Annotated in this window: 99 protein-coding genes, 1 tRNA gene and 1 pseudogene (2 of these 101 only partly in view); 62 read left to right on the plus strand and 39 right to left on the minus strand. The window is 52.3% G+C overall.

What is annotated here, in order from left to right; genetic code table 11:
- From AL515_RS06465 to AL515_RS06500, 9 genes and pseudogenes are all read left to right on the plus strand, one after another.
- Window positions 1-1,306, plus strand: the 3' portion of a protein-coding gene (locus AL515_RS06465; protein ID WP_061067347.1) for a hypothetical protein. It extends 311 nt beyond the left edge of the window; the window shows 1,306 of its 1,617 coding nt (coding positions 312-1,617); the start codon falls outside the window, past its left edge; its stop codon occupies window positions 1,304-1,306.
- Complete coding sequence (locus AL515_RS06470) at window positions 1,303-1,998, plus strand: fimbria/pilus periplasmic chaperone (protein ID WP_043015294.1); 696 nt, start codon at window positions 1,303-1,305, stop codon at window positions 1,996-1,998. The genes AL515_RS06465 and AL515_RS06470 overlap by 4 nt, the downstream gene beginning before the upstream one ends.
- A gap of 144 nt (window positions 1,999-2,142) precedes the next feature.
- On the plus strand, window positions 2,143-2,874 hold the full coding sequence (locus tag AL515_RS06475) for a winged helix-turn-helix domain-containing protein (protein WP_061067348.1): 732 nt from the start codon (window positions 2,143-2,145) through the stop codon (window positions 2,872-2,874).
- Window positions 2,849-3,322 carry a hypothetical protein gene (locus AL515_RS06480; RefSeq protein ID WP_061067349.1) on the plus strand — a complete coding sequence of 158 codons (474 nt, stop codon included), beginning with the start codon at window positions 2,849-2,851 and terminating at the stop codon, window positions 3,320-3,322. The genes AL515_RS06475 and AL515_RS06480 overlap by 26 nt, the downstream gene beginning before the upstream one ends.
- A gap of 341 nt (window positions 3,323-3,663) precedes the next feature.
- Window positions 3,664-5,112 (plus strand): EAL domain-containing protein, encoded by a 1,449-nt coding sequence (locus tag AL515_RS06485; protein WP_061068796.1) that lies wholly within the window; start codon window positions 3,664-3,666, stop codon window positions 5,110-5,112.
- Between the two features lie 348 nt (window positions 5,113-5,460).
- A complete protein-coding gene (locus tag AL515_RS06490) occupies window positions 5,461-5,769 on the plus strand; it encodes a methyltransferase family protein (RefSeq protein ID WP_233606058.1) in 309 nt (102 codons plus the stop codon).
- A 165-nt stretch (window positions 5,770-5,934) separates the two neighbouring features.
- A tRNA-Thr gene (locus AL515_RS06495) sits at window positions 5,935-6,010 on the plus strand.
- Between the two features lie 259 nt (window positions 6,011-6,269).
- Window positions 6,270-6,446: pseudogene (locus AL515_RS23990) on the plus strand (ogr/Delta-like zinc finger family protein); the annotation flags it as partial.
- A gap of 453 nt (window positions 6,447-6,899) precedes the next feature.
- Entirely contained in the window at window positions 6,900-8,477 is a 1,578-nt protein-coding gene (locus tag AL515_RS06500) for an LA2681 family HEPN domain-containing protein (protein ID WP_061067351.1), read from the plus strand.
- A gap of 308 nt (window positions 8,478-8,785) precedes the next feature.
- On the opposite strand, the gene AL515_RS06505 is transcribed toward AL515_RS06500, so the two are convergent.
- The 7 genes from AL515_RS06505 to AL515_RS06535 form a co-directional block, all read right to left on the minus strand.
- Window positions 8,786-9,856, minus strand: coding sequence for an ABC transporter ATP-binding protein (locus AL515_RS06505; RefSeq protein ID WP_061067352.1), 1,071 nt, complete (start codon window positions 9,854-9,856; stop codon window positions 8,786-8,788).
- Entirely contained in the window at window positions 9,849-11,618 is a 1,770-nt protein-coding gene (locus AL515_RS06510; RefSeq protein ID WP_061067353.1) for an ABC transporter permease, read from the minus strand. Before AL515_RS06510 ends, AL515_RS06505 begins: the two co-directional genes overlap by 8 nt.
- A 76-nt stretch (window positions 11,619-11,694) precedes the next feature.
- Window positions 11,695-12,783 carry an ABC transporter substrate-binding protein gene (locus tag AL515_RS06515; protein WP_061067354.1) on the minus strand — a complete coding sequence of 363 codons (1,089 nt, stop codon included), beginning with the start codon at window positions 12,781-12,783 and terminating at the stop codon, window positions 11,695-11,697.
- 260 nt (window positions 12,784-13,043) lie between these two features.
- Window positions 13,044-13,739 carry a response regulator gene (locus AL515_RS06520; protein WP_061067355.1) on the minus strand — a complete coding sequence of 232 codons (696 nt, stop codon included), beginning with the start codon at window positions 13,737-13,739 and terminating at the stop codon, window positions 13,044-13,046.
- A complete protein-coding gene (locus AL515_RS06525; RefSeq protein ID WP_061068797.1) occupies window positions 13,732-15,384 on the minus strand; it encodes an ATP-binding protein in 1,653 nt (550 codons plus the stop codon). The genes AL515_RS06520 and AL515_RS06525 overlap by 8 nt, the downstream gene beginning before the upstream one ends.
- Window positions 15,385-15,592: 208 nt before the next feature.
- On the minus strand, window positions 15,593-16,123 hold the full coding sequence (locus AL515_RS06530; protein WP_370528846.1) for a tetratricopeptide repeat protein: 531 nt from the start codon (window positions 16,121-16,123) through the stop codon (window positions 15,593-15,595).
- A gap of 146 nt (window positions 16,124-16,269) precedes the next feature.
- The gene (locus AL515_RS06535) at window positions 16,270-17,382 is read right to left on the minus strand and encodes an agmatine deiminase family protein (RefSeq protein WP_061067357.1); all 1,113 of its coding nucleotides are present in this window, start codon (window positions 17,380-17,382) and stop codon (window positions 16,270-16,272) included.
- 403 nt (window positions 17,383-17,785) lie between these two features.
- Here AL515_RS06535 and AL515_RS06540 point away from each other — a divergent pair, with 403 nt between their 5' ends.
- Complete coding sequence (locus tag AL515_RS06540) at window positions 17,786-18,349, plus strand: DJ-1/PfpI family protein (RefSeq protein ID WP_082759570.1); 564 nt, start codon at window positions 17,786-17,788, stop codon at window positions 18,347-18,349.
- A gap of 56 nt (window positions 18,350-18,405) precedes the next feature.
- Here AL515_RS06540 and AL515_RS06545 read toward each other — a convergent pair whose 3' ends face one another.
- A complete protein-coding gene (locus AL515_RS06545) occupies window positions 18,406-19,152 on the minus strand; it encodes an SAM-dependent methyltransferase (RefSeq protein WP_061067359.1) in 747 nt (248 codons plus the stop codon).
- A gap of 10 nt (window positions 19,153-19,162) precedes the next feature.
- Window positions 19,163-19,420 carry a YjhX family toxin gene (locus AL515_RS06550; RefSeq protein ID WP_061067360.1) on the minus strand — a complete coding sequence of 86 codons (258 nt, stop codon included), beginning with the start codon at window positions 19,418-19,420 and terminating at the stop codon, window positions 19,163-19,165.
- Window positions 19,421-20,734: 1,314 nt separating this feature from the next.
- On the opposite strand from AL515_RS06550, the gene pepT reads away from it, so the two are divergent.
- The 3 genes from pepT (at window position 20,735) to AL515_RS06570 (ending at window position 24,285) form a co-directional block, all read left to right on the plus strand.
- Window positions 20,735-21,991: a peptidase T gene (gene pepT, locus AL515_RS06560; RefSeq protein ID WP_061067361.1), complete on the plus strand. Its 1,257-nt coding sequence runs from the start codon at window positions 20,735-20,737 to the stop codon at window positions 21,989-21,991.
- Window positions 21,988-23,349 carry a C4-dicarboxylate transporter DcuC gene (dcuC, locus tag AL515_RS06565; protein ID WP_061067362.1) on the plus strand — a complete coding sequence of 454 codons (1,362 nt, stop codon included), beginning with the start codon at window positions 21,988-21,990 and terminating at the stop codon, window positions 23,347-23,349. The genes pepT and dcuC overlap by 4 nt, the downstream gene beginning before the upstream one ends.
- A 306-nt stretch (window positions 23,350-23,655) precedes the next feature.
- On the plus strand, window positions 23,656-24,285 hold the full coding sequence (locus AL515_RS06570; protein WP_061067363.1) for a DUF2913 family protein: 630 nt from the start codon (window positions 23,656-23,658) through the stop codon (window positions 24,283-24,285).
- A gap of 405 nt (window positions 24,286-24,690) precedes the next feature.
- Here AL515_RS06570 and AL515_RS06580 read toward each other — a convergent pair whose 3' ends face one another.
- On the minus strand, window positions 24,691-25,308 hold the full coding sequence (locus AL515_RS06580; protein WP_061067364.1) for a LysE family translocator: 618 nt from the start codon (window positions 25,306-25,308) through the stop codon (window positions 24,691-24,693).
- 109 nt (window positions 25,309-25,417) lie between these two features.
- Here AL515_RS06580 and AL515_RS06585 point away from each other — a divergent pair, with 109 nt between their 5' ends.
- The 3 genes from AL515_RS06585 to foxA all read left to right on the plus strand — a co-directional run bounded on the left by AL515_RS06585 (window position 25,418) and on the right by foxA (window position 29,652).
- A complete protein-coding gene (locus tag AL515_RS06585; protein WP_061067365.1) occupies window positions 25,418-26,323 on the plus strand; it encodes a LysR substrate-binding domain-containing protein in 906 nt (301 codons plus the stop codon).
- A 115-nt stretch (window positions 26,324-26,438) separates the two neighbouring features.
- The gene (locus AL515_RS06590; RefSeq protein ID WP_061067366.1) at window positions 26,439-27,422 is read left to right on the plus strand and encodes an AraC family transcriptional regulator; all 984 of its coding nucleotides are present in this window, start codon (window positions 26,439-26,441) and stop codon (window positions 27,420-27,422) included.
- 121 nt (window positions 27,423-27,543) lie between these two features.
- Window positions 27,544-29,652 (plus strand): ferrioxamine B receptor FoxA, encoded by a 2,109-nt coding sequence (gene foxA / locus AL515_RS06595; protein ID WP_105242151.1) that lies wholly within the window; start codon window positions 27,544-27,546, stop codon window positions 29,650-29,652.
- Window positions 29,653-29,751: 99 nt separating this feature from the next.
- On the opposite strand, the gene AL515_RS06600 is transcribed toward foxA, so the two are convergent.
- Window positions 29,752-30,261 carry a hypothetical protein gene (locus AL515_RS06600; protein WP_061067367.1) on the minus strand — a complete coding sequence of 170 codons (510 nt, stop codon included), beginning with the start codon at window positions 30,259-30,261 and terminating at the stop codon, window positions 29,752-29,754.
- 181 nt (window positions 30,262-30,442) lie between these two features.
- A complete protein-coding gene (locus tag AL515_RS06605; RefSeq protein ID WP_061067368.1) occupies window positions 30,443-32,605 on the minus strand; it encodes a TonB-dependent siderophore receptor in 2,163 nt (720 codons plus the stop codon).
- A 446-nt stretch (window positions 32,606-33,051) separates the two neighbouring features.
- On the opposite strand from AL515_RS06605, the gene AL515_RS06610 reads away from it, so the two are divergent.
- From AL515_RS06610 to AL515_RS06630, 5 genes are read left to right on the plus strand one after another with little or no spacing between them, the layout of a single operon-like run.
- On the plus strand, window positions 33,052-33,879 hold the full coding sequence (locus AL515_RS06610) for an ABC transporter ATP-binding protein (protein WP_061067369.1): 828 nt from the start codon (window positions 33,052-33,054) through the stop codon (window positions 33,877-33,879).
- Window positions 33,876-34,889 carry a FecCD family ABC transporter permease gene (locus AL515_RS06615; RefSeq protein ID WP_061067370.1) on the plus strand — a complete coding sequence of 338 codons (1,014 nt, stop codon included), beginning with the start codon at window positions 33,876-33,878 and terminating at the stop codon, window positions 34,887-34,889. Before AL515_RS06610 ends, AL515_RS06615 begins: the two co-directional genes overlap by 4 nt.
- Window positions 34,886-35,938 (plus strand): FecCD family ABC transporter permease, encoded by a 1,053-nt coding sequence (locus tag AL515_RS06620; protein WP_061067371.1) that lies wholly within the window; start codon window positions 34,886-34,888, stop codon window positions 35,936-35,938. The genes AL515_RS06615 and AL515_RS06620 overlap by 4 nt, the downstream gene beginning before the upstream one ends.
- A 15-nt stretch (window positions 35,939-35,953) precedes the next feature.
- Window positions 35,954-36,901: an ABC transporter substrate-binding protein gene (locus tag AL515_RS06625; protein WP_061067372.1), complete on the plus strand. Its 948-nt coding sequence runs from the start codon at window positions 35,954-35,956 to the stop codon at window positions 36,899-36,901.
- A 2-nt stretch (window positions 36,902-36,903) separates the two neighbouring features.
- On the plus strand, window positions 36,904-37,797 hold the full coding sequence (locus AL515_RS06630) for a MurR/RpiR family transcriptional regulator (RefSeq protein WP_005127925.1): 894 nt from the start codon (window positions 36,904-36,906) through the stop codon (window positions 37,795-37,797).
- Window positions 37,798-37,870: 73 nt separating this feature from the next.
- On the opposite strand, the gene AL515_RS06635 is transcribed toward AL515_RS06630, so the two are convergent.
- The 3 genes from AL515_RS06635 to AL515_RS06645 form a co-directional block, all read right to left on the minus strand.
- Window positions 37,871-38,977: a 4Fe-4S binding protein gene (locus AL515_RS06635; protein WP_061067373.1), complete on the minus strand. Its 1,107-nt coding sequence runs from the start codon at window positions 38,975-38,977 to the stop codon at window positions 37,871-37,873.
- A 219-nt stretch (window positions 38,978-39,196) separates the two neighbouring features.
- The gene (locus tag AL515_RS06640; RefSeq protein WP_061067374.1) at window positions 39,197-40,585 is read right to left on the minus strand and encodes a diguanylate cyclase; all 1,389 of its coding nucleotides are present in this window, start codon (window positions 40,583-40,585) and stop codon (window positions 39,197-39,199) included.
- An 88-nt stretch (window positions 40,586-40,673) separates the two neighbouring features.
- Window positions 40,674-41,306 carry a LysE family transporter gene (locus tag AL515_RS06645; RefSeq protein ID WP_048212506.1) on the minus strand — a complete coding sequence of 211 codons (633 nt, stop codon included), beginning with the start codon at window positions 41,304-41,306 and terminating at the stop codon, window positions 40,674-40,676.
- A 273-nt stretch (window positions 41,307-41,579) separates the two neighbouring features.
- Here AL515_RS06645 and yahO point away from each other — a divergent pair, with 273 nt between their 5' ends.
- A complete protein-coding gene (gene yahO, locus AL515_RS06650; protein WP_003021310.1) occupies window positions 41,580-41,855 on the plus strand; it encodes a DUF1471 family periplasmic protein YahO in 276 nt (91 codons plus the stop codon).
- 48 nt (window positions 41,856-41,903) lie between these two features.
- Here yahO and prpR read toward each other — a convergent pair whose 3' ends face one another.
- A complete protein-coding gene (gene prpR, locus AL515_RS06655) occupies window positions 41,904-43,499 on the minus strand; it encodes a propionate catabolism operon regulatory protein PrpR (RefSeq protein ID WP_048212505.1) in 1,596 nt (531 codons plus the stop codon).
- Window positions 43,500-43,751: 252 nt separating this feature from the next.
- Here prpR and prpB point away from each other — a divergent pair, with 252 nt between their 5' ends.
- The 4 genes from prpB to prpE all read left to right on the plus strand — a co-directional run bounded on the left by prpB (window position 43,752) and on the right by prpE (window position 49,302).
- On the plus strand, window positions 43,752-44,633 hold the full coding sequence (gene prpB / locus AL515_RS06660) for a methylisocitrate lyase (RefSeq protein ID WP_003021316.1): 882 nt from the start codon (window positions 43,752-43,754) through the stop codon (window positions 44,631-44,633).
- 80 nt (window positions 44,634-44,713) lie between these two features.
- Window positions 44,714-45,883, plus strand: coding sequence for a bifunctional 2-methylcitrate synthase/citrate synthase (prpC, locus tag AL515_RS06665; RefSeq protein ID WP_061067375.1), 1,170 nt, complete (start codon window positions 44,714-44,716; stop codon window positions 45,881-45,883).
- A gap of 40 nt (window positions 45,884-45,923) precedes the next feature.
- Window positions 45,924-47,375: a bifunctional 2-methylcitrate dehydratase/aconitate hydratase gene (locus tag AL515_RS06670; protein WP_061067376.1), complete on the plus strand. Its 1,452-nt coding sequence runs from the start codon at window positions 45,924-45,926 to the stop codon at window positions 47,373-47,375.
- A gap of 40 nt (window positions 47,376-47,415) precedes the next feature.
- Complete coding sequence (prpE, locus tag AL515_RS06675; RefSeq protein ID WP_061067377.1) at window positions 47,416-49,302, plus strand: propionate--CoA ligase; 1,887 nt, start codon at window positions 47,416-47,418, stop codon at window positions 49,300-49,302.
- 100 nt (window positions 49,303-49,402) lie between these two features.
- Here the strand turns inward: prpE and AL515_RS06680 are convergent, their stop codons facing one another.
- Together AL515_RS06680 and AL515_RS06685 are read right to left on the minus strand one after the other, a co-directional pair.
- The gene (locus tag AL515_RS06680) at window positions 49,403-52,480 is read right to left on the minus strand and encodes a beta-galactosidase (protein ID WP_061067378.1); all 3,078 of its coding nucleotides are present in this window, start codon (window positions 52,478-52,480) and stop codon (window positions 49,403-49,405) included.
- 106 nt (window positions 52,481-52,586) lie between these two features.
- Window positions 52,587-53,681 (minus strand): LacI family DNA-binding transcriptional regulator, encoded by a 1,095-nt coding sequence (locus AL515_RS06685; protein WP_129533680.1) that lies wholly within the window; start codon window positions 53,679-53,681, stop codon window positions 52,587-52,589.
- A gap of 154 nt (window positions 53,682-53,835) precedes the next feature.
- Between AL515_RS06685 and AL515_RS06690 the strand changes: the two genes are divergently transcribed.
- Complete coding sequence (locus AL515_RS06690; RefSeq protein ID WP_048212499.1) at window positions 53,836-54,444, plus strand: class I SAM-dependent DNA methyltransferase; 609 nt, start codon at window positions 53,836-53,838, stop codon at window positions 54,442-54,444.
- Here the strand turns inward: AL515_RS06690 and AL515_RS06695 are convergent.
- Window positions 54,441-55,391 (minus strand): GlxA family transcriptional regulator, encoded by a 951-nt coding sequence (locus tag AL515_RS06695; protein ID WP_048212498.1) that lies wholly within the window; start codon window positions 55,389-55,391, stop codon window positions 54,441-54,443. The two genes, AL515_RS06690 and AL515_RS06695, sit on opposite strands and share 4 nt — an antisense overlap.
- A gap of 18 nt (window positions 55,392-55,409) precedes the next feature.
- The gene (locus AL515_RS06700) at window positions 55,410-56,186 is read right to left on the minus strand and encodes an MBL fold metallo-hydrolase (RefSeq protein ID WP_061067380.1); all 777 of its coding nucleotides are present in this window, start codon (window positions 56,184-56,186) and stop codon (window positions 55,410-55,412) included.
- A gap of 406 nt (window positions 56,187-56,592) precedes the next feature.
- Between AL515_RS06700 and AL515_RS06705 the strand changes: the two genes are divergently transcribed.
- From AL515_RS06705 to AL515_RS06720, 4 genes are all read left to right on the plus strand, one after another.
- A complete protein-coding gene (locus tag AL515_RS06705) occupies window positions 56,593-56,838 on the plus strand; it encodes a YmjA family protein (RefSeq protein WP_048212496.1) in 246 nt (81 codons plus the stop codon).
- A gap of 86 nt (window positions 56,839-56,924) precedes the next feature.
- Window positions 56,925-57,401, plus strand: coding sequence for a cold-shock protein (locus tag AL515_RS06710; protein ID WP_061067381.1), 477 nt, complete (start codon window positions 56,925-56,927; stop codon window positions 57,399-57,401).
- Window positions 57,402-57,833: 432 nt separating this feature from the next.
- The gene (locus AL515_RS06715; protein ID WP_048212494.1) at window positions 57,834-58,550 is read left to right on the plus strand and encodes a YebC/PmpR family DNA-binding transcriptional regulator; all 717 of its coding nucleotides are present in this window, start codon (window positions 57,834-57,836) and stop codon (window positions 58,548-58,550) included.
- Window positions 58,551-58,787: 237 nt separating this feature from the next.
- Window positions 58,788-59,240 (plus strand): acyltransferase, encoded by a 453-nt coding sequence (locus tag AL515_RS06720; protein WP_048212493.1) that lies wholly within the window; start codon window positions 58,788-58,790, stop codon window positions 59,238-59,240.
- A gap of 125 nt (window positions 59,241-59,365) precedes the next feature.
- Here the strand turns inward: AL515_RS06720 and catA are convergent, their stop codons facing one another.
- From catA to AL515_RS06735, 3 genes are all read right to left on the minus strand, one after another.
- Window positions 59,366-60,043, minus strand: a complete 678-nt coding sequence (gene catA, locus AL515_RS06725; RefSeq protein WP_048212492.1) for a type A chloramphenicol O-acetyltransferase — start codon at window positions 60,041-60,043, stop codon at window positions 59,366-59,368.
- 148 nt (window positions 60,044-60,191) lie between these two features.
- The gene (locus AL515_RS06730) at window positions 60,192-60,503 is read right to left on the minus strand and encodes a putative quinol monooxygenase (RefSeq protein WP_061067382.1); all 312 of its coding nucleotides are present in this window, start codon (window positions 60,501-60,503) and stop codon (window positions 60,192-60,194) included.
- Between the two features lie 134 nt (window positions 60,504-60,637).
- Complete coding sequence (locus AL515_RS06735) at window positions 60,638-61,450, minus strand: DNA-binding transcriptional regulator (RefSeq protein WP_048212623.1); 813 nt, start codon at window positions 61,448-61,450, stop codon at window positions 60,638-60,640.
- A 191-nt stretch (window positions 61,451-61,641) separates the two neighbouring features.
- On the opposite strand from AL515_RS06735, the gene AL515_RS06740 reads away from it, so the two are divergent.
- The 9 genes from AL515_RS06740 (at window position 61,642) to mmuM (ending at window position 71,804) form a co-directional block, all read left to right on the plus strand.
- On the plus strand, window positions 61,642-63,306 hold the full coding sequence (locus AL515_RS06740) for a bifunctional 3-(3-hydroxy-phenyl)propionate/3-hydroxycinnamic acid hydroxylase (protein ID WP_061067383.1): 1,665 nt from the start codon (window positions 61,642-61,644) through the stop codon (window positions 63,304-63,306).
- A gap of 1 nt (window position 63,307) precedes the next feature.
- A complete protein-coding gene (gene mhpB / locus AL515_RS06745; protein ID WP_061067384.1) occupies window positions 63,308-64,252 on the plus strand; it encodes a 2,3-dihydroxyphenylpropionate/2,3-dihydroxicinnamic acid 1,2-dioxygenase in 945 nt (314 codons plus the stop codon).
- Between the two features lie 28 nt (window positions 64,253-64,280).
- A complete protein-coding gene (gene mhpC, locus AL515_RS06750; RefSeq protein WP_061067385.1) occupies window positions 64,281-65,147 on the plus strand; it encodes a 2-hydroxy-6-oxonona-2,4-dienedioate hydrolase in 867 nt (288 codons plus the stop codon).
- Between the two features lie 9 nt (window positions 65,148-65,156).
- Window positions 65,157-65,966, plus strand: coding sequence for a 2-keto-4-pentenoate hydratase (mhpD, locus tag AL515_RS06755; protein WP_061067386.1), 810 nt, complete (start codon window positions 65,157-65,159; stop codon window positions 65,964-65,966).
- Window positions 65,963-66,913 (plus strand): acetaldehyde dehydrogenase, encoded by a 951-nt coding sequence (gene mhpF, locus AL515_RS06760; protein WP_061067387.1) that lies wholly within the window; start codon window positions 65,963-65,965, stop codon window positions 66,911-66,913. The genes mhpD and mhpF overlap by 4 nt, the downstream gene beginning before the upstream one ends.
- Complete coding sequence (mhpE, locus tag AL515_RS06765) at window positions 66,910-67,923, plus strand: 4-hydroxy-2-oxovalerate aldolase (RefSeq protein WP_061067388.1); 1,014 nt, start codon at window positions 66,910-66,912, stop codon at window positions 67,921-67,923. The genes mhpF and mhpE overlap by 4 nt, the downstream gene beginning before the upstream one ends.
- Window positions 67,924-67,991: 68 nt before the next feature.
- Entirely contained in the window at window positions 67,992-69,206 is a 1,215-nt protein-coding gene (mhpT, locus tag AL515_RS06770; protein ID WP_061068799.1) for a 3-(3-hydroxy-phenyl)propionate transporter MhpT, read from the plus strand.
- A 275-nt stretch (window positions 69,207-69,481) separates the two neighbouring features.
- Complete coding sequence (gene mmuP / locus AL515_RS06775; RefSeq protein ID WP_061067389.1) at window positions 69,482-70,885, plus strand: S-methylmethionine permease; 1,404 nt, start codon at window positions 69,482-69,484, stop codon at window positions 70,883-70,885.
- Window positions 70,872-71,804: a homocysteine S-methyltransferase gene (gene mmuM / locus AL515_RS06780; RefSeq protein ID WP_061067390.1), complete on the plus strand. Its 933-nt coding sequence runs from the start codon at window positions 70,872-70,874 to the stop codon at window positions 71,802-71,804. Before mmuP ends, mmuM begins: the two co-directional genes overlap by 14 nt.
- Before the next feature lie 108 nt (window positions 71,805-71,912).
- Here mmuM and fbpC read toward each other — a convergent pair whose 3' ends face one another.
- The 6 genes from fbpC to AL515_RS06810 all read right to left on the minus strand — a co-directional run bounded on the left by fbpC (window position 71,913) and on the right by AL515_RS06810 (window position 79,694).
- Window positions 71,913-72,959, minus strand: a complete 1,047-nt coding sequence (gene fbpC / locus AL515_RS06785) for a ferric ABC transporter ATP-binding protein (protein WP_003838618.1) — start codon at window positions 72,957-72,959, stop codon at window positions 71,913-71,915.
- 11 nt (window positions 72,960-72,970) lie between these two features.
- Window positions 72,971-75,049 carry an ABC transporter permease gene (locus AL515_RS06790; protein WP_048212479.1) on the minus strand — a complete coding sequence of 693 codons (2,079 nt, stop codon included), beginning with the start codon at window positions 75,047-75,049 and terminating at the stop codon, window positions 72,971-72,973.
- A 69-nt stretch (window positions 75,050-75,118) separates the two neighbouring features.
- A complete protein-coding gene (locus AL515_RS06795; RefSeq protein WP_061067391.1) occupies window positions 75,119-76,150 on the minus strand; it encodes an ABC transporter substrate-binding protein in 1,032 nt (343 codons plus the stop codon).
- On the minus strand, window positions 76,147-77,439 hold the full coding sequence (uhpC, locus tag AL515_RS06800; protein WP_061067392.1) for an MFS transporter family glucose-6-phosphate receptor UhpC: 1,293 nt from the start codon (window positions 77,437-77,439) through the stop codon (window positions 76,147-76,149). The genes AL515_RS06795 and uhpC overlap by 4 nt, the downstream gene beginning before the upstream one ends.
- Window positions 77,440-77,523: 84 nt before the next feature.
- A complete protein-coding gene (locus AL515_RS06805; RefSeq protein WP_061067393.1) occupies window positions 77,524-79,065 on the minus strand; it encodes an MASE1 domain-containing sensor histidine kinase in 1,542 nt (513 codons plus the stop codon).
- On the minus strand, window positions 79,065-79,694 hold the full coding sequence (locus tag AL515_RS06810; RefSeq protein ID WP_061068800.1) for a response regulator transcription factor: 630 nt from the start codon (window positions 79,692-79,694) through the stop codon (window positions 79,065-79,067). Before AL515_RS06810 ends, AL515_RS06805 begins: the two co-directional genes overlap by 1 nt.
- 328 nt (window positions 79,695-80,022) lie before the next feature.
- On the opposite strand from AL515_RS06810, the gene tauA reads away from it, so the two are divergent.
- Genes tauA through tauD form a run of 4 tightly spaced genes read left to right on the plus strand, consistent with a single transcriptional unit; the run spans window position 80,023 to window position 83,437 of the window.
- Window positions 80,023-80,985: a taurine ABC transporter substrate-binding protein gene (gene tauA / locus AL515_RS06820; protein ID WP_061067394.1), complete on the plus strand. Its 963-nt coding sequence runs from the start codon at window positions 80,023-80,025 to the stop codon at window positions 80,983-80,985.
- Window positions 80,986-80,997: 12 nt separating this feature from the next.
- Entirely contained in the window at window positions 80,998-81,765 is a 768-nt protein-coding gene (gene tauB / locus AL515_RS06825) for a taurine ABC transporter ATP-binding subunit (protein ID WP_061067395.1), read from the plus strand.
- On the plus strand, window positions 81,762-82,589 hold the full coding sequence (gene tauC, locus AL515_RS06830) for a taurine ABC transporter permease TauC (RefSeq protein ID WP_061067396.1): 828 nt from the start codon (window positions 81,762-81,764) through the stop codon (window positions 82,587-82,589). Before tauB ends, tauC begins: the two co-directional genes overlap by 4 nt.
- Window positions 82,586-83,437 carry a taurine dioxygenase gene (tauD, locus tag AL515_RS06835; protein ID WP_061067397.1) on the plus strand — a complete coding sequence of 284 codons (852 nt, stop codon included), beginning with the start codon at window positions 82,586-82,588 and terminating at the stop codon, window positions 83,435-83,437. The genes tauC and tauD overlap by 4 nt, the downstream gene beginning before the upstream one ends.
- Before the next feature lie 54 nt (window positions 83,438-83,491).
- Here tauD and AL515_RS06840 read toward each other — a convergent pair whose 3' ends face one another.
- Together AL515_RS06840 and hemB are read right to left on the minus strand one after the other, a co-directional pair.
- Entirely contained in the window at window positions 83,492-85,198 is a 1,707-nt protein-coding gene (locus tag AL515_RS06840; protein WP_061067398.1) for a lysophospholipid acyltransferase family protein, read from the minus strand.
- Between the two features lie 112 nt (window positions 85,199-85,310).
- Window positions 85,311-86,285: a porphobilinogen synthase gene (gene hemB / locus AL515_RS06845; protein WP_016151991.1), complete on the minus strand. Its 975-nt coding sequence runs from the start codon at window positions 86,283-86,285 to the stop codon at window positions 85,311-85,313.
- 489 nt (window positions 86,286-86,774) lie between these two features.
- On the opposite strand from hemB, the gene ehaB reads away from it, so the two are divergent.
- Window positions 86,775-89,696 (plus strand): autotransporter adhesin EhaB, encoded by a 2,922-nt coding sequence (ehaB, locus tag AL515_RS06850; protein ID WP_061067399.1) that lies wholly within the window; start codon window positions 86,775-86,777, stop codon window positions 89,694-89,696.
- Window positions 89,697-89,783: 87 nt separating this feature from the next.
- The gene (gene iprA / locus AL515_RS06855) at window positions 89,784-90,407 is read left to right on the plus strand and encodes a hydrogen peroxide resistance inhibitor IprA (protein ID WP_048212470.1); all 624 of its coding nucleotides are present in this window, start codon (window positions 89,784-89,786) and stop codon (window positions 90,405-90,407) included.
- 1 nt (window position 90,408) lies between these two features.
- On the opposite strand, the gene ampH is transcribed toward iprA, so the two are convergent.
- A complete protein-coding gene (ampH, locus tag AL515_RS06860) occupies window positions 90,409-91,566 on the minus strand; it encodes a D-alanyl-D-alanine-carboxypeptidase/endopeptidase AmpH (RefSeq protein ID WP_048212469.1) in 1,158 nt (385 codons plus the stop codon).
- 381 nt (window positions 91,567-91,947) lie between these two features.
- On the opposite strand from ampH, the gene sbmA reads away from it, so the two are divergent.
- Together sbmA and AL515_RS06870 are read left to right on the plus strand one after the other, a co-directional pair.
- Window positions 91,948-93,168 carry a peptide antibiotic transporter SbmA gene (gene sbmA, locus AL515_RS06865; protein WP_061067400.1) on the plus strand — a complete coding sequence of 407 codons (1,221 nt, stop codon included), beginning with the start codon at window positions 91,948-91,950 and terminating at the stop codon, window positions 93,166-93,168.
- Between the two features lie 14 nt (window positions 93,169-93,182).
- Window positions 93,183-94,286: a DUF1615 domain-containing protein gene (locus AL515_RS06870; RefSeq protein ID WP_048212468.1), complete on the plus strand. Its 1,104-nt coding sequence runs from the start codon at window positions 93,183-93,185 to the stop codon at window positions 94,284-94,286.
- On the opposite strand, the gene AL515_RS06875 is transcribed toward AL515_RS06870, so the two are convergent.
- Window positions 94,271-94,594, minus strand: a complete 324-nt coding sequence (locus AL515_RS06875; protein ID WP_048212467.1) for a YaiY family protein — start codon at window positions 94,592-94,594, stop codon at window positions 94,271-94,273. The genes AL515_RS06870 and AL515_RS06875 overlap by 16 nt on opposite strands.
- 263 nt (window positions 94,595-94,857) lie before the next feature.
- Here AL515_RS06875 and AL515_RS06880 point away from each other — a divergent pair, with 263 nt between their 5' ends.
- Window positions 94,858-95,079 (plus strand): DUF2754 domain-containing protein, encoded by a 222-nt coding sequence (locus AL515_RS06880; protein ID WP_005120949.1) that lies wholly within the window; start codon window positions 94,858-94,860, stop codon window positions 95,077-95,079.
- Window positions 95,080-95,101: 22 nt separating this feature from the next.
- Here the strand turns inward: AL515_RS06880 and ddlA are convergent, their stop codons facing one another.
- Entirely contained in the window at window positions 95,102-96,196 is a 1,095-nt protein-coding gene (gene ddlA, locus AL515_RS06885) for a D-alanine--D-alanine ligase (RefSeq protein ID WP_061068801.1), read from the minus strand.
- A gap of 301 nt (window positions 96,197-96,497) precedes the next feature.
- On the opposite strand from ddlA, the gene AL515_RS06890 reads away from it, so the two are divergent.
- The 5 genes from AL515_RS06890 to adrA all read left to right on the plus strand — a co-directional run bounded on the left by AL515_RS06890 (window position 96,498) and on the right by adrA (window position 101,380).
- Window positions 96,498-97,694, plus strand: coding sequence for a multidrug efflux MFS transporter (locus tag AL515_RS06890; protein WP_048212465.1), 1,197 nt, complete (start codon window positions 96,498-96,500; stop codon window positions 97,692-97,694).
- 248 nt (window positions 97,695-97,942) lie between these two features.
- Window positions 97,943-98,185: a sigma-S stabilization anti-adapter protein IraP gene (locus AL515_RS06895; protein ID WP_061067401.1), complete on the plus strand. Its 243-nt coding sequence runs from the start codon at window positions 97,943-97,945 to the stop codon at window positions 98,183-98,185.
- A gap of 104 nt (window positions 98,186-98,289) precedes the next feature.
- Complete coding sequence (gene phoA, locus AL515_RS06900) at window positions 98,290-99,705, plus strand: alkaline phosphatase (RefSeq protein ID WP_061067402.1); 1,416 nt, start codon at window positions 98,290-98,292, stop codon at window positions 99,703-99,705.
- Window positions 99,706-99,852: 147 nt separating this feature from the next.
- On the plus strand, window positions 99,853-100,173 hold the full coding sequence (gene psiF / locus AL515_RS06905; protein WP_048212462.1) for a phosphate starvation-inducible protein PsiF: 321 nt from the start codon (window positions 99,853-99,855) through the stop codon (window positions 100,171-100,173).
- A 91-nt stretch (window positions 100,174-100,264) separates the two neighbouring features.
- Window positions 100,265-101,380 (plus strand): diguanylate cyclase AdrA, encoded by a 1,116-nt coding sequence (gene adrA, locus AL515_RS06910; protein WP_101741821.1) that lies wholly within the window; start codon window positions 100,265-100,267, stop codon window positions 101,378-101,380.
- 14 nt (window positions 101,381-101,394) lie between these two features.
- On the opposite strand, the gene proC is transcribed toward adrA, so the two are convergent.
- Complete coding sequence (gene proC / locus AL515_RS06915) at window positions 101,395-102,204, minus strand: pyrroline-5-carboxylate reductase (protein ID WP_048212460.1); 810 nt, start codon at window positions 102,202-102,204, stop codon at window positions 101,395-101,397.
- A 189-nt stretch (window positions 102,205-102,393) separates the two neighbouring features.
- On the opposite strand from proC, the gene AL515_RS06920 reads away from it, so the two are divergent.
- From AL515_RS06920 to ppnP, 4 genes are all read left to right on the plus strand, one after another.
- Window positions 102,394-102,849, plus strand: a complete 456-nt coding sequence (locus AL515_RS06920) for a YaiI/YqxD family protein (protein WP_048212459.1) — start codon at window positions 102,394-102,396, stop codon at window positions 102,847-102,849.
- Window positions 102,850-103,033: 184 nt separating this feature from the next.
- Complete coding sequence (gene aroL / locus AL515_RS06925) at window positions 103,034-103,579, plus strand: shikimate kinase AroL (RefSeq protein WP_048212458.1); 546 nt, start codon at window positions 103,034-103,036, stop codon at window positions 103,577-103,579.
- A 284-nt stretch (window positions 103,580-103,863) separates the two neighbouring features.
- Window positions 103,864-104,541: an AroM family protein gene (locus AL515_RS06930; RefSeq protein ID WP_061067404.1), complete on the plus strand. Its 678-nt coding sequence runs from the start codon at window positions 103,864-103,866 to the stop codon at window positions 104,539-104,541.
- Between the two features lie 71 nt (window positions 104,542-104,612).
- Window positions 104,613-104,897 carry a pyrimidine/purine nucleoside phosphorylase gene (gene ppnP / locus AL515_RS06935; protein WP_003021477.1) on the plus strand — a complete coding sequence of 95 codons (285 nt, stop codon included), beginning with the start codon at window positions 104,613-104,615 and terminating at the stop codon, window positions 104,895-104,897.
- 50 nt (window positions 104,898-104,947) lie between these two features.
- Here the strand turns inward: ppnP and rdgC are convergent, their stop codons facing one another.
- Entirely contained in the window at window positions 104,948-105,859 is a 912-nt protein-coding gene (gene rdgC / locus AL515_RS06940) for a recombination-associated protein RdgC (RefSeq protein ID WP_048212456.1), read from the minus strand.
- 91 nt (window positions 105,860-105,950) lie between these two features.
- On the opposite strand from rdgC, the gene mak reads away from it, so the two are divergent.
- A complete protein-coding gene (mak, locus tag AL515_RS06945; RefSeq protein ID WP_061067405.1) occupies window positions 105,951-106,859 on the plus strand; it encodes a fructokinase in 909 nt (302 codons plus the stop codon).
- 4 nt (window positions 106,860-106,863) lie between these two features.
- On the opposite strand, the gene araJ is transcribed toward mak, so the two are convergent.
- The 3 genes from araJ to sbcD all read right to left on the minus strand — a co-directional run bounded on the left by araJ (window position 106,864) and on the right by sbcD (window position 112,573).
- Entirely contained in the window at window positions 106,864-108,036 is a 1,173-nt protein-coding gene (gene araJ / locus AL515_RS06950; protein WP_048212620.1) for an MFS transporter AraJ, read from the minus strand.
- 194 nt (window positions 108,037-108,230) lie between these two features.
- On the minus strand, window positions 108,231-111,374 hold the full coding sequence (gene sbcC / locus AL515_RS06955) for an exonuclease subunit SbcC (RefSeq protein ID WP_061067406.1): 3,144 nt from the start codon (window positions 111,372-111,374) through the stop codon (window positions 108,231-108,233).
- Complete coding sequence (sbcD, locus tag AL515_RS06960; RefSeq protein ID WP_061067407.1) at window positions 111,371-112,573, minus strand: exonuclease subunit SbcD; 1,203 nt, start codon at window positions 112,571-112,573, stop codon at window positions 111,371-111,373. Before sbcD ends, sbcC begins: the two co-directional genes overlap by 4 nt.
- A 190-nt stretch (window positions 112,574-112,763) precedes the next feature.
- On the opposite strand from sbcD, the gene phoB reads away from it, so the two are divergent.
- The 3 genes from phoB to brnQ form a co-directional block, all read left to right on the plus strand.
- Complete coding sequence (gene phoB / locus AL515_RS06965; protein WP_003021496.1) at window positions 112,764-113,453, plus strand: phosphate response regulator transcription factor PhoB; 690 nt, start codon at window positions 112,764-112,766, stop codon at window positions 113,451-113,453.
- A 50-nt stretch (window positions 113,454-113,503) separates the two neighbouring features.
- Window positions 113,504-114,799: a phosphate regulon sensor histidine kinase PhoR gene (phoR, locus tag AL515_RS06970; protein ID WP_061067408.1), complete on the plus strand. Its 1,296-nt coding sequence runs from the start codon at window positions 113,504-113,506 to the stop codon at window positions 114,797-114,799.
- A gap of 407 nt (window positions 114,800-115,206) precedes the next feature.
- A protein-coding gene (gene brnQ, locus AL515_RS06975; protein WP_040232748.1) for a branched-chain amino acid transporter carrier protein BrnQ crosses the window boundary here: on the plus strand, window positions 115,207-115,343 show its beginning. The gene runs 1,183 nt beyond the window's last position; only the first 137 of its 1,320 coding nucleotides appear in the window; it begins with the start codon at window positions 115,207-115,209; its stop codon lies off the right edge, out of view.

Below are 115,343 nucleotides of genomic sequence, written 5' to 3' on the forward strand. Positions count from 1 at the left end.
CCGGGGAATCCGTTGTTATAGTGGCACTCAATGTCCATCAACCGGGTTTATTGCCGGATTGGGCACAGACAAAAACGGTTTTTATCATGCGCAGGTCGGCTCTGTCGCAGGCGTTATTGGTGGCGCCTACGGATTCGCTTCCCTGACCGATACTGCTTATGAGTACTTTCGCAATGTGCCTACCGGTAGCAGCGAAACCTATGTGTTCAACCGCTGTTATACTTCTGTAAATTATGATTATTCTTCCGGGCAACGGTGCAAAGACCAATCGACAGGATCATGGAATTACGTCAATTACACGTTAACTAAACGCGGTCATCTGTCACTTGTCTCGACTAACGCATTTCAGGAGCTTTGGGTTGCCAGCGACGGTACGCCGAGCATCACCAAAGACTCTGGTTATTGCGAACTTGGCGTGGTGGGCGGTACTGACGGTGTGATTTGCAAAATGGTGAGTTATAACTTGCAACAAACGGCCAATCTGACCGCCTCCTTGACGTTTCGCGCTTTTGTCGACACGGCGATGCTAGGTTTTACGCCCGGAGCGGCCACCGTGAGATACTCCGGGAATGGTTCAAACTGGTATAACTATGGTACTTCAACTGCTTATTACAACGTTTTTACGACCTCTGGAGAATACATTTATATTTTTCTGTCAAAAGCATTTTTGAAGAATCTTGTCGATTCAGGGATCAGCATTACTAACAGTCAGCCCTTTACCTTCGGCTTTTATAATGGCTTAACACCAGAGTCAGGACACTACCAGTTTACCCCTTCGCTACAGCTTAATATTGTGCCGAAGGAGTATGGGATCAGTATCGTCTCTTCGGACAACACAGCTTCTGCGAGCGGTAGTGGCACGATTGGTGATGCCGCTCCTATAGAAATGGATTACACCGTAACCGTCTCAGGCCCCCGTCAGGCCGACAGTATCACCGCGCAAGTTATTGGGGAAAGTACGACGATAAACAGTGTGCCCTACTGTCTGTTTACGTCTGCGCAAGGCGGGCTGTCCGTCCCCATTCCCGCTTTTCTGCAGTACAACAGTCAGTCGGGGGGCGTGGTGCAAAAACGAAATAGCTGCAGTGAAGCGGCAGTCAGTATGAGAGATGCGCAGTGGCAACAGACGCCCTGGGATGCAAATAACAATGACGATGGAAGCTATTATGCTACTGATTTAAAGTTGCTTTTCCCAATGAATGATTCGCGTTCGATGTTAACCGTTTCCGGCGCTGACTGGGAAGGTGTCGTCAGCGCCAGTGGAGAGATAAAAGTCACGGCGAATTGGGTGGGAGTGACGCCATGAACCGCCGTCGTCTGGCGCTTAGATGGGTATTTATTCTACTTTCCGGTCTGACAGCATTCTCTACACAGGCAGTCTACCTGGAGTCGACCATTTATGAGATGCCGTCGGATAAATCATTTATCAGTAAACGAATCTATAACGATAGCCAGAAACAGAATTTATACAGTATCGGCGCAGTAAAAATTGATAAGCCGGGACCGGGAGGAGAAAACAGGAGTGCTATTGCTGAAGGCGAACTTCTGTTTACTCCGCTGAATTTTTCACTGGCTCCGCAGGCGAGTGAGTTTTTTAAGATTTTCTACCGTGGGCCGCAGGATGATAAAGAACGCTATTACCGAATTCTGTTTCGTGAAATGCCGATCACGCTGTTTACTGAACGTAATCAAGGGAAAGGCGGGCAGGCTCTCCCGGTGATCGCTATGGACACCATATTGGTTGTTCGCCCGAGAAACATAAATCTGGCCTACACCATTGATGAGGCTAACGGAACATTGAAAAACACCGGGAATACTTTTTTTAAAATCATCGTACATCAGGGGTGCAACTCAACCGATGATGAAGCCACCATGCGTTATGTGTTGCCGGGTGAAACCTGGCGTAGCAGCGAGCTGAAAACTAAAAACCGAAAGTTTATCGTAGCGTTGCAGAAATACATTCCAGTGGGTCAGGGGTGCTTCAAACTCAATCAATAGTAAGTATTGAGTCTGATCCGATATGTCATGGTTAGATATCGAACCTATACTGTAACTATCTTTATACAATGCAGTAATCAGCTTGGCACAGATGAAACTTTGGTCATTTGTACTCCATGTCACGGTATTTAAGAGTCAGGTAGTATGAAAAGTATAATTAATGATCAGGTTGAGTACGATTCCACCAGAAAAAGCCTGAAACATCGCGATACTACAATAATCCTTTCGGCATCTACAGCGAGACTACTTGAGCTATTCATTGCCTATAAAAATCAACAACTCCACCGTGAGTTTATCATAGAAGAAGTATGGAAGAAGCATGGCATGGCCCCATCGGGTCATAGCCTTAATAAAAGTATCAGTATATTGCGAAAAGCATTTAGTGAGTTGGGGGCCGAAAACCCCATTGAAACGTTGCCCCGGCAGGGATTTTTGTTCCATGCTTCGGTCAATGATGAACAGTCATCTTTCAGTAGGGATGTACCTGTTCGTTCGGTAACAGAAACGGTGAATTCACCCGCAACACCGAAACGCAAAAATATTCTTCTGTTCATTTTGTTGTTCGCTTTTCTTGGGAGCGCGGTTTTGATATTGCCAGCTCTTAACTCAGGTACCACGAATTTTATCTATATCAGAGCAATAGGTGATTGTGAACTTTATACTGCCGATGACAATAATGCTGATAAAACGAAGGCATTTTTATCTTCTGATATGTGGCGAAAAGTAAATACAATTTGTCATAATGGCAAGAAAACAATTGTTTTTTATGATGATAATAATTTATCGGCAGGTAATAATCTTAAAGAGAATTTTTTGGGGATCTGTACGCTGGATAAAGGAGGGGTTGCCCGTGAATGCGAAAATTATCTTTATTAGCGGGGTGATCTTTCTTGCTGTGATAACAGCATACTTTTTTTATCGCCATCAAGAACCTGAGACGTTGACCTGCTCTGCCAAGAATTACCTTCATTTGCAGGCGCAAACTCAGGGGGTAAAAATTGAAGGTGAAGTTCTGTTGGTTTTTCGTATTTCTTCCACTACCGAAGGGCGGGTACCCCAGGTAGGGAGCCTTAATATTCAAGGTAAGCACTATGCTGTAGATCGTAATGTTGTTCTGAATTTTATTGGCAAAGACCGCGACGGATATTTGCAAACTCGTCGCCAGGCTATCGTCAAAAACAAAAATGATAATGTTCCCGATGAAATTACCGAACTGCTTATGTCTCAACAGGATATTTTCTATTATAAGGTCATCCGTATCGCCGGAAATGTCTATGCGATAAGAGATCTGCGACGTACGCTCATGGTTTGTCGGGCAGCATGAATCGAGGTAATATGTTAGTATTTTGATTTTTGTGGTTGTATGTTTTGTTGTTTCTTATGTTTGTAGTCTTTTATTTTGCCTTGTGGTGAAAATGAGTAAAAGGATTTGTACTGGTGAAAATTAGGAATTTTCCTTTTTCGATATTTAAAATGGATTTACCATTTAATGGGAATACGCATATGGATAATTGTGATTATAAAATCTGAAACTACGTGATATGACTTATGGATAAAGTTAGTTCACGAACCGCCTTATAATTGCTGGAGGCTGAAGGTGTTGTATATTCTCTCGTGTATATAACGAGGGACCTGCTATGCCATAAATTTAAGTTGGTGGTAACTATGAATATGAAAAAGGTTTTTCTGCTCAGTTATGATATTTTTCTTTTCTCAGGGATAAAAGCATGGCTGCCAAATCTGGTACTGGTTGATGCGCGAACATTTATTTCTGGTACGCAGTCAGTTATTCCACGACACCCGTCCTGTTTGCTGGTGATCGATAACCGGTTACCATTGCTCCTGGTCAGGAAATGGTTTCAGAGAAATAGCACGCAGTTTATCAACATAAACTGTATTGTTCTTCGGATGAATGAAACTCGTTCTGTTAATCGAGGATACGAGGAGTATGCTTTCATTAATGGACGAGAATTATCTGATCAATTGATTTCTCAGCTAAGAGCCAATTTAATGGCACCCAATGAGGTTGTGGAGGTCACTAAAGGTTCGACAATGTTTACTTTTCATTTGACTGAATTTGAAGAGGAAATGTTGTATGCATCATTCACAAAAGAAAAATTACACGATTTTTGTATTGCTAACTCACTAACAACTAAGTCAGTGTATCGATATCGGGAACGGATAACCGCTCGCCTGGGATTTTCTCATTTTAATGAAACCATCATTTTTTTAACCAGGAATAATTTATTGCATGAAGGTTACCCGACAAACAATTATTCTGGTGAGAATGTAATTTACGGCGAAGCATATGATGTCTCAGATTCTGGTCGACTGAGTATGGCAATAAGGAATGAAGAAATCATTCCTTATTTTCAGCCCATCGTAAATATCAATGGGGACGTCTGTGGCGTTGAGGTTTTGGCTCGATGGCCACAGGGCCATAATTATGCGATTTCTCAGCGTGAGTTTATACCTCTGGCTGAAAAAAGTGGCTTAATGAATGAGTTAACGAGCTATTTAATGACCACCGTTGCGCGTAATCTGGTCGACGGAAGCGAAGGGATAAATAAAACACTATTCGTCTCCTTTAATGTCAGTCCATCAGGTTTAAGTAATCCCGTTTTTTATTGGGAATGCCTTAATTTTATGGAGATAACGCAAAGACTACCGATAAAATTAATGATTGAAATAACCGAAAATCAGACTCTCACTATCACTCCAGCCATCAAAGAGCTGATACGATCGTTGCGAAACAGAGGAGTTCTGTTTGCTTTAGATGATTTTGGGACGGGATACGCTAACCTCTGCTATCTCAATGAGTTAGACCTGGATGTTATCAAAATTGATAAAACTTTCATCAAGGCTATTAAAGAAGCTGAGCAACATATCCCTATGCTCGAGTCAATCATTCATCTTTCCGGGCTCCTGGGATTACGCATTGTGGCGGAAGGCGTTGAATATGGCTATCAGCAGCAATGGTTGGGGAAAAATAATGTGGATTACCTGCAGGGCTATCAATTTTTACCGCCAGTGATGTTTGATGATTTTATGCGTTTTTACAAGCAGTCTGTAGGGCTGTTTGAATCAGCGTCGGATTCAACTTTTTCAGCGTAAACCTGTCGGGAACATCAGGGGCGGATGCCTCTGATGCCGGTATTTTTGCAGAGGTTAGTGCTACAGATCCTGCCTGTCTGGTGAAGGCGAAAGCCTGTAGTGAATGAAGCATCGTTTGTTTATGTGTCTTTTACAGGGTATTTATAACGGTATCAGCGTTAATCAAACCGCTTCCGAGGTTAGTCCATAGCCATGCGTCATTTCCTGCAAAAATTAAGAGCCTGGTTTCCGCCGCCACTCATCTTAGTACTTTTCCTCGTTGCCGATGCGTTGACGGCGAGCTCACGTTTCACATTTGGCGCGGTAAATATCGTGATAAGCGCATTACTGGCCAGTGTCAGTCTGTGGATGATACTGCATACCGCATGGCAAATGCGGATGAAACGTACGACCCTGAACCCGCTTCATGCAAATAAATCGACCACGCTTGTTACCGGCGGATGTTACGCCTGGAGTCGTAACCCGATCTACCTTGGTATGAGCGGACTCCAGCTAGCCTTTGCTCTGTTCATCGGCAGTCCGGCTGGCGTAGTGGCTGTACCGCTGTTTATGCTGGCGGTTGCCAGATTGCATATTGATTTTGAAGAGGAACAATTGCGAAAACATTTCGGGCTGGAATGGGATCGCTTTGAGCGACAGGTTCGCCGCTGGCTATAGTCATACCCGACCGGGTACAAGCATTCCTGTCACGACACGATTCGTGCGTAATTGAAACCGGATGATGCAAAATTAGGCGTTTGATTCACAAGGCCATTGACGCATCGCCCGGTTAGTTTTAACCTTCTACCCCGTGTTCGCATTCGTGGGCATGTCCTTATCAGGGCCGATATAGCTCAGTTGGTAGAGCAGCGCATTCGTAATGCGAAGGTCGTAGGTTCGACTCCTATTATCGGCACCATCCCTTAGTATTTCCAAGTCATCTCAAATCAACAAAAACCTTTAAAAACATAGATATTACGCGATTCTTCGTCATTTGACGTCAACCCCTATCTCTTGAAATCAACATACAATTGGGGGCACAATCGGGGGCATGTTCTGTTCGGTCTAGGAAATGTGCCCCCAATGATGCTGAATGCCCGCAAGGTTGAAGCCGCTAAAGGAAAAGAGAAGAGCTATAAGCTATCTGATGGAGGTGGCCTGTACCTTCAGGTTGAACCTATTGCTCTAATGTGGAGTGCGGTCACTCGTTTGTGATGAATGTTGCTTTCTCCCATTCCGTTAGTCCAAGCGCGCTGAACGGGCAAGGGAGGGTTAAAGAGCTAATTGATGCAATTCCACCCGAGGAACGGGAAAAGGCTTTAAAGTTGCTGCTGGCTGCGCAAAAGAATGGGTAAAGTATGCGTCGGGAATGGCCGATCCATTCCCGGAACCTGAACACAGGATTTCAGTTTATACGGATATAAAATTATTATTTTTCAACTAGTTATGTTTTTCATGTTTCACAAATCTTCATAAAATCACACACCTAAAATAAATTATCCATTTAATATCATAGTGTTGCGTATTCAGGCCACAAATGCGACGGACATTAAAACTGAAAAAAGCTGAATTTCTTTTCATTCTTTTCAGTTTCTTCTTCGCAGTGCATCCCCAGCACGGACGCGGGCTGGCAGTATCGTTTGTAAAAAATCACAACTGAAAAATTTTAGTGATATGAAAACCGCAGGTGGGTGCGGTGTAGTGCGATTTTGGTCATCCTAAAAAAATTTTAGTTAGAAGCCACATGTTTTCTATCGAACAGGCTCATATAATACTAAGCAGCATAGGCTTAGCTTGTAGAGGGTTGAATGGATATCAATTATGTGGTTTTGAAAATGAGAAATATCAATGATCTCATAAATGCAGGATCATTTGATTCTGCCTATAACCTTGTGACGGAATTACTGAAAGGTTTAGATAATTTAAATACTATCAATAAAAATAGAATAATAATATTATCTAACCTAGCTGGAAATCTTATTGATATTGGAAGCTTTAGTAATAAGAAAAGCATAGCGGAAGAAGGATTGAACATTTTTATAAATAATAAGGAAGATATCTTAACCATATCAACAGAATCTTCGTATTATTATAACTTGGCAAACGGTATGAGCGCAGTTGTTAACTTTAACTCTCGTGACGATGCAAATATTGATACTTTCATTAAATTGAATGAGGTAAAAAATAATTACTGGAAATCATATATATTCTCTAGGCAAGAAGGTGATGTTCATCCTGAGTTAATGGTTAATTTAGGTAATGCATTAAAAAGACAGTATCGTATATCTGAATCAATGGATTATTATGATCAAGCTATAGCTATTGATGATTCAATTCCGCAGGCGTGGGTCAACAGGTCTGAAGCTTTAGAGTTACTTAATGACTTATCTACCACATATACATTAAAAATGTTAAGGGAAGTTATTCGAGGTTATCAGTGTGCAATAAATACAGGAAAGTGTATCCCTGAATGGATTGCAACCTATCAAAGAAAAATAAAGTACAACGAAGATCTATTAGCGGACTCATGTATAGATGACGTTGAGGATGTAGGAACAGATGAACGACTCACTCGTGAGGAATACGAGGCTTTATCACACTATCAGAAATTTTGCATAGATAATAATTTAATGTTGTCTGAACATTCTCTATATTGCAATTGTTACGCATCATCTAAAGATAATATAACTATTGCAACTGCCGAGAAGGGAGTTTTTGGGGACTTTATTGTACCAATGGAAATGGTGTTGAACAGACTTAAAGCTGAATACTCGCTTGCGAGAAAGATGTTTTTTGAATATAAATTTGGTAGTGAGTTTTTTGATGCGGATTCTGAGGTTTGTTATTCGGAGTTATATAATGGCGAGATTCTATATGAAAATGTCGAGAAGTTGAGAATATCATTTAGATCGTGTTTTGGAATCTTAGATAAAATAGCAGTTGCTTTATGTAAATTATTTGATTTAAAACCAGATAGAGGTCACATTTATTTTCACAATTTCTGGCAGGTTCGTGATGAAAAAAGAAAGGATAAAATAAACAAAATAAATAATAAAGGATTGTTTGGCTTGTTTAGTATTGCAATGGATTTGAATGATAAAAATGGTGAACTTGCTTTTTTCAGAGAGTGGAGGAATGATTTAGAACATAAGTTATTAGTAATTCACGAAAAGGGAATGCTTATAGATTTATATGATTCATATAAATTCTTTGATGACGTAAAATTTATTGAGAAAGAAGAATTTGAACAGCATCTATTACAACTCATGAAAATTGTTAAGTCAGCGATTATTTTGTTTATGCTCACAGTACGTATCGAGGGAAAACGAAATATCCCTGATGATGTTTTGACCATCTCAAACACCATTGAGAGAAAGGTTTTTTAGTGTGCTCCTTCAGTGTCTATTAGTATTTCTCTGTATCCCACAAATGCAGGTGGTGATGATGGGGGCATATGTGGGGGCATTTTTTATTTTTGCTTATATTTTTATTAGTAAAAACAAATGGTTATCTTTGTTATCTGCTCCTATTATCGCACCATTTCTCTATTTCCTCGGACTGATTTTTCCCATTTCCTGTACCAGGCCCAGGCCGTTTGATGTCATCATCATCTCATTGTACTCAAATATATCTTCTGTATTACCGCTATCCTTCCTCCAGAAAAGGGAGCAGCGACAGCCGCTCCCTTCTGGCATCAGGATTTTGGGAACACCCAAACATGTTTTTCGGGTAACGCCAGGTGGCAATGCTGAGGATCGCGTACTTCGCTGCCGTAGGCGCGGATGACAAAATCATCAGCTACGGTGCGGAACAGGTACTCCCAGCGGTCACCGAGATACATGCTGGTGAGCAACGGGAGAGCCAACTGGTTTTCGCCTGGCCCGTCGGCCAGCGCCACACGTTCAACGCGGATCACCGCGGTGCCCTCATGGCCAACCTGAACGCCGTCGCCCGCCTGACCCCACAGGACCCAGTCGCGTCCTTCAATACGTGCTTTGCCGTCACGCACGTCAGTGACTTTGCCATGCAGACGGTTGTTGCTGCCCATAAACTCAGCGGTGAACAGCGTTTTTGGGGAACCATACATCTCTTGCGGCGTACCCTGCTGTTCAATTTTGCCGTTGTTGAGCAACAAAATGCGGTCAGAAATCGACATCGCTTCTCCCTGGTCATGCGTCACCATTAGCGCGGACAACCCGAGATTAATAATCAGCTCACGCAGGAATACGCGCGCTTCTTCCCGCAGTTTTGCATCAAGGTTGGATAATGGCTCATCGAGCAGGATCACGGGTGGGTTATAAACCAGCGCCCGGCCAATCGCTACGCGCTGTTGCTGGCCGCCAGAAAGTTGATGCGGATGGCGCTTACCCAGATGTCCCAGGCCCAGTTGATCCAACACACCCTGTACCCGCTGGTTGATCTCTGCGGTGGAGACTTTGCGCAACTTCAGCGGGTAGGCCACATTCTCAAATACGGTTTTATGCGGCCACAAGGCATAGGACTGGAATACCAGCCCCAGATTACGCTCTTCGGCGGGGATTTCGCTGCGCGGGGTGCCGTCGTAGACCTTGTTGTTGCCGATGGTAATTGACCCTTGTGTCGGTTTTTCCAGCCCGGCCACCGCGCGCAGGAGGGTGGTTTTACCGCTCCCGGACGGCCCGAGTAACGAAACCACTTCGCCCCGTTTGAGGTCCATGGTCACGCCCTTTAGCACCGGATTATCACCGTAGGTTAAGTGCAGGTTCTCGACCGATAATTCAATCATGTAATTTCACTCCAAAACGTAGGGCAATACCCAGGCCCACCACCACCAACAGAATATTGATAAACGAGAGTGCTGCGACGATGTCGATAGCACCTGTCGCCCACAGAGATACCAGCATCGAGCCGATGGTTTCCGTACCCGGCGACAGCAGATAGACGCCCGTGGAATACTCACGCTCAAAGATCAGGAACATCAGCAGCCATGAGCCAATCAGCCCATAACGCGAAAGCGGAATGGTAACGTGGCGGGTAATCTGCCCACGCGTCGCACCGGTGCTGCGTGCCGCTTCCTCCAGCTCTGGCCCCACTTGTAGCAACGTTGAGGAGATGAGGCGCAGGCCGTAGGCCATCCACACCACCGTATACGCCAGCCAGACGCTGAAAATGGTGCTACGCAGCGAGCGCAGCCAGACAATCAGCGTGTCTCGCAACCACTGCGACCACGGCATGCCGGATAACCAGCCGGATTTCAGCGCGTTATCGAGCCACATCGGTAAGAACAGAAACACCCACAAAAACGCCAGACCCGCGAGCAGGCCCGGCACCGCACGGGGCACCAGCACGCTGTAGTCGAGAAAACGCGTGGTGTTATCCGGCTTACGGTGCATCGCGATACCAATAAACAGATAGCAACCTACCGCCAGTGCGCCGCCTATTACGCCAATCGCCATGGAGTTGACGATGGCCCGCAACAGGTTCGGCTGTTCCCAGATGGTGCGAAAGGTGCTAAGCGACAGCTCATCCCACAGCGAAACGCCTACGCCCCAGTTGGAGATAAACGCACGCAGTACCACGCCCATTAGCGGCACGCCAATGGTGATGGTTAGCCAGAACGCCACCACAGCCCCCGCTATCCAGCGCCATTTACCCAGCGGCAGCGCGCGGGCCTGCGAGGCTTTACCCTTCATGGTGACGAAGCGGTTAGCGGTACGCATCAGGCGACGTTGTAGCATGACCAGTGGGATGGTCAGACAAATCAGCACCACCGCGACCGCCGCCATCAGGTGATACGACGGCGTACCCAGTTTATTGGTCAGTTGGTACAGGTAGGTCGCCAGCACCATGTTGCCTTCCGGATCGCCCAGCACCAGCATCAGACCAAAGACTTCCAGACCGAGGAAAAACAGCAGCACAACGGCGTACAGAATCGAGGGGCGAACCATCGGCAGGCTGACCGAGGTCATCACCTGTAGCGGGGAAGCGCCGGAGATACGCGCGGCTTCCTCCACGTCTGAGCTCACACTGCGCAGCGCTGACGAGATATACAGATAAGCGTGCGGTACGTGTGTCAGGCCAGCAATGACCACGATGCTCGACATGTCGTAGATATTCCACGGCACGAAGCCAATCAGCGATTGTGCCCACAGTGACAGGAAGCCTACCGGCCCTGCGGCCACCACATAGCCAAAACCCAGCACCATCGGTGAAACAAAAATAGGTACAAGGATCAATGGCTCAATTAACCGTCTGCCGGGCAGGTCGGTACGCACCATCAGGAAGGCCAGAATGCCGCCCAGCGGAATGGCGATAATGACCAGACCGAATGCGAGAATAAAGCCGCTTTTCAGCGCTTTATAGAAGTCAGGGTCGGTAAAAATAAAGCCAAAGGATTCAAGGCTCCAGTCCTTTGCCGGCGAGAAAAACGGCGCGGACAAAAAGCTTTGTATCACGATGAACGACAATGGCGTGTAGATAACCAGCGCGGTTAACAGCACGACGATGCCGCGCGGCAAGCTTTGCCACTTTCTGCGTAATGCATTCATAAGCGGAGATCCGGTAACACGAATTCAGGAAGCGAGTACCAGGCGCACCAGTGAACCGTACGCCTGGTTCTGGCTCTTATTTGGCCGCGGCTTCACGCCACTGTTTGATGTAGTCCAGACGTTTTTTCGGTTGCAGGTATTCAAGTAATGACTCATCAACCGGGATCGGCTTCAGCGCGCTACCCAGCATTTGGGTCATTCCGTCGATGTCATTTTTACCTTCGATGTCGTTACGGATAGAGGGAATATCGGCCTGGTTGGCGAGGATGTTTTGCCCTTTTTCAGACAGCACATAGTCCAGCCACAGTTTGGCGGCATTGCTATGTTCAGCCTGCTGGCTGATGAAAGAAACTCGTGACAGCACCAGGGTGTAGTCCTTCGGATAGGAGATGCCCAGTGACGGGTCGTTTTTGGCACGCGCTTCGGCGTAAGAGCCGAGGATATTATAACCAATCAGGTTTTCACCCGATGAAACCCTCTCCATCATCGTACCGGTGGACGATTGCACGGCTAACCCGCCTTTCGCCACGTCGGCCAATGTTTTGAAGTAGTTCGGATCGGCCTTGTAATCCAGCACCGATAGCATGAAGCCAACCCCGGATTTTTCGATATCGTAGGTGGTGACTTTGCTTTTGAATTTATCCACCTGGCCTGCAATCAGCTTTGCCAGCGCGGCGTGAGAATCCGGAACCTCGTTCGCCGGGATGAGGCGCTTGTTGTAAATAAACACCACTGGCTCGTAGGTGGTGCCGTACGCTTTGTTGTGCCAGACAGCCCATTTCGGCAGTTGGTTCTGCTCTGCTGAAACATACTCCATCGCATAATCGGTCGCGAGCTTCATCGCGGTATCCATGGAGGAGCTCCAGATGACGTCACCGCTGCCGCCGCCAGCAGCCTGTTCGCTGATATAACGGTTATACAGCTCGGTGCTGTTCATATCGTTATATTCAACTTTGATGCCCGGATAGGTGGCTTCAAAGCCCTGAATCAGCGGCCCCGCCGCTTTGGTATCCGTTGTGGAGTAAACCACGACTTTGCCTTCTTTGGTGGCGGCATCAACCACCTTTTGGTAGTCAGCCGGATACCCCTGCGGTAGCGCGGACAGGGCAGAAAACGACATGAAAACAGCAGCAGAGATCAGAGAGATGCGGAATGTGTTCGTCATTATTATTAACCTTCTGGTTACACTTTGGGAACTAAAAATCAACATAGCGGATGGGAGGGGAGAGACAAGAGGGGAGAGAGAGCCGGCTGGTGGAAATGTGATTGTTGGCGTTGTTTCGGTAATTAACACCATAGAAACCGTGAGCGCGGGGATTTGAGAGAATGGAATGCTCACCGTTGTAGGCCGGATAAGCGAAGCACCATCCGGCACTATACGGAACACTGCCGGATGGCGCTTCGCTTATCCGGCCTACGGAGTTGTCAGTCAGCCCCCTTCCGATACAACCGCCGCGGATGCCCAATACTCCCATACTGAATCTCAATCACAACAAACCCAATCTCCACGCAGTACTCCAGATACCGACGCCCCGTCGTTTTACTGATCCCCGCCTCCTCGACCACCTGCTCAACCGACCAACTCACCGCCGGATGATCGCTAAAAATCCGCTGCACCCGCGCCAGCGTCGCAGGCTCAATCCCCTTGGTCGACGGCTGCCCCGCAGCCTCCCCGGCAGGCAAATTGAACAGCTTATCCAGCGCGTGCTGATCCACCACTTTCACCTGCCGCAGCGTGTGCTCCAGCAGCATAAAGCGCTCCAGCGAGGCCCGCAGACGGTGGGAAAATACGGGTTTTAGCAGGTAGTCAAACGCGCCGCTGCGCATAGCATGGCTGCAGGTTTGCATATCGCTGGCGGCGGTGATGAATATCACCGAGCACTCAAACTGTTTGAGCAGCGGGCTATCAATAAGCTCAACGCCCTGACCGTCCGGCAAATAGTTGTCCAGCAGCAGCAGACGTGGCTGATGAAGGAGGATCAGTTCGCGGGCCTGTTCCAGCGATCCCGCGATTCCCACGATGCGCAGATGGAAGTTTTGCTCAATAAACTCCCGATGCAACTGTGCGAGATGTGGCTCATCCTCAACAATAACAACCTCAAGAGGGCGGATATCAGTCATGGGAAGGTCCTGTCGAAAGAGAAATCTGGAACGGGATGAAAACCGAAAATACGGTACCCTGCGGGATGTTATCGCTTATTTCGATGCTGCCACCGGCCCGACGAACGTAGCTCGCGACCAGGTACAGGCCAATACCATGTTCTGAACCGGTGAGTTCACTGCTGTCAGTGGGTTTACTGGTAAAGCCTTGCTCAAAAATATGCGGCTTCATGGCCTCATCAACGCCACAGCCCCGGTCAGCCACCTCAATCACCAGTTCGTGGTTGCGATCCGATATATACACTTCCACCGGCGCGGTACGTGCTGGCGTTTTCAGCGTGGCATCGACAGCGTTGTCCACCAGATTACCAATTACTGACATCAGCTCCGTTTCGCTCAGCCCTTCCGGTAGGCGCGAGAGCTGACAGGCGGGGTCGAAAACCAGCTCAACACCTTTCTCGCGGGCACCGACATATTTCCCCAGCAGCAGGCCGCACAGCGCCGGAGAGACAAACTGCCTGGAGAGGAAATCCAGCACCTGCTGGGCCCCCTCTGACTGTACCTGAATATAACGCAGCGCATCGTCATAGCGCTGCATCTGCAGCAGACCGACGAGCGTCGCCGTCCAGTTGAGCTGCTCGTGGCGCATGATGCGCAGGTTATCGGCATAGCGGGTCACCTGGCTGAGTTGACTGCTGAGCGTATTGATATCGTTCTTATCGCGGAAGCTGAATACCCAACCGCTTTGGGTGCCCGGCTCGACTTCAATAGCCACGCGGTTGACGATGGTTTCCCGTTGATTCAGGACGGTAATATGATCGTGATGGCGGCTGTCATAAGCGGTATTGCCAGGCGCGAAAAATGACGGCGGCAGTTGAATCACCTCATCCAATGGCTTGCCGAGCAGCGCTTGTTCACTCTGGCGAATATTGAGCATCTCCCGGGCGGCACGATTGATGAGGATGAGCTGTTTATCGGCATTGACCGCAAAGACTCCTTCGTACATCGCCTCCAGCAGCGCTTTTTGCTGCAGCACCAACTGGGCGATATCTTTGGGTTCCAGGCCGAACATCTGTTTTTTCAGCGTGCGGGTCAGTAACCAGGAAAAAATAAACAGCAGCAGCAGCAGGGCAAGGCCGTACATTCCGGTGCGCCACAGCAGGCGGGCGTTGATATTGGCGATGTAGGAGGTGAGGTAACCGACGGAGACAATGCCGATTACCTGATGATGGCTATCGAAAATAGGTGCTTTACTGCGTAACGAGACACCGATCCCACCCTTACGCACAGTGATAATGGTTTTGCCCTTCAGTACATCAGCATTGTCGCCGCCGATCATCGGCAGGTTAAGGCGCTCCGGGGATTCTGAGTGGTAAAGATGCTGTTCACGCGCATCACCAATCACAATATAGCTGGCGTCGCTTTCGGCGCGCAGCGGCTGAATCAGTTGTGCGATACCAGGAATATCCCGCTGCTGTACTTTTTCTGCCAGACCGGGAATCAGGGCAATTTCGCTGGCCTGTACTCGCGCGCGTTGGCCCAAATCGTGGTGCAACTGACGGTCGATAAAGTGAAACAGCAATACGCCAAGCAGCGCCAGCAGAAGGCAGGAAAAAGCCACCAGCGAGAGGAACAGCTTTACCTGAAAGGACAATCTGAGTTTCATGTAGTCCGCAGCGGCCAGAGCAGAAAGGGTCATCTGAAAAGCCTATCATGCGAAAATACGAACCGTAATCGAGGGACGACAGAGTTGTGAACTGCCTACATTCTCCGCGAATTTCTGAGGCAATAAACGGTATGTCGACGATGCGATCCAACGGCTGTATCCATTGAAAATGCGCATCGTTGACGGTGATTTTTTTGGATCTTCCGGTCTATGACTCTGGGTGTCCGTCGATCGCGGCTTTCAGATCGCGATACTCTTCGCATTGGGTGCCACAGATATTCTTAATGGTTGCCAGCTCCGCTTTCGCCAGGTCGGGGCGGCCTTTAACCATCCATGCTTCCCCAAGATATTCGCGCACTTTCGCATAGTGCGGATCAAGGGCAATCGATCGTTGGTAGTAACTTATCCCTTCATCCGTACGCCCTAGCTTGCGTGTCGCGTAGCCTCGATAGTTCCAGGCTTCACGCGTATTGGGCTGCTGTAAGGTATCGAGTAAATTGATGGCATCCTGATAATGGCCGGTTTTCGCCAGGTGATACGCATACTGCGTTTTATCCTGATCGTCGATCATGCTGCTTTTTTCGGGCAAACATTTTTGGGTTTTGTTGTCGTAAACCTGACCCTTCGGGCATGTTGGGGTGGTGGTATCGTCATTTCCCATGGCGCTGGCTGCAGCGGAGTAGAGCAGCCCGCCTGAGATCAGGCAAATCAACGGCAGTATTTTCGTCATGGCGTGCATCTTCATGGTCCTGTCCTCTCGGTATGAGTGAAGGTTCTTGCATGCTGTAAACCGCGCAGCCCATGCTTTATTCATTATCGATGCCTATAAATTGACCTGCCGTTTATTTTTAATACACCGCTTTATTAGCAAAGAAGGAGTAGCCGCTAACGCGGCTGTTGCTGGGTCGCACAGTGAATACCGCCGCCACCGGCCGCGATACCGTCGATATTCAATTGAATAATCTCACGCCCGGTAAATTGCTCCTGCAAAATATCGCGCGTGTTACGGTCCGTGCGTTTATCGCCAAACTCCGGCGCAATGACCGCATCATTACACAGATAGAAATTGATATAACCGGCGGCAAAATCACTGTTCGCATAGCTCTGGCGAATAGTTGATGGTCCTTCCAGCGTGATCACGTTCAGGTGCCGTCCTTTTGCATCTGTGGCTGTGCGTAAGATTTCCAGATGTCGCCGGGTTACAGCGTAGTCAAACGATGTAGGGTCCTGCTCAAGACCTGCTACCACCGTACCCGGATGTGTGAATCTGGCGTAAAAGTCCGTATGGCCGTCGGTAATATCCTTTCCGGCAATACCTGGTAGCCAGATGATCTTATCCAGTCCCAGCAGGCGCTTTAATTCGGCTTCACATTCAACTTTACTGACGCCAGGGTTGCGGTTGGGATTGAGAACACAACTTTCGGTAATAATGGCTGTCCCTTCGCCGTCTACCTCTATCCCGCCACCTTCAAGGATCAAGGTTGAGCGGATAAATTCAGCTTTAGCATAATCTGTGACAAATTCAGCCACTTCGGCATCGCGATCGTGTTCCTGCTTCTCGCCCCAGCCGTTGAAGTTAAATCCAACGTCACCGGGCATGCCGTGGGGGCTTTTCACAAATACTGGTCCGGTATCGCGGATCCACAGATCGTCAATTGGATGAACCAGCAGGTTAACTGATGGCCCACATAGTTTTGCCGCGAGCGCGTGGTCTTCTTCGCGCACCAGCATATTCACGGGTTCAAAGGCGGCAATGGTGTTCGCGACCAGCGCCAGATTTTTCCGTACCACGGGAAGCAGGTGAGGTTCCCAGATAGCCACACTGGCACCAAACGCCATCCAGGTGGCAGCATGAGGTGCTCCTTCATCCGGCATCTGCCAGCGGCGGCTCTCTGCTGCGCAGGCAACCTGGCTTAAACTGATACCCGTCATGCTGGCGAGTAGCATACTCGTTGACGTCACCAGGCTCTGCCTGACAAATGAACGTCTTGTTATCATGGGATTAACCTTTGCGTATATTTATCTGATATTGGATGAATAAAATAATAATAGATAATTAATGCTCTGCGTATTTTAAATATTGAATAATAAATAAATTGATTGCGGGTAAGTTTCATGCGGAATATAGCACGGGAGATATTCGTTGCAATCTCTTAGTTTTATATTATGAGTGAAATTGACTACTATTAAAATTTCTCAACTATATATTTATATATAATTTATATTTATCAGCATGAACATGTGTCACGCCGTTGGCTCTGAAGCCTCGTCTGACGGGCCTTGTCGCGGATTGTGATCTGGCCGGTTGTTCTGTTGTATTTATTAATGCCATGAACCGTGTGGACTATAGTAAAGATGGCCGTTATTTCTCATCATTAATAACCGTGAGTGGGGGATGTGCATGAAGAAGATACTGATGCTGGTCGGAGATTATGTCGAAGATTATGAAACGATGGTGCCTTTTCAGGCTTTGCAAATGCTTGGGCATCGTGTGGATGCCGTCTGTCCGGATAAAAGTCAGGGTGACTACGTTCAGACCGCCATTCACGATTTTGATGGGGCGCAGACCTACAGTGAGAAACCCGGGCATCGCTTCACCTTGAATGCGAATTTCTCTGATGCGCGCGAGGCGGATTATGATGCCTTGTTGATCCCTGGCGGGCGGGCGCCGGAGTATTTACGTCTGAATCCGGAAGTCATTCAACTGGTACAAGACTTTAACTCTGCGGGTAAACCTATCGCCGCGGTGTGTCATGGCCCGCAACTGCTGGCGGCAGCCGGAGTGTTAGAAAACCGGACCTGCAGCGCGTATCCAGCGTGTGCGCCAGAAGTTCGGTTGAGCGGTGGGCATTATGCCGATATCGGGATTGACCAGGCGCACGTCGACGGTAATCTGATTACCGCGCCGGCATGGCCTGCTCATCCTGCCTGGTTGGCTAAATTTATTGAAGTATTAATGAAGTAACGGGTACCGGCTTTGCAGGTCGGTATAACCCATCCGGCTATACCGACTGCAAAAAATTACCGTTGCATGAGTGCGAATACTCCCCAGCCGAGATATTCCCGGGTGAAGGTGACATGGCGTCCCGGTGACGTCCTCAGTTGCTCTCTGACTTCCTGCGCAAAGTCATCATTTGGGTTCGCCTCCAGCCATCGACGCATCGTCAACCACTTAGCGGCTTCGTATCGATCCCAGCCTTCCTGGTCTGCCAGCACCATTTCAACCAGGTCGTAGCCCAGTTTGTCGAAAAACGAAACGAGGTCGGCAAGGGAAAGAAAATCGGCCACCGAGCCGGCTCCGCATGCCTGGGCAATATCTTCTGCGGCGGGCATTTGACGCCAGTACGGTTCACCGATCACGATGATTCCGCCAGGTTTGAGGCTTTTTGCCAGCAGCGTGATTGTCCCGGCGACACCGCCTGCAATCCACGTTGCGCCGACGCAGGCAGCGATATCGCATTTTTCATCCGCGACATAACCTGCCGCATCGTTATGGATAAAGCTCACGCGATCGGTGACGCCCAACTGTTCCGCGCGTTGTCTGGCTTGTGCGCTAAACAGTTGGCTCATATCAATACCGATCCCCGTAATGCCATGGTCGCGTGCCCAGGTGCAGAGCATCTCACCGGAACCACTGCCCAGATCCAGAACACGGGTTCCTGGCGTCATACGTAGCGCCTGACCTAATGTGGCATATTTTTGCGCGGTGAACGGATTATGAATGCGATGAGCGCTTTCGCTGATCGTAAAAATCTTGGGAATATCCATCACTCTCTCCTTAGCGATTATCTAACTGGGCGCGAACATTGTGTAATCCGGTGGTGTTGATGCGGTAGGGCTGACCATTGACGGATTTGATCAACTTTTTGGTTCTGAGCTTTTTAAACACCTCAAGCGTGCAGTCGCAGAGCAGCAATCCTTCACGGCTATAACATTCAACGGATGTGACGCGGCCAGCGCTGTCGCGGACGTGCGCAATGCGGCCACCTTTGGCGAGAACGTGTAAGGTACGTTGTTCCTGACGGGATAAATTCATACTGGGAAACCTGTTTAATCATCATGTGCAAAACGTGCAAACACACAGCGGTGTCCGCATTCGATTTCAGCGCATTGATAACCAGTCCGGCCTGATAAGGTCGGCAAACTGATTATCTGATGATGACATTCTCCAGCATCAAAGCCTCGGGTTGAGTTGAAAGGTATTTACACGGTGTATGATAGCAGTGGAATGTTGGATGGGAATCTTGCGCCAGTAAAAGTGTGACCCGCAACGGAAAAATGGCCTGGAAGGACATCTCGTCGCATCGAATAGCTTTAAATTGTTGTAATGTTATTAACATATTAAATCATTAAAATATTTTATATTTAAATGGCTTTAAAAATATGGATTTGAGTTATTCTGCACTCTTCGTTCTTATGTTTCACGCTAATATATTAGCCTGATTTAAGCGTGTCGGGATTGATTGTTTTATTTATGATAAGCAGTATTTATTATAGCTATCGCAGGATGATGTTCTGTAAATTATTTCTGTTTAAGAATTCTCTCTATGGTGAGAAATGTGTATACTTGTTTCTGCAAGAGACTCTTCTGTTATCATTAAAATTATAAATATGTCCTTTACACCCGTATTTCCTCTACTCTGTATCTCTTCTCAGGGTAGAGGTTTTTTTACCTGTAATTCATCGGGTAGCACCTATTAATAATAATTTAACACCGTGCCAGGTGTTATTGTGGCTACTATGACTAATGATGCCGGATATCATGACTTTATAATAGTACCGCGGCGTTTCTATTCCGTAATGAATTGTTCAGCTATCCCTCTGTTTACCAGGGTATAGTATAGTGGCGCTTATAATTGTCTGTTTTTCAGCGTGATATGTTTTTCTTGTCGTTGGGATAAATGTGACCTTGCTCATGGATTTTAATGCACTAAATGGCTATTTCTAGAGAAGTGCAAACGGTTGCACGTAGCTGTAATGGTATTCGTTCATTAAAAAAATATAGCGATGGTTTGCCTTGTGTCTTTATAGGATATGGAGACTTAAATGATTTCCATTATCTCTTGGGTAGACGGAAACTGTTATGGCTTCTGTTAGCTTAACACCATGTAAAATAGTCGTAAAAACAAGCAGGGAATATGATATGATCATCAAAAAGGCGATTTTTATTACAAACATAACGATCGGTTTTTTATCTTCCTTAATATAAATCGTTGTCAGAACACTCATGAGATCAGTGGTCTGGGATGAGCGCTTATTTTATTTGACACTTCAGATGTATCCCTCTCGCGCTGCATGCAGGTATCTCCTCGCAGTACCCCATGAATGAAACATTAAAGGATGTCCCACAATGGATATTGTTGAACGCTTTATTAACTACACCAAAATCAATACCACAACCTCACGGGAAAATGGCGCAAATGGCATCATGCCGTCTTCCCCAGGCCAAATGGTGCTGGCAAAACTGCTCGCAGCAGAGCTTGAAGTATTAGGGATGCAAAACATTGAAGTCAGGGATACGGCGATTGTAACGGCAACATTACCTGGAAATACTGACGATAATATTCCTGTCGTTTCCTTTTTTGGACATCTGGATACCAGTGCCGAACAGACTGCAGACACGCATGCGCAACGCCTTCACTATAGCGGTGGCGATTTATGCCTGAACAAAGAACATAATATCTATCTGCGCGAAAGTGAATTTCCAGAACTGAAAAACTATATCGGTGATGACCTGCTCGTGACGGATGGAACCAGCCTGTTAGGTGCTGATGATAAAGCTGCCATCGCTGCCATCATGAATGCCATACAGTATCTGGTTGCACATCCGGAGATTAAACATGGACCGGTGAAGGTCGGTTTTGTTCCTGATGAAGAGCAGGGGCTACGGGGTGCCAAAGCTTTTGATGTTGCCGCGTTTGGCGCAAATTTTGGCTATACCCTGGATTGCTGCGGCATAGGTGAGTTTGTCTATGAAAACTGGAATGCAGGCGATGCGGAAATTATCTTCACCGGTCAATCTGCGCACCCAATGTCAGCTAAAGGTAAACTGAAGAATTCTCTGCTGATGGCGCATAAGTTTATTGCGATGCTGCCGGGCGGAGAAGCACCTGAATATACGGAAGGTCGTGAAGGATATTACTGGGTAAAACAGCTGCAGGGTAACAGTGCCCGTACCGTACTGAAACTGGATATTCGCGACTTTAGTGAAGAAGGTTATAAGTCCCGTATGGCATTTATTCGCCAGCTTGCAGTAAGTGCCTGTGCACTATGGGGCGAAAATAGCGTGGTCTGCCATTTAACCGATCGCTATGCGAATGTGTTTAATAGCCTGCAGGGCGATTCGCATTATCCTATTGATATTGCTATGCGTGCTTATCAGAAATGCGGAATCACTCCGCAACCTGTCGCCATGCGTGGCGGGTATGATGGCGCGGTTCTGTCGCAGAAAGGGTTACCGTGTCCGAATATTTTTACCGGTGCGCATAATTTCCATTCAATTTATGAATACTTGCCGGTGCGATCGCTACGGGCAGCCAGTGATGTTGTGGTCGCAGTTATTGAAGAAACCTACGCTGAGTTCGCCGAAGGGAGAACTCAGTCATGATTCAGGTAATAATTGCCCTTCTGGTTATCGTTGTGGTCGCTCGTCTGATCCTGAAGGGGTACCGGGCCGAACCCGTGTTATTTATCGCTGGTCTGGTGCTAATGATTTGTACCGGATTAACCGGATGGGGCTCCGTATTGCCGAAGGGGGTTGCCAGTACCGGGATTGCTTTTCTCGATCCATTTGAAGTTATGCGCGATCTGTTCAGCACACGTGCAGCCGATCTCGGTCTGATGATCATGGCGTTGATGGGATTTGCTCACTACATGGATCATATCGGGGCAAATGAAGCTGTGGTGCGCGTGGTGACGAAACCGTTACGGGCACTGCGATCTCCTTATATTCTGCTGTTTTTTTCCTACCTGCTTGCCAGTCTCCTGCAACTGGCCATCCCTTCAGCGACCGGGCTTGCCGTGTTACTGATGGGGACAATGTTCCCGATTATGCTGGGCCTGGGGCTCTCTGCGGCTTCGGCCGCCGGGGTCATCGCCACCTCGCTGGGGGTGGCATACACCCCAACAGCGATTGATGCCATCAGGGGAGCGAAAGCAGTCAATATGGATGTGGTGGAATACGTTGTTTACCACCAGGGGCCAGCAGCGCTTGCAACCGTACTGGTTGTCGGCGTTTGCCATTTTTTCTGGCAACGTCATTGCGATCGCAACGCGGGGACGTTACCTCGGGAAATCGGGAGCGCTGAGATTGTCGATTCAGGAAAGGCGCCGGCTTTTTATGCTGTGCTTCCCATGCTGCCTATACTGATGGCGGTAGGATCATCCGCGATGTTTGTCAGTGGAATTAATCTAAACATAATCACCATCGTGCTTATCGCAATGGCTATTTGTATGCTGATTGAATGGATACGAGCGCGTGATTTAAAGTCGGTGTGTGAAGGGTTCAGCCATTTTCTGAAAGGAATGGGCGCGGCGTTTACCGGTGTTGTGGGCCTGCTGGTCGCAGCCGGAGTTTTCGCGCATGGCATCAAAGTCATTGGTGCCATTGATCAGTTAATTTTGATGGCAGAACATGTCGGATTACCACCCTTTGCGATGGCCGTCGTCTTCGCGCTGGTGACGCTTGCGGCAGCAATTATTATGGGCTCGGGGAATGCGCCATTCCTGGCATTTGTTGAGTTAATCCCACAAATTGCCGCGAGCATGGGCGCTAACGCGGTTGCTATGATCCTACCTATGCAGCAGGCATCACATATGGGGCGGGCTATTTCGCCGGTATCCGGTGTTGTTATTGCGGTTTCAAGTGGGGCAAAAATTACACCTTTCGATGTAGTTAAACGTACTGCTGTGCCGCTTATTGTGGGCTTTGTCACCCATACTTTGATTATCGGTATTTTCTATTAGTCGTAACTGCTGCAAGCAAACCTCCGGGGCGCGGAGGTTTGCTTGATAATGTTATTTATAATCTCAAATAAAACTGGTTGTCATGAGTTATTATTTGTTTTCATCTTTATCGCATTATTCTTATTGTTTTACCACGGTGTCGTATATAGATGAATGATTAAGGAAGGTAATATGTTAATCCGGCGTTTTTTATACGTGAGAATTAATTAATCTGGATCATATTATGCTGGTTTTAATTGTAGTAGTTTTTTAAATGAAGTGATGCCAAGTCCAAATGTGATAACGATTTATCTGGGTGGGTTTTAAGTGGTCAGTGATTTAGGAAAGATCAGCGCATCGAGGCACAATTACCAGGATGAACTTGAAACGTTTACCTGGAGTGCGTTAGTTGCCGTGGGTATCGCAATACAGGACCAGAAGGTTTACTCTAAAATATCAGAACATCTCTTCATTATGAACTGGCTGGCGATTGCGAAAAAAAGGAAGATATTTTCAAAAACTATCGCCAACGAACTTCAGTGGTTAATAGAAGAGGGGAAAAGGAAAAGCATTAATGCCCAACTTAAATTTAAGATAGAGTATTTATATGCTACATCAAGTGGTGATGTCACAATGCAGAGTTACTATTTTAAATTTACTCATGTTATTGAAAATCTAAGGAATAATGGTTGGAAGAGTTTTCTTCTCACACCCGGGAAATGGCGTGATTTGAGTGAAGATGTTAAGGTTCGCAAAGGCAATTTTATTTTTATGGATGACACCCGACTTCAGGAGTGCTTTGGTACTCAGGGCGAGATATTAAAACCTTTCTGTCTTCGGGTTTATGGTGATGTCGAATTTGCAAAGTCGCTGTTCATCAAAAATAATCTTCCGGTTGAGTTTGTAAAGCATACTTCAAATGAGTTTTACTACTTTTATTTTAATCTGGATGGGTGATGAACACTGGCGATACATAAATGAAATTTGCCAGTCATAATACGTTGTTGTAGCCAGATTTTACATTCTGAGATATAAATCGCGATAGAGGGATCGGGGATGTTTACGCGAAAGTTAACGATCACGACTGAATGGATAAAGTTATCTGATGTTCCTGACCGCGTGTTCATCGCTTTTCGAGGGGTAATCGAAATATGCGAAAGTTCATCTGTTCCTGACGACAAGACTCCCCTGCTAAGGTTGGAAAATGAAATGGCGATTATCACGGTTGACGCATTATCCTGGGTCAGAGTTCCGGCAGAAAGTCGGGGAAATATTACGGTATATATTCTCTGATGTGCTGAATATTAACACCGATAAATTACATCAGACATCGGTAAAATCATCATGACCTGATTATGCGGGCTACAACATTCGTATTGCATTGGTGTTATAGATAATGCCAAACACCGCTACCGCCAGCAGGAACAGGGATGAGATAAAAACGCTGTATCTGACAAACAGCGTGGGCATCCAGCGTTTGAAAATCACGATATAAAATGACAGAACGGCAACGTCAAAAATGATCCATACCAGCGTGAGTATCAGCATGCTGGTGGCGAAATTATGTGTAATGGTGATGAACTGTGGAAAGAATGAAACGAAAAACAGAATATCTTTCGGGTTTGATACGCCAATCAGAAAACCGTTGATAAATCCCCCATGAGACGGCTGGCGAGAGTCTTCGCTGGCGGCTTGATTTCTTGCCCACAGACTGCAAAACGCGCTATAGCCGATATACAGCGATCCGGCGAGACCCAACACACACAGCAGCAGAGGAGAGAGTGATACCACCCCCGCCAGCATCAGCGCAGCGAGCGCAAGCAAGAGCAATGAAGCACCGTTAGTTCCGCATAGCGTCATAAAGGCCTGGCGATAGCCGTACTGTGCCGCCGTCGCGGTAATCAGTGCCACAACAGGACCAGGCGTTAGCAACAGTGTTAGCACCGAGAGGCTGTATACAGCCAGTAAAGCGAGATTCATATCTGATGATCCTGACGTTATTTTTCATCAGTATTCCGCTTGCGTGTCACATTGAAAAACGAATAAAACTGCGCTCTACTGTGAGTAAAACTCAACATAGAAGCCGATGATGACGCTACCCCCGCTGTATGCCCTGAGAGCTTTCGAAGCTGCTGCCCGTCTGGGGTCCTTTAGTAAAGCGGCTATTCAACTGAACGTCACGCCTGGTGCGGTAAGCCGTCATATTCGCACACTGGAAGCCTGGTTTGGCTGCGAACTGTTTGTTCGTAGCGGTCCCCGTATTGAGATAACGCCTTCAGGGCAGGGGTTAGCGCAACAGCTGACGGCCGGGTTTCAGAGTTTAGAACATGCCTGCCATGCTTTTCGTAGCAGCAGTCATGAGCTGCGGTTGAAAGCACCCTCAACGTTGACCATGCGCTGGCTGCTGGATGTGCTGCGGCATTTCCGGGAAGCCCATCCAACGCCGGTGATTGAAATCTCCAGCGTGTGGATGGACACCGATTCCGTCGCATTCAGTCGCGAACCGTATGACTGTGCAATCCTGTTGGGGAATGGTTATTTTGGCGAGGATACGGACAGTCGTTTGCTGTTTCAGGAGTGGCTAATCCCGGTCTGTGCGCCTGCGTTGCAGGCTCAGGCGCAAAGTGATATCGCCGCCTGTGAATTGATTCATCCTTCCGCCGATCGCCGCGACTGGCGTCGCTGGCTGCAGCGTACCGGGGCGTTTCCTGCGTTGAACCTGGCACGTGGCAACGTGTTCGACACCCTGGAGCAGGGGAGTCTTGCGGCAATGAGCGGGCATGGGGTAGCGGTCGCCGATCTGCTATTAAGCCTGACGGCTATTGAGAGTGGGATGCTGGCGTTACCGTTTAAACAGGTGGTCGCGACAGGGGACGGTTATTATCTCGTCTGGCCAAAAGCGTCAACCCGGCTTCGAAATATTGAGTTGCTGTATCGCTGGTTAAAAGAAGCTGCGCCTGAGGCTGACATAGCAGAACTGCTCTGGCTGGAGTAACCCGCAGAACACCATATTGATAACAATTCTCATTATTATTGTTGTGTTGTGCGGGTAATGGTAATGTTGCCACCCATCGTACGTTGCAAATTCCATTTCTTGTGCAGAAGACAGCATGAACAACACCACCATCCAGAATACATCCGGACGTTTTACCCGCACCTTCTCCGTCAGTGAGTTTAGGGACTTTGGTGAGCGTTACGGGATCGATTACCGTTTTCCGTTGCTGGCGCAAAAAACGGGTCTTCCGTGTTCCAGTGCTGTATTGCAAGGGGAAGTAGAGGAGATGATGCTCCCTTGCGGGATGTGCGTCACACACTCTGATGTACAGGTGCTGCAACCGTATGAAACTACCTCCCGGCACAGTAGCCCCTTGTATATGCTGGTGGTGCTGGAAGGTTGCGTGATACTGACGCTCAACGGGCAGGAACATGTGGTACGTTCCGGCATGGCGTTTAGTTCGCGTCTGAGTGAACGCCAGGCAATGAGCGCCCGTCACCTTGCCGACTGCAAGCTACGGACGCTATCACTCGGGTTGTATCCTGACGGAGCATGGCGCAAAGGATTACTTGAATCCCTCATGCGTGAGTGGGAAAACTGTCAGACGCCAACGCTTATTTGGCAGGTGCCGGGGTTTTTACTCAGCGGATTACAGTATGCGCAGCAGGGCTCACTTAGCCATGTTTCCCGCCAGTTGATGCTGGAAGGACTGATTTTACAATTATTTGGTCACGGTCTCAGCGTTTGTCAGGTGGAAAGCGGCAAATGCCTCGCCGCCAGTGGCGAACAGCAGCGGCTGGAAAGGGTGCGCCGTCTGTTGGAGCAATCCCCTGAAAATGACTACACGCTTAACGAGCTGGCGCAGCGCGCAGCGATGAGCCCCAGCAGTTTGCGCAGCAAGTTCCGTGCGGCATATGGCTGTTCCGTCTTTGACTACCTGCGCGACTGCCGTCTGGAACGTGCGCGCGGCTATTTACTGGAAGGATACAGCGTACAGCAGGCGGCCTGGATGTCGGGTTATCAGCACGCAACTAACTTCTCTACCGCTTTTCGTCGTCGCTATGGCTTCCCGCCCGGTGATGTTCTCAAACTTTGCTAATCCATTTTCCCGTTTTATGCGCGAAGCTGATTCATAATTTGGCGCTGCGCATACGCAACCTGGCATTCGGCATAGCGACTCCTGATACAAAAATGGCAATAATTCTCATTTACAGATAGATATGCCTTGGGAGATGTTCATGTTCGCGAAGACTCGGTTGGCGCTGCTGATAGGATGGGTGACCGGCAGTGTGGCTTTTCCTCTGCTGGCGCAGGAAACAACAAAAAACGATACGGTGGTTGTCACTTCGCAAATGCAGAGTGGGGCGACCAAGCTTGCCACACCGGATATCGAAACACCGCAGTCGGTATCGATCGTTACCCGTGAACAGTTTGAAGAGCAGGGCGCAACCAGCGTGCGGCAGGCTGTTAGCTACACACCTGGGGTGTACAGCAATCAGATTGGTGCCTCCAACCGCTTTGACTACATTGTGCTGCGCGGTTTCTCCGATGGTAGTCTGGACAACGTCTATCTCGACGGCCTGAAAATGATGGGCGACACTAACTCGCACAGTTCGCTGGTGATCGATCCGTGGTTTCTCGACAATATTGAAGTGGTGCGCGGCCCGGCTTCCGTGCTGTACGGCCGTTCCTCTCCGGGCGGGATCGTGGCGCTGACATCGCGTAAACCGTCGTTTGATGCGGGCGGAGAAGTGAAGCTGTTTGCTGGCAACAATAACCAGCGCGGCGCGGCGTTTGACGTCACCGGGGCGCTGGATGATAACGATCGCGTCGCCGCACGACTGAGTGGAATGACGCGTTATGCGGACTCGCAGTTTGGTCCCTTGAAGGAAGAACGTTACGCGCTGATGCCGAGCCTGACCTGGCGCATCACCGATCAAACGCGTCTTGACCTGATGGCCTATCTGCACCGTGACCCGGAAGGCGGTAGCCACTCCGGTCTGCCGTATGACGGCACCGTGGTTCCGCATTACGGGCAAAAGATCTCCAATACCTTTTACGAAGGCGAGGATGATTATGACAAATACGATCGCCGTGAAAACATGGTGGGCTACAACATTGAGCATATGTTTGATAGCGGTTGGTCGGTACGGCAAAAGCTACGCTATCTGCATACCGACGTTGAGCTGAACCAGGTGTATGCGGCAGGCTGGTTGAATGAAACCGAACTTAATCGCGGCTACTCCGGCTCAGACGAAAACATGTCGGCGATTACGCTGGATAACCAGCTCGACGGCAGCTTTGATACCTGGCAGGTAAACCACCGTCTGCTGGTGGGGATCGACTATCAGGATCGCAGCAACAATACCACCGGCTACTACGGGGCGTTCCCGCCGATTGACGCCTTTAATCCGGTGTACGGCGCGAAGCCGGATTACATCAATATGTATGCGCGCGAGAAACACAAGTTGCGCCAGACGGGCTACTATTTGCAGGATCAGATGTCATGGGATCGCTTCCGTATAACGCTCGGTGGCCGCTACGATCAGGTGAGCATATCTAATATTGATAAGCAAAACGGCACTCGCAGCGATCTGGACAAAAATAACTTCAGCAGTCGCGCTGCTCTGCTTTATTTGTTCGATAACGGCGTTGCGCCGTACATCAGCTATTCCACCGCCTTTACGCCAACCAGTTTTGCTGATGAGAACGGTAACCTGTTGGAACCGATGAAAGGCAAGCAGTGGGAAGCCGGGCTGAAATATGAACCGGAAGGGTTGAATAGCCAGTTTAGCGCGTCGGTGTTCCGCATTAATCAGACCAATATTGCCACCAAAGAAGAGCCGACCGATCCGTACCGTTCGATTGGCGAAATTGAATCTGAAGGGGTGGAGCTGGAAGCTATTAGCCAACTGACGGACAGTTTCCGTTTGCAGGCGGCGTATACCTATACCGACATTCGCTATAAGAAAAGCAGCCCGGAAGAGCAGGGCAAGCGTGCCGTTTATGCGCCGCGCAATCAGGCCAGCACCTGGTTAAGCTACGATGTGAAAAATGGCCCACTGGCGGGGCTAACGTTGGGCTCAGGCGTGCGTTACGTCAACGGTATTACCAGCGATCGCCAGAATACTCACACCCTGCCATCGTATACGCTGGTGGATCTGGCGATTGGCTACGACTTAACGAATATTGGTATTAAAGGTTTGAGCACGCAGTTGAACGTCAACAATCTGACCGACAAGCGTTACGTTGCAGCCTGTAATTCGCTCTCATACTGTTATTTCGGTGCCGAGCGCAGCATTGTTGGCAGCGTTTCGTGGAAGTTCTGATGCTTAAGCCGGATGCGGCGCTGGCGCCTTATCCGGCATACGGCAGCGTGCAAATTGTAGGCCTGATAAGCGCAGCGCATCAGGCATAGTGGATTGCGGCTATTTGGTAAAACCGTTTTGCATACAAATCTGTGCGCTGGTTCTCAGGGTGAAGGCTAACTTGTCAGGATACTGGCGGTAATAGTTATGTTCTTCTTCCAGCCCTTTTGCCTGCGCCAGACGTACCGTTTCCAGCGAACAGGTTCGGTAGATCAAATCTTTATTCATATTGCTCTGCTTCTCGCGCTGTTTATCTGCGGACAGCGCCAGCCAGCCCTCGGACAGCGTATAATCGTAGACCACCCGATTCCCTTTCGCCTGCACGTTCTCAATGGTAATGAATTCGTCGATCTTCAGTCTTGGCTGACCACGCATTTTTTTCTTATCTTCTGCGGCGGCATATTGTGCCAGTGCATTAATATCCATCCCGGCTATTTTCTGCTTATAGATATCGACATAGGCGGCGGGTTGCTGATAATGCTGAGCATAAGCATTTCTTAATTCTCCGTCACTCATTGAACAGCCAGCTAAAAATAAAGGTAATAGCAGCGTCAGTTTTGTTTTAGTCATGATGTTATCCCATTCATTATTGTGGTCCCCAGTCGCCCATAACAAAATAAAAGTCATCAAATTACAGGTGATCTTTAGGGTTGTATAAACGGGGCGACGACAGCACAAGTGCAATTATCTTAAAATGGCGGAATAAGCGGGAAACCCTGCCAGAATTGGCAGGGTTAATGGATGAAGAGGATCAGAATTCCATTTTCACCGTGAACTGCACTTCTCGTGGGTCGCCGATCTGATTACCCAGATTATTGGTGGCAATGGATGAGGTGTAATAGGTCTTATCAAACAGGTTTTTCACATTGAGCTGCAATGTGACCGGATATTGCAGCTTCATCTTATAAGCGGCAAAGGCATCGGCGACAAAATAGCCTGGCAGATAATAGTCTGCGCCATTGGTTGCGGAACGGCGACTCACCCCATGACCCCCACCGCCAATCGTCAGGGTATTGCCCATAAAGGCATTCTGAATATCGTAGGTGAGGAATAATGAGCCGGTATGCTTCGGTACATTAGGCAGCGGCTTACCTTTGTAATCAGGATCTTCCGTCACTTTCGCGGCGGTATAACCGTAGCTGGCGATGATATTGGTGTTGGTGGTCAACGAACCGGCGACATCCACTTCCACACCTTGTGAACGCACGCGACCCGCCGTTTTCGCCACAGTTTCGCCATTGATCATTTCGTTGTACAGCACATTGCGTTTATCAATATCAAACAGGGCAATATTGGCGGTGATACCGTCAAAGATATCGAATTTTGCCCCCACTTCATAAGCCGTTGAGGTTTCAGGTGGCAGTTCGCCAATATAACTGGCGATAGAATATTGCGGCATGAAGGATCGCGAGACGTTACCGAACAGCGATACCGACGGCGTCAGTTTGTAAACCATACCGAATTTGGGCACCCACTGTTGGTCGGTACTGTTGGTGTTGACGTTGAACGGACGCCCTTTGCCAGCGTATTCGGTGTAGTACTGATAACGCATCCCGGCGACGGCGATCCATTTATCGGTCAGGTACAGCGCGTCCTGCACATACGCAGAATAGCTCTCTTGTTGAATAGTCTGATCGCTATCAGCGGCAGAAACGTTAGTACATTTATCCAACGTACCGTAGACAGGATTATAAATATTGAACCCTTTTACGTTCTTGCAGCGGATCATGTCGGTGCGTAGCAGATCGTAGTTCTCATAAGAGACGCCGGTGAGGATCTCGTTATAAAAGCCAGCGATATCGACGTTGCCCTGTAAATCGGCACGTGTGGCGTGCATGCGCTGGGTGGAGCCTTGAGTGGCATCGACACGGCGGGTCAGATTTCCGGTTGCAGAATCATACGCCATTACGCGAGCCTGATTATCGCTGTATTTATCCTGGCTAAAGCTGTAGTCGAATTTCGCTGTCCATTCGCTGTTGAAGCGGTATTCGGCATTCAACTGTGCCAGATCCGATTTGCCGTCGGTGATATTAAACGGCTCATCAAAGCGGGTTTTGCGATCCACATTCACCGCGTGTTTGGTGTTGAGATCGAAAATGGTGCCGCGATCGAACGGCGCTTTGTAGTCGCGGTGTGAATAGAGCACGCTGACGGTGGCGTTGTCGCCAAACCAGGTCAGAGAAGGGGAGATAAAGCTGCTCTGATTGGTGCCAAAGTTGCGCCAGTAATCCTCGTGTTGGTACTCGCCAATCAGACGATACGCCAACGGCGTACCTTCAATCGGCCCTGTCACGTCAAACTGCCCCGTACCGCCGCCAAAACTGCTGGAGGTTGCTGAAATCGACCCGCCAAACTGCGTTTCCGGACGTTTGGTGACGACGTTAATCAGGCCGCCGGGATCGAGAATCCCGTACAGGGTTGAGGCCGGGCCTTTCAGTACTTCCACGCGTGAGGTTGCGGCGTTAAAGCTGCGCGGCAACACGGTTTTCAGACCGTTGGTCATCACCGAGCCGTCACGGTTTGCGCCGAAGCCACGGCGAACAAACGCATCCTGTGTGCCACCTAATGTGTTGGTTTGCACAACGTTACTGACGTTATACAGCGCTTCGTCCAGCGTCGTGACGTGCTGATCTTCCAGCACTTTATCGCTGACAGTGTTCACCACTTGTGGGATATCCAACAATGGCATGGATGTCAGCGTCGCGGTGGACGAGCTCAGCGGTTGATAACCCGATGTTACGGCCTGATCGGCAGACGACGCATCTGCCCGAACGGTGATGGTATCTTCCCCTTTAGGCGGAGTCGTCTCTTTCTCCGCTGCAAATACCGTAGGTGTTGTTGTTATGCCCAGAAAGAGAGCAGAGCACAATGCCCGCCCTTTCATCCCCGAAAAGTAAGTCGTTAACTCAGCCATTATTTTATTTATTCCGCAAAAGACCCTGCCAAAAATGGGCAGGGAAACAGGTTGATTCAATTCATTGCCCGGCTTGCCAGCCCTGCATTTATCCATCTGTAAGCCGGCGTTACTGGCATCAGATGTGTAATTGAGAATCATTCAATCATGGGCGTTTGTAGTAGTAAACGTAAAAATGAAAAAGAAACTACAGGCGATTCGACACAACTTAACCGTCGTTTTTTTAAGGGTATTTAATTTACAATACATTGAAAAAGAATGGTTTTTATTGATTTTTCGGCATTTTTTATTTGTGCTTTGGTTGTTGGCAACAGGTGATGTAACTACAGGGTGTAATTGCTTGACTACTACAGCGCAAGCCAGCAAGATCACAAAGAGAATGAGTTTTATTTTTATTTAGAGAATTACGCATGCAGGCTTTGCCATGCGGCGGCGCAGGAGTGAACATGCCACAGCATGTGGAAAATACCGCCCACAGAACGGGCATTGAACTACAACAGCTTTCTGCGGGTTATCGCCATAACACCATTGTCCACGATATCTGTCTCACTATTCCGCAAGGCAAAATGACGGTGCTGGTGGGGGCGAACGGCTCGGGTAAATCAACGTTGTTAAGCACCATGGCTCGGATGTTGAAACCGCACGGCGGCAGCGTATTGCTGGATGGCAAAGCCATTCATCAACAGCCCACCAAAGCGGTTTCGCGCCAGCTTGGCATCCTGCCGCAATCCCCATTGGTGCCCGAAGGACTTACCGTTTTCGAACTGGTATCGCGTGGGCGTTTTCCCTGGCAGAACATGCTTTCGCAATGGACGGACGATGACGAACGTGCCGTGGAGCAGGCGCTCCAGTTAACCGGAACTGCTGATTTTGCGCATTTGCCGGTGGAGAGCCTTTCCGGTGGGCAACGTCAGCGCTGCTGGATTGCGATGGCGCTGGCACAGCAAACGCCGGTCATCTTGTTGGATGAGCCGACTACGTTTCTCGATCTGCGCTATCAGGTAGAGATCCTTGAACTGTTGCATTCACTGACTCGCCATCATGGTCGTACAGTGATCGTGGTCCTGCATGACCTGAATTTTGCCGTGAATTACGGGGACATGCTGGTGTTCCTCAAACAGGGGACGTTGCAGGGCGTCGTGCATGATGGCGAAAACTGCACGCCCGAGTTGATTAAGCACGTGTTTGACGTCGACGTGCAGATGTCGGTGAATCCTCTCACCGGCAAACCGTTCTTTATGCCGTTCCGCGCGCCGGGCGGGCAAGAGCAATGACGGTCATGACAAGCACACTGCCTCGTCGCCGTGGCCGGTTTATGCTGGCACTCCCCGTGTTAACGCTGCTGTTGTGTGTTCTGGCGGTGGTGCATCTGGGTGTTGGCGCACGCACTATCAGCCCGCAGACCGTCGTGCAGGCGCTGTTCCACTTTGACGCGAAAGATTTCGACCACCGGATTATTGTCTCCTTACGTCTGCTGCGCATGACGGCGGCGATGCTGGTCGGCGCAGCGTTAGGTGTGGCGGGTGTGCTGTTGCAGGCGTTGATTCGTAATCCGCTGGGAGAGCCGCATATTCTGGGGCTGAACGCCGGGGCTGCTTTTGTCGTTGTGTTGTGCACCGCGCTTGGCGTGACGGGGGTAAGCCAGCCATTGCTGGCGGCTGGAGGCGCAGCGGCGTTGTTCTCGTTGGTCATCGCGCTTTCTTCCGCCGGACGGGGGGGGTTAACGCCGCTGAAGGTTACGCTGTGCGGCGTGGCGCTGTCGGCCATGGTGTCATCGCTTACTGCGGCCATCCTGATTCTGGATGAACAAACCCTGTTGGCAATGCGCACCTGGCTGGTGGGCGATCTTTCTGGTCTGCACTGGGAAGCAGTCAAAAGCGCCGTTCCTCCGTCGCTAGCTGGTATGGTTTTGGCGCTCGCTATCGCGCCGGGCCTGAATATTCTGGCTCTCGGCGACCGTATGGCCTGTGGGTTAGGGGTGAACATTCTGCGCATACGCTTGCTGGCGATGGTAGCCATTGCGCTGTTGTGCGGTGCGGCAGTCTCTGTCGTGGGGCCGCTGGGGTTTATCGGTCTGTTAGTGCCTAACGTTACCCGCCGTCTGGTAACAGAAGATATTCGTCAGATGCTACCGACGTCGGCATTGCTGGGTGCGGCGCTGCTGCTGTTGGCGGATATTGCCGCCCGCACGGTGCTGGCTCCGCAGGAGCTGGCTACAGGGATCATGACCGCCCTGGTGGGCGCGCCGGCGTTTATTTTCATTGCGTCGAGGTTTTTGAAATGAACGATATGCTGCAGCGTGCAGGGCTTCGTGCATGGCGGGTGGGGGGATTTTCTCGTGTCATTCGTCCCAAAACCGTGCTGTACAGCCTCAGCCTGACGGTGCTGGCAATCGCATTACTGCTGTTCGGCGTGATGCAGGGTTCGCTCCCGGTTCCGGCTTCCGCTATCGGACGGGCGGTGTTTGACCCTCAGGCGTTGACGGCTCAGCAACAGTATGTCGTTTGGGATGTACGACTGCCGCGACTGCTGATGGCGCTTCTGTGCGGGGCGATGCTCGGATTGGCTGGGGCGGCGATGCAATCTATCACCCGCAACGGGTTGGCCGATCCCGGGCTTATCGGTGTCAAAGAAGGGAGTTGCGTGGTGGTGCTGGCCCTGGTGCTATTTTTCCCGTCCGCAAGTCTGGTCTGGCGGCCCCTGGCAGGAATGGCCGGTGGCGCACTGGTCGCTGCACTGGTGATGCTGCTGGCCCGTGATTTCTCCCGGCCTCGCTTCGTGTTGATAGGCATTGGCGTGTCGTGGTTCTTTGCCGCGGGAATGGGCGTATTTATGACCACCGCGGATGTCCGTGACGTTCAGACTGCACTGGTCTGGCTGGCGGGCAGCCTTCATGCCGCCACCTGGCCGCTACTGCTGGTGGCGCTGGTCTGGACGTTGCCTGCGGCCATCATCTTATTTGCCACGGCGAGAGCTTCAGATGTGGCGCTACTTGGCAATGCGACGGCAACGGGGCTGGGTGTACGTTTACCCCGACTGGCGTTGTTGCGTTTTCTCGCGCCGGTTGTACTCACCGCCGCCAGTGTTGCCTGCGTGGGCAGCCTCGGTTTTGTCGGGTTAATGGCGCCACACATGGCACGATTCTGGCTGCGTGGCGGACAAACAGCGCTGCTGTGGGGAAGTGCGTTGATCGGTGCATTGCTGGTGCTGGTCACCGATACCGTGGGGCGTCTGGCGTTTGCCCCACTGCAAATCCCCGCCGGGATCGTCATTGCCCTGGTCGGTGGACCGTTCTTTTTACTGTTGCTCTGGCGTCGCCGGGATCGTTTGTAATTGTTAAGAGGGTATATGCGTTTAATCTTTTCATTGCTGCTGCTGGTCGGCTGCACCGCCCAGGCGGCGGTGCCTGTTCAGTCATTTACTGACGATCTCGGGCGAGTGGTGAACGTGCCGCTACATCCGCAGCGCATTGTGTCATTGCACGATCTCGACATCACTATTCCGCTGATCGAGCTGGGCGTGCCTCCGGTGGCCAGTCACGGCCGAACACGCCCGGATGGCAGCCATTTTCTGCGCTCAGGTGCGCTGTTGACAGGGGTTGATTTTGATAACTCGTCGATTGCGTATATCGGAACGGCGGATATTGATATTGAAGCCATTGTCGCCGCGAAACCGGATTTAATCATCACCGAACCCAGCCGTAACACGCCGATTGAGCAACTGGAAAAAATAGCGCCGACGGTCAGCATCGATCATCTTGATGGCGGTGCGCCGGAAATCTACCGCAAGCTGGCGCAGCTTACAGGTACGCAGAACCGGCTGGCATTGCTGGAACGGCGCTACCGTGAAGAAATTGCCCAGCTCAAGCGGACAGTAGATACGCAGCACATCTCTGTGGCGGTAATACAGGCTAATCAGGGAAAAATCAACGCGTTACACACCTATCACTCCCTGGGGCGAGTTTTACGCGATGCTGGTTTCACTTTCCCGAAGCTTATCGACAGTATTCCGCCGGGTGGGCGCATTGATGTCAGTGCGGAACGTCTGCCTGAACTGGATGCCGATTTTGTCTTCGCGACCTGGCGTGGCGATACCGGCGGTAAACCGCAGGATGAAATCGCGGCGATGGATGCGGTGATGCCTGGCTGGTGTGAGTTCCTGACCGCCTGCCAGCGCGGACATTACGTTTTACTCTCCCGTGAAGAGGCTATATCCAATTCCTATGCCTCGCTCAGTCTGATGGTGGCGCAGGTGCAAACGCATATCGCCGGACGATGGCTACCGGAGGCTAAATAACCATGCTGACGGCGAAAAAAGCCAAAAACCGTATTGATGTCTATGGTGACCGTTTTCGCGCCCGGGCGCATTTACTCTCGCCACGCATGCAGGCCGTGGCGCGTTATATCAACGAAAATCGCGAAGTGGTGCTGGAGTTTACGGCGATAGAAATCGCTGCCGCCACGCAAACCTCTGACGCGACGGTGGTCAGGGCAATTCAGGCGCTGGGGTTTGCCGGGTTGCGCGATTTAAAGCAGACCATTGAGCACTGGTTTGGTCCTGGCGTGACCTCAGAAGAGAAGATGACCACCACGGTGAATACGCTCTCTTGCGATGTGAACTCAAGCATTGATTTCGTCCTGCAGGGGCATCAGCGTACCTGTGAAGCGCTTTCTACACCGCAAAACCGCTATGCGATTGCCCAGGCGGTGGCGTTATTGGTAGAAGCCCGTCAGGTGGGGATTTTTGGTATTGGCGCATCCGGCGTATTGGCGGATTATACCGCTCGTCTGCTCAGCCGTATTGGCCTGCCTGCGGTAGCATTTAATCGCACCGGGATTAACCTCGCAGAGCAACTGATCGCATTGCAGCGGGGAGATGTGCTGATCATGATGGCGCAGAAATCACCGCATCGGGAAGGGCTGACGACCATTCGCGAGGCCAGGCGGTTGGGTGTCCCGGTTATTTTACTGACGAACGCGCTGGATTCCCGTTTTAGTAAAGAAGCGGATGTGGTGATTAACGTGCCACGCGGCGGCGAGAATGGGAAAATGCCGCTTCACGGTACGGTGCTGGTGTGTCTGGAAATGATCGTCCTGTCCGTTGCTTCGACTGCGCCGCAACGTTCAATTAAGTCCGTGAAACGGATTAACGAACTGTATCGGGGCATTGGTAAATCCGGGGCGAAGAAATAAACCGGTTATACCCGATGTGTAGGCCGGGTAGTGGGACGTCGCCACCCGGCATAAAGGCAGACAGATCAAACCATTAATGGCCGATCATTCTGGCCTTCGGGATCAACTGGAAATACATATGATCCGGCACCGGCGTCTGCCAGACGTTGGCGTACACCGCATAACCTACGGCGGCAAACAGAATACCGAGCAGCAGTAGCGTCATTGTCCACCCTGATAACCTACCTTGTCGCCACCATGGTGTCGGCGCTGCGCTATGCCCTGATTGTGCGCCAGGCGGTGTCTTCAGTGACATAGTCAGCGTCGAGGCTACCGGACAGGATTCCACACAGGTCATACATCCTGTGCACTCAACGGTGCGTACCTGAATTAAGCGATCGACCGGAATATTCGACGGGCAGTTCTTTGTGCATTTGCCGCAATCGATGCAACTGTCGGCATTACGGCGGATCTTAAACGGCGACAGCAAAGAGAACAGGCCAAGCAGTGCGCCATAAGGGCACAGATAACGGCACCACGCATTGCGAATAAACAGGCTCATGATGCTGATAACCGCCACTACGATGAGCGTCGTCGAGCCGATATTACGAAAGAAATCGAGCATCTTAACGTCGATAATCATGCCGTAGGCTGACATCAGAAAATACTGAATCCCCTGTGCTGGCATCGACAGGGCGATATACAGAAAGAAACTCAGCAGCAGATATTTCAGGCTCAGCAAAGGGAGGTCCAGCCAGCGCGGCAGGGTGAAGTTGCGACCCGTTATTTTTTTGCCCAGATTCCCTATCAGCTCAGACAGCGTACCCACCGGGCACAACCACGAGCAGAACGCTTTTTTTAACAGCAGACTCATCAGGATAAAGGCAACAAGCAGCAGCATGGAAGCGGCGTGAATAGGGGGAAGAAAGCCGGTTTCCAGTGTGTAGCGGATATTCATCAAGCCCGCGATCGGTAGCCATCCCTCAATACCGCCGGGTCTTGATATATAAACGCTGGCACCGGCTGTTTCGAAATAGCGAACCCAATACCAGAACGTCACGCCAATATAGATATTGATAGCCAACAGGAGAAACTGGGTGGCTTTTCTCCAGCTACTGGCATTGCGCCAGTCATTCCACGGCAGTTTTCCTCCGACGGTACCAGGGCGGCGCTGCCAGCGCGTTTTCTTCTTCCCGTTCATGATCTTTTATTATCCCTCATATTTCCCCCTGCATTCAGGAAGACTCATCACCGGGATATGCTACCGCTATAAAGATATGGTGTATTTGATTTGCATCTTATTAATCGGCTGCCATTTTTATCACGCTAATGGGCATGTATAAAAATAACAGCACGATATTTATCACAGGTCAGATAAATACCCTGAACGGGGTATTTATTTATCTGTGGGGGACGACAGTCATTCCCGGTACGTTTCTACGCGGTTACGGCCATGGCTTTTCGCCAGATAGAGCGCGCGATCGGCTTTATCAACCAGTTGTTTGTAGTCGGGGTGATAGTCATATTCGGCAACGCCGATACTGACGGTAATAGAGAAGGATTCAGTCATGGAAGCGGCGATACGCAGCTCGGCAATTTTCTTGCGCAGTGTTTCCAGAATAATCGAGGCCTGCGATTCGTCTGATTCGACGAGCAGGATCATAAACTCTTCACCACCATAACGGAATACGTAATCGCTACTGCGGATGTGCTCATAAATAACGGCCGCGACGTTTTTCAGCGTCATATCGCCAGTGTTATGTCCGTAGCTGTCGTTGATCTGCTTAAAATAATCAATGTCCAGCATTGCCAGGGTAAAGGGTCTTCGTGAATGTAACGCCAGCGAGATTTCACGGCGCATAATCGTCGGAATAAAGCGGCGATTAAGCAGCTGGGTCAGCGAGTCTTTGCCATTTTCCTGTTTGACCAGCGCTTCAAACATTGAGGCGAGGAGAAAATGGATTTTGGCCGAGAGCTGTCGGATATCCTGCAATAAGCTCATCCGTTCGGTTTCGCCAGGTTGTTGCTGATTCGAGAATGCCTGTGTCAGACGGTTATCGATTTCAGCGATCACGGATTCCATTTCTGCCAGCAGATTACCGCTGCCAAGAATGTGTTTTCCTTTATGGGAGAACCACATACCAAAATCTGAGTCCGCCAGGAACACCAGATCACCGGACGGTAAGCCGGTCGCAATGTTGTAGATAAACTGATTTTCCCAATCGGTAAACGAACGGATTTGCCGTTCGCGCTCGACGTTGACGTCGTCGTAAATGGTCTGCAGCCGATACTGCTCCTGCGTGTGCAGCGAGTTTTGATAGCTTGGAGAGTAGGAAACGGTCATGGCCTCCAGCGCGGTGTCCATCGCCAGACTGCTGAAACAGATAGCATCGCTCAACAGGCTGACAGAGTAGTCGGCCTTACTTTTCAGCAACTGATACAGCTCTTCTTTTAGCTTACGTGCACCGCGGTTAACCAGATCGATAGGCAGGCCGATACGGGCGTGTACCACACCAATTTCACGCTGTTTTGCCAGCAAGAGCGGGAGGTCTTCATATGCGCTGCCGAGCACGCTGCGCAACCAGTCAAACATACTGCCGCTCAGTCGCGTACTGACCTGCTCCGTATTCAGAAACAACGCGCTCTCCGCATGAGAGAGCATGTAGTCATAAAAAACGGTCACTAAATGGCGGATCTCATCGTCGCTTAACCCTGTGAGGATCGTATGAACGTCAGGGGATGTCTGGCGTATTAGCGCCCGCCATTCTGTAAGGAGTAATGTGTCGTTTACGGGATCAACCTGTTCCATCTCACAGCCACTCAAAATGTGATTGAAAAATTCAGGCGGTATTACGGACAATTACGTCACGATGGTCAAGTGAAACTCTCTTTACGCATTAACGATGGCGAATACCTTCATAAATCAGCCTTAAGGCGAAGACGCCGATAATGGCGCCAATTACCCGGCTGGCAACGCGCTGAATGCGACCATATGCACGGCGTACTGCAGGAAGAGAAAACGCCTGGCTGAGAAAAATACGCCAGATAACAGAAGAAAGCACAATGCCTGCCCATGCCATCAGCCTGGCCCAGGTCGGGGTTTCTGCGCTTAAGGTGACTGAGAAAATACTAATAAAAAACAATACGGTTTGCGGATTCGATAAATCCGTTAACAGCCCGCGACGAAAGAATACATACCAGGGGGCGGATATCGGCTGCTGTAACGTGGGCATTTGCGGTGTCGCCTGATGGCGAATGCTGTTCCAGGCAAACCACAGCAGATAGGTTCCGCCAACAATCTTAATCAACGAAAATATCTCTTCACACTGGGTAATAAGCGTTGCCATACCAAACAGGCCAAGGCCGGAGTAAAACGCGTCGCCCAGGGCCACGCCCAGACCGGTCATCACCCCCGCGCGCCGTCCTGATGCCAGGCTGGTTTGCACCACCACAAACAGGTTCGCCCCGGGGTTGAAAAAGGTTAAAACAAACAGGCTGACGGTGAGTACGACGGCGTGTAGCGGTTCCATAGACAACCATTCCTCAAATATTCATAAAGTTAACACTATAATTTCAACGAGCTGGCTGTTCTGAGGATTAACTCACACTGGCTATTGAAACTTTGAACCGGTTGAAGTGCGGATACGCGATGGCTGGTTTTTTCTGTGCCGCAAAATTTCTATATATTTCTGCTGAGTGTGGATTTTTTATCCAGGCTGGACTAGTTATTAATCATCCTTGAATCGCGTTATCTCATGTTCAGGGATCGATGATGGCGTCATAACAAAACCTGGAGCTGGTCTATGAAAACTGGAATTAAAGTACTTATTGGTGCATTAGCTTTTGTCGTGACCAACGCATATGCCGCGGAATTTATGACAAAACTTGAGTTTGAAAAGGTTGAGTCGCAGTACACAAAAATCGGTGATATCTCAACGAGTAATGAAGTTTCTGTCGCAGATGCTAAAGAAGAGCTGCTGAAGAAAGCCGAAGAGAAAGGCGCCGATGTTGTGGTATTAACTTCCGGTCAAACGGATAATAAAATCCATGGCACAGCCAATATCTACAAGAAAAAATAATACGCTGCATTGAAAGATAAAATACCCGCCAGCCTCTGTACTGGCGGGTTATTCTTTTAACCTGCGCCAAAACGTGGTTCGGCTGATACCGAGATATCGTGCTGCCGCTGTTTTATCACCATTGAATTGTGCCAGCACCTGCTGTGGCGTCAGTGATGATGATATCTGGGGTATTTCGGCGACAATCGCCAGTTCTGGCAATAATTGCTGCAAGAAATGGACGTTAAGTTCTGGTTGTGGCTCGACGCTTAAAAATAATGCCAGACGCTCCATCATATTGCGCAGCTCACGAATATTCCCCGGCCAGCCGTAATTCAGCAGCATATGTTGGCTGAGCCCTAGTCCTTTGCGCACAGGCTCAGAAAACGGCACATCTAATTCCGCCAGTGACTGTTTTAAAAAGCCTTCCGCCAGCGGTAAAATATCGGGCAGCCGTTCGCGTAGCGGGGGGAGCTTGAGGCGCAGAATGCTCAGGCGATAAAACAAATCGGTACGAAACTCGCCTTGTTTCATCTCCTGCTCCAGATTGCAGTGGGTGGCGCTAATCACCCGCACATCGACCGGAATCGGCTGGTGCCCACCGACCCGGGTAACCTCTTTTTCCTCCAGCACGCGTAGCAGTCGGGTTTGTAACGGCAGCGGCATTTCGCCTATCTCATCAAGAAACAGTGTTCCGCCGTGGGCGATTTCAAACAGACCCGCGCGTCCGCCCCGCCGTGAGCCGGTAAAAGCGCCATCTTCATAGCCAAACAACTCCGCTTCCAGTAAGGATTCGGTGATTGCCCCGCAGTTGACGGCGACAAACGGTGGTGAGGGTTTACCGCGTCGATTCTCCTGACGGGTGAAATATTCACGATGAATGGCCTGCGCCGCCAGCTCTTTACCCGTGCCCGTTTCGCCCTGAATCAACACCGGTGCGCGAGAACGGGCGTAGAGCATTATGGTGTGCCGTACCTGTTCCATCTGCGCAGAGTGACCGCGCATATCACCGAGCGCGTAGCGGGTGCGCATCGTATCGCCAGAAGCGTATTGACCGTTTCGCCGTAGCGTCAGGCGCGTCATATCCAGCGCATCGACAAAGGCCTGGCGCACGGTAGCCGCTGAATAGATAAAGATGCCGGTCATACCCGCTTCTTCCGCCAGGTCGGTAATCAGCCCCGCGCCGACTACCGCTTGTGTACCGCTGGCCTTCAGTTCGTTGATTTGCCCACGAGCATCTTCTTCAGTGATATAGCTGCGCTGCTCAAGCTGCAAATTGAAGGTCTTTTGAAAGGCGAGAAGCGCAGGAATGGTTTCCTGATAGGTAATGACGCCAATCGATGATGTGAGTTTTCCCGCTTTCGCCAATGCCTGTAGCACATCGAAGCCGCTGGGTTTAATCAGAATAACCGGAATTGATAAGCGGCTTTTCAGATAGGCACCGTTGGAGCCCGCCGCAATGATCGCATCACAACGCTCGCTCGCCAGCTTCTTGCGGATATACGTCACCGCTTTTTCAAAACCCAACTGAATAGGGGTGATGGTCGCCAGGTGGTCGAACTCCAGGCTGATGTCGCGAAACAGTTCGAACAGGCGGGTGACCGAAACGGTCCAGATAACCGGTTTGTCGTCGTTCACCCGCGGCGGAAGATACGTATCAGCCATAGCCAACCCAAAAAGTAAGGAACCGAGTATTAGGGTTTAGTTGTGTTTCATAAATGTTGCAATGAAACGTTAAGGCCAGTTTCATGAAACGATAGCTGACACGCTTTTGTACAACAAAGATACAGGAATTGATTTTAATGCATTGTTTTTAAAGGTGAATATATAAATTGATGAAAAATTAAGGTCTTTGGCATACCCCTTGCTTTAGGTAAATCAACTAATGCTAACAAGTTGATAACAAGAGGACGGGATATGTCTCTACACTCCCCAGGGCTGGCGTTTCGCGCCGCGCTCAGCAAAGAAAATCCATTACAAATCGTTGGCACCATCAACGCCAATCACGCTCTGCTGGCCCAACGCGCCGGGTATCAGGCGATTTATCTCTCCGGCGGCGGCGTGGCGGCAGGGTCTCTGGGTCTGCCGGATCTTGGTATTTCTACCCTGGATGATGTGCTGACCGATATTCGTCGCATTACTGATGTTTGCCCGCTGCCCTTGCTGGTGGATGCGGATATCGGGTTTGGATCGTCAGCGTTCAACGTGGCGCGTACCGTGAAGTCGATTTCCAAAGCTGGGGCTGCCGCGCTGCATATTGAAGATCAGATCGGCGCCAAGCGCTGCGGTCATCGTCCGAACAAAGCGATCGTCTCTAAAGAAGAGATGGTCGACAGGATCCGCGCGGCGGTGGATGCACGTACCGATCCCAATTTCGTCATTATGGCGCGAACCGATGCGTTGGCGGTGGAAGGGTTAGAGGCTGCCATCGATCGCGCCCAGGCGTACGTCGAAGCGGGCGCGGACATGCTGTTCCCGGAAGCCATTACCGAGCTTGCGATGTACCGCCAGTTTGCCGACGCGGTGCAGGTGCCGATCCTCGCCAACATTACTGAATTTGGCGCTACGCCGCTGTTCACCACCGATGAACTGCGCAGCGCAAACGTCGCGATGGCGCTGTATCCGCTGTCGGCTTTCCGCGCCATGAACCGCGCAGCGGAAAAGGTTTACAACGTGCTGCGTCAGGAAGGAACGCAAAAGAGCGTGATCGACATTATGCAGACGCGTAACGAACTGTACGAAAGCATCAATTACTACCAGTTCGAAGAGAAACTCGACGCGTTGTATAGCAAAAAGTAACCGTCGTAGGCCGGATAAGGCACAGCCGCCATCCGGCAATAAATTTGTACCCTACATATTATAAAAATGACGAGGACAACATGAGCGACACAACGATCCTGCAAAATAGTACCCATGTCATTAAACCTAAAAAATCGGTTGCGCTGTCAGGCGTTGCCGCCGGAAATACCGCGCTGTGTACCGTAGGCAAAAGCGGTAACGACCTGCACTATCGCGGCTACGATATTCTCGACCTGGCGCAGCAGTGCGAATTTGAAGAAGTCGCGCATCTGCTGATCCACGGGAAATTACCCACCCGCGATGAACTCACCGCCTATAAAAGCAAACTCAAAGCGCTGCGCGGACTGCCCGCTAACGTACGCACCGTGCTGGAAGCGCTGCCTGCCGCCTCGCATCCGATGGACGTGATGCGCACCGGCGTCTCCGCGCTGGGCTGTACGCTGCCGGAAAAAGAAGGTCATACCGTCTCCGGCGCGCGCGATATTGCCGACAAGCTACTGGCTTCGCTCAGTTCAATCCTTTTGTACTGGTATCACTACAGCCATAACGGCGAGCGTATTCAGCCGGAAACTGACGATGATTCCATTGGCGGTCACTTCCTGCACCTGCTGCATGGCGAAAAGCCTTCGCGAAGCTGGGAAAAAGCGATGCATATTTCGCTGGTGTTGTACGCCGAGCACGAATTTAACGCCTCCACCTTTACCAGCCGCGTGATTGCCGGGACCGGCTCCGATATGTATTCCGCGATTATCGGCGCGATTGGCGCACTGCGTGGACCGAAACACGGCGGGGCGAATGAAGTGTCGCTGGAGATCCAACAGCGCTACGAAACGCCGGACGAAGCCGAAGCGGATATCCGTAAACGCGTAGAAAACAAAGAAGTGGTGATTGGTTTTGGTCATCCGGTTTACACCATCGCTGACCCGCGCCATCAGGTGATCAAGCGCGTGGCGAAACAGCTTTCTCAGGAAGGTGGTTCGCTGAAAATGTACAACATCGCCGACCGTCTGGAGGGCGTAATGTGGGAAACGAAAAAGATGTTCCCCAACCTCGACTGGTTCTCGGCGGTTTCTTACAACATGATGGGCGTTCCCACCGAAATGTTCACCCCGCTGTTTGTTATCGCCCGCGTCACCGGATGGGCGGCGCACATCATCGAACAGCGCCAGGACAATAAAATTATCCGTCCTTCCGCCAATTACACCGGCCCGGAAGATCGCGAATTTGTCCCGATTGAAAAACGTTGCTAATTCAAAAACCTCTAAAGATAAAAAACAGGAAATGTACCCTATGTCCGCACATATTTCGAACGTCCGCCCGGAATTTGACCGTGAAATCGTTGATATCGTTGATTACGTCATGAACTACGAGGTCACCTCGAAGGTGGCGTATGACACCGCGCATTATTGCCTGCTTGATACCTTAGGCTGCGGCCTGGAAGCGCTGGAATATCCGGCCTGTAAAAAACTGCTGGGGCCGGTCGTCCCAGGTACAGTGGTACCGAACGGCGTGCGCGTACCTGGCACCCAGTTCCAGCTCGACCCGGTGCAGGCGGCGTTTAACATCGGTGCGATGATCCGCTGGCTGGACTTTAACGATACCTGGCTTGCCGCTGAGTGGGGTCATCCTTCCGATAACCTCGGCGGTATTCTGGCCACGGCTGACTGGCTGTCACGCAATGCGGTGGCGGCGGGGAAAGCGCCGTTGACCATGAAAACGGTGCTGACCGGCATGATTAAAGCTCATGAGATTCAGGGCTGTATCGCGCTGGAAAACTCGTTTAACCGTGTTGGTCTCGATCACGTTCTGCTGGTAAAAGTGGCCTCCACGGCGGTGGTCGCTGAGATGCTTGGCCTGAACCGGGATGAAATTCTCAACGCCGTGTCGCTGGCGTGGGTCGACGGACAGTCGCTGCGTACTTATCGCCATGCGCCGAATACCGGCACGCGTAAATCCTGGGCCGCAGGCGATGCGACCTCGCGCGCGGTACGTCTGGCATTGATGGCGAAAACCGGTGAGATGGGATATCCGTCTGTGCTGACGGCGAAAACCTGGGGCTTCTATGACGTCTCTTTCAAAGGCGAATCGTTCCGCTTCCAGCGCCCGTACGGCTCATACGTGATGGAAAACGTGCTGTTTAAAATCTCCTTCCCGGCCGAGTTCCACTCGCAGACCGCGGTAGAAGCAGCAATGACGTTGTACGAGCAGTTACAGGCCGCAGGTAAAACGGCGGCGGATATCGAAAAAGTCACCATTCGCACGCACGAAGCCTGTATCCGCATCATCGATAAAAAAGGCCCGCTGAATAACCCCGCGGACAGGGATCACTGTATCCAGTATATGGTGGCCATTCCGCTGCTGTTCGGGCGCTTAACGGCGGCAGATTACGAAGACGGCGTGGCGCAGGACAAGCGCATCGATGCCCTGCGCGAGAAGATCACCTGCTTCGAAGATCCGGCCTTTACCGCCGATTACCACGACCCTGAAAAACGCGCCATCGCCAACGCCATCACTCTGGAATTCACCGACGGCTCACGCTTTGAAGAAGTGGTAGTGGAATACCCAATCGGCCACGCGCGTCGTCGTACTGACGGCATGCCGAAGCTGGTCGAGAAGTTCAAAATCAACCTGGCGCGTCAGTTCCCGACCCGCCAGCAGCAGCGCATCCTGGATGTCTCCCTGGACAGAACTCGCCTGGAGCAGATGCCGGTCAATGAGTATATGGATCTCTTCATTATTTAAACCAGCGTGCAGCAAGGCGTAAGTTCAACAGGAGAGCATTATGTCTTATAGCGAGTTTTATCAACGTTCTATAACGCAACCGGAGTCGTTCTGGGCCGAGCAGGCCCAGCGTATTGACTGGCAGCAGCCGTATACGCAGGTACTGGACCACAGCAACCCGCCGTTTGCCCGCTGGTTTTGCGGCGGCACGACCAATCTGTGCCATAACGCCATCGACCGCTGGCTGGAGAAACAGCCTGACGCGCTGGCGCTGATTGCTGTGTCATCCGAAACCGAAGAAGAACGCACGTTTACCTTTCGTCAGCTGTATGACGAAGTGAACGTCGCGGCGGCGATGCTATTGTCGCTGGGCGTACAGCGTGGCGATCGGGTGCTGGTGTATATGCCGATGATCGCCGAGGCGCACATTACGCTGCTGGCCTGCGCACGCATTGGGGCGATCCATTCGGTGGTGTTCGGCGGCTTCGCGTCGCATAGCGTGGCGGCGCGCATCGACGACGCCCGGCCGGTGGTTATCGTTTCGGCGGATGCCGGGGCGCGCGGGGGCAAGATCCTGCCGTATAAAAAGCTGCTCGATGATGCGATCGAACAGGCGCAGCACCGACCGCGTCATGTGGTGCTGGTCGACCGCGGTTTGGCGAAAATGGCGCGGGTCGAGGGACGTGACCTCGACTTTGCCGCGCTGCGCCAACAGCATCTCGGCGCGCGGGTACCAGTTGTCTGGCTGGAATCAAACGAAACATCCTGCATTCTCTACACCTCCGGGACAACCGGGAAACCGAAAGGCGTCCAGCGCGACGTTGGCGGCTATGCGGTCGCGCTGGCGACCTCGATGGACACCATTTTCGGCGGCAAAGCGGGCGGCGTGTTTTTCTGCGCGTCGGATATCGGCTGGGTAGTTGGGCATTCGTATATCGTGTATGCCCCGCTGCTGGCGGGGATGGCGACGGTGGTTTACGAAGGTCTGCCAACGTATCCGGACTGCGGCGTGTGGTGGAAAATTGTTGAGAAGTATCAGGTCTGCCGGATGTTCTCCGCCCCGACCGCCATCCGCGTGCTGAAGAAATTCCCGACCGCGCAAATCCGTAATCACGATCTCTCTTCGCTGGAGGTGCTGTATCTGGCGGGGGAACCGCTGGACGAACCAACCGCCAGTTGGGTAACCCAAACGCTGGGCGTCCCGGTTATCGACAACTACTGGCAGACTGAATCCGGCTGGCCGATTATGGCGATTGCCCGCGGGCTGGACGACAGGCCATCGCGTCTGGGCAGTCCCGGCGTGCCGATGTACGGCTACAACGTACAACTGCTCAATGAGGTGACCGGTGAACCTTGTGCGGCAAACGAGAAGGGCATGCTGGTGATCGAAGGGCCGCTGCCGCCGGGCTGTATTCAGACCATCTGGGGCGATGACGAACGCTTTGTGAATACCTACTGGTCGCTGTTCTCCCGCCAGGTGTACGCCACCTTTGACTGGGGCATTCGCGACGCCGATGGCTATTACTTCATCCTGGGGCGTACGGATGACGTGATCAACGTCGCCGGACACCGACTCGGTACGCGAGAGATCGAGGAGAGTATTTCCAGCTATCCGAACGTTGCGGAAGTGGCGGTGGTCGGCGTGAAGGATGCGCTGAAAGGGCAGGTGGCCGTCGCGTTTGTCATTCCAAAGCAGAGCGACAGTCTGGAAGACCGCGACATCGCCCATTCGGAAGAAAAGGCGATTATGGCGCTGGTGGACAGCCAGATTGGCAACTTTGGCCGTCCGGCACACGTCTGGTTTGTGTCGCAGTTGCCGAAAACACGTTCCGGTAAAATGCTCAGACGGACGATCCAGGCGATCTGCGAAGGCCGCGATCCTGGCGATCTGACCACCATTGACGATCCAACATCGTTACAGCAAATCCGCCAGGCGATCGAGGAGTAGGGCGTTGCCGGGTGGCGGCTTCGCCTTATCCGGCCTACGAAACCGCGCACCGTAGGCCAGATAAGCCGCGAAGCGGCGCCATCCGGCAAAAGCAACGTGATTAGCGCCAGCTCAGCTGATAATGATAACGCCCTGCGCTCAACTGAAATTCTGGTGACACTGAAGGGCTCCACGAATCATCCCCGCCGACGCCCATATGGAAACCATCAATGTTGAGCCATGTTCCGGCTTCAGGCTGCAGCAGATGGCGATGGCTGGTTGCCATCAGTTGCTTCTGGCTGTAACGGCTGATGTTGAACTGGAAGTCACCACGCCACAGATGATCCCCGTAGCGTAATTCGCGTGTCCCGCAGCGCAGGCCATTTTCACTTGGGAAAACATACGGGGTGTACATTTCATCGAGCGATAAATCCCAACGGTCGAAACAAGCGGCGTTCAGCCTGTCCGGGTAGTTCTCATGCGGCCCAAGGCCTAACCAGTTTACCCGTTCAGCCACCTGCGCCAGCTGGCAGCTCAGGCCGATGCGGGCTGGATGCGGCGTACCGCTGGCGATGTCGACATCCACCGCTATCTGCATTTCACCCTTGCCGTCAATACGGTAGCTTTTTCGGCTGATGAACAGCGTTTCGCCCCGATACTGCCAGGCATGCGCGGTGGTGATAAGGATGCTGTTCGACAGCGCTTCGGCCTCGCATTGCAATAGCCATGGCTCAGCATGGTAATGGCCCGCAGCCTTCCAACGTTCGACCCAGGCATTAGGATCGATGCGCGTTACTTCGCTGATGCCGATGTCGTTATCCAGCGGCGCACGGGTAAACTGATCGATTAACGGTGCAAACAGCTGTGCTTTTTCGGCCAGCCAGTATTGCGTCAGTAAGCCTGTACGGCGGCAGAATTCCCAGCGTTTATCACTGACGATTACCGTAAACGTGTCATCGCGGATCGTCAGCTGTGGCGCTGTGCTGGCGCGAGGTTTAAGCGCCAGACTGAGTTTCTCTTCCAGCTTCCATTGCTGCCAGGCGCTGATATGTCCGGCGTCTGACCACGCAGTAGCCTGGGGTTGTTCCACGCGAACCGTCAGCCATAGCTGGCCTGCGGTTTCCGGCATCGGGACATCTGGCAGGGTGATCCGCTGGCGGCCTTGTGGGGCGATATTCAGAGCAATTTCTCCGGCGGCTAGCGGGTTGCCGTCCTGGGCAATAGACCAGTGCAGAACTTCGTTATCGCTGCGGCGGAACAGATATTCACTGGTCACTTCAATCTGGCGCTCGTTACCCGGTAACAGCGTAAACTGAAAAAACTGCTGCGCGTGTTTGGCCTCATATAACGCCGGGTGCGGGGTACGATCGGCGAACACCAGTCCGTTCATGCAAAACTGACGGTCGTTTGGTGTGTCACCAAAATCCCCGCCGTAGGCTGACCACGGATTACCGTTGTCGTCATATTTAATCAGCGACTGATCGACCCAGTCCCAGACGAATCCTCCTTGCAGACGCGGATACTGGCGGAATGCCTGCCAATATTTGGCATAGCCGCCGAGGCTGTTACCCATCGCGTGAGCATATTCGCAGAGGATCAACGGGCGCTGCTCGCCGGGCATCGACAGCCACTTTTTAATCGACCATTTGGGTACGGCGGGGAAGGGCTGATCCTGATCGACGCGGGCGTACATCGGGCAAATAATATCGGTGGCTACGGTATCCGCGCCGCCACCTTCGTACTGCACCGGGCGAGAGGGATCTTCCGATTTTATCCAGCGGTAGAGCGCGTCGTGATTGACCCCGTGACCGGATTCATTACCCAGAGACCAGATGATAATGCTCGGATGGTTGCGATCGCGCTGCACCATGCGCGTGACGCGCTGGCTCATGGCGGGAAGCCATGTTGGGTCATCGCTCAGGCGATTCATGGGCACCATACCGTGGGTTTCGATATTGGCCTCATCCACCACATACAGGCCGTAGCGGTCGCACAGGGTGTACCATAGCGGGTGATTTGGGTAATGCGAACAACGCACGGCGTTAAAGTTGTTCTGCTTCATCAGCAGAATATCCTGCACCATCGTTGCCTCGTCCATCACCTGACCGTTGACCGGATGGTGCTCATGACGGTTGGTACCGCGAATCAACAGCGGCTTACCATTGAGTAACAGCAGTCCGTTTTCAATGCAAACCTGACGAAAGCCGACGTCACAGGTCTCGGCTTCAATCAGCGTACCGTCAGCGGTATGTAGCTGCACAACGGCGCGGTACAGATTAGGCGTTTCGGCACTCCACAACGCCGGGTGTTCAACGTTGAGGCGCAGCGTAGTACGGTCGTGATAAGCGCCGCGTTCATCAACAATCTCGCTGCCGGGCGGTGAGGTGAGCTCGCCAACCAACGTTTCGCCGTTCCACAATTGCAGGGTCACGCGTACATCTTCACGCTCGTCGCCTGCTATCCGGACTTCCGCTTCCAGCACCGCGCGGCTGAAATCATCATTAAAGCGCGTGTTGATGCGTAGGTCACGGATCTGTGTTGTGGGTTTATGCAGTAAAGAAACATCGCGAAAGATGCCGCTCATGCGCCACATATCCTGATCTTCCAGATAGCTGCCATCGCTCCAGCGCAGCACCATGACGGCCAGGCGGTTTTCGCCGCGCAGCAGATAATCGCGAAGATCAAATTCAGACGGCAGGCGGCTATCCTGACCGTAGCCGACCCAACGACCGTTGCACCACAGATGAAACGCGGAGTTCACGCCGTCAAAAATAATCCGCGTCTGACCCTCATCTAACCATGCATCTTCAACACTAAATGTGAGCGAGTAACATCCGGTGGGATTCTGCGTCGGAACAGAGGGCGGATTGACCGGGAATGGATAGGTGATATTGGAGTAGATTGGCGCATCATAACCGCTCATCTGCCAGTTAGACGGCACGCAGAGGGCAACGGCCTGCGGTAAATCATGCTCAAGCCAACTTTCTGGTACTGCCTCTGGTGTGGCAAACCAGGCGAACTGCCACTCGCCGTTTAACGAAATTCGTTGGGATGAAGGCCGGTGGTTACGGGCATCATCCACGCAGCGCCAGCTACAAAACGGCGGATGTGCCTCCAGACGGTTTATCTGTGTGACGCCGGGGTTTTCCCAGTCACGGCGCGCCAGTACGGCGGCGAGTGAGTCCGAGCTCAGAGTCATAGCGGTATCTCATGTTTGTTATTCGCTCACAATTTAATAAACATAAGGCCTGCGGTGAGACGCTGTAAAGCCGGGCGGGTTTAATGGGTGAACTGACTCACAGTAATTAGCGCTCGCCGGATGGCAGCAGAGAGACCTGACGCGCCAGTTGCATCAACGACTCCGCCAGCACCTGAGGCGTGGCGGTTTGTGCGTCAGGCGGCAGTACGGTTTTCCGTTCGACCAGCGTGACCGGCAGCAGCAGATTGCCGGGGGCGGACATACCCTGCGTAAGCTGCAACAGCCTGTCAACGCTGGTCTGTCCGAGAGTGGGGAAATCCTGCCTGATGGTGGTCAGCGGCGGGATGTAGCAGGCGCTGTCTTCGGTGTCGTCGTAGCCGATCACGGAGATGTCCGCTGCAACTCGCAGACCGAACTCGCTGATTGCGCGCATCGCGCCCAGCGCCATTTGATCGTTAGCCACCAGCATAGCGGTTGGAATGATACCGTCGTTAAGCATGTGCATGGTTTGATGAAAGCCGGACATGGCGCTCCAGTCACCTTCACGTTCTACAATGGGACGTAGCTGGTAGTGCGCCAGATATTTATGCCAGCCCGCACGGCGAAGCCTTGCCGAAACTGAAGTGTGCGGCCCGCTCAGCAGGGCGATTCGCTGATGACCATGCTGTACAAGATGTTCAACGCCGAGCCGAGCGCCGTCATCATGGGAGAAAATCACGCTGTTAATCGGCGTCTGGTCAGAAACATCGAGAAACAGTACCGGCACTGTACCGCAGGCGGCGGCCATGGCAATGGCGTCTTCTTCATCCAGCGGATAGTTGATGATAAGCCCGGTTACGCGCTGAGAAAGCAGGTTGTGGACCGCGGTTTTACACGCCTCAACGCCGCTGCGCTCGACCATGGCGATCACCACGCTGGCGCCGGACTGGTCGGCGCGGGATTTTATGGCGGCAACGATTTGTGAGGGGGCATGCAGGGCAAGGTTCGCCGTCACGACGCCAATCAGCGGCGTCTGTTTGCCTGCCAGTTGCTGTGCGACGCGGTTGGGGATGTAATTGAGTTCCGCCATCGCGGCCTCAACTTTCTGTCGGGTTTTTGCGGAAACGTGGCTGGCCTGATTCACGACGCGCGAGACGGTCTGGTAAGAGACGCCTGCATGGTCTGCGACATCGTATAGCGTTACCGGTTTCACGTTTATCACCCCTGTCATGATGTTATCTGCGCGCTATGATGCCACAGCGGGACGATTTTGGGGGATTTACGCATAGGTTCTGCGAGGCGCATTCCAGGGTTGCGGATCGTGTGCGGGAGGATTTATCGTCGTTAAACTTATCAGATTAAAAAGTGAGGACATCGTGAGCGACTCTGCGGCAAATAATATCCTGTCCATTTACCGACGCCATGCGGAGGCTTTTGCCCGCCAGCGCTCACGCGCCTTGTTTGAGAAAAGCTGGCTGGACAAGTTCATCAACGTGATGGGCGGGCAGGGCCATATTGTGGATATTGGCTGCGGAAACGGTCAGCCGATTGCGGGTTATTTTATCCAGCAAGGTTTTCAGTTGACGGGGGTTGATGGTTCCCCGGAAATGCTGGCGCGGGCGCGGCACTCTTTTCCCGCACAGCGCTGGCTGGAGCAGGATATGCGTGAGCTGGCGCTTAACGAGACATTCGACGGTCTGATCGCCTGGGACAGCTTTTTCCATTTAACCCAGTTGGACCAGCAAAAGATGTTCCCCATTTTTGACCGGCTCAGTCATCCCGGCAGCGCGCTGATGTTTACCAGCGGCACGGACAACGGCATTGCGATGGGGGAATTTGAGGGTGAGCCGCTGTTTCACGCCAGCCTCGCGCCTGATGAGTATCACGCATTGCTGTCGATGCACGGTTTTACGGTGATTGAGAGGGTGATGGAAGATCCGCACTGTACCGGGCACACCATCTGGCTGGCGCAAAAAAGAGGTTAATCGCCGCGAAAGGTTTTACGCCATTCAGCCGGGCTGACGCCGAAGCGGGATTTAAAATGCTGCCGCCAGGTGACGGGGGAGAGAAAACCTACCTGTTCGGCGATGCGTTCAACGGGTAACTGACTGGACTCCAGCAGGATCTGGCTGCGGTGTAGGCGCTCGGTAATCAGCCATTCAGCCACGCTTGACCCGGTAGCCTTCATAAAATGACGGGTTAGAGTGCGACGACTCATCATCACCCGCTGTGCCAGCTCGTCGAGATTATGCGGTTCGTGGAGATGCTGGCGCAAATAGTCGAGCAGGGCGTTAATGCGCTGATCCTGGGTATTTTTCGCTACCGGTTGTTCGATAAACTGCGCCTGACCGCCCTCACGATGCGGTGGCACAATCATCCGTCGGGCAATCTGATTCGCCACCGTGCTGCCAAAACGCTGGCGAATTACGTACAAGCAGCAATCCAGCGCGGCGGCGGTACCTGCTGAGGTAATAATACCGTCGTCATCCACGTACAGTGCGTTGATATCCAACTGGGCCGCCGGGAAGCGCGCCTGAAAATCCTGCTCGAACTCCCAGTGCGTAGCCGCTCGTTTACCGTCCAGTAACCCCGCATAGCCGAGGACAAACGCGCCCAGACACAGCCCGACAATCTGCGCGCCGTTTTGTCGCGCGCGGTTGAGCGCACCAAGCAGGCTTTGTGGTGGACGATGCGCGGTGGTGCCCCACCAGGGGATCACCACGATGTCGGCAGCCTCCACCGCTTCATAGCCGTGGGTTGCGGTAATGGAGAAACCATCCTGCGAGGAGATGATGCCCGGTTTTTCGCCGCACATCTGCACCTCAAAGCGCTTTTTCACCGCCATTTTGTCACTGAAAATGATACACGGCACCGAGAAGTGAAACGGGCTGAAATCTTCCACGGCAACAATGGCGACGTTAAGCGGCTGCATACGATTCCTTTGTAGAGATTAAAATGCCAGGGTTTCACCATCTTCCGGCACGTTGACATATTGCGCAATCTGGTTGTCGCGGGCGTACTCTTTCAGGGCCGCGCGGGTCAACAGACAATGGTTAATCGCCTCCATATGGGTCGCCACAATGTGTGCTTCGGGTAAGGTGAAGTGGGTTTTCAGCACATCTTCCGCACCCATGATAATTGGGCCAAAACCGATGACGTGGGCAAAACCCGCATTCAGAACCACCACGCCTGGCTGGAAGGTATGCATGTTGGCTTCCACCTCGTCGCGCCAGAGGGTGTCCCCGACCAGATACAGCGTTTTTTCCGCCGGATGCATAAAGATAACGCCACAGGCATCACCCAGGCGTTCTGCCATTTGTGGAATGGCATAGGCGCGATCTGAGCCGTGCTGGCCACCGGTTTTACGCAGAGTGATAGCGCCGACCACGGTATTTTGCGTCAGCACGGTGAGTTGTGTGAAACCCTGCCCCCGCAGTACGTGTGCATCATGGTCATTTTGCACATAGATTGGTTTGTCTTTCGGCACGACACGAGCGGCAACCTCGTCCCAGTGATCTTCATGCAGATGGGTCACGATCAGCGCATCGACATTAAGCAGGGTATCGATGTCGATGGGCAGATCGACGGTTGGGTTGCGAATGTCGGCTCGTGCGGTTCCGGCAAAACCCGGATATGCGCCTTTCGCAGCCAGCATAGGATCGACCAGAAAAGTCATTCCACCAAAGGTGATGTGCTGTGTGGCATTACGGATTTGCGTGATGTTCATGGTGTGCGCTCTGCGTGTTGGGTCAGTGGTATCATCGTAGAGTGTTGTCCAGAAGATGAATGTGGGCAAATGGGCGACTAACGATGGGATTGGGCCAATCGCATCCAGCCTGCAGAGAACGTTATTTATGGCGTTTAATCGCCGTCTCATTATCTAAATTAATAAACGTATACTTTCCTTTTTTCTGCATTATTTACTCTGCGGCTATTATACCGAGCTAAATAAAGAAACAGTCATTTTAATTCAGGAGAATTAATTAAATGCGAAGTGGCTCCAGACAATATTGTTGATTTATGCAACACATTACAGCCAGGAAACAGATCGCGAACCATGAAATAACAATGCTATCATTCGCTCCAGACGCGGCAGGCAACTGCTGGCACACGCATTTACCCCGGAGCACCTGATGAACAACGACATTCCGCTAAAATATTATGATATCGCTGATGAGTACGCGACCGAGGCTGCAAAGCCGGTGAACGATGCCGAACGCGATGCGCTGGCGCACTACTTCCAGCAGCTGATCACCCGTTTGATGAACAACGAAGAAATCAGCGAAGACGCGCAGCAGGAGATGGCAACTGTCGCCGGCGTCGACGCACAGCGTATTGATGACATTGCGGAGTTCCTCAATCGCTGGGGTAACGAGTAGCCAAAGACGGGGCCTGTGTTTTACACTGCGCGCAAATTGAGTAGGTATACTCTACGAGTATTCGGTTTAATCAGGCGGAAACAGCAATGAACGGAACAATCACAACGTGGTTTAAAGATAAAGGCTTTGGATTTATCAAAGATGAAAACGGCGACAACCGCTATTTTCATGTGATTAAGGTTGCTAATCCTGAGCTGATCAAGAAAGACGCGGCGGTGACTTTTGAACCCACCACCAACAACAAAGGCCTGTCTGCCTATGCGGTGAAAGTCATACCCGACAGCAAGTACATCTATATCGCGGGCGAGCGCCTGAAGCTCACTGCGATCAAGTCATACCTGGTGTACAGCGAAGAAGTGCCGGTTGAAACCCGTATCGACAAAGAAAACGCGGTGCTGTCTGTCGGCGTGCTGATGAACAGCATACGACCGAAATCAGACGTGAAGCCTGGCGAAATGCGCACACTGAAAAAGCTGGTGATCACTACCTTCCAGGGCACGACGCTGATCTTCTCGGAAGATGAAATCGACATCGACGAGACGGTGAAGCTGCTGAAAGTCTGACGTCCTTCAGAGTGAATGAATGCCGAAACTCTGCTCTTTTCAAAAGCAGGGTTTCGGTTTTTTTTTGCATTCAGTCAGATCGGGTAGGTATATGGGCGCAAAAGCTGCTTTGTGTCAGAAGCAGATGTGAACGTTTTATATAAGAAGTGAAAGTGGTACTTTGCCGGGGTTATTACTTTTGATTCTCTTGTCTTATCTATTATTGCTGCTGCGCCAGTGTTAAAAATAAAAATAGAAAAATCAGCAGAAAGTAATGTAGTAACTTATCCATAATGTTAATTATTGATGAAATTAAAGTAACACTCCGTAAGGTTTGGATGTTTTTATTTCTCATAGACGAGAATTTACATATAGTGATATAATATGGCGGGAAAAACAGGCAGCTTATTAAGCTGCCTGTCATGTAAATAAATTTTCGAGGAGACTATTCCAGTGGGACGTAAATGGGCCAATATTGTTGGTAAAAAAACGGCTAAAGACGGTGCAACGTCTAAAGTATATTCCAAATTCGGTGTGGAAATCTATGCTGCGGCTAAACAAGGTGAACCAGACCCAGAATTAAACACAGCTTTAAAATTCGTTATTGAACGTGCGAAACAAGCCCAGGTTCCAAAGCACGTTATTGATAAAGCTATTGATAAAGCCAAAGGTGGCAGCGACGAAACGTTCATGCAAGGGCGTTATGAAGGCTTTGGTCCAAGTGGTTCCATGATTATCGCTGAAACCCTGACTTCAAACGTTAACCGCACGATTGCTAATATTCGCTCAATCTTCAATAAAAAAGGCGGGAATATTGGCGCGGCGGGTGCTGTCAGCTATATGTTTGACAATACTGGCGTGATTGTATTTGCGGGAACAGACCCTGACCGTATTTTTGAAATTTTGCTTGATGCTGAAGTGGATGTACGTGATGTTACCGAAGAAGAAGGCAACATCATTATTTATACTGAATCTACAGATCTTCATAAAGGAATTGCAGCCCTCAAAGCAGCTGGGATTACTGAATTCTCAACCACAGAATTAGAAATGATTGCTCAATCAGAAGTTGAACTTTCACCAGAAGATTTAGAAATCTTTGAAGGACTTGTTGATGCCCTTGAAGATGATGATGATGTTCAAAAAGTATATCATAACGTTGCAAATCTCTGATTATAAATTAAAGAAATCTGTCATTATGGCAGATTTTATAAATTGTAAGTTTGTTATGATCAACATGTCTGATAAGATGTGTTGATTATAATGAACAGATAAAAATACTATCGCTAAAAGAAACGCATCAATTGAAATTCCTGGCCTAAACTATCTGATAATAAATGGCAAAGGCGCTCCTGCAAGTTCAGGTCTTCAATACTGAAGCGTATTATCTTGAGTAAGGACAGTGCTGATATGAATATTATTGAAAGTGGTATTCGTGACGTAAAACAAGGTGAAAATGTCACAATAGTCATGCCTGTGAATCTTTATGAATGCGAGTTGGGCCATGATGTGTTTGTCGGGCCATTTGTTGAGATACAAAAGGGATGCGTCATAGGCGACAGAACTAAAGTGCAGTCCCATACTTTCATCTGTGAAAACGTTACCTTAGGCGAGGACTGCTTTATAGGGCATGGTGTGACCTTTGCTAACGATCTTTTCAAGAGCGGAAGTCCTGACGCTTCTGCAAAAAGCTGGATTAATATTGTATTAGGTAACGCAGTAACGGTGGGCAGTGGAGCCACAATTTTAACAACGGAAATTTGCAGTGGTGCGGTGATTGGTGCCGGTAGTGTGGTGATAAAGCCCGTGCTGGTAAAAGGCGTGTATGCTGGCAATCCGGCCAGACTTTTGCGAAAGCTTTAAGTATTACCCTTGCCATTGCGAACCCAAATTTATGTTCTTCCCAGACCGTTCATGTCGACTCCTCTTGTTTGCGGACATGGCGACTATTCTTGCTGCTCACGCCATATAAAGAAACGTCTGCTGCATCAGACGTTGCGTTCCTCTGAATGGTGCCGTAGGTCATGACTCATTTCCTGTAGTTCATTGATTAATCGTGCTAAATGGAAGCCATCGCACACGGAGTGATGTACCTGAACGGCGAGAGGTAACACTACTTTCCCATCTTGTTCATAGTATTTCCCAAGTGTGAACATGGGGGCAAAAAAGTTCTGCATGTTCGCAATGTTGATATTAAAACTGGTAAAACTTACCCAAGGGATAGCCGATACAAAAAATACATTTTCCGGAGACTCTCCCTTCGGCCAATAAGAAAGATTATTACAATAGCGTGCAACGTCTTCTGAATAAGTGTTTTGGAAGTGATGAATATTGCCATCGTAGCGGCTCCATAATGATGAAAAAGTCTCAGTTTCATTATGGAAAATGGTATAGCTTGGATGAATTTCATTCCATATGACAAGCTCATTGTTCTTTATAGCCATACGGAATTCAGTATGCTTGTTGACAACTTTAGCAAGGAGGGAAATCATAGTAGGGTAAAATTTCCAGCCAATCTCTTTTATATGTTTTAGTACTGCGGTAATGTCTAACAGAACAGTTTGGTTAATTGTACTTTGAGCAAAAGACTGAAATACCTCAAAATGCTCTTTCCTTGGCCAACGAGACAAGTCAACAGCCGTATATTCTGGAGTTGTTTTTTTCACTTTTTATCCTTTGATTTGCAATCAAATATCATATTTTAGCCTAAGTCTTTCCGTGACGTAATCAGGCTGCATGTCCCGAAGCATGTTACCAGCGAACGCATTTGCGAGAGTAGCGTATCCTTATACAGGAAGAAAGATTAAAGCCTCTTCACAAGAGACTTTGCGTCCCTGGATTTATGATGTCATTCATCAGTGTGTAACGTGCTTCTTTGCGCGTGTATTGATCGATTAACGGCACAAGTCGCCGGAAATGCTCACTGGCACAATGTTCATCGAGAGCCGCGTGGTCTGGCCATTCTTCGATGAAAATAAAATGGCCCGGATCTTTTTCATCAATATAGAGGTCATAAGCAATGCAGCGCGGTTCTTTCCTGGTGGCCGATATTAGCTCACGATACAACGGGAGAACGGTTTCAATATACTCAGGTTTGATGAAATCCTCGGCAATGACCTTTAACATACAGCCTCCTGGCAAAAATGAATGCACACTCTGCAATGAAGATATCATTAAAGCAAGATGACACCGCGTGATATCGGCTGATGAGTGAGTCATCCCAGCTATTAATCAGATGATGCGTATAACTGTGATCCACTTCACCTCCCGGCAACCAAAATCTCCTGCGACTCGACGCCGTCCTCAATCTGTTTCGCCACCCTTTGTAAGGCCGGAAGATGCTTTTCTGCGGCCTGTTCGATGGTCATGGCGCTGGCCATATACACCAGATTCAGGCAGCCGATCACCCGCTGTTCGCTACGGATGGGGACGGCGATAGAAGCGATTTTCTCCTCCTGATCCCAGCCGCGATAGTTCTGACCAAAACCGTCTTTCCGCGCCCGGGTCAAAATGGCGTCGAGCTTTAAGGGTTCGCGCGCCAGCTGGAACTCTTCTCCTGGCCGGGAGGCCAGCATTTCAATCAGTTCCTGACGTTCATTCTCCGGGCTAAATGCCAGCCAGGTCAGGCCGGAAGCGGTTTTCAGCAATGGCAAACGACGCCCGACCATCGCCCGGTGAAACGACAGGCGGCTGAAGCGGTGAGTGGTTTCACGTACCACCATCGCGTCCACATCCAGCGTGGAAACGTCGGTCGGCCAGATCACCTCGCGCAGCAAATCCCCCAGCAGCGGGGCGGCCAGCGCAGAAATCCACTGCTCGTCACGAAATCCCTCGCTAAGCTGACGGACCTTGATGGTTAAGCGAAAGCTGTCATCGGACAGGCTGCGTCGGACGTAACCCTCATCCTGCAACGTCTCCAGCAGCCGCCTGACCGTAGTGCGGTGCAGGCCGCTCAGCTCAGCCAGCAGGCCAACGCTGGCTCCACCATCGAGCCGGTTTAACATATTTAATAACATTAATCCGCGCGTTAATCCGCGTACGGTTTTGTATTCAGTACCGTCATCATTTTTCATATTTATTGACAAATCTACAGGTAAAACAACGTTGTGCACTTAGTGCACATCCAGGCATGTTTTGATTGTAGCGCAAAAACTCACTCCTATACTGACCGCACAATAAAAAATAATTTACATATTTTTAACAAAATGAATTGCGCCTCGCCAGGGTCTGCAATTGCGTTTTGTCCGAGTCGTGAGGTTCTGAAATGACAACAATAAACCCTGATATCCAACCCGCTGTGCAGCACACCGTACAGGTCGCGATTGCCGGAGCTGGTCCGGTTGGGCTGATGATGGCCAACTATCTGGGCCAGATGGGCATTGAAGTGCTGGTGGTGGAGAAGCTCGACACGCTGATCGACTATCCCCGCGCTATCGGGATTGACGATGAAGCGCTGCGCACCATGCAGTCCGTTGGTCTGGTCGAAAACGTGCTGCCGCATACTACGCCGTGGCACGCGATGCGCTTTCTCACCCCGAAAGGCCGCTGCTTTGCTGATATCCAGCCGATGACCGACGAATTTGGCTGGTCGCGCCGCAACGCGTTTATTCAGCCGCAGGTGGATGCGGTGATGCTGGAAGGGCTGTCGCGTTTTCCCAGCGTGCGCTGCCTGTTTTCCCGCGAACTGGAAGCCTTCAGCCAACAGAACGGTGAAGTAACGCTGAATCTGAAAGCGCCGGACGGCCAGCGCGAAACGGTGAAGGCCCAGTGGCTGGTGGCCTGCGACGGTGGGGCCAGCAACGTCAGACGTTCGCTGAATGTGCCATTTGAAGGCAAAACCGCGCCAAATCAGTGGATTGTGGTGGATATCGCCAACGATCCGCTCAGCACGCCGCATGTGTATCTGTGCTGCGATCCGGTGCGCCCGTATGTCTCCGCTGCGCTGCCACATGCGGTGCGCCGCTTTGAATTTATGGTGATGCCGGGAGAAACCGAAGCGCAGCTCAGTGAGCCGCAAAATATGCGCCAGTTGCTGAGCAAAGTGCTGCCGAACCCGGATAACGTCGAACTGATCCGCCAGCGTGTGTATACCCATAACGCCCGTCTGGCCGAACGTTTTCGCATTGACCGCGTGCTGCTGGCCGGCGATGCGGCGCACATTATGCCGGTCTGGCAGGGGCAGGGGTACAACAGCGGCATGCGCGATGCCTTCAACCTGGCGTGGAAACTGGCGCTGGTCATTAAGGGCAAAGCTGGTGATGCGCTGCTGGATACCTACCAGCAGGAACGCCGCGACCACGCCAAAGCAATGATCGATCTCTCGGTGACCGCAGGCAACGTACTGGCACCGCCAAAACGCTGGCACGGTGCGGTACGCGACGGGGTTTCCTGGCTGCTGAACTACATTCCGCCGGTCAAACGCTACTTCCTTGAAATGCGCTTTAAGCCGATGCCGCAGTACCACTCCGGGGCGCTGGTGCGTGAAGGCGATGCGAAAACGTCTCCGGTCGGCAAGATGTTTATCCAGCCGAAGGTGACGCTGGAATCGGGTGAAGTGACGCTGCTCGACAATGTCATCGGGCCGAATTTTGCGGTGATTGGCTGGGGTTGTAACCCGCTGTGGGGCATGAGCGAGGCGCAGATCCAACAGTGGCAGGCGCTGGGGACGCGGTTTATCCAGGTGGTGCCGGATACGCAGATTCATACCGAGCAGGATAACTATGACGGCGTTATCCGCATTGGCGATACGCAAAACCGCCTACGCACGTGGTTTGCCCAGCACAACGCTTCGCTGGTGGTGATGCGCCCGGACCGCTTTGTGGCCGCCATCGCTATTCCGCAAACTCTGGGCAGTACCCTGAATAAACTGGCGTCGGTGATGACGCTTACCCGCGCTACTGCCGATATTCCTGTTGAAAAGGTGGCCTGATATGCACGCTTATCTTCACTGTCTTTCCCACTCGCCGCTGGTGGGCTATGTCGACCCAGCACAGGCTGTGCTCGACGAGGTCAACGGCGTGATCGCCAGCGCCCGGGCGCGCATTGCGGCGTTTGACCCTGAACTGGTGGTGCTGTTTGCCCCCGATCACTACAACGGCTTTTTCTACGACGTGATGCCGCCGTTCTGCTTAGGCGTGGGAGCCACGGCGATCGGCGATTTCGGCAGCGCAGCGGGAGAACTGCCGGTGCCGACAGATCTCGCTGAAGCCTGCGCCCACGCGGTGATGAAAAGCGGCATCGATCTCGCCGTGTCCTACAACATGCAGGTCGATCATGGTTTCGCCCAGCCGCTGGAGTTCTTGCTTGGTGGGCTGGATAAGGTGCCTGTGCTGCCGGTGTTTATTAACGGTGTCGCCACGCCGCTGCCAGGCTTTCAGCGTACCCGCATGCTCGGGGAAGCGATTGGCCGTTTCGCCAGCTCATTGAATAAACGCGTACTGTTTTTAGGCTCCGGCGGGCTGTCGCATCAGCCGCCGGTACCGGAGCTGGCGAAGGCCGATGCTCATATGCGCGACCGTCTGCTTGGCAGCGGTAAACAACTGCCCGAAAACGAGCGCGAGCTGCGCCAGCAGCGGGTGATCAGCGCCGCCGAGAAGTTCGTGGCCGATCAAAACTCGCTGCATCCGCTGAACCCTGTCTGGGATAACCGCTTTATGAGCCTGCTAGAGCAGGGGCGTTTGCAGGAGCTGGACGCGGTCAGTAACGAAGAGTTGTCCGCGATGGCGGGCAAATCAACGCACGAAGTAAAAACCTGGGTTGCCGCCTTCGCCGCCATTTCTGCCTTTGGCAACTGGCGCAGCGAAGGCCGTTATTACCGCCCGATCCCAGAGTGGATCGCCGGATTCGGCTCCCTGAGCGCCACCACACAGAACTAAAACAGAACTGAATATGCAGGAGAACATCATGACTTACCAACCGCAAACCGAAGCCGCGACCAGTCGTTTTCTGGAGGTGCAGGAAGCAGGCGAAACACTACGCGTGCATTTCAATGACTGTGGACAGGGCGAAGAGACCGTCGTGCTGCTGCACGGCTCCGGTCCTGGCGCGACGGGCTGGGCAAACTTCAGCCGCAATATTGATCCGTTGGTACAGGCCGGATACCGGGTGATCCTGCTGGATTGTCCTGGCTGGGGCAAAAGCGATGGGATCGTTAACCGCGGTTCGCGATCCGATCTCAACGCTCGCATCCTGAAAAGCGTGGTTGATCAATTGGATATTCAAACAGTCCACCTGCTGGGTAACTCGATGGGCGGCCACAGTGCTGTGGCGTTTACCCTGAGCTGGCCGGAGCGCGTGGGCAAACTGGTGCTGATGGGCGGCGGAACGGGCGGCATGAGCCTGTTTACCCCAATGCCGACCGAAGGTATTAAGCGGCTGAATCAGCTGTACCGCGCGCCAACTATCGAGAACCTGAAGCTGATGATGGATATCTTTGTCTTCGATACCAGCGATCTCACTGAGGCGCTGTTTGAAGCGCGTCTGAATAACATGCTGTCGCGCCGCGATCACCTGGAAAACTTTGTCCAGAGTCTGGAGGCCAACCCGAAACAGTTCCCGGATTTCGGCCCGCGCCTGGGGGAAATTAAAGCCCAAACTCTGATTGTCTGGGGACGCAATGACCGCTTCGTGCCGATGGATGCCGGTCTGCGCCTGCTCTCCGGAATTGCCGGTTCTGAGCTGCATATCTACCGCGACTGCGGGCACTGGGCGCAGTGGGAACATGCGGATGCCTTTAATCAGCTGGTGTTGAATTTCCTCGCACGCCCTTAAGGAACGGACATGACCAATCTTAATCTTGAGCAGTTAGCCGCCGATTTACGTCTGGCGGAGGAAAAAGGGGAAGCTATCGCCCCGCTGCGTGAACTGATCGGCGTGGACAACGGCGAAGCGGCCTACGCCATTCAACGCATCAACGTGCAGTACGAGGTGACGCGTGGGCGGCGCGTGGTCGGGCGCAAAGTAGGGCTGACGCACCCGAAAGTGCAGCAGCAACTGGGCGTCGATCAGCCGGACTTCGGCACGTTGTTTGCCGACATGTGCTACGGCGATAACGACACCATTGCGTTTGAGCGCGTACTGCAACCGCGTATTGAAGCGGAAATCGCGCTGGTGCTGAACCGCGATCTGCCCAATGCCGACACTACTTTTGACGAGCTGTATAACGCCATCGAGTGGGTGCTGCCCGCGCTGGAAGTGGTCGGCAGCCGTATCCGTGACTGGTCAATCAAGTTTGTTGATACCGTGGCGGATAACGCCTCCTGTGGCGTGTATGTGGTCGGCGGTCCGGCACAGCGTCCGGCAGGATTAGATCTGAAAAACTGCGCGATGAAAATGACGCGCAACAACGAAGAGGTTTCCAGCGGGCGCGGCAGCGAATGTCTGGGACATCCGATCAACGCCGCCGTCTGGCTGGCGCGCAAAATGGCCAGCCTCGGCGAGCCGCTGCGCGCCGGAGACATCATTCTCACCGGAGCGTTAGGCCCGATGGTGGCGGTGAATGCAGGCGATCGTTTTGAAGCCCATATCGAGGGTATTGGTTCAGTCGCCGCCACCTTTTCAGCGGCGGTTACAAAAGGAAGTCAGTCATGAGTAAGCGTAAAGTGGCCATTATCGGCTCCGGCAACATTGGCACCGATTTGATGATCAAAATTCTGCGTCACGGCGTGCATCTGGAAATGGCGGTGATGGTCGGTATCGATCCGCAATCCGACGGGCTGGCGCGCGCCAGTCGTATGGGCGTTGCCACCACCCATGAAGGGGTGACAGGGCTTATTGCGATGCCGGAGTTTGCCGATATCGATATCGTATTTGACGCCACCAGCGCGGGCGCGCATGTGAAAAACGACGCCGCGCTGCGTGCTGCTAAACCGGGGATCCGCCTGATCGACCTGACGCCCGCGGCAATCGGCCCGTACTGCGTGCCGGTGGTGAATCTGGAGGCCAACGTTGATCAGCAGAACGTTAATATGGTGACCTGCGGCGGGCAGGCGACTATCCCAATGGTGGCAGCAGTTTCTCGCGTGGCAAAAGTCCATTACGCCGAAATTATCGCCTCGATCGCCAGTAAATCTGCGGGTCCAGGCACGCGCGCCAATATCGACGAGTTTACCGAAACCACCTCGAAGGCGATTGAAGTGGTTGGCGGCGCGGCAAAAGGTAAAGCGATTATCGTCCTTAACCCGGCCGAGCCGCCGCTGATGATGCGCGACACGGTGTATGTGCTGAGCGAAGCGGCCTCTGAGGTTGAAGTTGAAGCGTCGATTAATGAGATGGCGGCGGCGGTGCAGGCGTACGTGCCGGGCTATCGCCTGAAACAGCGTGTCCAGTTTGAAGTGATCCCGCAGGATAAACCGGTCAATCTGCCGGGCATCGGTCAGTTCTCCGGGCTGAAAACCGCCGTCTATCTGGAAGTGGAAGGCGCGGCGCACTATCTGCCAGCCTACGCGGGCAATCTCGATATTATGACCTCCAGTGCGCTGGCGACCGCTGAGAAGATGGCGCAGTCACTCACTCGTCAGGCAGGAGAAGCAGCATGAACGGTAAAAAACTCTATATCTCTGACGTGACCCTGCGCGACGGCATGCACGCCATTCGTCATCAATATTCGCTGGAAAACGTGCGCCAGATTGCCAAAGCGCTGGACGACGCACGGGTCGATTCCATTGAGGTGGCGCACGGCGACGGTCTGCAGGGTTCCAGTTTTAACTACGGCTTTGGCGCGCACAGCGACCTGGAGTGGATTGAAGCGGCGGCGGACGTGGTCAAGCACGCTAAGATTGCCACGCTGCTGTTGCCGGGCATCGGCACGATTCATGACCTGAAAAATGCATATCAGGCTGGGGCGCGCGTCGTGCGCGTGGCGACCCACTGCACCGAAGCGGACGTGTCGGCCCAGCATATTCAGTATGCGCGCGAACTGGGTATGGATACCGTCGGCTTTCTGATGATGAGCCACATGACCACGCCGGAAAATCTGGCGCAGCAGGCGAAGCTGATGGAAAACTACGGCGCGACTTGTATCTACGTGGTCGATTCCGGCGGGGCGATGAACATGAGCGATATTCGTGCCCGCTTCCGCGCCCTGAAAGCGGTGCTGAAGCCGGAGACGGAAACCGGAATGCATGCGCACCACAACCTGAGCCTCGGCGTGGCGAACTCGATTGCCGCGGTGGAAGAGGGTTGTGATCGTATCGATGCCAGCCTGGCCGGTATGGGCGCAGGCGCAGGCAACGCGCCGCTGGAGGTGTTTATCGCCGCGGCGGATAAGCTTGGCTGGCAGCACGGCACCGATCTGTATGCGCTGATGGACGCTGCCGACGATCTGGTGCGTCCGCTGCAGGACCGCCCGGTGCGGGTGGATCGCGAAACGCTGGCGCTGGGCTATGCCGGAGTGTACTCCAGCTTCCTGCGCCACTGCGAAGTGGCAGCGGCGCGTTATGGCCTGAGCGCGGTAGATATTCTGGTTGAACTGGGCAAACGCCGGATGGTTGGCGGCCAGGAAGATATGATCGTCGACGTGGCGCTGGATCTGCGCAATAGCAAATAAAAATGATTACGCGGCTGGCAACGTATCAGCCGCGATTCACCTGCATCGTGACCTCAGAGGTACATCTTATGACTACTCGTACCCCCGCATCCTCATCCCGCCTGACGTTGACCGTCGGGCTGTGTTTTTTAGTCGCCCTGATGGAAGGGCTGGATTTACAGGCTGCCGGGATCGCTGCCGTCGGTATCGCTCACGCGTTTGCGCTGGATAAAATGCAGATGGGCTGGATCTTCAGCGCGGGCATTCTCGGGCTGCTGCCCGGCGCGCTGGTGGGCGGCATGCTGGCCGATCGCTATGGCCGCAAACGCATTCTTATTGCCTCTGTGGCGCTGTTCGGTCTGTTCTCGCTGGCAACAGCGATATCCTGGGATTTCTCATCGCTGGTGTTTGCCCGCCTGATGACCGGCGTCGGGCTGGGCGCGGCGTTGCCGAACCTGATCGCGCTGACTTCTGAGGCGGCGGGCCCGCGTTTTCGTGGTACGGCGGTGAGCCTGATGTATTGCGGTGTGCCGATTGGCGCGGCGCTGGCGGCAGCGCTCGGGTTTAGCGGTCTGGCCTCTGCCTGGCAAACGGTGTTCTGGGTCGGCGGGGTGATCCCGCTGCTGCTGGTACCGCTGTTGATGCGCTGGTTGCCGGAATCGCAGGTTTACGCCCAACAAACGCAGGTGGCTGCCGCGCCGCTGCGGACTCTGTTTGCGCCAACCACCGCGACAGCCACGCTGCTGCTGTGGCTGTGCTATTTCTTCACCCTGCTGGTGGTGTATATGCTGATCAACTGGCTGCCGATGCTGCTGGTGGAGCAGGGCTTTCAGCCCTCGCAGGCGGCGGGCGTGATGTTTGCCCTGCAAATTGGTGCGGCCAGCGGCACCTTAATCCTCGGGGCGTTGATGGACAAACTACGTCCGGTGGTCATGTCGCTGCTGATCTACACCGGGATGCTGGCATCATTACTGGCGCTGGGCACGGTATCGTCATTGAGCGGCATGTTGATGGCGGGATTTGTGGCGGGGATGTTTGCCACCGGGGGGCAAAGCGTGCTGTATGCGCTGGCACCGCTGTTTTACAGCACGCAGATCCGCGCCACCGGCGTGGGTACTGCTGTCGCCGTCGGGCGTCTGGGTGCGATGAGCGGTCCGCTGCTGGCAGGGAAAATGTTAGCGCTTGGCACCGGAACAGTGGGGGTGATGGCAGCTTCAGCGCCGGGTATTTTAGTGGCGGGCCTGGCGGTATTTATTCTGATGAACCGCAAATCGCAGATGCCGGTCCCGGCCAGCGGTGCTTAAGCGCTCATTCGGTGGTATGAGTGGGGGAGATACGGTTCCCACTTCCGGGTGAACGCCAGTCGGTGAGGACGTTGCCAGAGTTTACATAAAGCCTGGCAACGGAGGCGTTATGAGCTGGCGACCCTTTTTGTATCTGATTATTAATCCCCACCCGACATTAAGCGCCCGGCGCGGGCATCTGCGCCTGGTGCAGGGTTGACTTTGCATTCTGTTAACAAACGCGGTATAACAAACCTTCTTTGGATGTTTAGATGTCCATACGTTCAGAAGGTTATATGCAAACAACACAACAAAATGCGCCACTGAAGCGCACAATGAAAACGCGTCACCTGATTATGCTCTCCTTAGGCGGCGTGATTGGCACAGGGTTATTCTTCAATACCGGGTACATCATCTCCACCACCGGGGCGGCGGGAACGCTGCTGGCTTATCTGATTGGCGCGCTGGTGGTCTGGTTGGTTATGCAGTGTCTGGGCGAGCTGTCGGTCGCGATGCCGGAGACCGGGGCGTTTCACGTCTATGCTGCTCGTTATCTTGGCCCTGCAACGGGATATACCGTGGCCTGGCTCTACTGGCTGACCTGGACTGTGGCGCTGGGTTCGAGTTTTACCGCCGCCGGATTCTGTATGCAGTACTGGTTTCCGCAGGTACCGGTATGGGTCTGGTGCGTGGTGTTTTGCGCGATTATTTTTGCCCTCAACGTTATCTCCACGCGCTTTTTTGCCGAAGGGGAGTTCTGGTTCTCGCTGGTGAAAGTGGTCACCATCATCGCCTTTATCATCCTCGGCGGGGCGGCGATTTTTGGTTTTATCCCGATGCAGGATGGCTCGCCCGCGCCTGGACTGAGTAATATCACGGCGGAAGGCTGGTTCCCACACGGCGGTTTACCGATCCTGATGACGATGGTGGCGGTGAATTTCGCTTTTTCGGGAACCGAGCTTATCGGTATTGCCGCCGGAGAAACAGAAAACCCGCGCAAGGTCATTCCGGTGGCGATTCGTACCACCATCGCGCGACTGATTATTTTCTTTATCGGCACCGTGTTTGTGCTGGCGGCGCTGATCCCAATGCAGCAGGCGGGCGTGGAGAAAAGCCCGTTTGTGCTGGTGTTTGAGAAGGTGGGGATTCCGTACGCCGCCGATATTTTTAACTTCGTGATCCTGACGGCTATTCTATCCGCGGCGAACTCCGGGCTGTATGCCTCCGGGCGCATGCTGTGGTCGCTGTCGAATGAACGCACGCTGCCAGCCTGTTTTTCCCGAGTGACGAAAAACGGCGTGCCGCTGACGGCGCTGTCGGTCAGTATGCTCGGTGGTGTACTGGCGCTGTTTTCCAGCGTGGTGGCCCCGGACACGGTATTTGTCGCGCTGTCGGCAATCTCCGGGTTCGCGGTGGTGGCGGTGTGGCTGAGCATTTGCGCTTCGCACTTTGTCTTTCGCCGCCGTCATCTGCAGCAGGGTAAGGCATTGAGTGAATTGCATTATCGTGCGCCGTGGTATCCGCTGGTGCCGGTACTGGGATTTGTGCTGTGCCTGGTGGCTTGTGTCGGGCTGGCATTCGATCCAGCGCAGAGAATTGCGCTGTGGTGCGGGTTACCGTTTGTGGCAGTGTGTTATGGTGCTTATTTCCTTACTCAACCGCGTAAAGCCAAACAGGAGCCCGAACATGTCGCAGAATAATCCGTTAAGCGCCATCCTTGATAAACAGGATTTCCTGCTGCTCGATGGTGCGATGGCGACGGAGCTGGAAGCGCGTGGCTGTAACTTAGCCGACAGCTTGTGGTCAGCCAAAGTGCTGGTCGAAAATCCGGAGCTTATCCGCGAAGTCCATCTCGATTACTACCGGGCAGGGGCGCAGTGTGCGATTACCGCCAGCTACCAGGCGACACCGGCGGGGTTTGCCGCCCGTGGCCTGGATGAAGCGCAGTCGAAAGCGCTAATTGGTAAAAGCGTGGAGCTGGCGCGTAAAGCCCGTGAAGCGTATCTGGCCGAGAACCCGCAGGCGGGCACGCTGCTGGTAGCTGGATCAGTCGGGCCTTACGGCGCGTATCTGGCGGATGGTTCTGAATACCGTGGTGATTACCAACGTAGCGCTGAAGAGTTTCAGGCGTTTCACCGCCCGCGCGTGGAAGCGTTACTGGATGCCGGGGCCGATCTGCTGGCCTGTGAAACCTTGCCAAATTTTGCCGAAATTAGCGCGCTGGCTGAGTTATTGACTGCATATCCGCGTGCGCGGGCGTGGTTCTCATTTACCCTGCGCGACAGCGAGCACCTGAGCGACGGTACACCGCTGCGTGACGTGGTCGCGCTGCTGTCGGGTTATCCGCAGGTGGTGGCGTTAGGTATTAATTGCATTGCGCTGGAAAACACCACCGCTGCGTTGCAGCATTTACACGGTTTAACGGCGCTGCCGCTGGTGGTGTATCCGAACTCGGGCGAGCAGTATGATGCCGTGAGCAAAACCTGGCATCATCACGGTGAGCATTGTGCGCATCTGGCGGATTATCTGCCGCAGTGGCAGGCCGCTGGCGCACGGTTGATTGGCGGGTGCTGTCGCACCACGCCTGCGGATATTGCCGCGCTAAAAGCGCGAAGCTGAGAGTTTATCCGGCCTACATCGTTCACTGTAGGCCTGATAAGCGCAGCGCATCAGGCATTGCCGGATGGCGGCACAAGCGCTTTATCCGGCCTACAAAGCCACAAAACGTTATGCCGCATCCGCCAGAACAAACATGCCGTACGGGTGGATTTCGAGGTAATACTGCTCGCCGACGTCCGGCTGTAAACGCGTAGCGTTGACCTGCAATAAGATCTCCTGCCCGTGCCATTCCACCGTGACTTCATACTGGGGTCCCATATAGGCCACGTGGCGGATCACGCAGCGCTGACTCTCTTCGCCGCGATCGCTGAGCGTGATCGCTTCCGGGCGCACGCCGACCATACCTTCGCCTTGCGTATCAAAGTGCAGCGGGCGCGGCAGATGATAGCCGTAGATATCAACGTATTGGTCACTGAAGGTGGCCGGGAACAGGTTGGCATCACCCATAAAGCTTGCCATAAAGCGCGAGGCGGGCTGGCGATAAAGATCCTGCGGTGAACCGATCTGCATGATGTGCCCCTTGTTCATCACCAGCACGGTATCGGAAACCGCAAAGGCTTCGCTCTGATCGTGGGTAACGTACAGCGAGGTGATATCAAACTGCTTTTGCAGTTCGCGGATCTTGTCGCGCATGCTGCGACGCAGGTTGGCGTCGAGGTTACTCAACGGCTCATCAAACAGCAGCACTTTCGGCTTGAGGATCAATGCGCGCGCCAGCGCCACGCGCTGTTGCTGACCGCCGGAGATCTGATCGACATAGCGCTCTTCGAAGCCTTCCAGATCCACCATCGCCAGTGCCTCTTTGACACGGGCTTTCACCTCAGCGCGGGATACGCCGAGCATCTTCAGGCCATAACCCACGTTCTCTCCCAGCGACATATGCGGGAACAGGGCATAGGACTGAAACACCATACAGATATCACGCTGCTGAATTGAGCGATGGGTGACGTCTTCGCCATCAATGAAAATCTGCCCTTCGCTCGGTTTTTCCAGCCCGGCGACCAGGCGCAAAATGGTGGTTTTACCACAACCGGATGGGCCGAGCAGCGTCACCATTTGCCCCTGCGGGATGGTGAGGTTGATATTGTCGATAACCGTGTTACTGCCAAATCGTTTGGTGACGTTGCGCAGTTCAACGAAATTTTTCTGAGTCATAGTGCGCTCCATTACGCCTGGTTTTTGGCTTTTGAACGGGAGGTTCGTGATTCACCGATCAGCCAGTCAAAGATGAAAATAATCGCCAGCATCACCACGATCAGAATGGAACCGTAGGCAATCGCCACACCGTATTCGCCATCTTCCACGCGGTTCAGGATGTAGGCCGTCGCTACACGGGTATCCGGCGTGACGAGGAACACAATGGCGCTGACGGTGGTAATGGCGCGCACAAAGCTGTAAATCAGCGCCGAAAGGATCGCCGGGCGCAGCAACGGCAGCAGGATGTGCGTAATGGTACGCAGCGAACCGGCGCGCAGGCTGAGCGAGGCTTCGTCCAGTGATTTATCGATCTGGCCTAAGCCCGCGATACCCGCCCGAATACCGACCGGGACGTTACGCATTACCATCGAGATAATGACAATCGCCGCCGTACCAGTGAGGTACACCGGGGCGCTATTAAAGGCCAGAATGTACGATACGCCCGCGACGGTGCCTGGAACGGCAAAGCACAGCATAGTGGTGAACTCGATGGTCTTTTTGCCCTTAAACTGCTGGCGCACGACTACCCAGGCGATCAGCAGGCCGAAGATGGCGGTGATCGGCGCGGCAATACCGGCGTAGAGCAGGGTGTCGAGCAGTGAAGGCCATGCGCCGTCGCTCATCCCCTGGCCGAACAGTTTGGTAAAGTTCGCCAGCGTCAGGGTGTAGTCCACGCCCCAGTTAACAGTGAAACTGCCGTAGAAAATGCTGCCGTACAACAGGGCGTTAAAGGCAATCCACACCGCCAGCAGCGCGACCACGCTCCACACCAGCGTCACCGGCAGCGGCTGCACGTCGCCCCGGTAGGATTTACCGGAAACGGTGACGTATGAGCGTTTACCAATCCACATATATTGCACGCAGAACACCAGCAGCGAGAACAGCAGCAGGAATGCACCCAGCGTACTGGCGGCCTGGTAGTCGAGCTGCGAACCGGTGATGTAGAAGTAGATTTGCGTTGCCAGCACGTCGAAGTTACCGCCGAGCACCAGCGGGTTACTAAAGTCAGCCAGCGACTGCACAACCACAATCAAAAAGGCGTTCGCCAGCGCGGGTTTCAGCAGCGGGACAAACACGCCGTTAAAGGTCTGCCAGCGGCTGGCGCGCAGAGTGTAAGAGGCCTCTTCCAGCGACGGATGAATGGTTTTGATTGCTCCGTCGAGGATCATAAACGCCATCGGCGTGAAGGCCAGTACCTGCGCCAGCCAGATGCCGGTAAAACCGTACAGCCAGTTGGTGTTGGTTAAGCCAAACCATTCGACCATAAATTCGGTGATATAGCCGGAGCGCCCCATCATCAGCGTGACGCCTAAACCTACGACAAACGGCGGGGTGACGATTGGCAAAATCGAGAAGATACGTCCGATTATGGCGCTGCGTTTGGCGATCCGGGTGGTGTAGATCGCCAGCACCAGGCCAAAGAAGGTGCAGCCGACGCCGACGGCAATCGACAGCATAATTGAGTTGAGGATCACCTGAATGATGTGCGCCTGCGACAGCACATTCATAAACGCCAGCGGGGCAAATTCCCCTGCGTCGTTGGTGAACATCGGAATAAAAATAGCGATACTCGGCCAGACGATAAAAATACCGATCAAGGCGACAATCGCGGTGAGCGAGCCGATGACGAAACGGTCGCCACCCAGCCACTCCAGGCGGGTGAGCGCCAGGGTCATGATCGCGCCAAGTGCGATAAACAGCACGATGGTGGCATAGCCTAAGCCGCGCCCTTCAAGGGTCGCGCTGGTGACGATAAACGCCATACAGAAAAATGCCCAGCCCGCATCAAGATAATGGCGGCCGCGCTGTTCGCGTTTAGCTTCATGGAACGGGCGAACCAGCAGCAGGCTTGGCAGCAGATACCACAGCCAACTGATATTCAACTGTGACCAGCCGTAGGCGGCGAGTATTTCCTCGCGCGTCGACTCCAGCAGACCGTAGTCCAGGCTCCAGCCTGGCAACAGGGCAAACGCCAGCCAGCCGAGCAAAACCCAAAGAAATATCGCATCCCGTTTTTTCACGGGATGGAGTGCAAGTGTGTGTGACATAGCGGTTCCGGTATTCCAGGCCGGATGCGGTATTTACGCCGCACCCGGCAAATGATCGCCGATGTAGGTTTATTTACCCATCTTCACTTCGCTGACCCACTTATTGATCAACGCTTTACGCACGTCGGTCGAGCCGTACTTATCCATGTCGTAATTGATAAGCTTCAGATCGTCGAGTTTCAGCGAGTTAGGCGACGTCTCGGCGGTGGTGTTGGTCAGGATCTGATAGGACTTCCCTTTTTTCCAAGCCAGTTCCTGCGCATCTTTTGACAGTACCCAGTCAACGAACAGTTTGGCGTTATCGAGGTTGCGAGCGCCTTTCAGAATGCTGACGCCGCCAATCTCATAGCCAGTACCTTCGCACGGTGAAATTAGCTCCAGCGGTGCGCCCTGTTCTTTTTCCAGCGAGTAGTCGTGCAGGAAGCCAATGCCAATCGCCGTTTCGCCACGGGCGGCGTTACGCGCTGGGGCAATGCCTGATTTAGTGTATTGAGAGACGTTGGCGTTGAGCTGTTTCAGGTAGTCAAAGGCCTGATCTTCACCCCACAGCTGAGCAAAGGTCGCCAGCGCGGTATAGGCGGTACCGGAGCTTTGCGGGTCAGCAATCTGGATTTCACCTTTGTATTCCGGTTTGGTCAGATCCTTCCAGCATTTTGGCACCGGCAGGTTTTTCTCTTTCAGGCGCTGGGTATTGACGCCAAAGCCCAGAATACCGACGTAAACCGCCGAGGAGAGATTACCTTTCACCTTCGCGGGATCGCGGAATTTCTCCATGATCTGTTCGAGATTGGGTGATTTATACGGCTGCAGCAGGCCCATTTCACCGGCCTGGGACTGCGGATCCAGCGTACCGCCGTACCAGACATCCGCCTGCGGGTTTTTCTTCTCGGCATCCACTTTCGCCAGCGTACTGCCCGAGCCGTTGCGAATGAATGAGGTTTTCACATCATATTTTTCACCGAAGGCTTTGGTTTCGGTTTCGCACATCTCGTTAGTGGCGCTGCAATACACCACCAGACGGCCCTGCGCCTGAGCTGCATTGCTGAAGGCCACCAGCGTCAGAGCGGAAGCAATCAGGGTAGAGGTAAGCGTCAGTTTCATTGTTTTATCCTTTGACTGAGAGAAGGGGTAATGCCTGCAATGAGCAGTGGCATCAGCAATAAACCCATAAAGACAGCGGCGACCGAGAGCAAACTGAACATTCCCGACCAGCCGTAGTGTTCTATGACCAGCGACAGCGGCCAACCCGCCAGCGCGGCCCCCAGATAGGCGAACAGCCCGAGAAAACCGGTAATTGAACCTGCCGCTGCTTTGTGTCCGCACTCCACCGCCGCGAGGCCAATCAGCATCTGTGGGCCAAACACAAAAAAGCCCACCGTAAAGAAACACATTGCCAGTAGCGCGTAGTGGTGCACCGGCGCCAGCCACAGCGCGGCGACGGAGATCATCAGCCCCAGCGTGAACAGCAAAATCATCGGCGCACGCTGACCGCTGAACAGCAGATCCGATCCCCATCCGGCAAACAGCGCCCCCAGCAAACCGCCAACTTCAAACAGCATCACCGTGGCATTGGCGCTGAGCAGATTCACGCCGTGGCTTTCCGTCAGCCAGATGTTGCCCCAGTCGTTGAGCGCAATGCGGATCAAATAGACCAGCACATACGACACGCCGAGGAGCCAGATCATCGGGTTTTTCAGCATGGTTATGCGCAACATTTGCCACAGCCCCATCGGCGGGCTTTGCTGCTCCTGACGCAGCTCCAGCGGATCATGCCGCCATTCCCCAACCGTTGGTAATCCCTCTTCCCGGGGCGTGCCTTTCAGTTGCAGGGTGAGCCAGATACCTAACGCCATGCTGATAATCCCCGGTGCCAGCATCGCTGCCTGCCAGCCCCACCAGTGGGCGGCAAAGGCGCTAATCAGTGGGATAACGGCGCCACCGATATTGATCGACATATTCCAGCAGCCCCACCAGAATCCACGTTCGTTGCGCGAGTACCAGTGGGTCAGCAGGCGGGCGCAGGGCGGCCAGCCCCAGCCCTGGAAAAAACCGTTTAGCGTCCAGACCGCCAGCAGTAGCGTCAGCGATTCACCAAACGCGAACACCACGTTCAGGATGCCGGTAGCGAACAGGCCAATGCCCATAAATGCGCGCTGCCCGTGGCTGTCGTGCCAGAGTCCCGCGGTAAACTTCGACAAACCATAGGTCAGGTAAAACAGCGATCCCAACAGACCGATATCACTTTTATCCAGTCCCAGATCCATTTGCAGTGCCGGGAGCACGTAGTTAACGCTTTTGCGCGTCAGGTAAAACGCCGCGTACCCGATGACCATGCACATCAGCAGCTGTGGACGCAGCGTCCGGTATTGTTGGTTGATGTCGGTACGCATAGCCGTCTCCGTTTTGCTGACTATAAGAAAGTGAAATCGAAAGGGGATGAGAGAAAGTCCAGAGTGGCTAAGACTTTTTCCTGGTTAGTGGCTGATTTGTTGCAAATTTGTGGGCAGGTTAACAATTACCCGCGTGCCGCTGTTCGATTCGAGCGTCAGTTCACCGCCAAGAGCGCTGACTCGCTCACGCATTCCCTGGATACCGAAACCGGGAATTTTTTCCGGCAGAATACCCACGCCGTTGTCAGCGACGTCCAGCAACAAGCTATGTTCCTGCTGACGCAGCGTAATCGATACTTCGCTGGCGTCGGCATGTTTACAGACGTTATTGAGTAGCTCCTGCAACAGGCGATACAGCGTGAAGCGCACCGTTTCGTTTTCTGGCGTATTCTCTAGCTGATAATCAAAGCGACAGCGAATACCCCGTTCAGCAAAAGCAAATTCATTCACCAGATGATGTAGTGCATCTTTAAAAGTCAGCTCGTCAAGCGCGGGTGGGCGTAGCTGGCGCAGTAGCTGGCGGGTCGAGTGGTGAATACGCCGGGCCAGGTCGTTGATCTGATTTGCCGCGTCGAGCGTTTGCTCAGGACCCTGCGAACGTTTAACCAGTTGAGACTGAATTTGAATGGCGGTGATGTTCTGACCAATTTCATCATGCAGTTCCCGCGCCAGGCTTTTGCGCGTGTTTTCTTCCGTGCGGATCAGTTGTTCAGTCAGCGCGCGGCGGGCCGCCAGTTCGCTTTCCAGACGCTGGCGATAATGGTGCAGGTTTTGCGCCAGATGCTGCTGGCGGCTGATGGCGATCCCCAGCCCGATGCCCAGCAGCGCCTGGGTGGCGAGGAAAATCTCCAGCTCCACTAAGTTGCTGAACCCGACGCCGATTTGCCGGGCGATGGTGATCATCATACTGCCGAGCAATCCGGACAACACGCCGCCCTGCCAGCCAAATTTCCACGCCATCACCACGTTCGGTAGGAACACCACGATCAGCAGCAGGCGCTCGATCTCCGGCGACAGCACCATCTGGGTGCCGATGCCAATAATAAAAAACAGGCTGCACCAGATGATAAGTGAGGTGCGCAGCGGGGGATTGGTGGTATCCAGCCCGAGCAAATGATAGCGGTGCTGCTGGCGCAAAAATTCATAGATCAGATAGACAAACGGCGTCAGCAGCACGCCGCCGGTAAACGACGCCAGGCCAATTAACGTCGCCGGGCTTTGGATAAACGGTGAAAGCAGGGCGGTATTGAGCAATGAAGTGATCGTCACCGCGGCCAGCAGCAGGGTTAAGCGCTGCCAGTAAAGCGGGAAGCGGTGCCAGTATGACTGACCGATACTGGCCGGTATCAGGCTTATCAGCGGTGCGGCCAGCAGAAGATAACCGTTGAGTAACTGTTCGTTGTGCAGCCAGAACAGGATCAATACCGGCGGCAATACCAGCGCGGGCCAGTAGCGGCGAGACAGCAGGATCAATAGCGCGAGATACACGCCATGCGGCAGAAATAATGCCGCCTGCTGACCATTGTGGGTCAGGTAAAAACCTAACGTCCACAGCATTAGCCAGCCCGATCCCCATGCCAGCAGAATAAACAGAGAAATAACCCAATGCCGAAGGCTACGCGACATTAATGCCCCGTTAATAGCTGGTGGTCGAGGGCAAAATGCACCAGATCGATGGTGCTGTGGCATTGCAGTTTGCCCAGTACGTTCGCCCGATGAACGTGCACCGTCTTGTGGCTGAGGTCGAGCTTGAAGGCAATCTCTTTTACGCTGTCGCCTTTGACCAACAGCTCAAACACTTCGCGCTCGCGTGGGGTCAGTACTTCCAGTACCTGCGCGGGCTGTTCGCCGCCGCGTAGCGCCCGCAGCGCATCGGCGCACAGGTAATGCCCGCCCATACCGACCGATCGTACCGCCTGCACCAGTTCTTCTGGTCCACAGCGTTTGGTCAGATAACCGCTGGCACCGGCATCCAGCGCACTTTGCACAAACGTGGGTGAGTCATAGATGCTGAGAATGATGGCGCGAAAACCGGGTTTTTGCGCCCGCAGCCGTTTTAGCAGACTCAGGCCATTTTCATCCGGCATGGCGATATCCATGACCGCAACATTGACGTCCTCGCGCAGTAATGCCGGCCAGGCCTCTGCTGCGCTGCTGTACTGGCCGATAACGGCGAGATCCTCTTCGAGACCGAGTAATTGCGCAAAACCGGAACGCACCACCACATGGTCGTCCACCAGCACAACATGAATCATGATATTGCTCTTTTGCCTGACAAGAATATCTATGATGCCTGCCAGCGCCACGCTGGCAATCATCCAGACGCAGTTATGTAACGAATGTAACAAAATCGCAATAATTTACAGCGAGTGTAGGCCTGATAAGGCGCTTGCGCCGCCATCCGGCAACAGTGCCTGATGGCGCTGCGCTTATCCGGCCTACGTTCTGTAATGAGCGAAATTGCTAACCATTGCCGCTTTTTTTCTAAAAACGCTTTGTTCTTAGCCAGAATTTTTAATTCCTTTATCAAATTGTGCCGCAACGAAATACTGCCTCCATAACAAGACAGGGGAGCAGACAATCATGGCTATTTCATCGCGTAACGCACTTCTCGGTGCACTGGCATTCATCGCATTTCAGGCGCAGGCGGTGAACGTCACCGTCGCCTATCAGACCTCCGCTGAACCCGCCAAAGTGGCGCAGGCGGATAACACCTTTGCTAAAGAGAGCGGAGCCACCGTTGACTGGCGCAAATTCGACAGCGGCGCGAGCATCGTGCGGGCGCTGGCTTCCGGCGACGTGCAGATCGGTAATCTTGGCTCCAGCCCGCTGGCGGTCGCTGCCAGTCAGCAGGTGCCGATTGAGGTTTTCCTGCTGGCATCAAAACTTGGCAATTCTGAAGCGCTGGTGGTGAAGAAAAATATCAGTAAACCGCAAGATTTAGTGGGCAAACGCATTGCGGTGCCGTTTATCTCCACCACCCACTACAGCCTGCTGGCGGCGTTAAAACACTGGGGTATCAAACCCGGTCAGGTGGAGATTGTGAACCTGCAGCCGCCGGCAATTATTGCCGCCTGGCAGCGTGGGGATATTGACGGCGCGTACGTCTGGGCGCCGGCGGTCAATGCGCTGGAAAAAGACGGCAAGGTATTAACCGATTCTGAAAAGGTTGGCGAGTGGGGCGCACCGACGCTGGACGTGTGGGTGGTGCGCAAAGATTTTGCCGAGAAGCATCCTGAGGTGGTGAAAGCCTTTGCCAAAAGCGCGATTGATGCGCAGCAACCTTATATCGCTAATCCCGATGAGTGGCTGAAGCAGCCGGAGAATATCAGCAAATTGTCGCGTTTAAGCGGCGTGCCGGAAGCGGATGTGCCGGGACTGGTGAAAGGTAACACTTACCTGATGCCGCAACAGCAGACTGCCGAACTGACCGGACCGGTGAACAAAGCGATTATCGACACCGCGCAGTTCCTCAAAGAGCAGGGCAAAGTCCCCGCCGTCGCGACAGATTACAGCCAGTACGTTACCGATCTCTTCGTGCAATAAAAGGAGGCGCTGATGCTGCAAATCTCTCACCTCGCAGCCAGCTACGGTGGAAAACCGGTGCTGGATGATATCAACCTGACGCTTGATAGCGGCGAACTGCTGGTGGTACTCGGGCCTTCCGGCTGCGGCAAAACCACGCTGCTAAATCTGATTGCCGGGTTTGTGCCGTATCAGCACGGCAGCATTACGCTGTCAGGTAAGAAGGTGGAAGGTCCGGGCGCGGAACGCGGGGTGGTATTCCAGAACGAAGGTCTGCTGCCCTGGCGTAACGTGCAGGATAATGTGGCCTTTGGTCTGCAACTGGCAGGGGTAGAGAAAGTGCAGCGTCAGCGTATCGCCCAGGAGATGTTGCAGAAAGTAGGGTTGGACGGTGCGGGAAAACGTTTTATCTGGCAGCTTTCTGGCGGCCAGCGCCAGCGTGTTGGTATTGCCCGGGCGCTGGCGGCCAATCCACAGCTCCTGCTGCTCGATGAACCGTTTGGTGCGCTCGACGCGTTTACCCGCGAGCAGATGCAAACCCTGCTGCTGAAGCTCTGGCATGAGACCGGCAAACAGGTGTTGTTAATCACGCACGATATTGAAGAAGCGGTATTTATGGCCACCGAGCTGGTGCTGCTCTCATCCGGCCCTGGTCGGGTGATGGAGCGTCTGCCGCTGAATTTTGCCCGGCGCTTTGTGGCTGGAGAGTCGAGTCGCAGCATTAAGTCCGATCCGCAGTTTATTGCCATGCGCGAATACGTGCTAAGTCGCGTCTTTGCGCAACGGGAGGCGTTTTCATGAGCGTAGTTATTAATGATAAACCGCGACAGCGCACGCTGAACTGGCGCTGGCCGCTTTCACGTCAGATAACGTTAAGCCTTGGTACGCTGGCCGTCATTCTGGCGGTGTGGTGGACGGTGGCAGCGCTGCAATTAATCAGCCCGCTGTTTTTGCCGCCGCCAGGGCAGGTTTTGCAAAAACTGCTCGTTATTGCCGGGCCACAGGGATTTATGGATGCCACGCTGTGGCAACATTTGGCAGCGAGCCTGGCGCGAATTGTTATCGCCCTGCTGGCCGCCGTGCTGCTGGGCGTCCCGGTTGGGATCGCGATGGGGCTGAGTCCGACGATGCGCGGTATTCTCGATCCGATCATTGAATTATACCGTCCGGTTCCGCCACTGGCCTATTTACCGCTGATGGTGATCTGGTTTGGTATTGGTGAAACCTCCAAGATCTTGTTGATCTACCTGGCGATTTTCGCGCCTGTTGCGATGTCGGCGCTGGCCGGTGTCCGCAGCGCGCAGCAGGTAAGAGTACGCGCCGCACAATCACTAGGGGCCAGCCGTGCGCAGGTGTTGTGGTTTGTTATTTTACCCGGTGCATTGCCGGAAATACTCACCGGGCTGCGCATCGGGCTGGGTGTCGGCTGGTCAACGCTGGTGGCCGCAGAGCTGATTGCCGCCACGCGAGGTTTGGGTTTTATGGTCCAGTCCGCCGGTGAATTTCTGGCAACGGATGTGGTGCTGGCGGGGATCGCGGTAATTGCCGTTATCGCCTTTATTTTAGAACTGGGTCTGCGCGCGCTTCAACGTCGTCTGACGCCCTGGCATGGAGAAGTACAATGAGTGAACGTCTGAGCATTACCCCGCTGGGGCCGTATATTGGCGCACAAATCACCGGTGCGGATTTGGCGCGCCCGCTGAGCGATAACCAGTTTGAGCAGCTTTATCACGCCGTACTGCGTCACCAGGTGGTGTTTCTGCGTGGGCAGGTGATTACGCCGCAACAGCAGCGTGCGCTGGCGCTACGTTTTGGCGATCTGCATATTCATCCGGTCTACCCGCACGCCGAGGACGTGGAGGAGATTATCGTGCTGGATACTCACAACGATAATCCGCCAGATAACGATAACTGGCACACCGATGTAACCTTTATTGACACGCCGCCTGCCGGGGCGATTTTAGCGGCGAAAGAGCTGCCATCAACCGGGGGCGACACCCTGTGGACCAGCGGGATTGCCGCTTTTGAAGCGCTCTCTGAACCGTTTCGTCAGTTGCTGAGCGGCCTGCGGGCAGAGCATGATTTCCGCAAATCGTTCCAGGAGTACAAATACCGTAAGACGGAAGAAGAGCACCAGCGCTGGCTGGACGCGGTGGCCAAACATCCCCCGTTACTGCATCCGGTGGTGCGCACGCATCCGGTAAGCGGTAAACAGGCGCTGTTTGTGAACGAGGGATTTACCACGCGGATTGTGGATGTCACGGAGAAAGAGAGCGAAGCGCTACTCGGGTTCCTGTTTGCGCATGTCACTAAACCAGAGTTTCAGGTGCGCTGGCGCTGGCAGCCTGATGATGTGGCGATTTGGGATAACCGCGTGACGCAACATTACGCCAATGCGGATTATCTGCCGCAGCGGCGCATTATGCATCGGGCCACGATTTTAGGGGATAAGCCGTTCTATCGTGCGTCGTGAGTTCCTGACCGGTGCCGATTGTAGACCGGATAAGGCGTAAACGCCTTATCCGGTCTACAAACCTAAATGCGGTCCGATATACCGCTGGTAGCGATTTGCCTTCAGATACGTTAAATCCACCAGTACCAGACCATCCACGCAGTTGTTAAAGTCCGGGTCGCTGCCAAAGTCGATAAACTGTACGCCACCTGGCTCACACACTTCGGAATATTGCTTGTAGAGTGGTGGAATACCACAACCAAGGTTGCCGAGCAGCGACTTCAGCCGCGTCAGGTCTTCACTGTAATTTTCCCCGCCAAACTGCGCCAGTGCGTCGGGTAACGAGGCCGGGTACGGTCGGCGTGACTCCGCCAGCGGATGTGTTGCCGGAAACCACAGGCGATAAAAGGCAACCAGCAAATCGCGGGCCGAGGGCGGTAGCCCACCAGAAATAGAAACCGGGCCAAACAGGTAGCGATAGTGTGGATGGCGCGCCAGATACGCGCCGATACCGGACCACAGATAGTCCAGGCCGCGGCGTCCCCAGTAGCGTGGCTGAATAAAGCTGCGCCCCAGCTCAATGCCGTGCTGGAGGATATCGTCCATCCGTTCGTCGTAATGAAACAGGCTATAGCTGTAAATGCCGTCCAGCCCGCGCTTTTCCATCTGTAGGGCGGTCGGCATAAAGCGGTAGGCACCGACGATCTCCAAATCGTCTTCATCCCACAGGATCAGATGCAGGTAGTCATCGTCGTAACTGTCGATGTCGCGGCGTTTGCCGCTACCTTCGCCTACCGCGCGGAAGGCGATTTCCCGCAGACGGCCCAGCTCACGTAGCAACGGAACCTCTTCCTGACCATTACGCTGCCATAGATAGATAACCTTACCGTCTGCTGTACGCCCCAGGCACTCGGCCTGGTGTAGCTCGCGCTTGAGCAGGGCACGGGGTTCCGGGCGAGCGATCGCGCTTTCGGTTTTAAAGACGCCCGGCCGTCCTTTTCCCAGTAGCTGAACGTGTCGGTAGCACTTGTCTGTCATTTCTCGCGGCGTAGTTTGTGGGTTGCACCATGTCGTCCACGCAATTTGCTCGCCAATGGTCACCGGCAGGTTGCTGTTCCGGCGGCGAAACATCTGCTGCATTAACAACAGCATCGGCAGGTTTTGCGATACCAGTGCGCTGGCATAAAACAGCGTGCTATTGCGTGCCTCAATCCACGCAGGTAAGAGCGGTGCGCGGTATTTGGCGGCGAGCTTAATAAAGCCGGAGTGCCATTTTTTATCGTGAATGCCGCGCCGGGTTATGCGCGAAACTTCACCGGCCGGGAAGAAGATCAGCACACCGCCGTTTTGCAACTGTCGATCCATCAGCTGTAGCGCCGCTTTAGCGGTGCGGCCATTGATATTATCCACCGGAATAAACAGCGAACTGAGCGGTTCGAGATGAGTGAGCATGCGGTTGGTGACGACTTTAACATCGCGGCGAACGCGAGAAACGGCGTATAGCAGGGCCAGGCCGTCGAGTGTGCCGGTAGGGTGGTTGGCGATGATAACCAGCGGCCCTTGTTCGGGAATTTGTTCCAGACTACGGACCGGAATTTGACAGTGAATGTTGAGATGCTCCAGCACCTGTTCGACGGTATCTAACCCTTTCAGATGGCGGTGACGAGCGGCAAACTGTTGGAATTCCTCTTCATGTAACAGTTTTCTCAGCACTTTTTTTTGCCACGGGGCGGGCCTCGCCTCTGGCCACAGGTCGTCGATGACATTGTCGAGACTAAACATAGCGGCTCCTCCTCTGTCCTTTTGTGACAGTAGAAGGGCGATGTGTCGGTTAGATGGCGGTTTGGTGACGTTTTATGATAAAACGCCCCGCAGTGCGGGGCGTTGAAAGGAATTAACGCAGGATTTTTTTCTCAGCCAGATCGAGTGCGAAGTAGCTGAAAATCAGATCCGCGCCAGCGCGCTTGATCGAGCCTAAGCTTTCCAGCACCACTTTCTCTTCATCTATGGCACCCGCCAGCGCCGCGAATTTGATCATCGCGTATTCACCGCTGACTTGATAAGCGCCAATCGGCAGCTCGGTGCGCTCGCGGATATCGCGCAGAATATCGAGGTATGCGCCAGCCGGTTTGACCATCAGGCAGTCTGCGCCCTGGGCTTCATCCAGCAGCGATTCGCGGATCGCTTCCCGACGGTTCATCGGGTTCATCTGATAGGTTTTACGATCGCCTTTCAGCGCGGTGCCTGCGGCTTCACGGAACGGGCCGTAGAAAGAAGAAGCAAATTTGGTGGAGTAGGACATGATCGCCGTATCGGTGAAGCCCGCGGCGTCCAGCGCCTGGCGAATCGCCTGCACCTGGCCGTCCATCGCGGCGGAAGGCGCGATGAAGTCAGCACCCGCTGCGGCAGCAACCACCGCCTGCTTGCCAAGATTGGCCAGGGTTAAATCGTTATCCACGCCGTGCTCGCATAATACGCCGCAGTGACCGTGCGAGGTGTATTCACAGAAGCAGGTATCGGACATGACAATCATTTCCGGCACGGTCTGCTTACAGATACGCGACATGCGCGCCACCAGACCGTCTTCTTTCCATGCATCGCTGCCGGTGTCATCGGTGTGGTGGGAAATACCGAAGGTCATGACTGAGCGGATGCCTGCATTAGCAATGCGTTCAATTTCGCGTGCCAGATGCTTCTCTGGAATGCGCATCACGCCTGGCATGGCCTCGATGGCTTTGTAATCGTCGAGTTCTTCTTCAACAAAGATCGGCAACACCAGGTCATTTAAGCTCAGTGTTGTCTCTTCAAACATAGCGCGCAGCGCAGGTGATTTGCGCAGGCGGCGAGGGCGTTGGATTAGGTCTGTCATGGTATGCCTGATGTTTGTGAAATCGAAGGCCGTAGTATACCCGAACCTGAGGGCGGGTGGTTTACGAAAGTTGGCTTTATATTTGGATTTCCCGTGGCGAAAGGCTGAATCATTAGAGCAATTTATTTATATTCATTATTTTGTTTGTTTTTGCTTTTATTATTTTAAATGTTGATGGATTTATTTGTTTATCACGTAACATAACTCTAGCCTATTTATTTTTTATTTGTTTGAGTATTGGGTGGATTATTTGATAATTATATGCGTTAGATGTTGTGTGTTTTATATCTTGTTGAAAATATTTGTATTTTTGTTTTATTGTTAAGACCTGGTTAATTCATGATGTTGTCCGATTTCGGACAGTGAGCAAAGAATAATTGAACCTTTCCGTTGTGAAACAGCATAATCGGCCCTGCGAAACATAAAATGTTTTCTTTGCATTGATAATTGATGGATCAACTATATTACGTCCCTGAGGAGGGATGACAAATGCACATCTGGAAAAAGAAACTTGTAGTCTCACAATTAGCATTAGCCTGCACTTTGGCAATCACTTCTCAGGCGAATGCTTCAACCGATATTTCTGGAACCACGTACACAACGTTCACCCATTATAATGACGCATCTTATGCCGATGGTGTTTACTACGATGGGTATGTCGGTTGGAACAATTACGAAGCTGATAGTATTTATAACGGTGATATTTATCCAGTAATCAATAACGCTACTGTTAACGGCGTTATTTCTACTTATTATCTGGATGATGGACTATCTACTAACAGCAATAACAACAGCCTGACGATTAAAAATAGTACCATTCACGGTATGGTGACTTCCGAGTGTATGACCACGGATTGTACTAACCGTACGGGTACCGACTATTACTATGATCGTTTGGCGATGAACGTCATCAACTCAACTATCGATGACAACTACGAACATTATACCTACAACGGTACCTATAACGATGCGGCTGATACGCACGTTGTCGACGTTTATAACCTGGGTACGGCTATCACGCTGGATCAAGAAGTTGATCTGTCTATCTCCAACAACTCTCACGTTGCGGGTATTACGCTGACTCAGGGTTATGAGTGGGAAGACATTGACGATAACACCGTCAGCACTGGTGTAAACAGCGGCGAAGTATTTAATAATACTATTGCTGTTAGCGATTCTACCCTGACCTCTGGTTCATGGTCTGATGAAGGTACTTCCGGCTGGTTTGGTAATACCAGCAATGCAAGCGATTACAGCGGTTCTTATACTGCTGATGATGTTGCATTGGCTGTTATTGCACATCCAGATGCCGATAACGCGATGCAGACGACTGCCACGTTTAATAATTCCACGTTGATGGGTGATGTTCTGTTCTCCAGCAACTTCGATGAGAACTTCTTCCCGAACGGCGCTGATACTTATCGTGATACTGATGCCGACCTGGATACCAACGGTTGGGATGGTACTGACCGTCTGGATCTGACCCTGAACAACGGCAGTAAGTGGGTGGGTGCGGCAATGTCCGTACATCAGGTTGATGCTGATGGCGACGGTGTTTACGACAGCTATGCAGCAGGCACAGAAGCTACCGCGACGCTGATTGATATTGCAGCCAATAGTCTGTGGCCTGATTCAACCTACGGTATTGATAGCGACACGACCTCTTATGACGAAAATGGTCATGTGGTTGGCAACGCTGTTTACCAGAGCGGTCTGTTCAACGTCACGCTGAACGGCGCATCACAGTGGGATACCACCAAAACCTCTCTGATTGACACACTGAGCATTAACAGCGGTTCCGTCGTGAATGTGGGTGATTCTACCCTGATTTCTGACACCATCTCTCTGATCGGTGCTTCTGCCCTGAACATCAACGAAGATGGCCATGTTGCGACCGATACCCTGTCTATTGACAACAGTACCGTCACGATTGCTGATGATGTTGCTGCTGGCTGGAGTGTAGGTAGTGCTGCACTGTATGCCAACACCATCAACGTTACCAACAACGGTATTTTGGATGTGGGTAACAGCACAGGTGATGCACTGCAGGTTGATACGCTGAACCTGACCAGCTACACCGATGCTTACAACCATGTTAATGCGGGTGTTTTCGACATCAACAGCACTAACTATGTGTTGAATGCTGACCTGACCAACGATCGTACTAACGACAAAACTCAGGCTAACTACGGTTATGGCGTAATCGCAATGAACTCTGATGGTCATCTGACTATCAACGGTAACGGCGATTCCGACACCTCCTACGATCAATCTGAAGTTGATAACTATGGTGACCACGTAGCGGCAGCAACCGGTAACTATAAAGTGCGTATCGATAACGCGACTGGCGCTGGTTCTGTTGCTGATTACAAAGGTAACGAGCTGATCTACGTTAACGACACCAACAGCACTGCAACCTTCTCTGCAGCTAACAAAGCTGACCTCGGCGCTTACACCTATCAGGCGCAGCAGCAGGGTAACACCGTTGTTCTGCAGCAGATGGAGCTGACCGACTACGCAAATATGGCTCTGAGCATCCCGTCTGCTAACACCAATATCTGGAACCTGGAACAAGACACTGTTGGTACTCGTCTGACTAACGCACGTCATGGTCTGGTTGATAACGGTGGCGCATGGGTAAGCTACTTCGGTGGTAGCTTCGATGCGGATAACGGCACCATCAACTACGATCAGGATGTTAACGGCATCATGGTCGGTGTTGATTCAAAAATTGATGGTAACAACGCCAAGTGGATTGTCGGTGCAGCAGCAGGCTTCGCGAAAGGTGATATGAGCGACCGTACCGGTCAGGTGGATCAGGACAGCCAGACTGCCTATATCTACTCTTCTGCTCACTTTGCCAACAACATCTTTGTTGACGGTAACTTAAGCTACTCCCACTTCAACAACGATCTGTCTGCTAACATGAGCAACGGTCAGTATGTTGACGGCAGCACCTCTGCTGATGCCTGGGGCTTTGGCTTGAAACTGGGTTATGACCTGAAACTGAGTGACGCAGGGTACGTAACGCCTTACGGTAGCGTATCCGGTCTGTTCCAGTCTGGTGATGACTATAAGCTGAGTAACGACATGAAAGTTGATGGTCAGTCTTATGACAGCATGCGTTATGAACTGGGTGTAGATGCAGGTTATACCTTCGCCTACAGCGACGACCAGGCGCTGACCCCGTACTTCAAACTGGCCTACGTTTACGACGATTCTAATAACGATGCTGACGTAAACGGTGACTCTATCGACAACGGCGTAGAAGGTTCTGCGGTACGTGTTGGACTGGGTACTCAGTTCAGCTTTACCAAAAATTTCAGTGCGTACACCGATGCTAACTACCTCGGCGGAGGTGATGTCGATCAAGACTGGTCTGCAAATGTAGGTGTTAAATATACCTGGTAAGAGCCTTTTTGCAGAGAAAATAAGGTAACTTACTCGTAATAATGCCCGTCACGGATTTGACGGGCATTTACTGCAAGGAGTGCGCACATGCTATCTACAAATAAACCGCTGGTGGAATTTGGGATGTTGGATAAATGTTTGTCTAAGTATGGCGAACATTTCGAATGTGATAGTAAAAAACAAATTATATATTCCCATGATATAGATGGTGATGACACTTTTATCATTTTAAGTGGTGTTGTTTCCCTGCGTAGAGGGGAAAACGTGCTGGTCGGGATTGCACAGGCGCCTTTTATTATGGGCCTTTCTGATGGCGTGATGAAAACAGATGTACAATACAGATTAATGACCGAAAGTAATTGTACGGGATATCATCTTCCTGCCTCACAAACAATTAATATCATTGAACAATACCAGCTTTGGCGGGAAGCTTTTTGCTGGCTGGCATGGCAAAACGCCATGCTCGAATTGCGCGATCTGCAGTTGATCGGTAACAACTCCTACGATCAGATTCGCGCCACGTTGATCTCCATGACGAAATGGGACGAGGTTCTGCGTTCGCGTATCGGCGTCATGAACTATATTCACCAACGTACACGAATTTCACGCTCAGTTGTCGCTGAGGTTCTCGCAGCATTGCGTAAAGGTGGATATATTGAAATGAATAAAGGCAAACTGGTGAGTATTAACCGTTTGCCTTTTGAGTATTGAATCAGGAGGCGGGGATCACTTGCGGTTTGTTGCCGCTCAGTTCGCTCACCAGATTGTTGATCCCGTCGCTCATATTGGTAAAGCGGGTCAGCGGGGAGCGGGTTACCACGACAAAGGCCCCGACGTTTTGCTGTGGGATCATCGCCATATAAGTAATGAAGCCACCGCCGCCACCGGTTTTTTGAATAATTCCTGGACGCCCATTCTTCGGCGCCATATAGACCCAGCCCAAACCTAGCGCATCGGCTCTGCCCGGAACATCCATCCCTATCACTTTGGTTAACTGCGTACGCTGATAAATCAGCGTCTGCATCCGGTCGGCCTGCTGGCTACGATGATAAAAATCAGAGGAGAGATACTGTTGCATCCAGCGCATCATATCGCCGGGCGTAGAATAGACGCCACCGCTGCCCATGGCCGCCAGCGTATTGTTACACGGGCTGGCGCCTTTTTCCGCGACCATCAGGCGTGCGCACTGATCGGGGGACGGGGTAAAGGTGGTGTCTTTCATCCCGAGCGGTCGGGTGATTTTCTCTTCAAACAACTGCGGATAAGGTTTGCCGGACGCGGTTCCCAGCGCATCGGCCAGCAGGTCAAACGCCAGGTTCGAATAGGAAGCCTGCGAGCCAGGTGCGGCTTTTAGCGTTGCGGTAGAGAGATAGCTCCAGCGCTGTTCGCGAGTCGGCCAGACAAAGACCGGGCGTTTTGCCGCGCCGCCAGGCTGCTCGCGTGGCAGTGCGCTGGTGTGCGTCGCCAGATTCACCAGCGTGATAGGCGTTCCCTGATATGTCGGAACGCGTGCGCCTGGTGGTGCATATTTACTCAATGGATCGTTGAGTTTTACTGTGCCCTGATCGAGTAATTTCACTAACATTTCGCTGGTCATTAATTTGGTCAACGACGCGATGCGAATAACGGAATCCAACTGCGGGTGAACATTATTGCCGGGGCGCGTTTCACCAAAGCTACGAAACACGCGCTGATTACCATCAATCACCACAAGCGCCATCCCCGTAGCGCCGCTGCCGTAGAAAATATGATCGGCATACCGGTCGACGATGTCAGAGGCAAAGACGGGATCGGTTATAGGCTGTGCCGCCTGGACAGATGTCAATGACGCCGCACACAGCGCGGCAGAAAAAAGCAGACTACGTTTCAACGGTGGTGTCCATGAGTTAGAGGAAATAAAAGATGACGTGCGTATGCGTATTTATACTACTCGTTGGCATATTGCAAAGCGCTTATCAGCCAATGATAGTGGGAAAAACGTAACGATGAGTAAACGTGGGCTTTTCCCGGAGAGTGGATGTTCGCTTTTGTGATCTCACGCTGCAATAATCTGAACATGCCGGAGCGCTGTCGGTGTGAAAACCGCAGAAACAATTCTACAAAACCAGATAGCGAACTAAGTGCGCCGGTTCTGGTCACAATTGTCGGTTTCAGCTTGTGTTTATTGGGCGTAAGCCGTCTTGCCGCGGTAAACCACCGTGGCAAATGCACAGCAGTCGTCATAACGATAAGAAGTTAGCAGGAGAGCACTATGTTTAAGTCTTTTTTCCCAAAGCCGGGGCCGTTCTTTATTTCGGCATTTATTTGGGCACTGGTCGCTGTTGTATTTTGGCAGGCTGGCGGGGGAGCCTGGGTTGCACAGATTACCGGCGCATCGGGGAATGTACCGATTAGCGCAGCGCGATTCTGGTCGCTGGATTATCTGATTTTTTATGCATACTACATTCTGTGCGTTGGCGTGTTTGCGCTGTTCTGGTTTATCTACAGTCCGCACCGCTGGCAGTACTGGTCGATACTCGGTACCTCGCTGATTATCTTCGTCACCTGGTTTCTGGTTGAAGTCGGCGTCGCCGTCAATGCGTGGTATGCCCCGTTCTACGACCTGATTCAAACCGCACTCAGCACACCGCATAAGGTGAAAATTGAGCAGTTCTATCAGGAAGTGGGGATCTTTCTCGGGATTGCGCTGATAGCCGTCGTCATTGGCGTGATGAACAACTTCTTCGTCAGTCATTACGTCTTCCGCTGGCGTACCGCGATGAACGAACATTATATGGCGCACTGGCAGCATCTGCGTCATATCGAAGGTGCGGCGCAGCGTGTGCAGGAAGACACCATGCGTTTCGCTTCCACGCTGGAAGACATGGGCGTGAGTTTTATTAACGCGATTATGACGCTGATTGCCTTCTTGCCGGTACTGGTTACGCTTTCTGCGCATGTCCCGGATCTGCCGATTGTTGGATATATTCCTTACGGTCTGGTGATTGCTGCGATTGTCTGGTCGTTGATGGGGACCGGGCTGCTGGCCGTGGTGGGGATCAAACTGCCTGGGCTGGAGTTCAAAAATCAGCGGGTGGAAGCGGCGTACCGTAAAGAGCTGGTGTACGGTGAAGATGATGGTAATCGCGCGACGCCGCCGACGGTTCGCGAGCTGTTCCACGCGGTGCGTCAAAACTACTTTCGCCTCTATTTTCACTATATGTACTTCAATATCGCCCGTATTCTTTACCTGCAGGTTGATAACGTTTTCGGCTTGTTCCTGCTGTTTCCATCGATTGTTGCCGGTACGATTACGCTCGGTCTGATGACGCAAATCACCAACGTGTTTGGTCAGGTACGCGGCTCGTTCCAGTATTTGATTAATTCGTGGACAACGCTGGTTGAGCTGATGTCTATCTATAAGCGTCTGCGCAGCTTCGAACGTGAACTGGATGGTCAGGAAATTCAGGCTGTTACCCATACGCTTAGCTAACAAAAGGAGATGTTATGCCGACGGTTTCCCGTCTTTACCCCTGGTCTGGTCTGGCGGCGTTGGTGCTGGTGGGGTGTAGTAGCCAACCCGCGCAGCCATTAAAAAAAGGGGAGAAAGCTGTCGATGTGGCGAGCGTGGTGCGGCAAAAAATGCCTGCCAGTGTGAAAGACCGGGACGCGTGGGCGCAGGACCTGGCGAAAACGTTTGAAAGCCAGAAGCTGGCGCCGACGGTTGAAAATATCTGTTCGGTGCTGGCCGTGGCGCAGCAGGAGTCCAACTATCAGGCCGATCCGGTTGTCCCGAATTTAAGCAAAATAGCCTGGAAAGAGATTGACCGTCGCGCCGAGCGTATGCATATTCCGGTGTTTTTGGTTCATACCGCACTGAAGATTAACTCGCCAAATGGGAAAAGCTACAGCGAGCGTCTGGATTCAGTGAAGACGGAAAAGCAGCTTAGTGCCATTTTTGATGATTTCATCAATATGGTGCCGATGGGACAGACGTTGTTTGGTTCGCTCAACCCGGTGCATACCGGGGGGCCGATGCAGGTCAGCATTGCGTTTGCCGAACAGCATACTTCCGGGTATCCGTGGAAAATGGAAGGAACGGTACGTCAGGAAGTCTTTACCCTGCGCGGCGGACTCTGGTTCGGCACGTATCACTTGCTGAATTACCCGGCGAACTATAGCGCGCCTGTCTTCCGTTTCGCGGATTTTAATGCGGGATGGTATGCCAGCCGTAATGCGGCGTTTCAGAATGCCGTCAGCAAAGCCAGTGGTGTGAAGCTGGCGTTGGATGGGGATTTGATTCTCTACAACAGCAAAGAACCGGGTAAAACGGAGTTGGCGGTACGCAAGCTTGCCGGGAAGCTGGGGATGAGTGAGAGCGATATCCATCGTCAGTTGCAAAAAGGCGACAGCCTGGCCTTCGAGGAGACTGCGCTGTACGAGAAGATGTATAAGCTGGCGGAAGCGAAGGCTGGAAAAACGTTACCACGGGAAATGCTGCCAGGTATTCAACTGGAAAGCCCGAAGATTACGCGTAATTTGACCACGGCATGGTTTGCTAAACGCGTGGACGATCGTCGGGCGAAGTGTATGGGTCAGTCATCGTTGTGATGACGATGGCGCCAGCGCACCACCGCCGCGATGACGCCAAGGATAAGGCAGCCTGTGAGGAAGGGAATCAGTCCAAACAGGGTGCCGACGCCTAAGCCAATTTCAACGCGTGGGCGTCCGGTCTCTTGCATCTGTAGCTGCATCAGTTCTTCATAGATACCGGGCGCATGGGCTAACAGATTTAAAACCTGAGCCCCGGCCCAGAAGCAAAACAGCACAAAAACGGCATACGCAATGTTTCCGGGCAGAGAGGAGGTATCTCGATGCTTGCCCTTAAACAGGGATTTTGAGAGCGTAAAATCAGCCATAGGGACCTCCAGAGATATCCTGCGTTGTCGATGCCATACCAGTAACTGACAGTGAGTCTGACAGGTGATCGGGATTGTCAATATCAGAATGATGGTAATTTCAGGTAGAGATTATTCCTGGATTTTGGTTTTTTGTTGAACGTCACAAATATGTAACCTTAAGTTAAATTGATTCACATTTAAGAATTTCCGCACAGGACACAGACGCCCGCAGGGAAATGTGCGAGGATGCTGTTCAACGCTGAACTTCCACCGGAGCTGTTATGAACCTGCCTGTAAAAATTCGCCGCGACTGGCATTATTACGCGTTTGCCATTGGGCTGATCTTTATTCTGAATGGCGTGGTGGGATTATTGGGTTTTGAAGCGAAAGGATGGCAAACCTATGCGGTGGGGCTGGTTACGTGGGTGATTAGCTTTTGGCTAGCGGGACTTATTATTCGCCGCCGCGCCGATGAGGATGAAGATGTCAAGGATGCCCAATAGTTATCGGGCATCCTGTCTGCTTTTACATGCTGGTTTTCAGCGCGCTATCGGCAGCGTGGCGCTCCAGCGCCAGCTCGATCAGACGTGTGATCAGATCGGTATAGCTTAAGCCGCTGGCCTGCCACAGTTTGGGATACATACTGATGTTGGTAAAGCCCGGCAGCGTGTTGATCTCGTTGATCACCACGTCATTCTCTGCGGTCAGGAACACATCCACCCGCGCCATCCCGGCGCAACCCAGCGTCTGGTAAGCCTGAATAGCGATCTCACGGATCTTGTCGTTAATTTCTGGGGCAATCGCCGCCGGAACCACGACTTTGGCCCCGTTATCGTCAATATATTTGGTATCGTACGCGTAAAAATCACTGTTCAGCACGATCTCGCCACAGGTACTGGCCTGCGGATGATCGTTGCCCAGCACCGCGCATTCTATTTCGCGACCTTTGATCCCTTGCTCGACCACAACTTTATGATCGAATTCAAATGCCAGTGCGATGGCCTGGTTGTACTGTGCTTCACTGGTCACTTTACTGACGCCAACGGACGACCCCTGGTTGGCCGGTTTCACAAACAGCGGCAGGCCCAGGCGGGACTCGACCTCGGCAAAGCCGATGCTGTTGCGATTGGCGCGAGTTAGCGTAATAAATGGCGCGATGTTTAATCCGGCATCGCGCAGCAGACGTTTGGTGACGTCTTTATCCATGCAGGCTGCAGAGCCCAGCACATCTGAACCGACGAACGGCAGATTCGCCACGCGCAGCATGCCTTGCAGTGAACCATCTTCACCCAGCGTGCCGTGCACAATTGGGAAAATAACATCGACCGTTGGCAGCGGCTGACCATTTTGCGCATCGATTAACTGATGTTCTTGTTTACCCGGCACCTGCGCCAGACTGGTCGCGGAGGGACGCAGTGCAATATGTGCCGGATCGTTTGAATTGAGCAGATAGTTACTGGCATCGCTCACGTGCCACTGCCCTTGTTTATCAATACCTAACAGCACAACGTCAAAGCGAGTCTTGTCGATGGCATCGACAATATTTTTTGCCGATTGCAATGACACTTCATGTTCCGCTGATTTACCACCAAATACGATTCCTACCCGCAACTTTGCCATCTTAAAAACCCATTCCTTGAATGCAAAGCACATACATTACCACGACAAAACGCAGGATTCCTCGGCTTCTGGCAGATTGTTTTGGTGGATTCCCCGGGAATGAATACGCACAAACCCACAGGGCATGTTAGAAGCATAATTCCCTGTATATAATGTGGATTTGATGTGATGAATATCACAAATATGATGAGCGGGGAGATAAAATACTAAACTGTGAAACATCGTACCTCTGGACCCTCGTTTGAAGGCGTAATTTGTTAAGCTGCTCGCAGTTTTCAGCTACTTACCGTTATGAGTCCTTATGGAATCCTGGAGAGTTAACCTTATTTCCGTGTGGTTCGGTTGCTTTTTCACCGGACTGGCGATCAGCCAAATCCTGCCTTTTCTACCGCTCTATATCTCCCAACTGGGAGTAACCTCGCACGAAGCGCTCTCAATGTGGTCCGGGTTAACGTTTAGCGTCACGTTTCTTATTTCTGCCATTGTTTCACCGATGTGGGGCAGTTTAGCTGACCGTAAAGGGCGTAAGCTGATGCTGTTACGGGCCTCACTGGGTATGGCAATTGCCATTTTGCTGCAGGCATTTGCCACTAACGTCTGGCAGCTTTTTCTGCTGCGCGGGGTGATGGGGTTAACGTCGGGATACATTCCTAATGCGATGGCATTGGTGGCGTCGCAAGTCCCGCGCGAACGCAGTGGTTGGGCGTTGAGCACGCTCTCAACGGCGCAAATTAGTGGAGTGATTGGCGGGCCGCTGATGGGCGGTTTTATTGCCGACCATGTTGGTTTACGTGCGGTATTTTGTATTACCGCCGCGCTGTTGGTGGTGAGTTTTTTGGTCACACTGTTCTTAATTAAAGAGGGTGTCCGACCAGTGATTAAAAAAAGCGAGCGTTTAAGCGGGAAAGCTGTTTTTGCTTCGTTACCGTATCCCGCGCTGGTCATTAGCCTGTTTTTTACCACCATGGTGATTCAACTGTGTAACGGCTCAATTGGCCCCATTCTGGCGCTGTTTATCAAATCGATGGTGCCAGATAGCTCAAATATTGCCTTTCTCAGCGGCCTGATTGCCTCAGTACCGGGCATTTCTGCTCTGATTTCCGCGCCTCGACTTGGTAAATTAGGCGACCGTATTGGTACTGAGCGGATTTTAATGGCGACGTTAATATTCGCGGTAGTGCTGTTTTTCGCCATGTCGTGGGTTACCACGCCGTTGCAATTGGGAGTTCTACGTTTTCTGCTTGGCTTTGCCGACGGTGCAATGCTGCCTGCGGTGCAAACGCTATTAGTGAAATACTCCAGCGAGCAGATTACCGGGCGCATCTTTGGGTATAACCAGTCGTTTATGTATCTTGGCAACGTCGCTGGACCCTTGATGGGGGCAACCGTATCGGCCATGGCGGGTTTCCGCTGGGTCTTTATCGCTACCGCGAGCATTGTGCTTATTAATATCTGGCAACTGGCTATCGCGTTGCGACGCCGGCGTCTCGCTCGCTGAATGGCGGATTAACAACGCGGGTTGCCAGCGTTGTTAATCCATAATTGAAGATTATATATCTGGGTGACTATTAATCTCCTTACCCTTTTATATTGAATTATTCTGCAGAAAGCGTTATTCCCCCTTATTTTGTGTTGTGATTGTTTTCGCAAAACGTTTTATTTCTGCAATAAATACAACTTTCATCCTCTAGGAAGTTGTGAGTCTTAGTGATAACGTGGCCTTTATTTGGTTAAGGGAATACGAAAATGAAAAATCTCATCACTGAGTTGTTACTTAAGCTCACCCAAAAAGAAGAAGAGTCGCAAGACCTGGCCGCGCAAGTCGCAACGTTAGAGCGGGTCATCATGGAAATGCTGCGCAACATGGCAACAAATGAGCAGCAAACACTGATTCGTCAAATAGAAGACGCGCTGGCAGGGGTAAGTCAAATGCCTGCATTTCTGACGACCATGCACAGTGCTGGCGAGAACGTACCTAAAACGTGTTGAGATATCTGCAGATACTTATCCACGAATTATCATAAAAGTGTCACATCAAATACTTATAGTCGCTTTGTTTTAATTTTACCGTATTTGTACATGGAGAAAATAAAGTGAAACAAAGCGCACTCGCTATTGCCCTGTTACCCTTGCTGTTTACCCCGGTTATTCATGCAGAAACATCTACCGTAGCGGCTATGGATAATCGTGCCGCACAGGGAGATATCACCACACCGGGTGGCGCGCGTCGATTAACGACTGATCAAACGGCAGCACTACGAGATTCTTTGAACGATAAACCGGCCAAAAATATTATTTTATTGATCGGTGATGGTATGGGGGACTCGGAAATTACCGCTGCGCGAAATTATGCAGAAGGCGCCGGTGGTTTTTTTAAAGGTATTGATGCGTTACCCCTGACCGGACAATACACGCACTACGCGTTGGATAAAAAAACGGGTAAACCTGACTATGTGACCGATTCCGCAGCCTCTGCGACGGCATGGACGACCGGTGTTAAAACATATAACGGTGCGCTGGGCGTTGATATTCACGAAAAAGATCACGCCACTATTCTGGAAATGGCTAAAGCTGCCGGTCTGGCGACAGGCAACGTATCCACTGCTGAATTGCAGGATGCCACCCCCGCCGCGCTGGTTGCGCATGTGACGTCGCGTAAATGTTACGGACCGAGCGTCACCGCTGAGAAATGCCCGACGAATGCGCTGGAAAAAGGCGGTAAAGGGTCAATCACCGAACAATTATTGAATGCCCGCGCTGACGTTACGCTGGGCGGCGGGGCAAAAACCTTTGCTGAGACCGCAGCTGCGGGCGAGTGGCAGGGGAAAACGCTGCGTGAACAGGCTCAGGCCCGTGGCTATCAGATGGTCAGTGATACCGCGACGCTGGCAGCCATTACCGAAGCGAATCAGGATAAACCGCTGTTAGGTTTGTTCTCTGACGGCAACATGCCGGTACGCTGGGAAGGGCCAAAAGCGTCTTACCACGGTAACCTTGATAAGCCAGTCGTGACCTGTACGCCAAATCCAAAACGTAACGACACGGTGCCAACGCTTGCCCAGATGACGGATAAAGCGATTGAGCTATTAAGTAAGAATGAAAAAGGCTTTTTCCTGCAGGTAGAAGGCGCGTCCATCGATAAGCAGGATCACGCCGCAAACCCGTGCGGTCAGATTGGTGAAACGGTCGATCTGGATGAAGCTGTACAGCGCGCGCTGGCCTTCGCGAAGAAAGACGGCAACACGCTGGTTGTCGTGACCGCTGACCACGCGCATGCCAGCCAGATTGTTGCGCCAGACACCAAAGCCCCTGGCCTGACTCAGGCGCTGAATACCAAAGATGGTGCGGTGATGGTTATCAGCTATGGCAACTCGGAAGAGGAATCTCAGGAGCATACCGGCAGCCAGCTGCGCATTGCTGCCTATGGCCCGCATGCGGCGAATGTGGTAGGCCTGACCGATCAGACTGACCTGTTTTACACCATGAAAGCGGCGTTAGGTCTGAAGTAACCTGCTATTTGGTCACTTAATTTTAATAATGAGGTGGCTATTTCTGCGTCAGCAACCAGACTTACTACACGTCATCCTTCAGGCAGCCAACATCGAGGTTGCTTGAAAGGTGACGTGTAGAGTGAATACTCACAACAGGATGGTGCTATGAAAATAACATTGCTCGTTACCCTATTATTTGGCCTGGTTTTCTTAACTACCGTCGGCGCTGCCGAGAAGACGTTAACCCCGCAACAACAGCGTATGACCACCTGCAACCAGCAGGCGACGGCGCAGACCTTAAAAGGGGATGCCCGGAAGACATATATGAGTGATTGCCTGAAAAACAGTAAGTCTGCGCCTGATGAAAAGAGTCTGACGCCGCAGCAGCAGAAAATGCGTGAATGCAACGTTCAGGCAACAGAGCAGTCGCTGAAAGGCGACGATCGTAAAAAATTTATGAGCGCTTGCCTGAAAAAAGCTGCGTAATACATACGGGTGAGCGGATAAAATCGCTCACCCGAAATATCATACTTCCGCCGCCAGACCCCTTTCTATAATTTGGGAAATTTGTTTCAGAATATTCCCAAATACGATGAATGATGAAAACTTTTATCAAAAGAAGGCCGTACCGAATGAAGCATTTATATCGCTTCATCAAAACGACCACCAACGTTCCGGTCTGCGATTTGCCCGACGGATAAGACTGCCTCGCGCAGTCGGGCTGGGGGGAATGTTTTTCCCCATTGCGTCGGTATTAGTCTCGCAACCCATAACCGGAGGTTGGTGGCTGTTACTGGTGGGATGGGCGTTTGTCTGGCCGCACCTGGCGTGGCAGTTGGCGAGCAAAGCGGAAGATCCGCTGTACAGTGAATTTACGAATATTAAAACCGATGCGATCCTCGCTGGCATGTGGGTGGGGATCATGGGGGCAAACCTGCTGCCATCCACGGCGCTACTGATGATTATCTGCATTAACCTGATGGGCGCAGGTGGGGTGCGATTATTCATCGCTGGCGTCGTGTTGATGGTGGTTTCATGTCTGGTGACGCTACAGTTAACGGATATTCCGGTCGTGTTTAGCAGTACGCAACTGAGCGTGCTGTTGTCGCTGCCAGTACTGGTGATTTACCCGCTGCTGTTTGCCTGGGTTAGCTACCAGACGGTGATCAAATTGGCGGAGCATAAACGCCGTCTGCAGGTAATGAGTACGCGGGATGGAATGACCGGCGTTTATAATCGGCGCCATTGGGAGCTACTGCTGCGCAATGAATTTGATAATTGCCGTCGTCAGCAACGTGATGCCACGCTGCTTATTATCGATATCGACCATTTTAAGAGCATCAATGATACCTGGGGTCATGATGTTGGGGATCAGGCGATTGTTGCGCTGACGCGTCAGTTGCAAATGACGCTGCGCGGCAGTGATGTGATTGGGCGTTTTGGTGGTGATGAGTTTGCGGTAATTATGTGCGGAACACCTGCAGCCAGCGCCATCGCAGCGATGTCGCGCGTCCATGAACGACTTAGCCAGTTACGCTTGTCCTGTGCTCCGCAAGTAGCCCTGCGGATTAGCGTCGGTGTTGCTCCGCTGACTTCTGAAACAGAGCACTATCGGGAGTGGTTGAAGTCAGCGGATATGGCGCTTTACAAAGCAAAGAATGCCGGACGTAACCGTACTGAAGCGGCGGCCTGACGTCCGACTTGCACTCAGGATTTGCTGAGTTTCTCTGATTGTTCCATGCACTTAACCATCGCTTCGATGACTGATGAACGGAAGCCGCGTTCTTCGAGGACGCGCACTGCCTCAATGGTGGTTCCGCCAGGCGAGCACACCATATCTTTCAGTTCTCCAGGATGTTTACCCGTTTCCAGTACCATCTTCGCCGATCCCATGACCGCCTGTGCCGCGAATTTATATGCTTGCGCGCGTGGCATGCCGCCCTGAACGGCGGCATCCGCCATGGCTTCGATAAACATAAACACATAGGCCGGGGCTGAACCACTGACGCCAACGACCGGGTGAATCATCGATTCTGCGATGACTTCGGCTTCGCCAAAGCAGCGGAAAATATTCAACACGTCAGCAGTATCTTCCGGAGTTACCAGCGCATTTGGGGTGACGGACGTCATTCCTGCATTGACCAATGACGGCGTGTTAGGCATTGCGCGGATAATTTTACGGTCATGACCCAGTGCGCGGGCGAGTTGATCGAGGGTGACGCCCGCCGCAATGGATACCACCAGGGAATCTTTGTTCAGGCTGGAGGTGATTTCACTCAGCACTTTAATCATGATGCCTGGCTTCACGGCACCAAAGACAATATCTGCAATCTGCGCGACTTCTTGCGCAGATTGCGCCGCATTTATGCCGTACTGATCGTGCAGTGCTGCGACTTTATCGGGAGAGGGGGTATAGACCCAGATTTGTCCGGGGAGTACCTGGCCGCTGGCGATCAGGCCGCCAAGAATCGCTTTACCCATATTTCCGCAGCCGATAAAACCAATTTTCTTGTCCATCTTGTCACTCCCTATGCGTGATATTCATTGTTTTATACCCGTCATCCTTCAAGTAACTTGAATTATTTAGGGTAAATCTGGGAAAGCTAAGCTTAGCGCGGAATGAAGGCGTTCAGAAGAAGAAACAGCGCTTTGCCTGAAAGTAAAAGCACGAGACAATGTGCAATTGCACATGTGTCTGGAGGTGTTATGACGATTTGGGTGGATGCGGATGCGTGTCCGAATGTGATTAAAGAAATTTTATATCGGGCCTCCGAGCGGATGCAGATGCCGCTCATTTTGGTCGCCAATCAGAGTTTGCGCGTTCCGCCTTCGCGTTTTATCCGCACCTTACGTGTTCCGGCCGGGTTTGATGTCGCCGATAACGAAATTGTGCGCCAGTGCAGCGCTGGAGACCTGGTTGTCACGGCGGATATCCCGCTGGCCTCTGAAGTCATTGAAAAAGGCGCTGCGGCGCTCAACCCGCGCGGTGAGCGCTATACCGAGGCAACGATCCGTGAACGTCTGACGATGCGTGATTTTATGGATACGCTGCGTGCCAGCGGGATCCAGACCGGGGGACCTGACAGCCTTTCGCCGCGTGACAGGCAACATTTTGCGGCTGAACTGGACAAGTGGTGGCTGGAAGTTCAACGTAGAAAATAATAATTGTAATTTATTTTTTACACTTTCTTCGTTGTGAATTCTTGTTATAGTAGGGTTTAATCAATTTTATCGCCTTATTGGAATCTATTCTTTACACTTTGGCGACGTACTAGTTTGATGGTATGATTATAACTTTAACAGCATCAGATCCCGCTTACCTGCGGTTCTCTGGGGAACTTCTGTGATGACACAACCGCTTTATCTTGTTGGCCCCCGGGGGTGTGGTAAGACGACAACCGGTATGGCGCTGGCGAAAGCCATCGACTTTCAGTTCGTTGATACCGATCGCTGGTTGCAATCACATCTGCAGATGACGGTGGCTGAAATTGTTGAAAGAGAAGGATGGGAAGGTTTTCGCGCCCAGGAAACGACCGCCCTGCAGGCCGTTACGGCCCCCTCAACAGTCGTAGCGACCGGCGGCGGTATTATTCTTACTGAATATAATCGTCACTACATGCGTAGTCACGGCATGGTCATCTATTTAAACGCACCAGTATCGGTACTGGTAAACCGCCTGGAAGAGGCGCCTGAGGAAGGATTGCGCCCGACGTTAACTGGCAAGCCATTAACCGAAGAAGTGCAGGAAGTGCTTGAGCAGCGCGATGCGCTGTATCGTGAAGCGGCGCATTATATTGTTGATGCGACGAATGAACCTTCGCAGGTTGTGGCTGATATTCTTGTGATACTGTCGCAAGCCCGGTCACGGCTACAGGGCGGAGCTTATTGTTAAGGGCTTCCCGATATAGACCGACCTTTCCACTCCATCCCGGGCGTGCAGACATATTATCTGTCCTCTGCCGGAGCGTGCCTGTATCACAATTTTCGAACCTCCTGCTATACCGCGGAAAGTGAAAATTAAGCGATAACAATATAGTACTGGAATGATTAGGAATCTTTACACTATGCATCGCCGATCTGCTGCTACGCTTTTGAGCATTTGTAGCGCTAGCGCTGGTCAGTACCCGGCATTTGTCCGGGAATTCACGGCAAAGTAAGAAGACGGTGGAGCAACAAATGAGTACGTCGTTGGCTATCCTCACGATTGGTGTTGTGCCGATGTGTGAGGTGTTACCGCTCCTGACGGAATATATCGATGAACAACACATTACTCACCACAGCCTGCTGGGACAGATGCGGCGAGAAGATGTGATGGCCGAGTATGCGGTCTCGCCCGGCGACGAGTCGTTATTGACGCTGCTGAGCGACCATCAACTGGCTCATGTCTCGCGCCAGAAAGTCGAACGCGATTTGCAAAGTATTGTTGAAGTGCTGGATAACCAGGGTTTTGACGTTATTTTGCTGATGAGCACGGCCTTAATTACCCGCCTGACGGCCCGCAATAGTATCCTGCTGGAGCCTTTACGAATTATTCCTCCCCTGGTGGCCTCAATTGTGGAAGGGCACCAGGTTGGGGTGATTGTGCCGGTCGCCGAGTTGCTCCAGGCCCAGGAACAAAAATGGCAGGTGCTACAGACGTCCCCCGTCTATGCCGTGGCAAACCCGATTCACGGTTCTGAACAACAGCTGATTGATGCCGGAAAAGATCTGCTTGAGCAGGGCGCGGATGTGATCATGCTGGATTGTTTGGGTTTTAACCAACGCCATCGTGATTTACTGCAAAAGTCTCTGGATGTCCCGGTTCTTCTGTCTAACGTACTGATTGCCCGACTGGCATCCGAGTTGCTCGCTTAATTTTGCGTGACAGGTACAACGCCAGGCCCCTATATTGGTTATCAACTTAATCACGAGATAGGGCCAGTTGTATGCTTCAAAGTAATGAATACTTTTCCGGCAAAGTAAAATCGATCGGTTTTACCAGCAGCAGTACTGGCCGCGCCAGCGTTGGCGTTATGGCTGAAGGTGAATATACCTTTGGTACTGCGGCGCCTGAAGAGATGACGGTCGTCAGCGGCGCACTGAACGTGCTGCTGCCGGGGGAAACCGAGTGGAAAGTGTATGCCGCAGGGGACGTGTTTAACGTACCGGGCAACAGTGAGTTTCATCTGCAGGTGGCAGAGCCAACATCCTATCTTTGCCGCTATCTGTAAGCGTAAAAATAGCGAATGGCGACACTGAGCCGCCATTCGGTAAACACGGCTTAGCGCTGCGCTTCGCCGCCTAATCCTTCCACCAGGCTTTTAATCAGCGCCGCCAGTTCACCCGTCATCAGGATGAAATCGGCATCAAAACGCTGAGCATAATCTTCGCGGTCGATATCTTCGTTCTGATCGCGCAGCTCGTCGCTAAACTTCAGACGCTTAATGGAGCCGTCGTCACACATAACGAACTGAATGCGCTGCTGCCAGTCGAGGGCCAGTTTGGTGACCAGTTTGCCTGCTTCGATGTGTACGGCAATTTCATCGCAAACCAGATCCTGTTTCTTCGCGCGGATCACGCCGCCGTCTTCCAGCATCGCTTTCAGTTCGGCTTCGTCCAGTAACTGGAATCCCTGTGCCGTTGTGCCGGAGCGAACCCATTCGGTCAGCGTTAGCTCAATAGGGTTTTCCATCGTCAACGGGACAACCGGCAGTGAACCGAGGCTTTTACGCAGCAGCGCCAGCGTATCTTCCGCTTTCTTCGCGCTTGCACAGTCGACAATGATCAGATCGTTGACGGTGTCGATCCACATCATTGTCTGGCTGAAGCGGCTAAAGGCGCGCGGCAGCAATGAGTGCAACACTTCATCTTTCAGCGAGTCTTTTTCGGTCTTTTTGAGCTTGCGACCCTGCTCAGCTTCCAGTTTGATTATTTTTGCTTCCAGCGCCTGTTTGATAACCGGCGACGGCAGAATTTTTTCTTCTTTGCGGGCGCAGATAATAATTTGGCCATTGGCGGTATGCGTTAATGCATCGCTGTGCGATCCCATCGGCGGAACCCAGCCCATTTTTGCCATATCCTGGCTACCGCAAGGGGTGAACGTCATTGATGCCAGCTGTTTTTCCATCTCTTCGGCACGCAAAGAAACATCGCGGCTAAGACGGTAAACCATTAAATTTTTGAACCACAGCATGATAATTTCCACGGCCTTGTCGTTAAATCCAGCGGGCATGATAGCGAATTGTCGCTATGCTTGCATTGTTAATCGGGAAGAGGAGCAAACAGTGCGTATAGGTATCGATTTGGGCGGTACAAAAACGGAAGTTATCGCGCTTGGCGATGCAGGCGAACAGCTTTTTCGCCATCGCCTGCCTACGCCGCGTGATGATTATCGGCAAACGATAGAAACCATCGCCGCGCTGGTGGAGATGGCGGAAAAAGCCACCGGGCAGATGGGAACCGTGGGGATGGGCATTCCAGGTTCAATATCGCCCTATACCGGGGTGGTGAAAAATGCCAACTCGACCTGGCTCAATGGACAACCCTTTGACAAAGACCTGAGTACCCGACTGAACCGCGAAGTCCGCCTGGCAAACGATGCTAACTGCCTGGCGGTGTCTGAAGCGGTGGATGGCGCGGCGGCGGGGGCGCAAACCGTGTTTGCGGTGATAATTGGTACCGGCTGTGGTTCCGGCGTGGCGCTAAATGGCCGGGTGCATACCGGTGGGAATGGCACGGCGGGCGAGTGGGGGCATAATCCGCTGCCGTGGATGGACGAAGATGAGCTGCGCTATCGGCAGGAAGTACCCTGTTATTGCGGCAAGCAAGGCTGCATTGAAACCTTTATCTCAGGGACCGGTTTTGCCACTGATTATCATCGCCTGAGCGGAAATCCGCTAAAAGGCAGTGAAATTATCCGTCTGGTTAACGAACAGGATGCGCTGGCGGAACAGGCGCTGAGCCGATATGAATTACGCCTGGCGAAATCATTAGCGCATGTGGTGAATATTCTCGATCCGGATGTCATTGTACTGGGCGGGGGAATGAGCAATGTCGACAGGCTGTATCAACACGTCCCGACGTTGATGAAGCAGTTTGTTTTTGGCGGTGAGTGTGAAACGCCTCTGCGCAAGGCGTTACACGGTGACTCCAGTGGCGTGCGCGGCGCGGCCTGGCTGTGGCCGCAGGCATAAACGTTTATGTCGCGGGTGCAACCTGTTGTTGCACACCGCGCTTCAGGCGACCATAGATCAGCAGTGATGACATCGCGGTAAAAGACAGTAGAGCCGCAGGGATCGTGACGTAGTTGTAGGCAAAACCCAACGTCAACATTAAGCCGCCGAAGTAAGCGCCAATTGCGCTACCCAGATTAAAGGCCATTTGCCCACCGGCCGCCCCCAGCAGTTCACCGCCCTTCGCGTTTTGTAGCAGTAAAATTTGTAGCGGTGCTGATAGCGCAAACAGACCCGCGCAGCAAATAAAGGCGAACGTCAGCGAGGCGGTTTTGATGCCGCCGAATGCAAACAGCAGCAGCAGGGCCAGTACAATCACAAAATCAGTTACTACCGCAATGCGTAGCGGCGTGTAGCGACCAGACAGTCGACCGCTCAGCAGGTTGCCCAACACCATCCCCAGCCCAACCAGCATCATGATGAAAGTCATCAGCGTTTCGGAGAAACCAGAGATGTACATCATGTAGGGTTTTACGTAGCTGAACCAGGCAAAAACACCGGCGTTCCCAAACATGGTGGCGGAGAAAATGAGCCACGGTGCGGGACTTTTCAGAAAGTGAAATTGCTCGCGTAGCCTGCCTTTTGCTTCGTCGCGGAGGTTGGGTACCCAAAACATAACCGACAGAATAACGGCGATGTTAAACACGGCAATTAGCAGAAACGTGTAGCGCCAGCTAAACGTCTGACTCAGCCAGGTGCCAATGGGAATGCCAATCAGATTGGCGACGGTCATGCCGGAAATCATACCCGCCACGGCGGCGGTAACTTTACCAGGGCGCGCCAGCTTTGACAGGATAATCGCGCCGACGCCAAAAAATGCCCCGTGTGGAAACCCGGAGACCAGCCGGCCTACCGCCAGCATAAAATAGCTGGAAGAGAGGGTGAAGATGGCGTTACCGACGACACAGAGTGTGACCAGAAACAGCAGAATATGCTTAAGCGAAAAACGATTGGAAAACACGGCAATAATGGGTGCGCCGATGACAACGCCAAAGGCGTAAAACGAAATCATATGGCCAGCATCGGGGATGGATATGCCCACGTCACGCGCCAGTTCGGTTAAGACGCCCATAATGCCAAACTCGGCCATGCCCAGCCCAAACGTCCCGAGGGCTAAAGAGAAAATGACTTTTTTCATACTACCTGCCAACAATAAAGACGCAGGATGTGCGCCACAGCGCTGAATGCTCGCCGTCAATAAAGGGATAGCTTGCGGATAAGAAAAAGAGATTGCCATTTCATATCCGTCTTCGTGTATTCACGATCGTGCTATGTATTATGCCGGATGGTGCTTACGCTTATCCGGCCTGTGAAACCACACCCACAGGGTGATTACTCCACCGCAAACATCTTGTCGAGTTTGCTGTAACCTAATCCATTGATTTTTTTAACCTTGATTTGCACGGGAATACGTTCTTTCATCGCTTCAACGTGGCTTATCACGCCAATGGTTTTGCCAGTGGCGTTCAGGGCATCCAGCGCGTCGAGGGCGGTATCCAGCGTTTCACTGTCCAGCGTGCCGAAACCTTCGTCGAGGAACAGGGAGTCAATACGTGTTTTGTGACTGACCAGGTCGGACAACGCCAGCGCCAGCGCCAGGCTCACGAGGAAGCTCTCGCCGCCGGAGAGCGTGCGGGTATCACGCACGGCATCGGCTTGCCAGGTATCCACCACTTCAAGTTCCAGCGCCTCACTGGCCTTGCGTTGCAACAGATAGCGACCGTGCAGGCGGGTTAACTGGTTGTTGGCCAACCAGACCAGGTTATCCAGCGTCAGTCCCTGGGCAAATTTGCGGAATTTATCACCTTCTTTCGAGCCGATCAGCGCATTCAGGTAACCCCAGTCTTCGACCAGCAGTGAGGCCTTTTCAATCTCTTGCATCAGGGTCTGCTGCTGCTGGCGGTTTTCGGCATCCTGCCTGAGCTGCTGGCGAATTTCGCCCTGGCGCGTGGTGTTATCCCGCAGTTGTTGCGTGAGCTGCGCCAGTGCATCGCGAAGATAGTCCACGGTGAGTGTGAGATCCGCGCCGGCAGGCGGTTGCTGCTGATGCGTTGCCAGCGCCTGCTGAGCCTGGTTAAGCAGCGTTTGCGCCTGTTGTAGCTGGCCTTCCAGCGATTGCTTAAGCTGCTCAAGATGGTTAAACGCCTCTTCATCAAGCAGGGCGGCAAGGAAGGTGTCGCGATCGGCAAAGATGCTGGCCTGCAATGCGCTATCAAACTGTGCCTGAATCTCTGCTGCGCGTTGTGCCTCCTGGGCTTCCTGCTGTTGCAACGATTGCCACTGGCCCTGTAATGAGAGGCAGTCATCGTGCACCTGCCGCCAGTTTTCCAGCGCCAGGCTTTCTGTCGTTTCTTCCTTCGCGCCGGTTTCGGGCAATGTTTCCAGCAATGGCGCAAGCTGTGCCATTTTCGCCTGGAGCTCGGTCAGTTCATTTTGGCGACGCTGCCACATCTGCGCTTCGCCCACACGTGCGTTAAGCCAGGCGGTGATATCGTCATCGGCAGGAAGCGACAGACCGTAGCGGGCTAATTCAGCGAGAAGCGTAGTCTGCCGCTGTTCAATATGCAGTTGAAGCTGGGTTATCTGTTCGGAATGTGCAGTAATTTGTGCCTGCAGGGCATGACGCAGGCTCAACTGGTGAAGCTGTTGTTCGTGCTCTTCCTGAGCGGCCAGCCACGGGGCAATGTCATCCTGCGGTTGTAGCGTGACGTTGAGGCTGGCGGTGACGGTCTGCCACTCTTTAGTAAGTGCTTGCTCCTCCTGAGAAAGCGTCTGTACCTCGCGTTCATCGCGCTGTAGCTGTTGGGTTATCGCGTCGAGCTGCCCGCGTAGCGTTGACCCCTCATCGGCCAGCGTTTTGACCTCTTTTTCTAATGCCTCACGCCGCGCCTGATTGACGCTGAGTTCGAGGGTCTGATAGTGCTCAATGGCCGGATGTGTCGTGGAGCCACAAAGCGGACAAGGCTGTCCGGACTGCAGTAAAGCACGCTGGCTTTCCAGATCTTTAATCCGTGCTTCCTGTTCGCAGAGCGTTTTCACATCGGTCAGATGCTGATTTTTATCTTTATAGCGCTGACGTTTTTCTGCCAGGGCCGCGTTGCGTTGTGCTTGCTCCTGCTGGCGCTGCTGAATTGTGGTGCGTAGCTGTACCAGTTGTTTTTGTTTCGGCGCAATTTGTCCATGCAGATTGCTCAGTTGCTGGCGTAATGGACGCAACTGTGAGTGCTGCGCCAGCGCTACCGTGACCTCTTGCGCGCTAAGGGCCAACGAGGGAAGCGGCAGTGCATCCAGCTTGCGCACGTCGCTGTCGCGTAGTTTTTGCCACTGACGTAGCTGCTCGTTAGCGTCAGATTGCTGTGCCAATAGCGCTTTCCATCCTGCCAGTTCGCTGCTCCATAAGCGGAAACGGTCATGTTCGTTCAGCCAGTCGGTTAGCGCCTGCTGTTCGGTGAGCAGGGTCGCCGACTGTTTTTGTGCCTGCTGACGGATGCGCCCGCGCAGCGCTAAGCTGCTTTGTAAGCGAGCATTCACTTCCTGAATATTCTGTCGTGTTCGGCGGAGCGTGGCGGATTGTTCCTGAATTCGCTCCCAGTACGGACGCAATGCTCTGGCGGGATGTGCCAGGCTGAGTGTCGCCAGCTGCGGTTGTGCTTTATCTTGCGCCTCTTTTGCGGTCTGTAATGCTTGCTGGTGGCGGCTTACTTCTGCCTGTAGCTCATTTTGTCGGATGAGCCAATTAAGATGCTGTTGCTGGATTTGCTGACGGGTAAGATGCTGTTTTTCTTCGTCAGTAAGTACCTGCAAACTTTCTGTCAGAGACTGTACCTGCTCTGGTGCTAACAGCGCCACGCCGCTGGCCTGGGCCTGCAGTTTTTCCAGCTCCGTACGCGCTGCTTTGTGCTTTTCAAACACCATGGCGGAGATTTGGCCGTAAATCTCTGTGCCGGTCAGCTCTTCCAGCAGTTCGGCGCGCTCTTTCGGTTTGGCATTGAGAAATGCGGCAAACTGGCCCTGAGACAGCAGCATCGAGCGGGTAAAACGGCCGTAATCCAGCCCGGTAAGCTCGGCGGTCATTTCCAGCTTGTCTTTAACTTTATCGGCGAGAATTTTGCCATCGGCGCAACGAGCCAGTTCGACACGCGGAACCTGCAGGTTACCTTCTGGTTGATTGCGCGCGCGGTTCTGGCTCCAGAATGCGCGATAGGCTTCGCCTCTGACTTCGAATTCAACTTCGGCCAGACATTCCGCCGTATCGCGGGTCATCAGGTCGTTTTGCGACTGCGATACGGTATTGAGTCGTGGTGTTTCGTGGTACAGCGCGAGGCAAATGGCGTCCAGTAGGGTGGTCTTCCCGGCACCGGTTGGACCGGTGATGGCGAACAGCCCGTTGCTGGCAAAAGGCTCTGCCGTGAAATCAACTTTCCATTCCCCTTTCAGAGAGTTGAGGTTTTTCAGACGCAGGCTGAGAATTTTCATGCTTCGGTCTCCCCGGCGAGCGTGTGTAAGGTTGTGCTAAACAGCTGATTCAGGCGCTCACGCTGTGGATCGTCGAGTTCTTCCAGTGCCAGACGGCGGTCAAACACCTCCGTCACGCTTAATTCACTCAACGTTTCACGTCGTTCATTGGCCATGATGCGCTCGCGTTGTTCACGACTACGACGCACCAATAAGACTTCTACCGGTAAGTCTTCGGTCAGAGTCTGGATTTTGCGCTGCATATCATGCAGATAGTCATCGGTCGCGATTTCTATATCTAACCACACCGGCGGTTCCTGTTGCGTGCCACGCCATTGTTCCAGCTGTGCGCTAATCGTCGCTAAATCGCCTTTCAATACGGCAAGTTGTTGGGTTACGGGTACGATGAGGTTTTCAACGGCGCTCAGCTTACCGTTTTCAAAGCTCACCAGGTGGACGCATTTGCTTTTGCCGCACTCGTCAAAACTCAGTGCAATCGGGGAGCCGCAATAGCGAATATGTTCCGTACCGCCGATGACCTGTGCCCGGTGAATATGTCCCAGCGCGATGTAATCCGCCGGTGGGAAATTTTGTGCCGGAAAAGCATCCAGCGTCCCAATATAAATATCGCGTACGGCGTCACTTTTACTGGCGCCGACGGTGGTCAGATGCCCTGTCGCAATAATTGGCAGATTCTGGTCGCCACGCAGCGCGCAGGCGTCCTGATATTGCTGTTGGTAATAGTCGGTGATTGCACCTAATAAATGCTGCTGTTTTTCTTGCCCGGTCAACCCAGCCTGGCTGGTAATGATGTCGCGCGGACGTAAGAAAGGAACCGGACACAGGATAGCCCCCGGCGTGCCGTCGCGTTGCGGCAGTACCTGCGGCGCATGGCCGGCGCTGGCAACGACCGTGGTGTTGAGGAACGCCAGAATATCGCGAGATTCATTGAGTGTGGCAACGGAGTCATGGTTTCCTGCCAGCACGACCAGATGACAGCCTGTTTGCTGTAGGTTGACAACAAAACGGTTATACAACTCGCGGGCGTAGCTTGGCGGTGAACCAGTATCAAAAATATCACCTGCCACAATAATGGCATCCACCTGATGGGATTGTGCCGTTTCCAGCAACCAGTCGAGAAAGGCCTGGTGTTCAGCGGCGCGGCTCTTGCTGTAGAAATTTTGGCCCAGATGCCAGTCAGACGTGTGGAGGATGCGCATAAGAGTTCCATGACAAAAAAACGATGGCGGAGATTATAACCTTGCAAGGACGGTAATATCTTGTTTCCGGGCTGTCATAATTCGCCTGGCTGCGTTAAACCTGGACTATCTTTTCATAAATCTGTCATAAAAGTGACGCATAATGCCACGGTATTGATGGCAAACGATTTAATTATAAACAGGGCAAATCATGGCGAGACGTATTCTGGTCGTAGAAGATGAAGCTCCAATTCGTGAAATGGTCTGCTTCGTGCTCGAGCAAAACGGTTTTCAACCCGTAGAAGCCGAAGACTATGACAGTGCTGTGAACCAACTTAATGAACCCTGGCCGGATCTCGTCCTGCTTGACTGGATGCTTCCCGGCGGCTCGGGTCTACAGTTTATTAAACACCTCAAACGGGAAGCGATGACGCGGGATATCCCCGTGATGATGCTGACGGCGCGCGGTGAAGAAGAAGACCGTGTGCGGGGTCTGGAAACCGGTGCGGATGACTATATTACTAAGCCGTTCTCTCCGAAGGAGCTGGTGGCGCGTATTAAAGCCGTTTTACGACGTATTTCCCCCATGGCGGTGGAAGAAGTTATCGAGATGCAAGGGCTGAGTCTTGACCCTACCTCGCACCGTGTGATGACCGGCGAGGATCCACTGGATATGGGACCCACCGAATTCAAACTGTTGCACTTCTTTATGACCCACCCTGAGCGCGTCTACAGCCGTGAACAACTCCTCAATCATGTCTGGGGAACCAATGTCTACGTGGAAGACCGGACAGTGGATGTGCATATTCGTCGGTTGCGTAAAGCGCTGGAGCATAGCGGACACGATCGTATGGTGCAGACGGTTCGCGGGACGGGATATCGTTTTTCGACCCGCTTCTGACTGACAAGAATCATGGCCTGATGGATTAGGCCGTAAATGGAGTAAGACGTTTGCTAGAACGATTGTCATGGAAAAGGTTGGTACTGGAGCTGATCCTCTGCTGCATACCGGCTTTTATCCTTAGCGCTTTTTTTGGTTATCTACCCTGGTTTTTACTGGCGTCGGTAACGGGCCTGCTTATCTGGCATTTCTGGAATTTATTACGTTTGTCCTGGTGGCTATGGGTCGACAGAAGTATGACGCCGCCGCCGGGGCGCGGCAGTTGGGAGCCGTTGTTATATGGGCTGCATCAAATGCAGCTGCGTAACAAAAAGCGCCGTCGCGAATTGGGTAACCTCATTAAACGCTTTCGCAGCGGCGCCGAATCACTGCCCGACGCAGTGGTGCTAACCACCGAAGAAGGCGGGATTTTCTGGTGTAACGGACTGGCACAGCAGGTTTTAGGGTTACGCTGGCCGGACGATAGCGGGCAAAATATCCTTAATCTGCTGCGCTACCCGGAATTTACGCTGTATCTGAAAACACGCGACTTTAGTCGGCCAATTAATCTGGTACTCAACACCGGACGGCATCTGGAAATTCGCGTGATGCCCTACACCGATAAGCAACTGCTGATGGTGGCGCGTGATGTTACGCAGATGCATCAACTGGAAGGTTCCCGACGTAACTTTTTCGCCAACGCCAGTCATGAGCTGCGCACGCCGCTGACGGTGCTGCAAGGCTATCTGGAAATGATGCAGGAGCATCCGTTGGAAGGGACAACGCGCGAAAAAGCGCTGCATACCATGCGTGAACAAACGTACCGTATGGAAGGGTTAGTGAAGCAACTGCTAACGCTGTCAAAAATTGAGGCTGCGCCGACGCTGCAACTGAATGAGAAGGTCGATGTGCCCATGATGCTGCGCGTGGTTGAGCACGAAGCGCAAACGCTGAGCCAGCACAAACATACGTTTACTTTTGATGTTGATAACAGCCTGAACGTGCGGGGTAACGAGGAGCAGTTGCGTAGCGCTATCTCGAATCTCGTCTATAACGCGGTGAACCACACCCCTGCGGGAACGCACATTACCGTACGCTGGCAGCATGTGGCCTCGGGGGCGGAATTTTGTGTGGAAGACAACGGTCCAGGTATTGCCGCCGAGCATATTCCACGCCTGACCGAGCGTTTTTATCGCGTAGATAAAGCGCGATCGCGGCAAACGGGCGGTAGCGGACTCGGGCTGGCCATCGTTAAGCATGCCCTGCATCATCACGACAGCCGTTTGAATATCGACAGCGAACCAGGCCAGGGAACGCGATTTAGTTTCGTGATCCCGGAACGTTTAATTGCCAAAAATAGCGGTTAAAACGTATTCGTAAGTTTATCTTTCCAAAAGCCAGCGCGAGCTGGCTTTTTTTGTTGTAGTCAATAAGTAGCTCCTGAATTTTACGACGTTTGATTGTTTTTTGTTCGCATGATTACCCATGTCTTTTTCCAGGGAATGGTGTTTTGTGCTGGTTCAATTTTTCATATCACTATATTGTTCTGGTTTTTAGATCCCACCTTGCTTTAAAACGTTATAAGCGTTTAAATTGCGCATCAAATGCTGTCATACCGACTGCATTTACGCGGTAAATCGAAAAACTATTCTTCGCCGCGCCAGACCGGGAGAATTTCCCGCTGGAATTGCTTAAAAATGCCGCTGTATCATCCCGCAGGGAAAGGCAGAAAATTAAACGTTTTCAACACCACATCCACAGGCAGTAAGACTTTATGACCCATCAGTTAAAATCGCGCGATATTATCGCACTGGGATTTATGACATTTGCACTGTTCGTTGGTGCAGGTAACATTATTTTCCCCCCAATGGTTGGTTTGCAGGCAGGCGAGCACGTCTGGACCGCGGCCTT

Source organism: Citrobacter sp. FDAARGOS_156 (assembly GCF_001559235.2).
GTDB classification, from domain to species: Bacteria; Pseudomonadota; Gammaproteobacteria; order Enterobacterales; family Enterobacteriaceae; genus Citrobacter; species Citrobacter youngae.

Bases quoted from the DNA above. Each gene is read 5' to 3' on its own strand.
- mmuP (WP_061067389.1), top strand. From the start codon at position 69,482: ATGCAAACAACACAACAAAATGCGCCACTGAAGCGCACAATGAAAACG.
- AL515_RS06470 (WP_043015294.1), top strand. From the start codon at position 1,303: ATGAACCGCCGTCGTCTGGCGCTTAGATGGGTATTTATTCTACTTTCC.
- tauB (WP_061067395.1), top strand. From the start codon at position 80,998: ATGCTGCAAATCTCTCACCTCGCAGCCAGCTACGGTGGAAAACCGGTG.
- AL515_RS06525 (WP_061068797.1), bottom strand. From the start codon at position 15,384: ATGAAACTCAGATTGTCCTTTCAGGTAAAGCTGTTCCTCTCGCTGGTG.
- AL515_RS06710 (WP_061067381.1), top strand. From the start codon at position 56,925: ATGAACGGAACAATCACAACGTGGTTTAAAGATAAAGGCTTTGGATTT.
- ppnP (WP_003021477.1), top strand. From the start codon at position 104,613: ATGCTTCAAAGTAATGAATACTTTTCCGGCAAAGTAAAATCGATCGGT.
- AL515_RS06590 (WP_061067366.1), top strand. From the start codon at position 26,439: ATGAACAACACCACCATCCAGAATACATCCGGACGTTTTACCCGCACC.
- AL515_RS06805 (WP_061067393.1), bottom strand. From the start codon at position 79,065: ATGTCGCGTAGCCTTCGGCATTGGGTTATTTCTCTGTTTATTCTGCTG.
- AL515_RS06735 (WP_048212623.1), bottom strand. From the start codon at position 61,450: ATGAAAAATGATGACGGTACTGAATACAAAACCGTACGCGGATTAACG.
- rdgC (WP_048212456.1), bottom strand. From the start codon at position 105,859: ATGCTGTGGTTCAAAAATTTAATGGTTTACCGTCTTAGCCGCGATGTT.
- AL515_RS06680 (WP_061067378.1), bottom strand. From the start codon at position 52,480: ATGACTCTGAGCTCGGACTCACTCGCCGCCGTACTGGCGCGCCGTGAC.
- AL515_RS06620 (WP_061067371.1), top strand. From the start codon at position 34,886: ATGAACGATATGCTGCAGCGTGCAGGGCTTCGTGCATGGCGGGTGGGG.
- AL515_RS06490 (WP_233606058.1), top strand. From the start codon at position 5,461: ATGATACTGCATACCGCATGGCAAATGCGGATGAAACGTACGACCCTG.
- hemB (WP_016151991.1), bottom strand. From the start codon at position 86,285: ATGACAGACCTAATCCAACGCCCTCGCCGCCTGCGCAAATCACCTGCG.
- mhpB (WP_061067384.1), top strand. From the start codon at position 63,308: ATGCACGCTTATCTTCACTGTCTTTCCCACTCGCCGCTGGTGGGCTAT.
- mhpE (WP_061067388.1), top strand. From the start codon at position 66,910: ATGAACGGTAAAAAACTCTATATCTCTGACGTGACCCTGCGCGACGGC.
- mhpC (WP_061067385.1), top strand. From the start codon at position 64,281: ATGACTTACCAACCGCAAACCGAAGCCGCGACCAGTCGTTTTCTGGAG.
- AL515_RS06540 (WP_082759570.1), top strand. From the start codon at position 17,786: ATGAAGAAGATACTGATGCTGGTCGGAGATTATGTCGAAGATTATGAA.
- AL515_RS06670 (WP_061067376.1), top strand. From the start codon at position 45,924: ATGTCCGCACATATTTCGAACGTCCGCCCGGAATTTGACCGTGAAATC.
- fbpC (WP_003838618.1), bottom strand. From the start codon at position 72,959: ATGACTCAGAAAAATTTCGTTGAACTGCGCAACGTCACCAAACGATTT.
- sbcC (WP_061067406.1), bottom strand. From the start codon at position 111,374: ATGAAAATTCTCAGCCTGCGTCTGAAAAACCTCAACTCTCTGAAAGGG.
- AL515_RS06880 (WP_005120949.1), top strand. From the start codon at position 94,858: ATGAACCTGCCTGTAAAAATTCGCCGCGACTGGCATTATTACGCGTTT.
- AL515_RS06520 (WP_061067355.1), bottom strand. From the start codon at position 13,739: ATGACTGATATCCGCCCTCTTGAGGTTGTTATTGTTGAGGATGAGCCA.
- AL515_RS06730 (WP_061067382.1), bottom strand. From the start codon at position 60,503: ATGTTAAAGGTCATTGCCGAGGATTTCATCAAACCTGAGTATATTGAA.
- AL515_RS06630 (WP_005127925.1), top strand. From the start codon at position 36,904: ATGCTGACGGCGAAAAAAGCCAAAAACCGTATTGATGTCTATGGTGAC.
- AL515_RS06510 (WP_061067353.1), bottom strand. From the start codon at position 11,618: ATGAATGCATTACGCAGAAAGTGGCAAAGCTTGCCGCGCGGCATCGTC.
- AL515_RS06870 (WP_048212468.1), top strand. From the start codon at position 93,183: ATGCCGACGGTTTCCCGTCTTTACCCCTGGTCTGGTCTGGCGGCGTTG.
- AL515_RS06545 (WP_061067359.1), bottom strand. From the start codon at position 19,152: ATGGATATTCCCAAGATTTTTACGATCAGCGAAAGCGCTCATCGCATT.
- AL515_RS06875 (WP_048212467.1), bottom strand. From the start codon at position 94,594: ATGGCTGATTTTACGCTCTCAAAATCCCTGTTTAAGGGCAAGCATCGA.
- AL515_RS06615 (WP_061067370.1), top strand. From the start codon at position 33,876: ATGACGGTCATGACAAGCACACTGCCTCGTCGCCGTGGCCGGTTTATG.
- mhpT (WP_061068799.1), top strand. From the start codon at position 67,992: ATGACTACTCGTACCCCCGCATCCTCATCCCGCCTGACGTTGACCGTC.
- foxA (WP_105242151.1), top strand. From the start codon at position 27,544: ATGCCTTGGGAGATGTTCATGTTCGCGAAGACTCGGTTGGCGCTGCTG.
- AL515_RS06550 (WP_061067360.1), bottom strand. From the start codon at position 19,420: ATGAATTTATCCCGTCAGGAACAACGTACCTTACACGTTCTCGCCAAA.
- AL515_RS06840 (WP_061067398.1), bottom strand. From the start codon at position 85,198: ATGTTTAGTCTCGACAATGTCATCGACGACCTGTGGCCAGAGGCGAGG.
- AL515_RS06610 (WP_061067369.1), top strand. From the start codon at position 33,052: ATGCCACAGCATGTGGAAAATACCGCCCACAGAACGGGCATTGAACTA.
- AL515_RS06705 (WP_048212496.1), top strand. From the start codon at position 56,593: ATGAACAACGACATTCCGCTAAAATATTATGATATCGCTGATGAGTAC.
- mhpD (WP_061067386.1), top strand. From the start codon at position 65,157: ATGACCAATCTTAATCTTGAGCAGTTAGCCGCCGATTTACGTCTGGCG.
- AL515_RS06720 (WP_048212493.1), top strand. From the start codon at position 58,788: ATGAATATTATTGAAAGTGGTATTCGTGACGTAAAACAAGGTGAAAAT.
- AL515_RS06475 (WP_061067348.1), top strand. From the start codon at position 2,143: ATGAAAAGTATAATTAATGATCAGGTTGAGTACGATTCCACCAGAAAA.
- ehaB (WP_061067399.1), top strand. From the start codon at position 86,775: ATGCACATCTGGAAAAAGAAACTTGTAGTCTCACAATTAGCATTAGCC.
- iprA (WP_048212470.1), top strand. From the start codon at position 89,784: ATGCTATCTACAAATAAACCGCTGGTGGAATTTGGGATGTTGGATAAA.
- dcuC (WP_061067362.1), top strand. From the start codon at position 21,988: ATGATTCAGGTAATAATTGCCCTTCTGGTTATCGTTGTGGTCGCTCGT.
- prpR (WP_048212505.1), bottom strand. From the start codon at position 43,499: ATGGCTGATACGTATCTTCCGCCGCGGGTGAACGACGACAAACCGGTT.
- AL515_RS06605 (WP_061067368.1), bottom strand. From the start codon at position 32,605: ATGGCTGAGTTAACGACTTACTTTTCGGGGATGAAAGGGCGGGCATTG.
- aroL (WP_048212458.1), top strand. From the start codon at position 103,034: ATGACACAACCGCTTTATCTTGTTGGCCCCCGGGGGTGTGGTAAGACG.
- AL515_RS06515 (WP_061067354.1), bottom strand. From the start codon at position 12,783: ATGACGAACACATTCCGCATCTCTCTGATCTCTGCTGCTGTTTTCATG.
- tauC (WP_061067396.1), top strand. From the start codon at position 81,762: ATGAGCGTAGTTATTAATGATAAACCGCGACAGCGCACGCTGAACTGG.
- AL515_RS06585 (WP_061067365.1), top strand. From the start codon at position 25,418: ATGACGCTACCCCCGCTGTATGCCCTGAGAGCTTTCGAAGCTGCTGCC.
- AL515_RS06890 (WP_048212465.1), top strand. From the start codon at position 96,498: ATGGAATCCTGGAGAGTTAACCTTATTTCCGTGTGGTTCGGTTGCTTT.
- prpE (WP_061067377.1), top strand. From the start codon at position 47,416: ATGTCTTATAGCGAGTTTTATCAACGTTCTATAACGCAACCGGAGTCG.
- sbmA (WP_061067400.1), top strand. From the start codon at position 91,948: ATGTTTAAGTCTTTTTTCCCAAAGCCGGGGCCGTTCTTTATTTCGGCA.
- AL515_RS06810 (WP_061068800.1), bottom strand. From the start codon at position 79,694: ATGATTCATGTTGTGCTGGTGGACGACCATGTGGTGGTGCGTTCCGGT.
- uhpC (WP_061067392.1), bottom strand. From the start codon at position 77,439: ATGCGTACCGACATCAACCAACAATACCGGACGCTGCGTCCACAGCTG.
- AL515_RS06485 (WP_061068796.1), top strand. From the start codon at position 3,664: ATGAATATGAAAAAGGTTTTTCTGCTCAGTTATGATATTTTTCTTTTC.
- AL515_RS06530 (WP_370528846.1), bottom strand. From the start codon at position 16,123: ATGCACGCCATGACGAAAATACTGCCGTTGATTTGCCTGATCTCAGGC.
- psiF (WP_048212462.1), top strand. From the start codon at position 99,853: ATGAAAATAACATTGCTCGTTACCCTATTATTTGGCCTGGTTTTCTTA.
- sbcD (WP_061067407.1), bottom strand. From the start codon at position 112,573: ATGCGCATCCTCCACACGTCTGACTGGCATCTGGGCCAAAATTTCTAC.
- tauD (WP_061067397.1), top strand. From the start codon at position 82,586: ATGAGTGAACGTCTGAGCATTACCCCGCTGGGGCCGTATATTGGCGCA.
- yahO (WP_003021310.1), top strand. From the start codon at position 41,580: ATGAAAACTGGAATTAAAGTACTTATTGGTGCATTAGCTTTTGTCGTG.
- araJ (WP_048212620.1), bottom strand. From the start codon at position 108,036: ATGAAAAAAGTCATTTTCTCTTTAGCCCTCGGGACGTTTGGGCTGGGC.
- AL515_RS06640 (WP_061067374.1), bottom strand. From the start codon at position 40,585: ATGGAACAGGTTGATCCCGTAAACGACACATTACTCCTTACAGAATGG.
- AL515_RS06895 (WP_061067401.1), top strand. From the start codon at position 97,943: ATGAAAAATCTCATCACTGAGTTGTTACTTAAGCTCACCCAAAAAGAA.
- AL515_RS06505 (WP_061067352.1), bottom strand. From the start codon at position 9,856: ATGATTGAATTATCGGTCGAGAACCTGCACTTAACCTACGGTGATAAT.
- AL515_RS06700 (WP_061067380.1), bottom strand. From the start codon at position 56,186: ATGAACATCACGCAAATCCGTAATGCCACACAGCACATCACCTTTGGT.
- proC (WP_048212460.1), bottom strand. From the start codon at position 102,204: ATGGACAAGAAAATTGGTTTTATCGGCTGCGGAAATATGGGTAAAGCG.
- pepT (WP_061067361.1), top strand. From the start codon at position 20,735: ATGGATATTGTTGAACGCTTTATTAACTACACCAAAATCAATACCACA.
- AL515_RS06795 (WP_061067391.1), bottom strand. From the start codon at position 76,150: ATGAAACTGACGCTTACCTCTACCCTGATTGCTTCCGCTCTGACGCTG.
- AL515_RS06600 (WP_061067367.1), bottom strand. From the start codon at position 30,261: ATGACTAAAACAAAACTGACGCTGCTATTACCTTTATTTTTAGCTGGC.
- AL515_RS06930 (WP_061067404.1), top strand. From the start codon at position 103,864: ATGAGTACGTCGTTGGCTATCCTCACGATTGGTGTTGTGCCGATGTGT.
- AL515_RS06790 (WP_048212479.1), bottom strand. From the start codon at position 75,049: ATGTCACACACACTTGCACTCCATCCCGTGAAAAAACGGGATGCGATA.
- phoB (WP_003021496.1), top strand. From the start codon at position 112,764: ATGGCGAGACGTATTCTGGTCGTAGAAGATGAAGCTCCAATTCGTGAA.
- AL515_RS06535 (WP_061067357.1), bottom strand. From the start codon at position 17,382: ATGATAACAAGACGTTCATTTGTCAGGCAGAGCCTGGTGACGTCAACG.
- AL515_RS06635 (WP_061067373.1), bottom strand. From the start codon at position 38,977: ATGAACGGGAAGAAGAAAACGCGCTGGCAGCGCCGCCCTGGTACCGTC.
- AL515_RS06740 (WP_061067383.1), top strand. From the start codon at position 61,642: ATGACAACAATAAACCCTGATATCCAACCCGCTGTGCAGCACACCGTA.
- ddlA (WP_061068801.1), bottom strand. From the start codon at position 96,196: ATGGCAAAGTTGCGGGTAGGAATCGTATTTGGTGGTAAATCAGCGGAA.
- prpC (WP_061067375.1), top strand. From the start codon at position 44,714: ATGAGCGACACAACGATCCTGCAAAATAGTACCCATGTCATTAAACCT.
- AL515_RS06580 (WP_061067364.1), bottom strand. From the start codon at position 25,308: ATGAATCTCGCTTTACTGGCTGTATACAGCCTCTCGGTGCTAACACTG.
- tauA (WP_061067394.1), top strand. From the start codon at position 80,023: ATGGCTATTTCATCGCGTAACGCACTTCTCGGTGCACTGGCATTCATC.
- AL515_RS06695 (WP_048212498.1), bottom strand. From the start codon at position 55,391: ATGCAGCCGCTTAACGTCGCCATTGTTGCCGTGGAAGATTTCAGCCCG.
- AL515_RS06625 (WP_061067372.1), top strand. From the start codon at position 35,954: ATGCGTTTAATCTTTTCATTGCTGCTGCTGGTCGGCTGCACCGCCCAG.
- mmuM (WP_061067390.1), top strand. From the start codon at position 70,872: ATGTCGCAGAATAATCCGTTAAGCGCCATCCTTGATAAACAGGATTTC.
- AL515_RS06645 (WP_048212506.1), bottom strand. From the start codon at position 41,306: ATGGAACCGCTACACGCCGTCGTACTCACCGTCAGCCTGTTTGTTTTA.
- AL515_RS06500 (WP_061067351.1), top strand. From the start codon at position 6,900: ATGGATATCAATTATGTGGTTTTGAAAATGAGAAATATCAATGATCTC.
- prpB (WP_003021316.1), top strand. From the start codon at position 43,752: ATGTCTCTACACTCCCCAGGGCTGGCGTTTCGCGCCGCGCTCAGCAAA.
- AL515_RS06920 (WP_048212459.1), top strand. From the start codon at position 102,394: ATGACGATTTGGGTGGATGCGGATGCGTGTCCGAATGTGATTAAAGAA.
- mhpF (WP_061067387.1), top strand. From the start codon at position 65,963: ATGAGTAAGCGTAAAGTGGCCATTATCGGCTCCGGCAACATTGGCACC.